This window comes from Nosocomiicoccus ampullae, assembly GCF_001696685.1.
GTDB lineage: Bacteria > Bacillota > Bacilli > Staphylococcales > Salinicoccaceae > Nosocomiicoccus > Nosocomiicoccus ampullae_A.
On sequence record NZ_MBFG01000010.1, the window covers coordinates 791 to 116,133 of the forward strand.

Below are 115,343 nucleotides of genomic sequence, written 5' to 3' on the forward strand. Positions count from 1 at the left end.
TGCTTCTATTTGGTTTTGAGTGTATGTCTAGTGACGATGGCGGAGAGGCCACACCTGTTCCCATGCCGAACACAGAAGTTAAGCTCTCCAGCGCCGATGGTAGTTCGGTTGACCCGTGCTAGAGTAGGACGTCGCTAGGCACTCATTTTTATATTATTCCGCAGTAGCTCAGTGGTAGAGCTATCGGCTGTTAACCGATCGGTCGTAAGTTCGAATCTTACCTGCGGAGCTTTTATGGCCCCTTGGTCAAGCGGTTAAGACACCGCCCTTTCACGGCGGTAACACGGGTTCGAGTCCCGTAGGGGTCACTTTTTTATACAATTTTATAACTTGGAGAATTAGCTCAGCTGGGAGAGCACCTGCCTTACAAGCAGGGGGTCGGTGGTTCGAGCCCGCCATTCTCCATTTTTTTATGGAAGGGTAGCGAAGTGGCTAAACGCGGCGGACTGTAAATCCGCTCCTTCGGGTTCGGCAGTTCGAATCTGCCCCCTTCCACCATTATATTGGCCTGTAGCCAAGCGGTAAGGCAACGGATTTTGGCTCCGTCATGCAAAGGTTCGAATCCTTTCAGGCCAGTATGAGCCGTTAGCTCAGTCGGTAGAGCATCTGACTTTTAATCAGAGGGTCACAGGTTCGATTCCTGTACGGCTCACTAATAGCACTAGCAATAGCTAGTGCTTTTTTTATGCATAATATATACATGAAAACGTTTTAATTTACATATTGTTTATCCATCTCACCTCATATAAACTATATATATAATACATAAAGGTGGGTTTTAATATGTCATTTGAGATTGACTTAATTGGAGCAACAACAGCATTTGGGCAAGGTAAACCTGGAGTGACTTTTGGACCAGATGCTTTAAGAATCGCGGGCATTGTAGAAATGCTTGAACAAAATGGACATACTGTTACTGATGTTGGAAATATTATCGGTAACTATCCTCATAATTTTACTAAACAAAATATTAAAGTAACAGATGATCTTAAAAATTTAGATGAAGTAAGAGACTACTCTGAAGCGCTCGCTAAAGCAACATCATCAAGTGTAGAAAACAATAAATTCCCTTTAACTATCGGTGGGGATCACTCGCTTGCGCTTGGCAGTTTATCAGGAATTGCACCTCACTATGACAACTTAGGCGTCATTTGGTTTGATGCACACGGTGATTTAAATACAGCAGAAACATCTCCGAGTGGTAATATTCACGGTATGATTTTAGCAGAATTATTAGGTGTAGGTAATGATAAGTTAACGTCGGTGAACGGCTTTAATGCAAAACTTAAATTTGAAAACGTCGTCTTAATCGGAGTTAGAGATTTAGACGATGGAGAAAAAGAACTAATTAAAGAAAAGAATATTTTAACGTTCTCTATGAGTGACGTAAGAATACTTGGTTTAAATGAGATTTTAAACCGTACTTTAAAGCATTTAGAGCATACAGATGGTTTACATTTATCATTTGACGTAGACTCAATTGACCCGATGGAAGTAAAAGGTACAGGTACTAAAGTACCAGGAGGACTCTTTACTTCTGAAGTCATCATGTTTATGGAAGAATTAAGTAAAACAAACAAGCTCACTTCAATGGATTTAGTAGAAGTGAATCCTTTACTCGATGAGGAAAATAAAACAGCAGAAACAGCTGTACACGTAACAGAATATTTATTCGGTAAACGTACAAAGTAAGCTAGTGCAATTGCACTAGCTTTTTTAACGTTTATTAAACATTGTTGCATTTTGTTATAAAAACGTTCATACTCTAAAAGAGTGAAACGTGAGGTGTACATATGATTGGTAATAGAATTAAAGAATTAAGGAACAATCAAAAGCTGACTCAAGAAGAATTGTCTGAAGGCATCGTATCGAGAACGTATTTAAGTTTAATTGAAAAAGGATCGGTTCAGCCATCGAATAACGTGCTTGTTAAGTTAAGTGAACGACTTGGTGTAAATGTGAATGACTTGATGGTTGAAAGTAAGAACTATCAATACAGCGATATCGATATGAGTCGTGAGATAATTTTTTATGAAAATAAAATTCAAAATGAAGAATTTGACGTCATTGAACAATTTATCGACAACCACTATGAAGAAAAAGAAGATATTAAAAAGTTAGATCTAGCGAGAATCTATTTAATATATGGAGAATATTATTTAAATCGATCTCAATACAAGTTATGTAAACGATATCTAGACGATGCAGCAGATATACTGTTAAAAATGCCTGTGAACGATTATTTTATTCGTTATACGAATGTGATCAGTCGCTACTATGTTAAAAATAATGATTATGATGAAGCACTCGACGTTTTAGAACGTGCACTCGTTGAAATGTCATATACGAATCAGTTTCAACTAGAATCGATTCAAAACTTATTTTTAATGGCGAATATTTATTTCGATAAAAAGCAGTACTATACAGTACTTAGAATTATCAATAGAATGGAATATCTATCTCGTCAAGTGAATATCACTTATAAAGAGGACGACGTACGTTATATGAAGGGTATTTGCCTGTATCATGAGAAAAAATTTGATACACTAGAACTAATTACAGCACACAAAACTAATGTGTACGATAAAGTATTGTATTCATATTCACTTCTTGCGAAAGGGGACGTTAAGTCTGCGCTTGATATATATGGAACGATTGAATTCACGCGTGAATTCAATGCATTGAATGAGATAATAGACGAACTCGACGAGCGATTCAAATCTATTATCTAGAGAGGAAAAGAAACGACATGCTTATAGGAAAACTATTTGAAGAAACACCAACACTCCATTTAATTACAAGTATTGTCGACTTATTAATTGTATGGTTTGTATTTTATCAACTAATTAATGTGATTAAAGGGACAAAAGCAATCCAGTTAATCAAAGGTATATTTTTCATAATCATCGGTCGAGCAGTGAGTAACTTCCTTGAACTGACGACGACGACACAAATATTTGACCTTGTACTTCAATGGGGATTCTTAGCAGTAATTGTAATATTCCAGCCTGAGGTAAGACGAGCGTTAGAACAACTCGGACGAGGAAAGATCTTTAAAAAGTCGACGACAAATCGTGAAGACGAATTAGAGAAGTATCGTGAAGAAATGATTACTGCTGTGAAATATATGGCCAAACGTAGAATCGGGGCTTTAATTGTGTTTGAACGTGAAACTGGATTAAAAGACTATATCGAAACAGGAACGCCGATGAATGCAGATTTAACTGCTGGCTTACTAATTAACGTTTTCGTACCGAATACGCCACTCCACGACGGTGCGATGATTGTACGAGACGATAAAATCATTACAGCAGGGAGTTATCTACCGCTATCAGAGAGTAATAAAATCGGCAAAGAACTTGGGACTAGACACCGAGCAGCTGTCGGTATTTCAGAAGTTACAGATGCATTTACAATCGTCATTTCTGAAGAGACTGGTGACGTTTCTACGACTATTGACAGCCGTTTAAGAAAAAATATTTCGATAGAAGAACTCGATGAAGAATTAAAGAAGTACTGGATAATGACATCCGTAAAGAAAGACGGAGGTGGTCTATTTGCTAGAAAGTAAACCGGGTATACTTTTCGTATCACTGATACTCGCGTTATTCATGTTTGCGAGTGCCAATAAGATATTTGAAGATTTTAATCTGTTTGGACAAAGTGGTGGTAATAATACGATTACGATTGAAAATGTACCTGTTGAATTAAAGTACGATGAAGAAAAGTACTACGTGACAGGGGCACAAAAAACAGTCCAAGTGAACTTCTCAGGAACACCATCAAAGTTAAAGCAAATTCAAGCGACAGATAACTTTAACGTCATATTAGATTTACGAAATTATGAGCTTGGTGAGTTTGAAGTGACGTATGAAGTAGAAGGAATACCTGAAGACGTCACAGCAACAGTTTTACCGAAAAAGACTATGGTATCGATTCAAAACTTAGTCGAACAAACATTTGAAGTTCAGGCGGAAGTAAATGAAAGTCGTTTATCATCTAACTATACAATCGAGTCTATTACGACAGACCCAGAAGTCGTCACTGTTAGAGGTGGAGAAGATGATATGGCACGTATACAGTATGTTCGTGCAATGATTTCTGGCACTGAGAAGATTACTGACGCGATTAGAGAAAGTGCGGAAGTGAGTGTCTTTGACGGCGTTTATAACAAATTAGATGTCGTAATCGAGCCGCAGAAAGTTGCAGTAGATATTAAAGTGAAAGAAAATAGTAAAGAAGTGCCGGTCTATTTAAATGTCGTCGGTAGTTTAAAAAGTGGATACCAACTCGATGGTATCTCATTAGAAAATGAGACGATAACAATATACGGACCACAAGATATGCTCGATGAAATCGTCGGAGTCGAAGCGGAAATTAATTTAGAAGATATCGATCAATCCGGTAGTTTTAATGTATCACTATCACTACCAAGTAATATACAAAAAACTGAACCAGCGAACGTAAAAGCTGAAGTCAAAATAAGTAAGAAATAGGAGTTAATTATGGGTAAATATTTTGGAACAGACGGTGTTAGAGGAGTAGCAAACGCGTTTTTAACACCAGAACTCGCATTTAAACTTGGACGTGTTGGAGGCAGTGTTTTACTTGAAAATAGTAAAGAAGAAAGACCGCGCGTTCTGATCGGAAGAGATACACGTATTTCTGGAGAGATGTTAGAATCTGCACTCATTGCTGGATTATTATCAATCGGAGCAGAAGTAATTCGCCTTGGGGTTATTTCAACACCAGGTGTTGCATATTTAACAAAAGATATGGAAGCGGACCTCGGTGTGATGATTTCTGCATCACATAACCCAGTGGAGGATAACGGTATTAAGTTCTTCCAAAACGACGGATTTAAACTCGATGACGAGACAGAAGCAAAAATTGAAAGTATGTTAGAAGAAGATGCTGAATTGCCACGTCCGACAGGTGTCGATGTTGGATTTATAACAGACTTTTTCGAAGGTGGTCAAAAATATTTAAGTCATTTAAAAGCGACAATTGACGGAGATCTACTCGATCAACATATCGTCCTTGACGGTGCACATGGTGCGACGTATTCACTTGCTCCGTACTTATTCGGTGACTTAGAAGCGGACGTTGATACGATTGGCTGTAATCCAGATGGTACAAACATTAACGCTGGATTCGGTTCAACACATCCAGAGAAATTACAAGAAAAAGTCGTCGAACTCGGTGCTGACTTTGGTCTTGCGTTCGATGGAGATGGCGACCGTATCATTGCGGTTGACGAAAAAGGACAGCTCGTCGACGGAGATAAAATCATGTACATCTTAGCAAAGGACTTAAAAGAAAATGGTCTTTTAAATGACGACATGGTCGTAAGTACAGTAATGAGTAACTTAGGGTTTTATCAAGCACTTGAAAAGTTAAATATTAAAAGCGACAAAACAAAAGTTGGAGATCGTTACGTCGTTGAAGAAATGAAAACACACAACTATAACTTAGGTGGAGAGCAATCTGGTCATATTATTATGCTCGACCATAATACAACAGGTGACGGTTTATTAACAGGTGTACAACTCGCACACATCATTAAGAAAAGTGGTAAGACACTAAGTGAATTACATGGTGAAATGGTGAAATTCCCACAGGAACTCGTGAATGTAAAAGTCGAGGACAAATATCACGTAACTGATAACGAAAAAGTAAAATCAGTCATACAATCTGTCGAAGAAGAAATGGCGGGTAATGGACGAATTTTAGTTCGTGCATCCGGAACAGAGCCACTTGTACGTGTAATGGTAGAAGCAGAAACAGAAGAACAAGCGAAATCTTATGCAGAAAAAATTGCTCAAATAGTCGAAGAAGAAATGGGATTATAAAAATTTCATTCATATAAAACGCACATCAACTCGATGTGCGTTTTTTATTTCGGATTTTAAAATAATTTTTATAAATCATATTGCATTTATTTAACTAAAGCGTTAACATAACTGTAAATATCAAATTTTCAGAATTTGATATTTAAATTTTTAGGAGGTTTGTATATGGTAGAGCAACTTAGACGTTTGTTTTTACTGTTCTCGATCGTTCTAATTGTTTTAACCTCGTTCTCGCCACTCGCTAATGCGGCTGAAAATGATTTTGATTTAGACAGCACGCTTAGAGTAGAAGGTTTAAAGCACGATGTTAAACTAACAAAAGAACAACTTGAACAACAGCGAGCAATTGCTGAACAATTAGAACTTATCAATGGTCCAGCAACAATCTCTGAAAACTTAGAAGGAGAGACAGGGCAAGTAGATGTAATTGTCCACTATCGTACGCCGTCTGTAGGGTTAGCGAAAGGTATCGCTAATGCGAAAGGCAAAAACTTTACAGCAGCAGACGAAAAGAAGGTTAAAAACGAAATCGCAAAAGAGCGATTACGTGTTCAAAAAGAAAGAAAGTTTAAGAAGATAAAAGTTAAGGAGAAGAAGAAATACGACGTAGTCTTAAATGCTGAGGCATTAACAGTTGATGCAAAAGATTTAGATAAGCTTTTAGAGCTTAAAGATGTTGCATTTGTTGAAAAAGACACTGTTGTAACTTTAGATCCTGAAATTACGAAAGTACATACTCCAGAATCAGCTGAACTAGCAAAAGGTGAAGATGATGTTTCATCTAACCTAATACCTGGTTTAAAACACCTTGAAATCGAAAAGGTTTGGGAAATCGGTGAAAAAGGTAGCGACGTAAAAGTCGGTGTACTCGACACTGGAATTGACTATAACCACCCAGACTTAAAAGATGTTTATAAAGGTGGACGTAACTACGTAGAAGGTAATGAGTACAAATCACCACGTGCAGCAGATGATCCGTATGAAACTAATCCAGCAGAGCGTCCAGACAATGTTCCAGAAGAAAGAAACGGAAGTGAGTACTGGACAACTCACGGTACACACGTAGCGGGAACAATTGCAGCACAAGGTAACAACGAACATGGTGTTGTTGGTGTGGCACCGAACGTTCAATTATATGCATACCGCGTGCTTGGAGCATATGGTAGCGGATATACGAACTGGATTGTAAGTGGTATTGAAGACGCAGTTAAAGACGGCATGGACGTTATTAACTTATCACTCGGTAACAGCTCAGCAGATGAAGCGCAAGCAAACTCATTTGCAGTTAACAACGCTATGTTACTTGGTACAGTTGCAGTATCAGCGACAGGTAACTCAGGACCTAACCGTTCTACAGTTGGTGGTCCAGCTTCAGGTGCGATTGGTATCGGTGTAGGTAATACAACACTACCAGAGTTAAAATACTACGCAAATGTTACGTTAGAATCTGGAGACTATAAAAAAGAGTTAAAAGACGTACTCTTTATGACATACACAATGAATGAAAATCCAGCAGACCAACTAAGTGATACTGAAGAAGTAGTTGCAGTACCAAATGTTGGTAAAGTAGAAGACTTTAAAGGACTGGATGTAAAAGATAAAGTTGCACTTATTCAACGTGGAGATATTCCATTTGTTGAAAAAGTTCAAAACGCTAAAGAACAAGGTGCAAAAGGGGTTATTATTTATAACTCTGAAAGTGGAAGCGGCGCACCTGGTCCAACAGGATTATTCTTAGGTAAATCATTCCACTACGTACCGACATTAGATGTTGGTTACACTGACGGTAAAGAGTTCAAAGAAGCAATCGACAAAAACAAAGAAGGTAAAGTGACGTTTAACTCATTTAAAGATGAAGTATCAGGTGGAGACAAAATGAACGATTCATCTTCTAGAGGTCCGTCGAAACCAAACTTTGACATTAAGCCGGATGTTTCAGCACCGGGTACAAACATCTTATCTACAGTACCAGTGTTTAAAGCATTCGACGAAAATATGGATTACACATATGCATTCGCAGAGTACACAGGTACCTCTATGGCGACTCCACATGTTGCAGGTATTGCAGCGTTAATCTTAGAGTTAAACCCTGATTACACGCCATTTGACGTGAAATCTGCACTTTCAAACACAGCGAAATTACTCGACACATCTACATTTGATGTATTCGATCAAGGTGCAGGACTTGTACAGCCGTATAGAGCTGCAACGACTGACTCACTACTTAAAGTGAATCATGAAACAGAAATGGACGGAACAGTTCATGAGCATACACGTGGTACTATGTCATTTGGAAAAATACAAAGTGGAGAATCAAAAACTAAAGAATTATTCATCGAGAATAATAGCGGTTCATCTGTAAACTACAACATCGAAATTGAAATGTTATCAGATGTTGGAATTAACCTTAAAGCGAGCGAAACTTCAGTATCAACAGCAGACAATGCGTCTGTAGAATTTACGATTGATGCTCCTGAAGACACACCAGACGGAACAGAAGTCCAAGGTTACATTCACGTGAAGAGTGACCACGGTGATTACAGCGTTCCATTTGCAGCTCTAATCGGTGACGATGCAGGTGGCGAAAGCATTAAGAAAGTTGAATTACAAGACTTACACATTTCACCAAACGATGACGGTGTACAAGATGAAACTGTACTCGACCTTGAGTTTGGTCAACCACAAAGTTATGCGCTTGTTTCATACTTTAACTTACTCGACCCTAAATCTGGTCCAGATAACGATGGGTATGAAGGTACGATTGATTTCTTATTTTTACCAGAATTAAAAAATCAATTACCGATTACAGGTGATATGTACAATATCGTAGATGAAAAACGTGTACCTGGTAAAATTGATGACGGTGTATACACAGTAGATGTTCTATCAATTGATGGACAATCTCAATTAAATTCTGAATTCGATGGTCCATTATTCGTTAAACGTAAAGCGACTGAAATTACAGAAGCTAAAGTTGTCGATGGAAACTTAGATCTCACTGTAGACGATCTTTACATCAACGCATTACCAAAACTTAAAGAGCTTTATGGATTAGACTACGATCCGAACTTATTTGTTAAAGGTAAAGTGAAATTAAGCAACGGTGAAGAAGAGTTAACTGGTAACGGACAATTCACTAAAGAAGGTAAGTTCAACTTCGGTCAGAAGTTCGATACTGCTTACCACTTAACAATCGACTTTGCGGACGCAGCTGGTAACAGTAAGACATATGAGTACACTGTAAACCCTGCTGAAAATGATGTAAAAGAAGGACATCACGAATTACCAAACGAACCAGCACCAGAGCCAGGTGATGACGAAGGAGAGTTTGAAGGAGAAGTTGTTTCATTCGATCCAAACAACTATGACGAATTATTCGTAAATGGTAGAAGTGATGTTGTCGCTGATCTTTCTGAATACAACAGTGTAGCTGTTGAGTTAGATAGCAATGCACTAAATACACTTTCAAAACTTAAAAAGAACAAATCATTAACATTTGATTTAGGTAGTTATGGCGTTAAGTTTAACGTAGATAACTTCAACGAATTAAAAGGCTATGACAACGTATATGTTGTTCTTGAAAGATTTGAATCAGATGGATTATCAGATCAACTTAAAGTAAAACTTATCGGTGAATCAAATGGTGCCGCAGAAGAAGTATCTCAGTTAAATTCAAACTTTGTCGTACTTCTAGAGTCACCAAAACAAAAAGTTAATGTGTTAAATGTTAACTCTGGTGAACAATTCAAAGGTAATGGATTATTTAATAAAAAATCTGGACAACTTGAGTTGAAAACTAAAGAGTTTAGCGCATATGTAGTTGTAGAACAATAGTAAGAACGAGCGAAAGCTCGTTCTTCTATTCTTTAGAAGAGGAGGATTATATGAAGAAGCTAATACTTTCTTTTGTTTTATCAGCATGTGCGTGCTTTGTATTATCAAGCGAAGCGCATGCGTTAATGTTACAGCCGAGTCAACCATTCTCTGAAGAAGAAGAGGAAAATGATTCTATAACGTATACATATGGAAAGTTTGTAGATGAACATTTTGTACAACCTGATACTGACGCTGCGGATTTTGCGTTACAACTAGCTGTAGGGAAACGATATGTATGGGGTGGGAACTCTAATACAGAAGTTGATTGTTCTGCGTTTACACAGCAGTTTTTAAGAGAATTTAAAGGGATTAACATCTCTAGAACAACATATGATCAAGTGAGAGAAGGTACACGAGTAGAAAACCCTGAACCAGGAGACTTAGTGTTCTTTAACGACTTTGCACACGTTGGTGTATATGTTGGAGATGGAATGATGGTCGACGCATTAAATCCAGACGAAGGTGTCGGACTACGTGCAGTATCATATGTCCATGGTAAAGTGGACGGGTATTATAGATACTAAAAAACACGTCACAATTGTGACGTGTTTTTATTATGCGCGTGGTCCGATCATTTCAGTTTTAGCAAAGTCACTATTACGCATTGCTTCAAGGCGTTCTTCGACTTCTTCTTGTGGAATGTTATGAACCGTAATATATCTGTTTCTAGGGTGCTCTGCACATTTCATTGAGCAAGCGCCTAAATGATTGTGTTGGTTTTCTTCGCTACATAAAATTTGTGCGTTACACTCTGGGTTCGCACAGTTGACGTAGCGTTCACATGGTGTGCCGTCATAATGATCTACACCGATAACTGTTGGGTCGACTTGGTTAATCGGTACTGTTAGGCGTTCATCAAATACGTACATTTGACCGTCCCATAGTTGACCTTTTGTATTTTCGTCTTTAGCGTAAGTTGCGATACCGCCGTGAAGTTGTCCGACGTTTTCTCCAATACCTTCACGTTTTAACCAGCCAGAGAATTTCTCACAACGAATTCCACCTGTACAATATGTTAAGACACGTTTACCTTCAAATAGGTCTTTGTTTTGTCTTACCCATTCCGGTGTATCTCTAAATGTTGAAACTTCAGGTTTAATTGCACCGCGGAAGTGTCCAACGTCATATTCGTAGTCATTTCTTACATCTAATACTACAGTGTTTTCATCTTGAATGGCTTCCATCCACTCTTCAGGTGATAAATAGTCACCTGTAATTTCGTGTGGGTTAATGTCATCTTCTAAACTTAAGTTCACGAGTTCAGGACGTGGACGGCAATGCATTTTCTTAAATGCGTGTGTATCAGCTTCGTCAATTTTAAACGGCATTCCTTTAAAGAGTGGGTGATTGTTCATGTACTCGATGTACTTTTCAGTCTGTTCGTAATCACCAGACACTGTACCGTTAATCCCTTCGTTCGCAACTAAAATACGGCCTTTAAGACCGAGGTCTTTACAAAACTGAAGATGCTCATCAGCAAATTCTACTGGATCTTCAATCGTAACGTAGTGGTAATACAGTAATACTCGATATTTCATTTTGTTTTCTCCTATCATACATATAATTGCAAGTTATACCCGATAGATAATCATGCATTAAATATTATAGCAGAAACGGCCTGTTTTCGCATGATACTGTTCAAAAAAGTATAATATTTGGTAAAATAAAAGTACGACTATTTGAAATTAGGATGAGCTGTATGAATATTAAAATATATTTAGATATCGCATGTCCGTATTGCTATATCGCTAAAAAGAAATTTGAAGAAGCGTTAAAGGAATTTGACGAAGTCGACTTTGACATTGAATATAAAAGCTTTGAACTCAACTATGAAGCACCAAAATATCCAGAGGAAACGTTGATTACGTCATTATCAGAAAGAACCGGTGTGTCTGAAGAAGAAATTAAGAGACAATACCGTATTTTAATCGAGTCTGCAAAAGCAGAAGGTATTGAATTGAATCTAGAAAACGTTGTGCCATCAAATACACGTGATGCGCATCGTTTATTAAAGTTTGCTATTCAAGAAGGAAAAGGTAGTGAAACGTTAGACGAATTATACTATCGTAACTTTAAGTTGAACGAAAACGTTGCTGATAAAAATGTGCTTTTATCAGTTGCTGAAGCGGTAGAACTCGATACAGCACGCGCAAAAGAAGTGATTGAAGATGAATCAGAATTCGCTGAACTTGTACTCGAAGACTTTAATTACGGGAAAATTCTCGGCGTTCAAAGTGTGCCACACTTTATTTTTAACGAGCGCTTTAAAATGAACGGAGCAGCTGAAGTAGATTTATATATTTATGCAATTGAAAAAACATTAGATGATATGAAAAAGGGCGATTTATAATTTAAATCGCCCTTTTTTTATGTTTGTTTTCGTTAAAACACAAACATTCGCTTTTAAAAAATAAAAAAACGTTCGTATTTTCGGTTTTTTGTCGATGTTTTATGTGGTATATTATTAATGAATTCTTAAAAAACGGAGTGAGTATTTTGGTAGTTAGTATCGTAATGGGTAGTTCTTCTGATTGGCCAACGATGAAAAAAGCAAAAGACATGCTCGACTATTTCGGGATTGAAACAAATGTCGAAGTCGTAAGTGCGCATCGTACGCCTAAAAATATGTATGAATTTGCTGAAAATGCAAAAGAAAAAGGGACGAAAGTAATCATCGCAGGAGCTGGCGGAGCAGCACACTTGCCAGGGATGATCGCTTCGATGACGAACGTACCAGTCGTTGGCGTACCGATTCAAACGAAAGCGTTAAGCGGTGTCGATTCGTTATATTCTATCGTTCAAATGCCAGGTGGTGTACCAGTGGCTACGATGGCAATTGGTGAAGCTGGAGCGACGAATGCTGGAATTTATGCGGCGAAAATGATCGCGATAGAAGACGAATCAGTCTATGACAAATTAGAAGCATACACAAAATCATTAGAAAAAAAAGTGGAGGATATGCAAAATGACCTCAAGTAAGACGATATTACCAATGAAAACAATCGGGATTATCGGTGGTGGACAGCTCGGTAAAATGCTCGCACAAAGTGCCCTTCGAATGGGTTATAAAGTTGCGATTTTAGATCCATCTGAAGATGCCCCTGCTCGTGCGACGTGTCACGAATTTATTCATTCGGACTTTAGTGATGAAAGTGCGCTTAAACAACTTGCAGAAATGTCAGATGTTCTAACGTATGAATTTGAAAACATCGATGCACATTTACTGAGAGATTTAGTCGAACATCACTATGTTCCTCAAGGTGCAGAGACAGTACTCACCCTTCAAGACAGAGAAACTGAAAAAGCAGCAATTCAAAAATCAGGAGCGACAGTCGTACCGTATCAAACGACGAATACAAAAGAAGAATTGCAGCAGTTTATCGAAAAACATGATTACCCTGTGATCGTAAAAACTGCAACAGGTGGTTATGATGGTAAAGGGCAATATTTAATTGAGTCAGAAGAAGATATTAAAGACGTGCCATTTGGAGACGTTGAACTCGTAACAGAAAAATATATCGACCTAGAACGAGAAGTGTCGTTAACAGTAGCAAGAAGCGCAAGTAGTGAAACAGTCGTCTTCCCACTTCAAGAAAACTTACATCGCAATCAAATTCTGTATCGTACGATTGCACCGTCAAGAATTGACGTATTTGAAGAAGCGAAACGACAAGTCGAACTCATCATGGAAGAGTTACTATTCGTCGGAGTCTTCACAGTAGAATTTTTCGTCGACAAAGACAACAACGTCTACGTCAATGAAATCGCACCAAGACCTCACAACTCAGCACATTATACGATTGAAGCGTGTAACATCAGTCAGTTTGACGCACATATATTAGCGGTATGTGATTTACCATTACCAGAAGTTTATCAGCATCAACCAGCGATTATGATGAACTTACTCGGACAAGATTTAGATCGCTTAGAAGATGAATTATATAAACACTCAGGCTGGAACGTTCACTTATATGGAAAATCAGACCGTAAACCTGAACGTAAAATGGGCCACGTCACAATACTCACAGATGAAATCGAAACGACATTAAACGATATTAAACAACATTTCTAAAATAAGAAATTAAAACGTTGGAGGAAAATAATGACTAAATTTAATGAACCTACTGCACAACAAATTGCCGATGAGAAACTATATACACAAATGGGCTTACGTGAAGATGAGTACGACAAAGTCGTTGAGTTATTAGGAAGACAACCAAACTACACAGAAACTGGGATTTTTGCGTCTATGTGGAGTGAACATTGTAGTTACAAAACATCTAAAACATTTTTACGCCAATTCAACTCAAAAGGTGAACGCGTATTAATGGGACCTGGTGAAGGTGCAGGAGTTGTGGATATTGGCGACAATGAAGCGGTCGTATTTAAAGTGGAATCTCATAACTCTCCGTCAGCGGTTGCGCCGTTCCATGGCGCTGCGACTGGTATTGGAGGAATTTTACGTGACATCGTATCGATCGGTTCAACGCCAATTGCGCTCGTAAACTCTCTTAGATTTGGTGAACTAGATAACGATAACAGTAAGTGGTTATTAAAAGAAGCAACAGACGGTTTACAATTCTATGGTAATACGATGGAAATTAGCGCTGTAACTGGAGAGGTAGAATTCGATGAACGTTTCCAAGGACGTCCACTCGTTAACGCGATGGCGGTCGGTTTAATTAATCATGATGATATTCAAAAAGGACTCGCACAAGGTGTCGGGAACAAAGTCGTTTATGCAGGTCTTGAAACAGGTAAAGACGGCATTTTAGGTGCATCATTCTCAAGTGAAGAGTTAGGTGAGGACCGTAAAGTAGAAATTCCAGATACTCAAGAAGGATATCCTGAAATCGGTAAACGTTTAATGCACGCAACACTAGAAGCAATCAAACATGATAAGCTCGTCGGTATTCAAGATATGGGTGCAGCGGGTCTTACTTCATCTTCAGCAGAAATGGCAGCTAAAGGTGGATACGGTATTGAAATGCATTTAGATAAAGTACCTGTATCTGACGATACAATTTCACCATTTGAAATGATGTTATCTGAAACACAAGAGAGAATGCTTCTCGTCGTAGAAGACGGTTCAGAAGAAGAATTTCTTAAAATTTTCGAAAAACATGATTTACCAGCCGCTGTAATCGGTGAAGTTACTGAAGGTGAATCACTCGTTTTATATTACGAAGGTGAAAAGTACGCAGACCTTCCAACTGAACATTTAGAAAACGCACCAGAAGTTATCTTAGAAGGTAAAGAAAGAGAATTAGATGAAGCAAGAGTAGACTATAGTAACGAAGATTTAGTCGATGTCTTTAAACAACTCATTCACCATCCAACACTTGGAGATAAGTCATACATTTACAACAAATTCGATCGTAAAGAAGACACGCTACAAGGCTCTGGATTTGGTGCAGGAATTGTCCGTATTGGAGACAGCAATAAAGCGATTGCTGTAGCGATTGACGGTAAAGGACGTTATGTTGAAGCAGATCCATATAACGGTGGGAAAGAGACAGTATTACACGCGTTTAGAACGACACTTGCAACAGGTGCGTTACCAATTGCGATGACGGACGGTCTGAACTACGGTAACCCTGAAAATAAAGAAATGTATGAAATTATTAAACAGTCAACTAAAGGTATGGCTGAAGCATCAGTTGCTGTAAATACACCAGTAATTTCAGGAAACGTTTCGTTATATAACGAGACAAAAGACGGCCCAGTATTACCGACACCAATTATCGGTATGGTCGGTTTAATTGAAGACGTGACGTATTTAACTGAGCGATTTGTAAAAGAAGGCGACAGCATTTACGTCGTTGGAGAGTTAACACCTGAATTTAGTGGAAGCCAAATCGAAAAACTCGTCGACAACACAGTGCGTCATACAGAACGTACGGTTGATTTAGATAAAGAATACGCACGTGGTATGGAGTTAAGACAACTATTATTAGATGGTGATTTAGAAAAAATCGCACCGATCGGTCGTGGTGGTTTCATTATCAAACTTGCACAACTCCTATCGCACTATGACTTAGGGGCAGACGTTCAATTAGACGTTCGTGGTGATCTATTATTCAGTGAAACAGCAGGTACGTATATCGTAGTTGGTAAAAAAGGATTAAATATTAAAGACGCTGTAGAAATCGGTACAGTGACAGGTGAAAACTTTAAAGTGAAAGCAGAAGGCTTAGAATTAGACTTACCGATGTCAGAAGTAAAAGAACTATATGAAACAGCAATTACAAGTCGCTTAAATTAAGAATAACTGGAGGAGGAATTTAGCGTGTTTGGTATATGGGGTCATGAAAATGCATCAGAACTCACATATATCGCGCTCCATAGTTTACAACATCGAGGACAAAACGGTGCAGGTATCGTCGCATCAAATGAGGACTACTTATTTGGTGCGCGCGGTATGGGCCTTTTAAATGACGCGATATCTAAAGAACAGCTCGAGTCATTAAAGCCGTTTAAAAATGCGATTGGACACGTCCGTTATGCGACAAAAACTTCGTCTGAACTCGCAAACGTCCAACCGATATTACTAAAAAGTTATTCTGGTGACTTAGGTATATGTCATAACGGTAACTTAACGAACGCGATACAATTACGAAAAGCTTTAGAATCTGAAGGGTCAATCTTTCAAACGACGACAGACGTCGAAGTGATGGCGCATCTTTTAAAACGATCTAAAGCAAGAACTAATAAAGATAGAATTAAAAGTGCACTTAGACAAGTCAAAGGTGCTTTTGTATTTTTACTACTACAAGAAAATAGTTTAACGATTGCAATGGATAACCACGGTGTTCGTCCGTTAATGCTCGGACGAATTGACGATGCGTGGTGTGTCGCGAGTGAAACGTGTGCATTTACTGCAATCGGTGCGGAGTATGTCCGTGATATTGAACCAGGTGAATTTATAACGATTACTGACGACGGTATCGACTTTGATAAGTACTCTTATGTCGAGCGTCCAAATTTATGTTCGATGGAATATATTTATTTTGCGCGCGCAGACTCAGAGTTTCGTCATCAGTCCACATACCGTATTCGTAAAGCGCTCGGAGCTGCACTTGCGAAAGAGTTTAAACATGAAGCAGATCTCGTTATCGGGGTGCCCGATTCAAGTCTCGCTGCAGCGAGAGGTTTTTCATCAGAATCTGGTATTAAACAAGAGGCTGGACTACTTAAAAATAGATATGTCGGACGTACGTTTATTACACCAGGTCAAGAAGCTAGAGAACGTGCAGTACGTATGAAGTTATCTCCGGTGAGAGATATCGTTGAAGGGAAACGAGTCATCGTCATCGATGATTCAATAGTGAGAGGGACGACGAGTAAGTATATCGTTCGCGCACTGAGAAAAGCAGGCGCAACAGAAGTGCACATGGGTGTCTCGTCGCCGCCGTTAAAAGATCCGTGCTATTACGGTATCGACGTCTCAACTCATGCAGAGATTATCGCTTCAAGAAAGTCTGTTGAAGAAATTTGTGAAGAAATTGATGCAGATTCTCTCACGTATTTATCTGTCGAAAGTATGCATGACGTCTATAGACAATTCGGTTCTAGAGGTGAGTGTGACGCATGCTTTACAGGAGATTATCCGATTGAAGTTGTGGACGATTTATTACCACAAGAAAAAGAACAAAAATCTAAAGGAGTTTAATTATGTCTGAGCAATATAAACAAGCTGGCGTAGATATTGAAGCAGGGTATGAAGCGGTTAAACAAATGAAAGTGCACGTACAACAAACTATGCGTAAAGAAGTACTCGGAGGTCTTGGAGGCTTCGGTGCAGCGTTTGATTTATCGCAGTTAAATTTAAAAGAGCCAGTACTCGTATCGGGTACGGATGGTGTTGGTACGAAGTTACAACTTGCGATCGACTCAAATCGCCACGATACGATTGGAATTGACGCAGTTGCGATGTGCGTGAACGATATTTTAACGACAGGTGCAGAACCACTATTCTTTTTAGACTACATTGCTGTAAATAAAGTAGTCCCTGAACAAGTTGCTGATCTCGTTAAAGGCGTAAGTGAAGGATGTAAACAAGCAGGATGTGCGTTAATCGGTGGAGAAACTGCCGAGATGGGTGATATGTACGATGAAGGTGCGTATGATATCGCAGGATTTGCAGTCGGTGCAGTTGAGAAATCAGAATATGTTGATTTTAATAGCGTCAATGCTGGAGACGTCATTATCGGGTTACCCTCAAGTGGTATTCATTCAAACGGATATTCACTCGTACGTAAAATCATTAAAGATAACAACGTTGACGTAAACGATACGTTAAACGGTACGCCGTTAATTGACTTACTACTCGAGCCAACTCGAATCTACGTCAAACAAATACTTAAACTCCAAGAAGACGTTAAAATTAAAGCGATGAGCCATATTACAGGTGGAGGTTTCTATGAAAACATTCCACGTGCGTTAAGAGAAGGGCTCGGTGCTGAAGTGGACGTGACAGACGTTAAAGTACCTGAGATTTTAGAGTGGTTAATCGACCAAGGAAACATTAACCGTGACGAGGCGTATAACGTCTTTAACATGGGCGTAGGTTTTATGATTGTCGTCGATGAAAACGATAAAGACAAAGCACTTGAAAACTTAAAAGCGTCAGGTGAAAGTCCAGTCGTTTTAGGTAAAGTAGTGAATGAAGAAGGACTTACAATCCATGGTTAATGTTGCAGTTTTCGCTTCAGGAAGCGGAAGTAACTTTGAAAATATCGCGACGAGCGACTTACCACTGTCTATAAAAGTATTAATTGTCGACAATAAAGACGCAAAAGCAATTGAACGCGCAAAACGTTTAAATGTACCGTATGAAATTGTCGAAAGAAGCGGTAAAACTAAAGAAGAGTTTGAAGCAGAAATATTAAATATTTTAAAAGACAAAAATATCGAGTACATATTACTCGCAGGATTTATGAAAATTTTATCCGCAGAATTTATCGATAGATACGACCGTAAGATTATTAACATCCACCCGTCGTTATTACCGAGCTTTAAAGGTAAAAACGGCATATTAGATGCTTATAATTACGGTGTAAAAGTCAGTGGAGTTACGGTTCATTACGTCGACAGTGGTATCGATACTGGTGAAATTATCGATCAAGAACCAGTAGTTTTAAGAGATGACGATACGTTAGAAAGTTTTGAAGAGAAAATTCACGAAGCCGAATATAAGTTATATATTCGCGCGCTTAAAAAAGTGTTGGAGGTAAAAGAATGAGAGCGTTACTCAGTGTTTCAGATAAGACAGGAATTACTGAATTTGGACAGAAACTCGTAGATAACGGCTACGAATTATTTAGTACAGGAGGTACGCTTAAAGCGTTAGAAGACGCGAACGTCCCTGTAAAAAGTGTGTCAGAACTCACGCACTTCCCTGAAATTATGGATGGCCGAGTGAAGACATTACATCCAGCAGTACATGGTGGTTTACTTGCAGATCGTAGTAAACAGTCTCATTTAGATGAACTAAAAGAGCAAGATATTGATTTAATCGACATGGTTGTCGTTAACCTTTATCCGTTTGAAGAGACGGTAAAAGATGAAAACGTAACGATTGAAGATGCGATTGAAAACATCGATATCGGTGGTCCGACGATGTTACGTGCAGCGGCTAAAAACTATAAACACGTACTCGCAGTAGTAAACCCAGCTGATTACGATGCGGTCATTAGCCGAATTCAAACCGATGACTTAACAGAAGATTTTAGAAGAGAGCTAATGGTTAAAGTATTTAAACATACGACAAATTATGACCAAGCAATCACGAACTTCTTTAGTCAAGCTGAAAAAACACTTCGTTACGGTGAGAACCCGCACCAAAAAGCACGTTATATTCGTACGACAAGTGCACCGAACACGATTTTAAATGCAAAGATTTTAAACGGAAAAGAGCTATCATACAACAACTTCCGTGACGCAGATAGTGCGTATTTACTCGCGCGTAAATTTAACGGTCCTGTAGCAGTTGCTGTTAAACATATGAACCCGTGTGGTGTCGGCGTTGGCGATACGATTTACGACGCGTTTCAAAATGCTTATGACGCAGATCCACAGTCAATATTCGGTGGAATCGTTGCGTTAAACAAAGAAGTCGATTTAGAAACAGCAGAAGCATTAAGCAAAATCTTTTTAGAAGTGATAATTGCACCTAAGTACACTGCAGCGGCATTAGAAAAACTTCAAGAGAAAAAGAACTTACGTGTATTAGAAATTGACTTCACTGAACAAACAGGCGATGAAGAAATCGTTAGCGTATCAGGTGGGTATTTAATCCAAGATAGAGATAACGCTCCGTTAAATATGGATGACGTAACAGTCGTAACGAAAAAAGAACCGACAGACAGTGAATACCGTGCACTTGCTCTCGCGTTAGAAGTTGTTAAGCACGTAAAATCAAACGCGATTGTACTTGCTGATGAACATCGCACAGTCGGTATCGGTGCAGGTCAAATGAACCGTGTCGGTGCGTTAAAAATTGCGATTGAACGTGCAACAAAAGAATTAGATGGTACGGTCGTTATGGCAAGTGATGGGTTCTTCCCAATGCCAGACTCTGTACAAGTCGCACACGAAGCAGGCATCAACGCAATTATTCAACCAGGTGGATCTAAGCGTGACCAAGATTCGATTGATTACTGTGACGCACATGATATGACGATGGTCACAACTGGTATGAGACACTTTAAACATTAGGAGAGAATAATATATGAATACTTTAGTTATTGGAAGCGGTGGGCGAGAGCATGCGATTGTGCGTGCATTGAATCGCTCAGATAGAGTAAATGAAGTATTTGCGTTACCTGGGAATGACGGCATGACGGAAGCGACTCTTGTCGAAGGGATCCCAGTTTCTGAGTTCGACCATATTGGTGAGTTTTGTAAAGAGAATAATGTTGAATGGGTTGTGGTTGGTCCAGAAGATCCATTATCTGAAGGCATTGTAGATAGACTCGAGGACAAATTTAACTTAAAAGTATTTGGTCCTAGAAAAAATGAAGCACAAATGGAGTCGTCGAAATCATTTACAAAACACTTAATGAAAAAATACAGCGTCCCAACAGCAAGCTACGAAGTGTTCACAGATAATGCGAAAGCAACAACGTACTTAGAAAATGGTGATTTTCCAATCGTCATTAAAAAAGATGGACTTGCAGCAGGTAAAGGTGTCATCATCGCTCAAGATTTAAGCGAAGCAAAGAAGGCGCTCGATGAACTTATGGAAACGGACGGCGAAGTCGTCATTGAGGAATTTTTAGACGGGGACGAATTTAGTTTAATGGTCCTAGTAAATGGTGATACGTTCACGCCATTTAACATTATCGCACAAGACCATAAACGTGCATTTGATAACGATGAAGGACCAAATACTGGTGGAATGGGTGCATATGCGCCTGTAGATTATATTTCTCAAAATATAATCGATGAAGCGGTAGATAAAATTGTACGTCCGACGGTAAATGCAATGGTTAATGAAGGATTAAATTATTTCGGGATTCTTTATCTCGGTGCCATCATTACAAAAGACGGCGTTAAAACAATCGAGTATAACGCAAGATTCGGTGACCCAGAAGCACAGATTCTTCTCGACTTATTAGAAACAGATTTTGTTGAAATGTTAGAGAGTATGTACAATAAACAGCCCCTTCAATTATCGTTTAAAGATGAATATGCGGTTGGTGTCATACTCGCTTCAGAAGGATATCCAGGTGATTATGAGAAAGCAAAAGAGATCATAATCGAAAAAGATACGATGTCTGATATTTACGTCAGTGCGCTAAAGCATTTAGACGGTGACACATATGAGTCAAATGGAGGCCGTGTATTACTTGCGATTGGACGCGGAGAAACAATCGAAGAAGCTAAAGAAAATGCATATGATACACTATCTAAAGTGAAATACGAATCATCAGATTTCTTTTATAGAAAAGATATCGCATATAAAGCATAAAAAATATCCTCTTAAGTTTATTACTTAAGAGGATATTACTATGTAATCAATAATAATTACTTCTGATGTGCTCTTACATTTTTATCAGTAAAGCCTTTAAAATGATAAAACGCGCCGTAAATTAAAGCGAACGGTAAGACGAATAAGATAAGGAAGAAAATACTTCCAACAAACTGTCTAAATCCAAATTCGTTAAAGAATTCTCCGCTCGTCGCGTCAAGTAATGGTGGTAGGAATGCGAAGTAGTAAATCGCTCCCAAAACAATAAAAGCAAAAATGTAAAAAATAAAATTCTTAATGTGGTACGGTTTTGTGTCTTTATCGTACTTAAACATTTAGGCACCGCCTTTTTTAAAATTGTCTTCAAACTTGATATATATATCTGTATAATATCATGTATAAGAAATATTTTAAAGCACTGAATTTAATAAGGAAGATGAATATGGGGATAAGAAAAGGTAAAAATTCTGATATTGACGACATAATGTCAATAAAAAATGCCGTTGTTATACTTATGAAAGAAAGCGGAAACAACCAGTGGAGCGAAAGTTATCCAGCACGTGACACGCTTTTAAATGACATAGAGAACGAAAACTTATATATTTATGAAGAAGATGGGAAAGTACTTGGTTTTATCGTTGCAGATAATCATCATGCATATGAATACGATGATATTCCTTGGGAGCTTGCAAGATTAGATAGTATTGCTTTTCATAGGGCTGCAGTCGACCCAAGAGCACAAGGGCAAGGTATCGCCTCGAAATTATTTGACGAAGTTGAATCATACTTCAAAAACGAAGGGTATCTCGGTGTCCATACGGACACCAATCTAAATAACCTTCCAATGCAAAAACTATTCGAAAAGCGCGGATACGAGTACAAAGGTAAACTAAACCTTCATAACAATTTAAATGAATGGTATGTTGCATACGAAAAGGTGTTTTAGAAATTAAAATAAGACTAGGAGGATAAAAAATGAAATTACTTCTTAAGTTATTTTCAGGAATCATTGCCGGAATTATTGTTGGTTCAATTTATTACTTCTCGGCAGATGGCACAACGTTCCACAGCATTATGGAAATCGTCACACGACTATTCATCACAATGCAAAGCATACTCGGATCGTTTATATTCTTTTTAATTCCGTTAATTATATTTTTCTTTATTGCTGACGGGGTTTCTTCTATTGGACGAGGTGCCGGAAAAGTTGTCGGTGCAACGATAGGAGTTGCATACATCTCTACAATTGGTGCAGGACTTTTAGCATTTGTCGTTGCTAAATTCTTAATGCCAATCGTTACTAAAGGCGGACAAATTCAAGAGGAAGGAACAGAGCTCGGTCCACTGTTAGAGTTTGATATCCCGGCACCGCTTGATATTCTAACGGCGCTAGTACTCGCGTTTTCAGTTGGTATCGTCATTAACATCATCAAAGCTGAGACGATGAAACAATGGATACATGACGGTAAACAGGTCGTTGAGTTTTTAATCGAAAAAGTAGTCATTACAATTTTACCATTCTACATCGCAGGGGTATTTGCTGGAATGGCATCTACAGGTACAGTGTTTAAGACACTTTCTGTATTTGGAGTCGTATTACTCATCGCGATTGCACTCCACTGGATATGGATTACAATTCAGTATACAATCGCAGGTTCATTACTTGGTAAAAATCCATTTAAGATGATTAAAACAATGCTCCCAGCATACGTAACAGCACTCGGTACAATGAGTAGTGCAGCGACAATTTCAGTCACACTACCAAAAGCAAAAGAGATGGGAGTACGAGACAAAATCGCAGATTTTGTTATCCCACTCGGAGCGAACATTCACTTATCAGGTTCAGCAATTACAATTACATCATGTTCTATTGCTGTAATGAGTGTATTACCAGAATACGATACACCTGGTCTGTTAAAAATGCTCGGATTCGTATTACTGATTGGTGTCGTGATGGTAGCAGCACCTGGTGTACCAGGAGGCGCAGTAATGGCAGCAAGTGGAATACTCGTATCACATTTAGGCTTCAACGAAGCGGCAGTCGCGTTAATGATTGCATTATATATGGCACAAGATAGCTTTGGAACTGCAGCAAACATCACAGGTGATGGTGCTATTGCAGGTATCATCGATGCTTATGACCAAAGTTTAAATAATAAATAACGAACAACGCTCCTGATTTAGTCAGGAGCATTTTTTGTGATGAAATATGTTAGAAGTGTAGTAGCATCAACCTCGCACCATGACTTTATACATCTATTTTAATATAATAGAACTATTACATAAATGTAGGGAAGGTTTAGTTTGAGAAAGTTAATATACGTCATTATAATCATATGTTTTTTAGATTTGTTTGTTCAATTCCCGATCGTTACGCCGTACGCGCTTGAACTTGGTGCAAGTGAGTTTATGGCGAGTGTCGTCGTTGCAGCTTATTCTGTAACAAATATACTCGGTAACGTTCTCGGTGGATATTTTTCGGATAGATTTGGTAGGAAGAGAACACTTCTTCTTGGAATGATTCTACAAGTACTAATTATTAGCTCATATATATCGACGCCAACGATTGGTGTGTTAATTGGTATTCGCGTCGTGCACGGATTTACGAGCGGTATGATTACGCCGGCTGCGTTTAGTTTAGTTCAAGATATTTCTAGACGTGAAGCGATCGGTAAAGCGATGGCGCTAACTGGTGTTTCGATTGGACTCGCTGCGATTTTCGGTCCTGCAGCAGGAGGTATTCTTTCAAGTATGTATGGATACGCAAACACGTACTTAGTACTAGCACTTGTGTATGTAGTTGGGCTTTTACTTACGATTGTTGCGGTTAAAGAAAGTACAACTGTACAGTCGAGAAGGGAATATAATGAGACGAAATGGACGACGTTAATTACGAGACGTCCGTTAGTCATTGCATACATTTCGTCTTTAGCGTTAATGACGTCAATGGGTGCTTTATCTTTTGCATTACCGATTAAAACGATGTCGCTCGGATTAGATGATCGAGTGACAGGGATGCTTTTAAGTGTGTTTGGAATTACAGCTGTAATCGTATTTGGATCTCCGTTAAATAATATGTTTAACCGAGTCGCTGTAAACAGATTAATAAAAATCGGTCTCGTCATTATTTCGCTTGCGATGATTCTCATTCACTTTGGACAAGGTATGAGCATGTTGTACGCAGCACTCGGTATATACGGAATAGGATATGCGCTCGTATTCCCATCGATGAATAAATTAATCGGCCAATTTACGACGATGAGTGAACGTGGGAAAGCGAACGGTATATTTTATGCGTTCTTCTCAGTTGGATCAGTTGTTGGTTCTACACTTGCTGGGTACTTTACAGAACAGTTTACGATTCCATTTTTCAGCATGGCAATCGTATTAATAGTGTTGTTAGTAGTATTTGCAGTACTCGATAGAGGTATAAACTTTAAAGAGGTGTAACGCATGAAAAAGATATTACTCATTGGTGTTTACGGAGAAATTGGTAGAAATCTGTATGACACTTTAAAAGATACAAATGAACTGTATTCGTTTATGAGCAAAGAAGATACGGAAACGTTAGATAAAATTCACCCAATTTATTCAAATCCATATAAATTAGAACATATGGTTGAAGTGGTTAAAGGAATGGATTTAATTATATTTTTTGAAGATCCGATTATGAGGTTTAGCAAAATCACACAAGGGCGTTTCGATACATTCTTTGAACTCATTGCAGATAACGTCGGCCGTGCAGCCGAATATAATGGTGTGAAAGACATTATCTATATATCAGAAGAAATATTACATGAAGACGTGAAGCGTACGTTGACATCGTATGACGTTAACGTGATAACGACTGATACGAGAGTGAAGCGCCTCGGTAAAAGTTTAAAATATAATAACTCTCATAACAAAACGATGCGCAGTGCACAGCGCGCTGAAATACCGAGAGGTTGGACGCTTGAAGGAGTTATGAAATATTACTTTAAATGGCTCGACGAAATTATTTTCGGTATGTTTAAAATTGAGTCTGTTGGCGATGAAATCCACATGACGATAGAAACATCTCGAACACCATTACTCACATTAAGGCGTAGAAAAAACACACCTGAAAGGCAAATCGTTTTTGACGTCGTCGGAGGACGTTTAGCTAAAAGAAGTGACAGTTGGTTAGAATTTAGAGAGTTAAAACACGAAAAATCATTCATTATGGCATTACATGATTTTGATCCTGCATTACCATGGCCAATATATGCAATCACTCAAGCACCGCTTCACGGTTTAGTGAGCCGTATATATCAAATGGAAATGATTATCAACGATACGATTATTGAAGAAAATATTAAAAATAATCCAGAATAATAGAAGTGGATTCCCACTTCTATTTTTTATTTTAAAAATATCTGTATTAATTTGAGTAATACAGTTGTAATTTTTTAAAACTAACTGTATCATATTAATTGAGACAGTTAGATGGAGGTGCAATATGTTCGATTTAAGATTTTCAAAAGATACCCCAATATATGAACAGTTGATTGATCATATAAAAGAAATGATTATTAAACAAGTATTATTACCAGATGAAAAGATGCCATCAGTAAGGGCGCTTGCAGGTCAACTGACAATCAGTCCGAATACGATTCAAAAAGCTTATGGTGAACTTGAGCAACAAGGATACATTTACTCGATTCCAGGAAAAGGAAGTTACGTACAAGAAATGGCCGATGACACTCAAAATAACCAATACATTAAAGAACTGTATGGAAGTTTCAATCGTGTGGTACTCGAGCTATTACATATGAATGAAACTAAAGAAGATATCAAACGTGCTGTCGACCGTTGCGAAGTATAAATATAGGAGGTTAAGTAAATGAACATAAATACACACAAGCTCAGCAAAAGTTTTATCGATGAACTTGCAGTAAATAAAGTTGACTTAAACGTCAAAAGTGGAACGATTCACGGGCTTATCGGTTCTAACGGAGCAGGTAAAACGACGCTTTTAAAAATATTAGCAGGTATTTATAAAGCAGATGAAGGTGAAGCACTATTCGATGACGCACCTGTTTTTGAAAACATAGACGTGAAAAACCGTGTAATTTTTATAGGAGATATGCCGTTTTTCTTTAGTGGGTTTTCGTTAATGCAAATGGCAAATCATTATAAGACGATTTATAGTAACTGGAGCGACGAGCGTTTTGAAAAGCTGTATAGTTACTTTAAGTTAAATCCGAAAAAACCATTAAATGAAATGTCTAAAGGGATGAGACGTCAAGCGTCATTTATACTCGCGTTTTCATCTAAACCAGACGTACTATTACTCGACGAACCATTTGACGGGTTAGACCCAATCGTTCGAAGACAAATTAAAAACATCATTTTACAGGACGTTGAAAGTTACGGCTTAACAGTATTCTTATCGAGCCATAACTTACTCGAAATGGAAAATATATGTGATGCGATATCTATTATGCACGACGGAAAAGTACTGTACACAAACAGTATTCACGATATGAAAGATACGCATTGTAAACTACAAATCGCGTTTAAAGAGTTACCAGACGAATCGTTCTACAAAAAGTTAAACGTCGTCCAACACTCGATTCAAGGACGTGTAATTACAGCAATTATTAAAGGCGACATTAAAAATGTCGAAGTAAATATTTCAAAATACGAACCACTCATGTACGATATTTTACCAATTACGTTAGATGAGATGTTCGCTTATGAAATGGGGGAGACAGGATATGCAATCGAAAACATCGTTGTTGAATAAAGTACTCGTTAAAAACTTTACGAGTTCAGTGATGTGGTTAACGGTCGGATATTTCTTATTATCATTACTATCATTACCGTTACCAATATATATATCATCACTGAATATGGGTGCTGAAGATTATGGAATGGCTTTTGGGAATGATAATGTATTATTCTTTTATGGGCATATTCATTTAGTTATTTCTATTATTTTCAGTGCGACGTTAGCGATCGTAATTTATAACTATAAAAACAAAGCGTACACGAATGATTTTATCCACAGTCTTCCAATTAAGCGACTCGCGATTTTTAATAGTGGTTTTTTTGTTGGTGTCGTCTCGATTTTAGTGCCGACACTACTTACAGCATTCGTCATCATGATTGAAAAATCATTTATCAGTATATCAATTTCAATGAAGCATATCGCTGTTTGGCTATTATTTATACTAATTGCTCAAGTAATGGTATTTATTATCAGTGTGTTTGCTGGAATGTTCGTAAACTCAATTACACTGCATATCGAAATGATACTCATCATGATGTTTGTACCTTATGTATTATGGTTTGCGATTGTATTTAATGCAGCGACATTCTTTGACGGTATTATGCTATACACTGCTGGTGGATTTAGAACGCTACTTGAACCGATGGAAAACACAAGTATAGTCATATACTTATTTAAAGCATTTGGCGAAGGCGGATTTGGTGGCAGTTCGTTCATCGTTTGGTTAATCGTAATTATCGGATTACTCGTCGGTAGTGCTTATCTATATAAAATTAGACGTAACGAGCGCGTCAACCAACCGTTTAACTATCAATTTATGTACTACGTACTCGTCGTATTACTATCGATTCTCGGAATGTTACTATTAAGTGGTGTATTATCATTACTTTTACCAGATTACAGAACGTTATCGATCTTAATCATTACGTTTAGTGCAGTCGTCACATACGTATTTGTACTTATGTTTACTCAAGACACAGTGCGCATCAAATTCAGATTAAAAGAAGCGATGATTACACTAATCAGTGTTGTATTATTCTTAGTTGGATTCTTCGTTTACTGGGATCGTTATACGAGTTATATACCGAATGAAGCAGACATTAAAGGTGTAAACTATAACGATGGAAATGGTATTCACAATGTCAACGTTAAAGACTCAGACAAGTTTAACGAAACCTATACGTTTGATATCGAAACAGACAAAATCAAAGAAGTACGTGATCTGCATAGCGAAATTGTACGCACGGATTCAGGTAGAAATAATGAAGAACTCGCACCAACTGTTACAATCACTTACTTACTAAAAAATGGTAAATTAGTGTCGCGTCAATTCGGAGAAATCAGTGCATCAAGCGACGTCGGACAGCGTATTATCAATTCAGATATACCATCGTTTAGTAAAGATAAAGACTTTTTATATCAAGTGAAAAGTGAGAAGTTTGAATCAATCTCAACAATGACAATTGGTAGTATGATGTTTGATCCAGAAGAGATATCATTAAAAGATTTCAATGTATTAGCTAAAGGTTATCAAAATGAGATGAACAACATCGACACAGAATCTGATATATATGCTGAAACAGGAACTATTAATATAGAAGTGAACACGAATTACAATGTATTTAGTGCGTATTCCGGTCTGACATCACTATACAACAAAGCACTTCAGTCATTTATGAAAGAACACGATTATGAGTTTAATGGTTACAGTGGAAATATGTTATATAAAGTCGATTTAAATAAAGTCGATGATGTGAAGCAACTATTTAATGATATTAAAACGAAGCCGTACAGTGAAGTATCTAAAAAGTACGATTTTGTCGAAGTAGCTGAAACAGACAAAGAAGAAGAATTTAATAAACTAAACGAACTGAACTTTGATATGTCAGGGGATACACTCTACATTATCGGAGATCATTACAACGATGGAGATGCACCAATGTATGTTGAATTATCAGTAGTTGTAAAGTAAAAGTTTAAGACTGTAGACATTGTCTACAGTCTTTTTTAGTTTTTCATCCGTAAAATTTCGGGATGGGATAGGTTGTTTCGTGTGTTAATTTTACGCAAATTGCATTTGCGTAAACGAGTTGTTGATTAGTTTGACGATTAGCGAGTTTGTGTTAACGAATCAGCACCTCTTTTTACGTAAAAGCATTTTGTATTAAAAGATGAAAAACAATTTAACACAAAAACGATTTACGTAAAAATGAATTAATTTCGTTGACGCAAATTGCAGCACACGATTGTTTCAACTAAAATATTCGTAAAAAACATAGCTATAGAGCAGAAAGGTTCTCCTTTTTAATGTATTAAGTTATACTTTAACGATATAAATTTTGTATACTTATAGAAGGAGATGAGGCGATGAAGACAAAGTATTTAAATAAAAAAAACTGGCGCCGAATTAGACATTCCGACTATAAAGAAGTATTAACAACATATGAAGGTAAAAAGGTTCTCATCGGATGCTATTATATTCATTCAGTGTATCATCCACTGACTGTGACGATTGTTGGTGAAAAGATTAAAGTTGCGGATGATAATTTTAAATGGATTACAATGATGGGGGAAGGCGATCATTATAGTCTTACAGTAATGTTCGATGAGAATGATGAACCTGTTCAATATTATTTTGATATAAATAAGTCAAACACGTTAGAACTCGGGCGAGCAAGAAGAGAAGATCTATATTTAGATGTTCTAGCTCTACCAGATGGCCGAAGCGAACTCGTCGACGAAGATGACATCATTCGTGCATTAAAATACGGCCAAGTCACACCAGAAGAGAGAGATTTTGCCTATAAAGTTGCATCAGACGTCGAACGTTTAATAGACTATCAGTTTGACGAGGTCGTTAAAAGCGGGCAGTTTATGTATGAAATGATGGAGAGAGAAAATGAGATTTGATGATTATGAATTACTCGTTACACTCGATAAAGAAAAGACGTTACGTCAAGCAGCTGAAGCGTTATATATATCGCAACCTGCTGTGAGTCAACGTTTAAAGACGATCGAGAATTACTGGGGTGTACAGATTTTTATCCGCACAAAAAAAGAACTCATTAAGACGAGTGCTGGTGAGAAGATTATCGAGCACGCGAAACAAATCGTTGAAACAGAACTCTTACTAAAAGAAAACATTCATATTAATAAACACAAAGTTGAAGGTAAATTAAAAATCGGAGTGGCGTCGTTACTTGGGTATATGATTATGCCGACGTTACTAGAAAAGTTTTTAAAAAGATATCCAAACGTTGATATACAGCTTGAGATTGGATCGTCTTCAAAAATTATTGATAACGTCGATCGATATCATTTAGCGATTATACGTGGCAATAAAATATTAAATTTGGAAAATCGTTTATTATTTACAGATGAGCACTATTTAGTTGCGCCAAAAAATAAGTCGCTTGAAAACGAACCACTCATTGAATTTCAAGCAGACCCTTGGTATATTAACCAGCTCAAACAATTTTTTGAAAAGAGTTTTAATAAACCGTATAAACCTCAACTCTATGTTGACCAAGTGACGACGTGCCGAGAATTATTACTTAAAGGGGTCGGGATGACAGTACTGCCAACGATTATTACGAAGACGATGGATCTATCGAAATTCCATACTGAAAAAGTAGAAATTGACCACGTACCATTGACGCGTTCGACGTATGTCGCGTACGATCATCAAATGGCAGAACTCCCGCAAGTGGAAAAGTTTTTAAAATTATTAGATGAAGAATATAAGTAGGAATTCGTATGTTTAAAAAGTTATTTTCAATTGAGAACTATAAATTATTTTTAGTAAATATGATTTTATTCGGAATGGCAATCGCAATTACGGCGCCATTCCTTGTACTTTTTATGACAGGAGAGCACGGTTTAACAATTACGCAGCACGGTATATTTATGGCTGCTGGAGCGATTGGGTCGTTTATCGTTAATACAATTGTTGGGCGATTTAGTGATAAGCTATCGTTTGATAGAAAGTATTTATTACTCGTTGCTATCGTTATGGAGATTATTACGTTTAGTCTATTTTTAATCGTCAAAGATACGATAATTTTAGTTGTTGGATACGTAATATTCTTCTCACTCGGTGCACCTGGGATTCCGCAGTTATATGCATCAGCACGTGAATCTGTAAATAAAGACAACGGAAATGACGCAAGGTTAAAAATATTTGCAAATACTGTTTTACGTTCGATGTTTAGCTTCGGATTTTTATTTGGTCCATTAATCGGGTCGATTTTAATTGCGAGATACGATTTTACTGGGCTGTTTGTTGGAACGATGATTTTATTTGGTGTTGTCTTTATTACGACACTTTTTATTAAACCAGTAAAAACAGAGCGAGAACTGTCTATTCAAGAAATCAATGAAAAAAGAGCGCCGTCATTATTTAGCGCGCCCGTCCTAATCGTGCCGTTTATTGCGTTTATAATGTTACACGTCGGTCAGTGGGGGTATTTACTAAATATGCCTCTATACTTGACGGAAGTACTCGGTGAAGATAGAGGGAAAGTCGGAGTACTTGCATCGCTTTGTGCAGGATTAGAAGTGCCGTTTATGATTGGGATTGGCTGGATCGCGTCTCGATTTGAAACGAAACATTTACTCATGTTTGCTGGAGTTGTCGGAGGATTATTCTTCCTTTCGATTGGGCTATTCCAAAGTTTTACAGTTATACTTATTGGACAAGTGGTCCTTGCATTTTTCTTAGCAATTTTACTTGGATTAGGAATTAGTTATTTCCAAGATTTACTCCCTGACTTTCCAGGATACGCATCGACATTATTTGCGAATGCAATGGTCGTTGGTCAGTTGCTCGGAAACTTAATCGGAGGATTTGTATCAGATATGTTTAGTGTGAATACTGCATTTTTAGTAAGCAGTGGTTTAATGTTTACGTCTGTCATATTGTTTATGTTTACGAAAACACAGTTTAGAGAAGGTGAGATTTAAGTGGAAGCATTACTTTGGCTTTTAGTTGTTTTATCGTTTGTCATTGGATATGTTGGACTTGTATATCCAGTCATTCCGTCTATATTTATGTATTGGCTCGGTGCTGCGATATACGCGTTCTTCATCGGTGATAATTTAGGAATTATGTTCTGGTTAATACTCGGTGTATTTACAGCACTTACGTTTGTCTCTGACATGGCGATCACAAAATATTACGTCGGCAAACTCGGAGGTACTAAACAAGGGGAATGGGCGGCGCTTATCGGTGTCGTATTAGGGATGTTTATATACCCACCTCTCGGTGTTATTTTTGTGCCCCTATTTTTAGTATTCTTTACAGAATTTGTCATTTATAAAGATGCATCGAAAGCATTAAAGGCAGCACTTGGCAGTTTAGCTGCATTTGTAACGACGATTGTTTTTAAAGCAGTCGTTTACACATTAATTATTTTATGGTTCGTATTAGACGTATTTGTATTTTAAAAAAACGTCCCAAAATTGGGACGTTTTATCAATTGTCTTGTTGTTTTAACGCTCTAAATATTAATACTGAAAACACAGCAATTACAATTAAATACACTGCGCCTAATATAGAATCGACTAACGGTTCGTTACCGACAAAAAAGCGAAGTGAAAATATAATAATAGAATGTGCGATAAGTAGTATGATCAATGAACGAGTAACGTTTTTATTTTTAAAAAATACGACGAGCATTAAAATGATGAAAACAACAGTAACTCCGAGTTTAATCCATTCAAACATTCGTTCCACCTCTTAAGTTTAGTATCGCTTAAAATGATAGAATCTACAAGAGAATTTTCAACGTATATGTGAAGTGCTATACTATTATTATATATGTAGGTGATGATATGAAACGTGTTTTAATATTGTTAATATGCACGGTGTTTCTCAGTGCGTGTAGTGGACAATCTCAAAAAGAAAAAGACATCCAAGCACTCGAAGAAAGCATTACAAACTTAGAACGCCAAATTAACGAATTAAAAAGAGATAACGATGATTTAAAACAGAAGTTAAAAACGAAACAAGATGAACTCAGTCAAATCGAACAAGAAGATAATGAAAAAGATAAAGAAGATGAAGAAGAGGAGTAAAGAGTATGTACGAAAGTGATTTTGTCTTAATGGAAAACGAAACGATGTCTTTAGAAGCATTACGTCAAGAACTCAGCAACATCATTCAAAATAAGTGCGTATATAACGCTGAACAAACGAAGCGTAGCGTCTCACAACAACCAAAACCTGAAGATCGTTACGACACGTTCTACATTCATTTTGATGTTGAAGGTTCTAATGATTTTGTTAGCGTCGTAGCTGATGTAAGTAAAGAGAAGCATTTAGTCGATTATGATCTAAATGAAAAAGGACTTACTGTAAAGTTAATTAACTATAATAAACGTGACCGACAATGACACATATCAAAACAAAGCGTTTATTATTAAGAGATTATACGTCGTCTGATATCGATTGTATTCGAAACATGATGCGCGATAGAGATGTCGTACAGTACTTTCCAAGTCCGTTATCTGACGTTGAAATAGAAACGCTTGTGAGAGATATGTCAGGAAGCATTCGCGACAGAGGATTTGGAGTGTTTGCGGTAGAAAGAAAAAGTATTAATGAAATGATAGGAATCGCGGGCATTCGTATTAAACAGTACGACGAACATCTAAATTTAGATGAAATCGAACATTTATTTCCGTGTGTTGAGTTATATTTATTACTTGACAAACGATACTGGAATCAAGGGCTCGCAACTGAAGCGGCTGAAGCGGTGATGAAGTTTGTACGTAAAAAAACAGACATTCAAGAAGTATATGCATTCACTTCCAAGCTCAATCTTCCGTGGTTAAATGTAATCGACAAAATCGGTATGGATCCTATATTTGAATATACGAACCCGTATTATGTAGAAGGGCATCGTAAAGCGGATAGTTTAATTTTTAAAATACACACATAAAAACGGACATCTTGAAATTAATCATGATGTCCGTTTTCTATATCTTCCCGACTACGTCCAGCAACTGGACGGAATTGTTTTAATTCGTCGAGTACGTTTTCGATTGAATCGAGTTTAATAATTAAATCTAAAAATCTGCGCTCTAAAAAGTCGTTTTCAATAAATGATTCAAATAAATCAAAAAGTGAATCATAATAACCATCTGTATTGACGAGTGCAATTGGCTTTTGAGCGTGTCCAATTTGTCCACCGACAAATACTTGGAAAAACTCTTCCATCGTGCCTGCGCCACCAGGTAAAATGATGATCGCATCCGCTTCGTCGATTAACATATCTTTACGTATGCTCATCGTGTCGACGATTTTCATGTTTTTAACGCGAGGGTGTGCCATTTCTTTATCGACTAATACTGTCGGGATAATGCCAGTCACGTCGCCTCCAGCGTCTAACGCACCGTTCGCAACAGCTCCCATTAAACCGAGGCCGCCTCCACCATAAATGAGTTCGACATTTTCGTTTGCGAGCGTTTCGCCGAGCGTGTATGCATCTTCTCTAAATTTATCGCTATTACCTAAACGTGCACCACAAAAAACAGAAACCTTACTAATTTCCATTAGTCGTTGTGTTTGTCTTTCCATTCGATAAATTGTTTTAGAGAATCAGATTTTTGATATTTCTCACCGTATCCTGTTTTTCTTCCGTGATTTTCGATGTGGCGCTCATTTTGACGGCGATGTTTACCAAATAGTGAGTCGTCTCTCTTTTCGGCTCTTTCAACTTTACGTTCTTTAGCTTCTTCACGAAGGTGTGCACTTCTTGGGTCGAGTAAATCTTTATGTTTTAAATGTAATGCACCTGGAGAATAATCATCTTCATACTCCGTTTGTTCAACGAATTGTTCATTGAGTTCTTTTACGTTTGTTGTGTCTGGTCTTTCAGTAGTCAATTTCTGATGTCCTTTCGATACGTTCATACGTGATTCTTTTTCATCGTGATTTAGAGTCTCTGTTGAAACGAGACTTTCCATACGTTTTTTACGATGTTTTTCTTTGTCAGCTTCAAACTGTGCCTCTAGTTTGTTAAGTTTACTTAACGATTTGTCGTGTGCTTTCATCTGTTTATTATACTCGCGCTTATCTTTTGAAGCGTGGTATTTTTCTGAAACGAAGTCACGCGTTTCGTTAAATCCTTTAACACCCGCTTCAGTGACAGTTTGTGTTTTATCTTTAGCTTTACTATATAAAATATTACTGTTTTTTGCGAGTTTTTGCACGTCTGGATGGTCTTTAATTTCATTTCTGTTTTTGAGTAATGGTACGAGTAAAACAGGTAAAATTGTCGCAGCCATTCTTAGCTTCTCTTTCATAAAAATAACCTCCGGTTAACGAATTACTTATTATTATAACGTACCCGTTAATCATTTACACGAAACGGCTGTGTTTATAAAAATAAATAATCGGCAATATGTAAGTAAACGAGGAGGCGTTAATTATGGCGTTAGATAAAACTACACGCGTACAACATTTATTTATAGATTATCCAAATATCGGAGAGGTCATCCGTCCTTTATCACTTAAATTTGCTGTCGACGATACGGTAACAGTCGAAGATGTCGCGGTTAAAAATAATTTAGATGTAGAAGCTGTCGTGAACGATTTAAAAGACTTTGTAGAAGACGAGCATGTCACAAATTACGTCAATCATACGAAGCAAAATCTTACAAAAACAGTACACGACCGTTATATCGAAGATTTAAAAGATGAACTACCCGTTTTACATGAATATGTTAAAAAAGTGTCGAAGAAAAAATTAAAAGACGAAAACGTGCATCACGCATACGATAAAGTCAAACAAGTTTTAAATGATTATAGTGAACTTCTCGAAGATACGGTACACCCGCTTGTCGTTTCAGATAAACATGCGGAAGTGTATAACGTAGAAGTTGAAAGTAAAGAAAAGGAAATCGTTAAAGGATTTGAGAAATTACGAGATGTCTCGAATGATTATAATAGTGAGCCACTCGATGCTGATGTAGAATTTGTCTATGATAGATTAGAACGTTTAGAGCAGGTCGCTGTAGAAATGATTGCACTTGAACAATTAATTCGCCGAAAATAATAATGACGCCACTTTTAAAAGTGGCGTCATTTTACTTTTTAAATGTTACCGTAAATGTCGTATATTCTCCTTCAACACTGTCTACAGTTATAGACGCATTATGAAGTTCGACGAGGTGTTTGACAATCGATAATCCTAGGCCAGTACCACCATCTGCTGTACTACGTGCAGAATCGACGCGGTAGAATCGTTCGAACAGTCGACTGAGGCTTTCTTCTGGAATTCCAGCCCCTGTGTCATGAACACTTAACTCTATAGAATCGTTCGTCTCTTCTATTTTTACTTCAACGGTGTCGCCTTCATGCGTGTAATTTGCAGCGTTTGAAAGTAAGTTTACGAGTATTTGCGCGACGCGTTCTTTATCCGCATAAAGCATGTGCTCCTCATTTTCTGGTAAATGGAGTTGTAAGTTTCTATCTTTAAATAAACGTTTCATTGGACGTGCTGTCGTATGAACGAGTTCAGTTAAATCAAAATTCGTTTCGTTCAGTCGAATTTGGTGTTTTTCTATTTTCGATAAATTTAAAATATCGATGATCAGCTTATTTAACCGAACACTTTCGTTATATATAATTTCTAAAAACTCTCTCTCAACTTCTCGAGGTAAATCACCGGATTCTAATAACGTTTCAGAGAACCCTTGAATAGATGTGATCGGCGTTTTTAACTCATGAGACACGTTTGCCACGAAATCTCTTCGTATATTTTCAAGGCGTTTAATATCCGTAATATCGTGAAGCGCAACGATTACACCACGCTTTTCCCAACGTTCACCGTAATACGGTGCAGCATAAAAGTTTAAAATCATTTCTTCAGGATTGTATAAATGTACTTCACTCTTTTTTACTTCATCGTATTTATAAACGTGACGAATGTCTCTTAGTACATTTAATTTAACAAGACTTTCCTGATAGTCATTATTGAGAATTTTATCTCGCGTTTGGTTGATCATTTTTAACGCTGCGTCGTTAATCACGTCAATTTCACCTTCTGGGTTAATCAAAATAACACCCGTGTTTAAATTCGATAAAATACTCTCAAGCTGTTTAGACTGGTCTTTAATCTCTGTGACGTGGGCATTTAGACTAATTGCTAGAGAATTGACGGACTCACTAAGTGTGTACAGTTCTCCAGGAAAAGTGTCGTTAATACGTGCGCTATAATCATTTTTCTTCAGACGCTCTGTCACTTCTATAATTTTTTGAATTGGATTCGTAATTTTATATGCGAGTAGTGCTGCTGAAATGATCGTTGCGACTAAAATGAGTGTAAATACGATGACGATTGACACCCATTTTTGTTGTGCAGCTGCTTCGATTGTCTCAAGTGGTGTAGAGCTACGGACATACCCAATGACTTCACCATCTTCAGTTATCGGTACAGCGACGTACATCATCTGTATTTCTTCAGTGTCACTTTGTCGAATGTAAGATTCACTCGTCGTTTTCTTTCGTTTCGCTTCTTTAATCTCTGGGCGATCGATGTGGTTACTCATCGTCCAAATGTTTGAATCCGTGTCGAAAATGACTCTCCCGTCCTTGTCGATAATCGTAAAGCGTAAGTTTTCAGGCAACTTAAGATTTGAAAACATTTCCTTCGTATTACGAATGGTTAGCAAATCTTTTGTAATCATACTTTCGAGCAGTTCACTTTCTTCAGTAAGTTGCTTACTTGTCATCGCGTTATATGTCGTACGGTTCACGTTATCTACAAAGAAAAACATCATACATAATCCGACAATTAACACGATGAAAAACGAAAGTGTGATGCGCACCCATAGTTTATTCATCGATATATTCCATCTTATAACCGAATCCACGAACGGTATGAATGTATTTCGGCGACTTCGGATTGTCTTCAATTTTTTCTCTTAGTTTACCGATATGGACATCGACAATTCGTGTATCACCGTCAAAATCAAACTGCCAAATTCCGTTTAACAGTTGGTCGCGAGATAGCACACGTCCATTATTTTTACTTAAGTAAACGAGAAGCTCGTATTCTTTTTTAGTGAGGTCGATTTTTTTATCGTTTTTATAAATAGCATAGTTGTCATAATCGATTGTTAGTTCACCGATTATTACAGTGTTGTCTTCTGTAGTCTCTTGATTTGCTTCGAAGTCAATGCGTCTTAATATAGCGCGAACTCTCGCTACGACTTCTCGCGGGCTAAACGGTTTTGTCATATAGTCATCCGCCCCCATTTCAAGACCGAGTATTTTATCGAACTCATCATCTTTTGCAGTGAGCATTAAAACAGGCACATGAATTTTATCGAGTCGTAAAGTTTTCACGACGTCCATACCATCCATTTTTGGAAGCATTAAATCTAAAACCATTACGTCCGGTGATTCCTTTTTCACTTGTTCAATTGCTTCTAAACCGTCGTTTGCTGTAACAACTTCAAAGCCATTTTGTTCTAAGTTAAATTTAAGTAACGTTACAATTGATGTTTCATCATCAACAACGAGAATTTTATGCATAGTAACCTCCTGCATATCGAATTTGTTATATGTTAATCATTTTATCATGTTTACAATTATTCACTTATATTTTACACAATCTTTACAATGTAGAATACTCATGGAATAGTGTAGAATATAGTATTGTAATTGAGATTATACTTTTTAAGGTGAAACTATGGATATCGAACGTTATAGTCGACAAATTTTATATAAAAATATAGGTGAAGACGGTCAACTAAAACTGCTTGAAAGTACAGTTTTAATTGTCGGAGTCGGTGCACTCGGTTCAGTTTCAAGTGAGATGCTTGCGCGTTTAGGTATCGGAAAACTCATTTTAGTCGATCGAGACTACGTTGAGCTATCGAACTTACAACGTCAGACGTTATATACTGAACGTGACGCAGATGAACAAAAACCAAAAGCAATCGCGGCACTCGAACATTTAAAAGAAATTCGTAGTGATCTCGATATTGAAGTTCATGTGAATCACGTAGACGCACTCTTTTTAGAATCGCTCGTAAAAACTCATGATGTCGATTTAATTTTAGACGGAACAGATAACTTTGAAACGAGACTCGTAATTAACGACGTTGCGTATAAAGTCGGGATTCCGTGGGTCCACGCAGCTGTCGTCGAAGCGTCATACGTAGTGGCACCATTTACACAGGATTCACCGTGTTATAGATGTGTGATGCCAGTACTTCCGTCAAACACGTTAACGTGTGACACAGCAGGTGTGATATCTCCAGCCATTCATACGGCCGTGTCAATACAAGTTACGACGGCAATCAAATTACTCATCGGTGAAACGTTTGACAGACACTATATGACATTTGGAGATTTATGGTCAGGAGAGCATAGTCGCATCGCGTTTGATAACATTAAAAATAAAGAGTGCGACACGTGTGAGTTGGAACTTTATCCCTCATATAATGAATCACATCAAGCGTTAAGCTTATGTGGAAGAGACACTGTTCAAATATATGATGACACAGTCACTTATGAACTTTCGTTAAACACTGCGAAGCGACTCGGTGATTTTAAAGAGACACCGTACTTCATCGAATTTTATTATGATGATTATCGAATTATCGTATTTAAAAACGGTCGAATGTTAATACACGGTTTAAAAAGAATTGAAAAAGCACGCACAATCGTCGCACAACTATTTGGATAGGAGAGATAATATGAGTATCGTTGAAAGAATTGAGAGAGATATTAACGTTGGTGTAATTACAGTAAGTGATACGCGTACAAAAGAAACAGACAAAGGCGGAAAACTCGTCATCGAAAAGTTAAATGAAATTAACGCAGTTGTCGAACATGATAATCACTTAATCGTGACAGACGATAAAGAAAAAATCCGTGAAGCGGTTGTTGGATTACTCGAAAAAGGTCTAGACGTTGTCATCACGACAGGCGGTACAGGAATCGCTAAGCGAGACGTTACAATAGAAGCAGTGAGCGAGCTCTTCGACAAAGAAGTCGAAGGGTTCGGAGAACTGTTTAGAATGCTATCTTACACAGAAGACATAGGCTCTAGAAGTCTATTATCACGCGCAGCAATGGGCACGCACGATAACCAGCTCATCGTCAGCCTTCCAGGATCAACAGGTGCAGTCAAACTCGGTATGGACAAACTCATCGTCCCAGAGTTAAACCATTTAGTATTTGAGTTAAACAAAGAGAACTAGTCGGGGCACGAACATTTGTAGTCAGTATAGAAAGACGAGCGGTCGGAGGAGGTTTTTGTTCTTTTGGAAAGAGAAGTAAGAGTGCTTTGCTGTGTGTGGCGCGCTTATTTACAAAAATTGTCTGAAGTTGTTAGATATATCAAGATAATTAACAAAAATTCGGGTTCCGACCTCGTTTTTGTTAGATAAAAAAATATATTTAACAAAAACCACGCCACCTGACGGAATTTGTTAAATATATCCAGATATCTCACAAAAACGCAATATTTTTGTTAAATAAAATCGGGAGAATGTGAGTTTTTCATCTTTTTGGGATAAAAAACACTATCACTCTTCGGTTATTTACAAAAATTGTCTGAAGTTGTTAGATATATCAAGATAATTAACAAAAATTCGGGTTCCGACCTCGTTTTTGTTAGATAAAAAATATATTTAACAAAAACCACGCCACCTGACGGAAATTTGTTAAATATATCCAGATATCTCACAAAAACGCAATATTTTTGTTAAATAAAATCGGCAAAAGAATAAAAACACCAATTCAAAAGCACCCCGGTCAACCCACATCCATCACCTAAATAGAATAATCTCCGGATTTCCCGCCTGATTTACTTAATAGTTTAGTTTCTCTGATGATCATACCTTTATCGAGCGCTTTACACATGTCGTACACTGTGAGTGCTGCAGCGCTTGCGGCCGTTAAGGCTTCCATCTCCACACCTGTTTGCCCTTTAACTTTTACTGTCGCTTTGATGTGTAGCTTGTATCCGTCATCCGTATCCCAGTTAAATGTGATGTCGATTCCAGAAAGTTGTAATGGATGGCACATCGGGATGATTTGATGCGTGTTTTTCGCTGCCATAATTCCTGCGATTTGTGCGACTGCTAGCACGTCACCTTTTTTCATCTTTTCGTTTACGATGCCTTCATATATTTCTTGACTGACTTCAATTACGCTTTCTGCAGTTGCAACGCGTGACGTGACATTTTTTTCTGAGACGTCGACCATTTTCGCGCGTCCTTCTTCGTTAAAGTGAGTAAACTTAGACATTAAAATCCCTCTTTTTAGTATAATAGTTCATAAGTATAACGTTAATTATATCAAAAGGAGAGATTTTAGTGACTTTAAATAGACAACCAATCCCAGTTTTTGATGCCGTAACTAAAGTAGTAGAAAATGTAACACATATAGATACTGAAACAGTGAAACTCGAAGATAGTTATAATCGTTATCTTTCAGAGGATTTAACAGCAACTCATGACGTGCCGTTATTTACGCGTTCAGCGATGGATGGGTTTGCGATCCGTAGTGCTGATTCAGGTAAAGGTGCAGCGTTTACTGTTGTAGATGGAGTACCCGCTGGCAGTACGAGTGACTACGAATTAAAAGAAAATGAAGCATTTCGTATTATGACAGGTGCAGAGTTACCGAAATCTGCAGACACGGTCGTGATGTTTGAGCAGGCAAATATTGACGGTGATACGTTCACGATACGTAAAACATTTGATGCATTCGATAACGTTGCGATGCAAGGGGAAGAGTGTAAAAAAGGCGACATTATCGTCCATAAAGGAAGTCAAATTAACCCAGGCACAGTCGCAACGCTTGCGACATTTGGATACGCTGAAGTGAATGTCTACCGCGTTCCAGTTGTCGGTGTTTTATCGACAGGAAGTGAATTACTTGAAGTATCTGACGAATTAGAGCGCGGTAAAATTAGAAACTCAAACACACCGATGATTATGGCACAGTTAGAGAGAATTGGCGTGCACGCTAAGCGATATGATCTCGAAGAAGATAATCTAGACACACTTCTAGAAAAAATCGAAAAAATGTTTAACGAAGTCGACGCAGTTATCACAACAGGTGGTGTGTCTGTTGGAGATTACGACTTACTTCCGAAAGTATATGAAAAACTTGGCGCGGAAGTTCTGTTTAACAAAGTGGCAATGCGACCAGGTAGTGTTACGACAGTCGCAAGGGCAAAAGGCAAGTTTTTATTCGGTTTAAGCGGGAATCCATCTGCGTGCTATTCAGGATTTGAGTTATTCGCTCGTCCTGCGATATTACTTATGCAAGGTTCTGCACGAGCATTCGCGCCATTCGTGAACGCGACGCTTGGAGAAGACTTTAAAAAGCCAAATCCGTTTACGCGATTTGTCCGTGCTGAGATTGATTTTGTCAACGGTAAAGTCATCTCAAAACCGTCTGGATTTAATAAATCAAACGCCGTAACGTCTATTGCGAGAAGCAACGGTGTTATCGTATTACCAGGTGGTACACGTGGCTTTGAAGCGGGAGATGAAGTACAAGTAATGCTGACAGATGTGACGAGCGGTGTGTCACACTTTTCGATTCGACAATGAAAATCTTACAAGTCGTCGGATATAAAGATACCGGCAAAACAACGCTAATCGTTGAGTTTCTAAAAATATTGAAAGCTTCGAACTTAAAAGCAGCAGTAATAAAACATCATCACATTGATATCGATGATTCGACAGACACTGGAAAGTTCAGTCGACTGAGCGACTATACGATATTAAACACACCGAATTATACGATTTACCACGACAACAAAGTGCCGGGTTTAAAAGAGCAAATCGAAGCTTTAAACGGTAAAGTAGACGTCATTTTAATCGAAGGTTATAAAAACGAAGATTATGACAAGATTGTCCTCACGCATTCGTTCACGGGTGAAAAAGGCGACATAAGAGAATTAGAGCTGTCAAATGTGGTAAACTACTATAACGTAGCATCAGATCAAGATGCGATATTACAATGGTTTAAAGGTTGGAGTAAAAATAGATGAAGCAGTTCGAAATAGTAACTGAACCGATTGATATCGTAAAATATCAACAATATGTTCTAGACAAACATCAAGGTGGTCTTGTGACGTTCACGGGTCACGTGCGTGAGTGGACACAAGGGACACGTACAGTATATTTAGAGTACGAAGCATATATTCCGATGGCAGAAAAAATGCTCGCACAAATCGCAGATGAGATAAGCGAAAAGTGGCCTGGTGTCAAAACGAGCATCGCGCACCGAATCGGTAAACTCGATGCGACTGAGATCGCGGTCGTTATTTTAACGTCTTCACCTCACCGACATAACGCGTATCGTGCAAATATGTACGCAGTCGACCGATTAAAAGAAATCGTTCCGATATGGAAAAAAGAGATTTGGGAAGACGGAGAAGAGTGGATTGGTGACTCTAGACATTATCACTCGAGTGTGGAGGTGGATCGTGATGAAAATTAAAATATTTGCAAGTATAAAAGAAAAAATCGGTGACGATCATATTGAACTACCGATTCATGACGCAATAACAGTGAAAGAATTAAAAGAGCGTTTATATATCGATTATCCAGAATTAGACAGAGAAGTGTTTCAAGTTGCAGTGAACGAATCGTTTGAAAGAGACGAGTCAGTAATTGCACCTGATGACGTCGTAGCACTTATCCCGCCAGTGAGTGGTGGTTAAATGGTAATCGGAGCAGTATTAGCAGGTGGAAATTCGACGCGATTTGGTTCAGACAAATCATTATATGCGTTAAACGACAGGCCGATGTATATGCACGTCGTGAATCGTTTAAAGAAAAGTGGAGTCGTCGACGAAATCGTCGTCAATACAAACGTGCGATTAAAGGATGCGTTTCATCCGTATAAAACGGTGATAGATGACGAAAGTTTTATAGATCACGGACCACTCGGTGGAATTTACGCACTGATGAAAGAATATCCAGACGACTACGTCATCATCGTGTCGACAGACACACCGTACGTACCGAGTGCGTGGTTAAAAGTGTTAGTCGAAAAGGCGATTGAAACGAACAAAATCGTCGTTACTGAAGGCGAGCAACTACATCCGTTAATCGGTGTATATCACGGTGAAACGATCGTCGAAGATTTAAAAAGACAACTCGAATCAAAAAAACTGAGTATCCGCCAATTTTTAGAGCACCAAGACTATATAACGTTAAACATTGAAGACTACGGTCTAAATGAATCGATGTTTGTAAACATTAATCGTAAAACGGATATTCTCTAGGAGGGATACGATGAAACAAGTAACTGATAAGTTCGGACGACCGTTACGAGATCTTCGTATTTCCGTAACGGATAAATGTCAGTTCAGATGTAGCTACTGCATGCCAAAAGAAATATTCGGCGATGACTATGCGTTTTTACCGCAAGAGCATTTACTTTCATTTGATGAAATTGAAAGACTCGCGCGTATATACGCAGATCTCGGTGTCAAAAAATTACGTATAACAGGTGGTGAACCGTTAATGCGTAAAGACTTACACGAGCTTATCGCACGATTAAATAAAATTCCAGGTATAGAAGATATCGGTATGACGACGAATGCGTTACTGTTAAAAAAACATGGCCAAAAGCTTTACGATGCGGGCCTTCGTCGTTTAAACATTTCACTCGATGCGATGGACGACGAACTATTTGGTCAAATTAATGACCGTGGCATCGGTACATCGAGAATATTAGAAAATATAGATTATGCGATTTCTCTCGGGTTTAAAATTAAAGTCAATATGGTCGTACAAAAAGGATTAAACGACCATGAGATTTTACCCATGGCGCGTCATTTTAAAAACACGCCAATTACGTTACGTTTTATCGAGTTTATGGATGTCGGTAACGATAACGGATGGAACTTCGAAAAAGTCGTATCTAAAGAAGATATATTAGATATGTTGCGTGAAGAATTTACACTTGAGCCAGTAGACCCAGCGTACTACGGGGAAGTTGCGAAAGTGTATAAGCATACGGACACAGATGCACATTTAGGGTTTATTACGAGTGTGTCTGAAAATTTCTGTTCAACATGTACACGCGCAAGACTATCTGCAGACGGCAAGTTTTATGGTTGTCTATTCGCAACTGAAGGATTTGATATAAAAACGCTCATGCGTGAAGGTATTTCAGATGAAACACTCGAAGACATCTTAATGGGTGAGTGGAATAAGCGTGACGACCAATATTCAGCAATTCGTCATAAAATTACAGAAGAAGAGCGCAAAGCGCGTCGTAAAATAGATATGAGCTATATTGGAGGATAAGAAGCGTGGGAGTATAAACTCTCACGTTTTTTTAATAGAGGTGTAAACATGAAGTTTGATTTGGATAGAAAGTACATCGTGATCTATACGCTCATTTCAACCGTAGTTGCAGTGAGTTATTTATTATTCGGTCACGAACTATCAAAACTACTTGAAAACTTAATCATAAACAAAACGACAGTAAAAACTGAATTTATAATGCTCATCGTGTACTTTATCTTGTTTTTCTTAGTGACATATATGTATAACTTCTACACGAGTAAAGTCGCAAGTCAAAACTTAACAGAAAAAGCAAAAGCTCTTGCACGCAGTATTCACGTCGATTCAAAGAGAGATAGCGAATCGATTTTAAACGCAATATTTGTCCATTTAGAAAAGTATCGTCCGTATCAAGAAAGTTTTATACCGACGGTCGTTTTAACTGTGACAAAGGTCGTTATAATTATCGTTGCACTCTTTTTTATAGAGCCAGTTGCAGCAATTATACTTCTTACAACGGCGCCTTTTATACCGTTATTTTATATATTAGTCGGCCTTAAAACTGAAGATGAAGCACTCGAGCAAGCGACAGAGTTCGACGAGATGGGCACGCTATTTTTAAATTTAGTACGCGGAAAAGACACGGTCACCTATACGAACGCTGAACGTGAGGCGAGTCGTGCGTTACAAAAGAGTAACGACAAGTTTTTATCGACGACGATGCATATATTAAAATATGCTTTCCAATCGACGTTAATGCTCGAGTTTATAACGATACTCGGTATTGGTCTAACGGCGCTCGAGGTCGGATTACGTATTATCATCTTTGAAAATATTACGTTTTACCAAAGTTTCTTTGTACTGCTCATGGCACCGGAATTTTATTCATCATTAAAAGTGATGGGGACAGAATTCCATAACGGAAAAATCGCAGACGGTCACTTACAAAAAGTGAACGAGTCACTAGTAGCACCACGTAAAGAGTACCGTGAAAAAGGTGAGTCGTTACAGCTCCACGACGTTACGATTACGACAGACCGCGACTTACTTAAAAATACGTCTATTCAGTTTAATAAATCTGGTCTCATAGCGATTACCGGAAAATCTGGTGTCGGGAAAACGACGTTATTAAATACGATCGCCGGACTACACCCGCCGACAACTGGACAAGTAACGATTCAGAGCGACGACGTGTTATATATATCTGACGATATTTACTTATCTGACACGACGTTTAGACAGTATTTTAACGATCTCGAAGAAGATAAAATACTCAACGTCTTACAAGAACTTCAACTTTACGACAGTATTATGAATCTTGAAGCGGGGCTCGACACGTTAATTATCAACAATAATGTACCGTTAAGTGGCGGAGAAATTGTTCGACTGAAACTCGCACGTGTATTACTTTTACGTCCACATATCGTATTGATGGACGAACCGACAGAGTTTTTAGATGACGCAACTGAAGAGATCGTATTAGAGCATTTAAAAGATCTAAAAGAACATACGTTAATTATCGCGGTCGTTCATCGACGTGCATTATTAGATATCGCGGACACACATATCGTTATGCAAAATGAAACGCTAGAGGTGAGTGTATGAACTTTTTAAAAAATGAACAAATAAAAGTATACTTAAGCATCATCCTCGGCATTTTAAGTGGCCTTGTTGGTGTCTCGATATTCGGTTTAAGTGGCTATATGATTAGCTTGAGTTATTTTAATCCGCCACTTATTACAATAATTTTTATTATCGTAATTATTAAACTGTTCGGCTTATCAAAAGGTGCGTTTAAATATTTTGAACGTATATTTTCGCATGAAGCGACGTTTCAAATGATCAACCGTTTGCGTCTTGATTTTTTAAATCAGACATTGGCAAATCATATTAAGACACGTGACGTCCGGTTAATCGAACGTTTAAATAAACATTTTGATGATATTGAAGGGTATTATATACGAATCGTTTACCCGATTGTTACAGCTGTTTCGACTGTGCTTATTGTCATTATTTTATCGGCGCTCGTTAGTACGAAACTTGTCGTTATATTTAGTGTGTTTTCATTGTTCGTTTTACTCGTCGTACCACTAATTTTTAAGCGTGTATTTGAACGTATTTATGACGAAGAAAGTGACGTAGAGTCCACGCTCTATTTAAAAGTATATAGTCTCATATACGGGTATACGGATTTTTTCATCAACAAAGAAATCGATGAAAAGCAGCATGGCATCGAGACGTTAATTGAGCGATATAACGACAAGAAATTTATGCGCGCGAACATAACACATATCATGCGAATGACTGCACAGGTACTACAAATTATCGGATTGTCACTCATTATTTATGCGGTGGATGATGTACTACTGTTACCGATGATTCTCTTGATATTTATAAACGTTGTGGAATTGCTTGTCCCAGTTATGCAGCCGGTGAGCGAGTTCAGTCGTGTGAAAGAGACAATCAAAAGAATCGAAGGTCATTCTGAAAACGAGCGTCCGTTTAACGAAGAGTTGTCAGTTAAAGACTTAACGTTTCGGTATGAAAATTCAAAGCGCGACGTGTTAAAACGAGTGACGTTAAACGTTAAACAAGGCGAAAAACACGTCATTATTGGGCCGAGTGGATCTGGGAAGTCGACGTTACTTCATCATTTAATTACAGAAGATGCGAGTGTGATGCCTCAGTTTTTAGATTTTTACAACGGGACATTAAGAGATAATTTAACGATGTTCGGTAAAAATGAAGTTGAAGCGGACGAGTTAAAAGAGTATTTGGATGATTTTAATTTAAAAGAACTGGAACTGGATGATTATATGTACGCCACTCGTCACATGTCAGCGGGTGAAATGAAAAGACTGCATGCGATTCGTATGATTTTAGAACGTAAAAATACGTGGATTATGGACGAGCCGACAGCCCGACTAAACGATATTTTACGAGAAAAAATGTGGGACCTTATATTAAAGCAAGAGACATTAATCGTCGTGACACATGATTTAAGTCATTTGGGCGAGTTTGATTTTATTCATTATTTAAAAGATGGAGAAATCGTCGAAACGATTACGAGTGATGCGTTAAAAGAAGAGAGTTCAGAAATTAAAAAAATCACTGAACGTTTTACATTTGAATGATGTAGAAATATATTCAAAATTAAGCGAATGTGGTAAAATATCAATACTATATTGGAAAAAGAAACGTATCGTAAGCATACTTATCTATATATAGCTAATCAATGGAGGTGACCCCGAGTTCGGGGAACGTATTGGATACGACCACAATCTTAAATCTATTTATATTTATTCTACTCATTTTACTGACGATGATGTTCGTTGGATCTGAGTTTGCATTTGTTAAAGCGAGATTATCAAAAATCGATCAACTGATTGAAGAGGGCAATAAAAAAGCCGAATTAGTGAAGCATATGATTCTTCATCTCGACTATTATTTATCTGCCTGTCAGTTAGGGATTACAATCACAGCGCTAGGATTAGGTTGGATTGGAGAATCAACATTCGCAATTTTATTAAATCCCTTATTTGACTTAATTAATATACCAAACGAGTATATGACGATCGTTAGCTTTATTGTCGCGTTTACAATCGTGACGTTCATACACGTCGTTGTCGGTGAACTTGCACCAAAAACAGTTGCAATTCAGTATGCTGAAAAAGTGAGTATGGTATTTGCGAGACCACTCTATATATTTGGAGTTATCATGAAGCCATTAATATGGTCAATGAACGGAACTGCGCGATTTTTAGTGAGACTCATAGGTATAAAAGATGTCGCGACAGAACATGCACACTCTGAAGAAGAGTTAAAAATTATTATGACACAAAGTTATAAAAGCGGAGAAATCAACTTAACAGAGCTCGCTTATATGAAAAATATATTCTCATTTGATGAAAGAGCCGCAAAAGATATTATGGTTCCGAGAACTCAAATGATCACACTGCAACAACCGATTACGCTAGAAAGTGTCTTAGAAACTGTAAACGAATATAGCTTTACACGTTATCCAGTGACAGACGAAACTGGAGATAAAGACCAAATTATCGGATTTATAAACGTCAGAGAATATTTCACAGAGTATCTATCGGGTAAAACAGATAACATCGAAGACTTTATACACGAACTCCCTGTTATCACTGAAGTATCTCACATTTCTGATGCGCTAATTAAAATGCAAAAAGAACGTGTCCACATTGCACTCGTCATCGATGAGTACGGTGGAACAGCAGGCATGATGACGATGGAAGACATTCTCGAAGAAATCGTCGGTGAGATCCGTGACGAATTCGACGAAGATGAAGAACCAGAAATCGTTAAAGTCGAACAAGAAGAGAATCTGTATCACATTAACGGAAGAATGTTACTAGCAGACTTAGAAGAAATGTTCGGTATCGAATTTGAAGACAGCGAAGACATTGATACGATCGGAGGCTGGCTGCAAAACATTACCCCTGACATCTCAGAAGGTGATGTTGTCGATACGAAAGAAGACAAGTGGGTCGTCTTAGAAACAGACAACCACACAATCAAGACAATCGCTTTTTATCGAAGTTTATATAACTACGAAGACGAAGAAGTAAAAGATTAACAGATGGGCGGTTTTTTTATCTTGTAGGATAAAAAGTGAACTATCGCTCATTGCTAATTTACAAAAATGAGGCTTGGAGACTGAAATTTGTTAGATATATCAGGATATTTAACAAAAACTCAGGATCCGGCCTCTTTTTTGTTAGATAAAAAGATATAATTAACAAAAACAGTGGCGCCGACCCGAAATATGTTAAATAAATCGGGATATCTAACAAAATCGCAAAATTTTTGTTAAATAAAATTTGGCGTAAGAGAGTTTTTCATCTTTTAAGATAAAAAGAAACTATCACACATTGGTTATTTACAAAAATTCTCTGAATCTATGAGATATACCAGGATATTTAACAAAAACTCAGGCGCCGACCCGAAATTTGTTAAATTAAACCAAGCGAAGTTCTATAATTACACATCGGATACAACCAAAAAACTCCGCAAGGCTATCAGCCTTACGGAGTCTCTCTGTTTTAAAAATTATTTTCTTAATCGTCCAAATATGAATGATACAATTAAGATTAAGATGATCGCACCGAGTAGTGTGCCTATGATACTCATGCCACCAACTGTTGGTCCAATATTTAACCCAAGTGCGTTACCAATTGATGCTCCGACTAATCCTGCGATGATGTTACCAATAACACCACCTGGAATGTCTTTACTAATGATTAAGCCGGCGATCCAACCAAGGATACCACCAACGATTAATGTCCAAAGCCATCCTAACATAAAAATTCCTCCTATAAGTAGTTTATATATTTAATAAACTAAATGTGTTATTAAATACCAGTATTATTATCTGATATATATTACATACCCGACTATATATGTTATAAACATTTACAGTAAAAACTTTTATGCTTTTTCTTTTCGATGCTTAAATACAAAGGCCAAATAAAAACTAAAAGCGATGATAATACTTATCGCGCTGATTAAGTAAATGTACGAATAACCAAATAAATCTGACACGAATCCAAATATTAACGCTCCGAGTCCAACTCCTAAATCAAAAAATGAGAAGAACGTTGCGTTTGCCATACCACGCCTGTTCGACGCTGCGCGATTTACTGCCATCGCTTGGAGTGCTGGTTGTACAAATCCAAATCCGAGTCCGTATAGTATTGCTGCGATGTATAACGTCGTCGCTGATGTCATAGAGAACATCATAAACATAGCAACTGTAATCATGATTATTCCTGGAACGAAGACGACTCCCATACCGTGGCGGTCAAATAATTGTCCCGCGTAAAATCGAGTAGAGAGTAGTGCGAGCGCGTATACGACAAAATATATTTGAATGCTGTGAGACGAGAATCCAAGTTCGATTGTGTATGCAGGTAAAAAGGATGCGATTCCACCGAAAGTAAATGTCACAAACATAAGTAAAAATGAAGCCGGTAACGCCGTTTTTTCAAATAAATCAAAACGGTGATACGTCGTACTCTTACTCGCTTCTTTATCCGGTTTAACATAATTAATTTGCGTTGCAAGAATGAATGCAATGAGTATTAATGTTCCGCAGAGGATAAACAACCACGTAAACGAAATGTAATCGACTAAAAATAAACCGAGTGCCGGTCCAAGCGCAAGAGCAATATTCGCACTAATAGAGAAAAATCCGAGACCTTCACCACGACGAGATGCCGGAATTAAGTCTGTTGCGATCGTCCCTGTTGCGGTCGTTAATGATCCCCATCCAATGCCCTGCACAACTCTAACTATTAATAAGACGAATAGTACTGTACTAATTGTTAACGAATATGTCGACACTAAAAATATGATTAAACCGTAGAAGAACACGTAACGACGACCTTTTGTGTCAAGCCACGTCCCAGCAGCTGGCCGAATGAGTAGTGCACTAAAAGTAAATATCCCAACGACGAGACCGATATATTTATTATCTAAACCGAGGTCTTGAACGAACAACGGTAATGTCGGTAACGTCATTTGAAACGATAGAAAAATAAAGAAGTTTGCAAATAAAATAATAATGAAATCTTTTGTCCATATTCTATCGTGTAAATTACTATTGTCCATCGCTAGTATCCGCCTTTCTATTAAATTAAATTTCGTATAAAATAGAACGTATCACTAACATATAGAGGAAATTTTATGAATATACTAATGATTGATAACTACGATTCATTTACGTATAATCTCGTTCATTATTTAGAAATGAACGACAAAGGTGTAAATATAATCGTGAAACAACCGTATGAACTTAACAATAATACCATAGATGACGAAAGTATTATAGGGATTGTCGTTTCTCCAGGGCCATCTCATCCGAAAGACCGACCTGAAGTAATCGAGTTTTTAAAATCTGCTTGGGGGAAAGTTCCGATTTTAGGAATTTGTCTCGGCCATCAAATGTTATGGCATATGACAGGTGGCACAGTGACACATTTAAAACGTCCGGTGCACGGAGAAACGTATGAACTCACGCACGACGAAAAATTTATCTATAAAAATATCGATAATCCAATTCAGATTACGCGTTACCATTCTCTCGTCTGTAAAGGCGATAACGACGAATTTGTAGTCGTCGGCACAGCAGACGATGAAATAATGGCGATCCGCCATAAAACGGAGGACATTTTTGGACTTCAATATCATCCAGAATCGATATTATCTGAAGAAGGTCATGCACAAATTAATAATTTTATCGATATCGTATTGGAGAGATACTAAATGAAAGCACATATCAATTTCACAAAAAATGGCGTCGTTGAAGACTTGTATTTTGTAAAACCGGTTAAAACATACGATGAAACAACACCTTTAAAAGATGTATTAGACGCGTTAGGAACTGCACAAAACAACGACCAATATGCACTTTTTGCAGTGACATATGAGTCTTATAAAAAAGATGAAACAGAATTTCTCGCTGCAATTTACGATGCACCAGTTTCGAGAGACGTCTTTTTATCTGAAAGAGAAAATGGGACGTATACATTATCACCGTATAAAATGATTGAATTACAAGAAGAAATCGAAAGTAATATCGAGAAAGTGCGAGACTATATACGAGATGGGCATACGTACCAAGTGAATTATACGACGCGTATGCATGGGGAGTTTTCAGGAGATGCGCATGCGCTCTATGAAAGACTCACTGAAGAAAATAATGGTGGCTACACAGCGTTCATTGAGCACGGTGATTTAGCGATTGTTAGCGCGTCACCAGAGTTGTTTTTTGAAATTGATAGCGACCGCACGATTCGAACGCGCCCAATGAAAGGAACAGCTCCTCGTGGTGAAACGCTAGAACAAGATGAAGAAAACTATGCCTTTTTAAAGAATTCTAAAAAAGACCGTGCAGAAAACGTAATGATCGTCGACTTACTTAGAAACGACGTATCGAGAATATCACAAAGTGGCACGGTGAATGTTCCGCATTTATTTACAATTGAAAAATATAAAACAGTATTTCAAATGACGTCGACAGTTGAAGGTCAGTTAAAAGATATACCATTTAGCGAGGTGTTCGGCTCACTCTTCCCGTGTGGATCGATTACAGGCGCACCAAAACAAATGACGATGGAAATTATTGAAGCGCTCGAATCGACAAAGCGTGGGTATTATTGCGGGGCAATCGGTCTTTTATATAAAGATCAAACGACAGTTGTGAACGTACCGATTCGTACGATTGTCATCGAAGGCAATAAATATACGTACGCAGCTGGCGGCGGTATTACGTATAATTCTGATAAGACGAGTGAGTATCACGAAATTCTTACAAAATCTAAATTTTTAGAGCAAGCATATGACTGAACTTATTGAAACGATGCGCCTTGAAGACGGTGTCGTGAAGCGTTTAGACTATCATAATAGACGTATTAATCGGTCGGCTGAAGTATTTCATCTGAACAAGATAGATTTAAAAGAAGCGGTTAATAGTTATGTAAAAATACATAACTTAAATCAAGGCGTATACCGAATTCGTGCACTATACAATAATGATTTGACATTGATGCATGATAAGTTAGAAGAAACAACAGAAATTACCGCAAATGTCATTCAAATGGACTGTACAGAAACGAAATGGTTAAAACATAAAACGACGAAGAGAGAACAATATAAAACAAGTGAGTATCCGTTTGCGTTATACTATGATAAAACGGAAAGAATCACAGAGTTTAACATCGGTAATCTCGTCGTTAAAACGCATGATGGTTATTTCACACCGAGTAAAAGTGGTCTATTAAATGGTGTGATGAGACAATTTTTATTAGACAATGGTACTATAAGTGTACGAGATTTTACTTTAGATGAATTAACCGAACGATATAACAATAACGAGATTACGATTTATTTAATCAATAGTTTAAGAGAGTGGGTCAAAGTGAACCTACAAGTTTAGGAGTGAACTATGTTTACACTATTATTATTAGGCATATTAGTCGCCGTCATTATATTGGCGTTCTATATCAGTACATATTTATATGAAAATGACATTACACTCGTCGCACTACTCGTCGTAGTCGTCGGTATCATCGTAAGTATTATACTCGTCGGTTGGATCATGGATAACACCGTAGAGTTTGTAAGTCAAAAACTAGAAATATTCTACAATCCAGACAGTTAGGAGAATGGTGATGATTTTTGAAAATGGTGAACGTGTAATGACCTATCAAAGCAATAAAACACTGACTGATAGCGAAAAAGAATTGATGCAGCAAAAATTTGAAACGTTAAAAACAGACGAAATATACGATATCGTATTTACGACATCTACAGTAAGTATTTTGTACCATCCAACGTTAATGATGGACCGTCTAAGCATGATCGATCCATCAGAGGTTGTACATGAAGTGATTGAAGAAGTGGTAGGTGTTTTAAAATGAGTATTATTATTCAAGATAAAGGACTACTGTCTACAGTAGTTTCATCATCTGAAGCACTCGACAACTTATCTCCACAAATCGCAAATAAACTCGTCGGTAACCCTGTCGATGAAAAGACAATCGAAATGGTCATTCGACCAGCTAAAATTGCATTTACAGAACCGACAGTAATCGCGTTTTCTGGTGCACTATTTAACGTTACAGTTGGCGATAAAAAACTATCTGCTAACCGTATGTACATACTTGACCGTGGAGACGTATTAACATTCCACGATTCTGACCGTGGAGGACGCGTCTACCTTGCAATCGCGGGCGGAATTAAAACGAACGTTTCTAACGTATTAGAGTCCGGAGACGAAATTACGATGCGACGCGATTATACTGAATTACATGACGAAATCTTTAGCATGATGCGAAATCGTTCGACAGTGTCATGGGGAATTGGATCGTATTCACTTGCTGAAGTATATTTATCGGATAATTTCCATATCGTAAAACGTAAAGGTGTCGACGAATCTGTCTATAGAACGTTAGAAGACACGTATGCCGTCACGTTTGAAAAATACCGCTACGCACTTAATTTAGAAGGTGAAGCGGTCGATTATACAGATGATTCGGTCGATAACTACGGTGTATCGGGCGGTGTATTTTTAAAAGATGGCCAGCCGTTTATCGCATTAAATGACTTTGAAGACTCCACAGAATACACACATATCGGAACGATACCGAGCTATCATATGCATAAGCTCGCGCAAAAAACAAAAGACTCGAAACTTAAATTTACTGAAATTGATGTCGAGCACGCATACGTAAACTTATATAACTACGAAATGTGGAAGAAAAGCCTATTCAAAGCGATCGATTATAAAATCAGTAAAGAACTCGTAAAAGAAAAAATGTAATAACAATTTTTTACCCGACAACATTAATTTGTTGTCGGGTTTTTATTATAATTGCGTATTTTAAACAGTAGTAGACGTATAACTCATAAAAAGTTCAGTTCACTTTAATATTTGAATCATTTAATGTATAATAAGTTAGCTTAAAAGTTGGACGATTGGGTGAGTTGTATGGAATCTGTATTAAAAAAGTCATTTGGTTTAGAGACGTTTCGACCAAAGCAAAAAGAAATTATACAGTCAGTTTTAAACGGTCAAAATACGTTAGGTGTATTACCGACAGGATCTGGGAAATCGTTATGTTACCAAGTTCCTGCATTAATGTTTGACGGTACGACGATCGTCATTTCACCGTTAATTTCGCTTATGCAAGACCAAGTGACAGCGCTTGTCGATAAAGGAATTAAAGCAGCGTATATCAACTCAAACATGACAAAAAAAGATCAAATGCGAATCGAGCGACGATTATTAAATGGGGATATTGAGTTATTATATGTCGCGCCGGAGCGCTTTAAAAATGAAGAGTTTTTAGAAATTATCTCGAGAATTAATGTCCCGCTTGTTGCATTCGATGAAGCCCACTGTATCTCAAAATGGGGACACGATTTTAGACCAAGTTATCAAGACGTTATTTCGGTCATCAATGAATATATTGGGGACGCGGTAAAAGTCGCGTTAACTGCGACTGCAACTGAAGACGTTGAGAAAAATATTATAGAGCTTTTAGAAATCGATGAGACGGATGTCTATAAAACGTCAGTAAAACGCGACAATTTAGAGTTAATTGTCAATGACACGTTCCAGCGCGAGCGTTTTATCGTTGACTATTTAAACGAACATAGAGGCAAAAGTGGCATTATATACGCGGCGACGCGTAAAGAAACTGAAAAGATCAGTGGCTTTTTATCAGATAATAATATTGATAACAGAATTTACCACGCAGGACTTACGAAGTCTGAGCGTGAAGAAAATCAAAATGCGTTTATAAAGGATGACGTCAAAGTCATCGTTGCAACGAACGCCTTTGGTATGGGAATCGATAAGGAGAATATCAGGTTCATTATCCACTACAATTTACCTGGAGACCTGGAAAGTTACTACCAAGAAATTGGGCGAGCGGGTCGTGATGGTAAAATGAGCCAATGTATTCTTTTATCGAACCCGAGAGACATTGCGCTCCAACAGTTTTTCATCGACCGATCACAAGCGAGTGACGATGTAAAAGAAAGTATGCGTGAAAAACTCGACCGAATGATTCAATATAACGAAACGTCAAAATGTTTGTCGTCGTTTATCGTAAAATATTTTGATAAAAATGAATACGTGACTGAGTGCGGGGAGTGTTCAAACTGTAAAAGTGACGCGCGTACAGTTGATATGACTGAGGAAGCGAAACTTATTATGACACTCGTTAAACTAGTGTCGCTGTCACCTGAAAAAGTGATTCAAGTGTTACGCGGTGAAGTGAACGATAATATTATTGATTCTGGCCTGACTGAAGTCAGCCAATTCGGGCAATTATCGAACTACTTAACGAGCGAAATTCACCACATAATCGAAGAACTCGTATTTAGAGGATATATACATTTAGAAAACGATACGTTATACGTCGTGAAGAAGAGTGAAGCGGTACTTAACGGTATAGAAATGATTTACACGGTACCATATCGCACGCAGTTTAAAGAAAAAGTAAGCGTATCGACAGAATCTAGTTTTAACGAGGCTCTTTATCAGCAACTAAAAGATAAGCGTGAAGAACTTGCTGTGGCGCGAAATATAGATGCTGCGCAGATTTTTACAGATGCGTCGTTAAAAGAAATCGCAAAAAAGATGCCAGAAACAAAAGGCGACATGATCAAACTGCTCGGCATCGGAAACTATAAACTCAAACATTACAGCCCACACTTCTTAAAAGTCGTCGAAGAGTATAGTAAGAAATAGGGGAGGAGTCTTTTCATCTTTAGAGGATGAAAAGACTTTTTTGTTGTGATGGGGGGGAGGTGTTGGAGTCGGTTATTAACAAAATTTCCCTGAATTTGTTAGATATATCGAGATAATTAACAAAAACTCCGGATCTGGTCTCGTTTTTGTTAGATAAAAAAATATAATTAACAAAAATTGGGTCGTGGTGTCAAAATATGTTAAATAAATCCGGATATCTAACAAAATCGCAAAATTTTTGTTAAATATAATTTGATGAAACAGTGTTTTTATACTTTTGGGATAAAAAGGCACAACAAAGCCCGGAGAGACAAAATCGCAACCAGGTTTTTCTTCTTTTTATTTACAAAAAATGTCTGAATGTGTTAGATATATCGAGATAATTAACAAAAACTCCGGATCTGGTCTCGTTTTTGTTAGATAAAAAAATATAATTAACAAAAATTGGGTCGTGGTCTCGAAATGTGTTAAATATATCCGGATAACTAACAAAATCGCAATTTTTATGTTAAATAAAACAAGCACAAACTGAGTTTTTCATCTTTTAAAGTAAAAATTCACATCAAACACCACAAAAAAGCGAGACCCGGAATCAGCATGGTCTCGCTCCTTTTCAACAGAAATATTACGTTCGTTTTTGCGGTAAGTTTTTCATGTACATATAGAAACTTGCTACGAAGATGATAATGTACCCGATAATCGATAGAATATCTGGGTATTCTCCAAAGAATATGATACTGAACATCGCAGTAAATATAATCGTCGTGTAGAAGAATATCGAGATCTCTTTCGCTGGTGCATAACTGTATGCAATCGTTAGGCCGAATTGTCCTACTGATGCTGCGACTCCTGCAAGTAATAGGAACATGAGTTGTTCACCGGTCATCGGTTCATAGTTATAGATGAAAAACGGCAGTAACGCGACTGTTGAAAATCCTGAGAAATAAAATACGACGGTGTAAAATTTCTCGCGATCTCCGAGGACTCTTAACACAGTGTACGCTCCTGCAGCTGCGAGAGCACCGAGCACCCCGACTAAGGCATCAAATGATGTACTTTCAAACGACGGTTTGATAATAAATATCGCACCAATGAATGCGATAATAATCGAAGTCATTTGGAATCGTCTAATATATTCCTTTAAAAATATTGCGGATAAAATAATCGTGAAAAACGGACTGAGCTTGTTTAAAATATCTGCGTCACTTAAGACGAGTTTATCGAGTGTGTAAAAGTTAAGGATAACCCCAATTAACCCGAGCGTTGAACGCAGTAATAGCAATCCTTGGTTTTCTTTTTTACCAAACAGTGGTTCTTTATAGCGAATGACGAGTACGAGCGCAATCAACATCGCGACGAAGTTTCTAAAAAACGCTTTTTGTACTGTTGGTAAGTCGCCAGAGTATTTTACAAAGAGCGACATTAAACTAAAACCAAGAGATGAAATAATTAAAGCGATAATCCCTTTCGTTATATTGTTCAACTGTATACCTTCTTTATTATTAAAATTACTATCTTAGTGTAACACATAGATTGGTATATATCTTTGTCAAAATCTATACATAATTAAGCGATAAAGAACAAGAAAATGTATGATATTCTAAATTTATATCATACATATTGGAGGCAACATATCAATGAAAAAATTATTAGGTGCAGCAGTATTATCAAGCGTTTTAGTACTTGGAGCATGTGGAAATGACGAAAACAAAGACGACATGGAAGGACACGACGAAGTTGCTGGTTTAGATGTTGAGTTAACGACTCCTGAAACTGCAACAGCTGGTGAAGAAGTTGAATTCGTTGCACACGTTACTTCAAACGATGAAGATGTAAACGATGCAGATAAAGTATTATTTGAAGTGTTAAAAGACGATGAAAGCCTCGATAAAATCGAAGGGGAATTTACTGAAAATGGACTTTACAAATTGAACTACACATTTAAAGAAGCAGGAACATACGAAGTGATCTCACACGTTGACGCGAACGGCTTACACACAATGCCTAAAAATGAGGTTGTCGTAGAGTAATTACATTTCTAGACGAAAAAAATAGAATGGCGTAAAATAAGTATCTAAGAATGGTGAACATTCTAATGGAGGTACTTAGATGAAAAAGACGTACATTATTACAGATGCTTTAACAGCAATTGGGCAACGTTTGGCGCATGAACTTGCAAAGCGTGGCCACAATTTAATATTATCTGGAAATGACTACAACGAACTCGAAGCGTTGCACGATGAATTAAAATCATATAGTGATGCGCATCACGAAGTATTTTTACTCGAACAAGCAAAAGAAATCGACTGGCTAAATATGGTCGATAAAATAGATTCAACATACGACGGTTTAAATGGTGTGATTTTTATACACTCCATTGAGACTGAAGATAACGATGTATACAATGTTTCATACGATGAATTTACTGAAGTTATGAACGAACACGTGTGGGGAACGTACCTTGGAGTACGCACGTTACGCAATCAATTGATCGAAACGAAAGAGACGAAAATCATCAATTTAGTAGAACCTGTACGTGAAGAAACATTCGAACACAATTTATATTATGCAGTTACCGGTGCGATAGAAGGACTCACGCATGCGATACAAAGCGAGCTTCGTAAAGAAGATCTTAACGTTTATACGCTAAGCTATCGTCCGACTGAACGAGATGCTTCGTTCAATCCAAACGACGACAGCGCAGTTGGGACTATTTTTAAAATTCTAGATGATGAGATTTCAAATGATAATAACGAAACGATCATCATTCATTAAAAAACCACTCATTTTCGAGTGGTTTTTATCTATTATGCTTGTAAATAGAGAATCGTGTAGTATAATGATAAATAGAAATTCAGTGAGAATGATTATCAATTAGGCGGTTTCACATGATGAAGAAATTATTTAGGCTAGATGTACTAATCATTGTGCTCATATTAGTATCGATACTTTCTCTATTTGTTGGAGTAAGTAGTTTGCCTTTATCAGATATATTTAATTTAAATGAGCAACAAAAGACAGTTTTATTACATAGTAGAATACCGCGTACTGTATCAATTATCATTGCAGGTGCTGCTCTTGCGACATCTGGTTTAATTATGCAACAGCTCACGCGTAACAAGTTCGTATCCCCTACGACAGCAGGGACGATGGAATGGGCGCAACTCGGTATTTTAATCGGAATGATATTTTTCCCGGCAGCGAATATGTTAATGAAATTATCATTTGCAACGATGCTGTCATTAATTGGTACGTTAATCTTCATGCAGATTATTACACGTATTAAATTTAAAGATATCATTTTCGTTCCACTGATCGGTATTATGCTCGGTGGGGTCGTTTCGAGTGTAGGTACATTTTTAGCACTTAGAACGAATAACCTACAATCCATCGGTGCGTGGATGCACGGCAGTTTCTCTACGCTGGTCACTGGGCGATACGAGATTTTATATATTAGTATTCCGTTATTGCTATTAGCAATTTTTTATGCACATCAGTTTACAGTTGCTGGTATGGGAGAAGACTTCTCTAAAAACTTAGGTCTGAATTATAAGCGTGTCGTAAATATCGGACTATTTATTACCGCTGCGATTACAGCAATTGTCGTTGTAACAGTTGGTATGCTACCGTTTTTAGGGTTAATCGTTCCGAACATCGTCTCTATTTTTAGAGGGGATCATTTACGCAGTACGATTTTCTTAACAGCAACACTCGGTGGGATATTCGTTATGATCTGTGACATCATCGGCCGTGTGATTATTTACCCGTACGAAGTGTCTGTTGGACTCGTCATCGCTGTATTTGGTAGTGCAATCTTCCTATTTATGATTTATAGGAGGGTAAAGCATGCATAGTAATAAGAAAAATATAACGCTTTTAATCGTTTTATCAGTCGTTGCACTTGGACTTATAGCATTTTACATGTTGTACGGTATAAATTTTAAGATTTTACATTATCAACTACCGTCAAGAATGCTCCGTACGTTCGCAATCATTATCGTTGCTACCGCAATCGCAGTATCAACGGTAGTGTTCCAGACGATTGTTAAAAATAGAATCATTACTCCGTCGATTATGGGGTTAGATTCGGTCTATGTATTTATACAAACAGCGATCGTATTTATTGCAGGAGTTAGTTCGCCATTACTATTTAATGACGCGTATAACTATTTCTTAAGTTTAATAATACTCGTCATATTTACAGTTTTTGTATTTAAATTCTTATTTAAATTGACGAAAAACAACGTCTTCATACTATTACTTATCGGTATTATACTTGGAACGTTTTTTGGAAATTTAGCAACATTTATGCAAGTGCTAATCTCTCCAGAAGATTTCATGATATTACAAGGACAGTTATTCGGATCGTTTACGAAGATAAATGAAACGTTACTTTATATCACACTCGGTATCGTCATCGTGTTACTTATCATCGTGCTACTCGATTTTTCATCGCTCGATGTGATGGCGCTCGGTAGAGAACACGCGATTAACCTCGGTGTAAACTACGACTTAAAAGTTTCTAAACTACTTATAATCGTTGCGATATTCGTATCCGCATCAACTGCACTTGTTGGACCGATTATGTTTTTAGGGCTACTCGTCGTAAACTTAGCCCATGAAGTGTTTAAAACGTATAAACATTTATATCTTATTATAGGAACCACATTAATCAGCATTATCGCGTTATTAATTGGTCAGATGGTTGTACAGTTCGTATTTAAGAATAACATCGAACTAAGTGTTATCATTAACTTAGTAGGTGGAGTGTACTTTATCTATCTCATGCTAAGGAGGAGTAAGGCTTGATACAAATTAAAGGTCTTTCTAAAGCGTATGGTAACAAAAAAGTTGTCGACAACGTGTCACTCGATATAGAAAAAGGGAAACTGATGTCTTTAATCGGACCGAATGGTGCCGGTAAAAGTACAGTGATCTCGATGGTCACTCGTTTAATGGATAAAAACAGTGGTGAAGTATTGTTAGAAGGTGAGAATTTATTTACAAAACCGGACAACGAGCTCGCTAAAAAGATATCGATTTTAAAACAGAGTAACCATTTAAATTTAAACATTACAGTGCGAGAGCTTATCGCATTTGGTCGATACCCGTATTGTAAAGGGCGTTTAAAACAAGAAGATAACGAAAAAATCGACGAAGCAATTAAATATATGGGACTTCAAGATTTACAACATCGTATGATTGATGAGTTATCTGGTGGGCAGCGTCAACGCGCGTTTATCGCTATGACAATTGCTCAAGATACTGAATATATATTTTTAGATGAACCACTCAACAACTTAGATATGAAACACTCAGTTCAAATTATGCAAATCTTACGTCGATTATGTCGCGATAAAAATAAGACGATTATTATCGTCATTCACGATATTAATTTTGCATCGTGTTACTCAGATAATATCGCAGCATTAAAAGATGGTAAATTAAAAATATCTGGCACTAAAGATGAAGTCATCCAAGAAGATATTTTGAGAGATATATACGACATGGACTTACAAATACAAAACGTCTGTGGTCACCGTATTTGTATTTACTTTGATGGTGAAGCAGTTGAATCACGTCAAGTATTTGGAGCGGTCTAGTCGCTTACACTTTTAAGGAGGTGATGGGTGCGCTACAGCTTGAAATTTAGTGGGGGCTAAATTTAGAAAGGGAAGTTTAAATGAACATTAAGAAATTATCAGCATTACTTTTATTATTTATAGGAGTTATCGTACTTGCTGCATGTAGTAACGACGGAGGTACAGATCAGTCAGAGACAAAAGAAGAACCAGCTAAAGATGATGAGGAAACTGTAGAAACAACAGTTCCATACACAAATAACTTTGATATGAGTCTTACAACAGAACGTGATAGCGATACTGAAGCTGTTGACGAAACAATTGACGTAATTAAAAATTCTAACAAAGTAGTTTTATTAGACTTAGGGGTTGCATCAACGTTTGAAGCACTAGGTTTACAAGATAACGTTATCGCGTTACCTAAAGGTGAGAACGACTCTATTCTTGGACCTGAGCTAGAAACTTATAAAGATGAGAAGTATGTAAACCTCGGTGGGTTAAAAGATCCAGACTTCGAGAAAATTGCAGAGTTAGATCCAGAAATCATCATGATTGGTGGACGTCAAGCAAACAAACCATCAATCGAAGAATTTAAAAAGGCAGCACCTAACGCATCAATTATTTATGTAAGTGCTCAATCTGACAACTACTTTGAAGACATTAAAGAAATGACGACATTTATCGGAGAATTATACGATAAACAATCAGACGCAGAAGCGTTAAACAAAGAATTAGATGAAAAAATCGAAGAAACTAAAAACTTAGTTTCCGAAAAAGATAAAACGATGATGTTCATCCAAACAAATGGTGGCGACCTATCACTACACGGCCCAGGCGGACGTTATGATTTCTTATACAATCCAATCGGATTCAAATCTTCCGAAGGTGACTCAGAAGACAAAACTGCGTCACATGGTAACCAAATTTCATTTGAGTACATCTCTAAAGCAAACCCAAGTATGATTTTAGTGATGGACCGTGGTGCAGCGATTAGTAACGGTGAGGATGCTACAAAAGTAGACGTACTTAAAACTGATGTTACTAACAACGTAGATGCTGTAAAAGATGATAACATCTTTGAATTAAATTCAGTAAGATGGTACTTAAACTCTGGTGGTCACGCGTCAGCGATTGGCCAACTAGAAGAATTACAAGGGTTTTTAAATGAAGTAAAATAATTAAAAAACGATCCAAGATTTAATCTTGGATCGTTTTTTCTGTATGTTCACCGATAATTCTAACTTCGCGCTGTAACAGCACGTCATACTTTTCTTTAACGACTTGTTGTACGTGGTGAATTAACTCTTCGTAATCACTACCTGTACCGTTGTCGATGTTTACCATAAACCCGGCATGCTTTTTAGAAACTTCCACGCCACCCACTCTATGTCCTTGTAGACCACTATCTTGAATCAGTTTTCCCGCAAAGTGTCCCGGGGGTCTTTGGAATACCGAACCACAAGACGGTAAATCAAGCGGTTGTTTTGATTCACGTAAAAACGTCAGCTCATCCATTTTCGCATTTATTTCAGATGAACTACCTTCTTCTAATTTAAATGTCGCTTCGACGACTAAATATCCATTCTCTTGAACGATACTTTGTCTATATCCGAGGTGTAATTCCTCATTTGTTAAAGTTAATAATTCTCCATCTGGCGTAATTACTGATGCTTCTACGAGGCAGTCTTTTAATTCGCCACCGTACGCTCCAGCGTTCATATATACAGCGCCTCCGACGCTGCCTGGAATGCCACACGCAAATTCTAATCCAGTTAGTGAATGGTCGCGCGCAAAACGTGATACGTCAATAATTCGACTACCACTGCCTGACGTAATATAATCGCCATCACGTTTAATTTCTTTTAACTCTAACGTGTTTAACACAATCCCTCTAATGCCACCGTCTCTAATAATTAAATTCGAACCATTTCCAAGATACGTAATTGGTATTGAATACTCTTTTGCAAAACGGATAGTTTCCATTGCATCGTGAATATTATATACTGATATATAGTAATCTGCATTACCACCAGTATGTGAATACGTATAGCGTTGTAATGGTTCATCTGTTTTAATGACAGAATTTGTTAGACGCTCGCGTAAGGATTTTTCAATGTTCATAACAAAAGTCCTTTCTCATACGAATCAATTACTATTATAAACGGGAATACAAAAAAAGACTAGAATAACCATGCAAGAGGAAGGGTGAGATTCTAGCATGTTTCGATATTTAAAGTTAACGATATTAATCGGCACAGTCTTCATTATATCTGCGTGCCAGTCATCGTTAGAAAGTGACATCCAGCAATATGAAGAAAATATGGAAGATATTTATGAACTCGACCGACAATTTCTTGAGGCACTCGACGAACTCGACTTAAAGCAACTAGAGACAGTCTATGCAACAGAGGCAGATGTTTCAAAAGATGACATCGCTGAAATTAAAAAAGTAGTCGATGAATCTCTCGTCCCATTGTCGACTAAAATGAATGAAAAAATAGAAACGGTAGAAGTTTCAAACGAAGAGTTAAAAGAAGTGCATGAAGATTATGTAGAGAGTTTAGAGTTAAAAGAAACGTTCGCGAAAGAGCTCGGACGTGGGATCGATTTATATTTATCGTATAAAGAGTCGACAAATCAACTCATTAAAGACGGTGAAGCCGTCAGTGCGGCAAAAAAAGAACGTCAGTCTATTATCCAAGGCAACCACTCTAAAGTAGCTGCAGCAGAAATCGACCAAGTGATAGACATCGTCAATGAGCGTAGTGGTGAGCTTGAAGAAAATGTCGGTTTATTACAAAGCGATAACGATGTAGCTGAGAAACAACGCATTGTGGATGAAGTACTAATGCCAATTTTAGATACACAAATCGACAAATTAAATCAATTATCACTTGAAACTGACGAAGCAAAATCTGTACGAAGTATCAGTTTAGAAATGTTTTATACATTCAAATCATATTACAAAGAACGTATTAACATCATCCAAGTATACGAAGAAGAACAAAATCTTCAAATTCAAAACATCGTTCCAAAAACAGAATCGTTTAATAAACTTGATATGACGTACTCAGAAAAACTGAATCAATTAAAAGAATCTACAAAATAATAACTGCACATCATATTGATGTGCAGTTTTCCATTTCATTATTTCTTTGTCGGATCTTCCATTTTACCGTCACGTATTCTAGAGATGATAATGTTTCTAGAAATGACTGTAACCATCCAAAATGCGAATACAATCACAAAAATCCAAGATACGAGTGCGTTATTTTGGAAATCCAGTACGTATAAAAACACAACGATTAAAAGTGTCGCGTTAATCGTGTCTAAAATCGTCCAACGTTTTAATTCTCTTTGCATATTTTTCACCCTTTCAAATTGTACTAAATTGATTTTAATTTGATTTTAATATAAAACCGTGATAAATTAATTAAAGCTATTAAGGAGTTGTTCAAGATGTTAACAAAGATAACATCAATCGAGTCATTTGACCGATTGCTCGAAGAAAAGCCATATTTTTACTTTATGAAACATAGTAACACATGTCCAATCTCTGCGACAGCGTTTGAGGAGTTTCAAAAGTTTCACTATGAACGTGATATCGATGGCTATTATTTAATCGTTCGAGATCACAGAGAACTTTCAAACTACATTGCTGAAAAATTTAACATTAAACACGAATCACCACAAGCGTTTTACTTTGAAAATGGTGAAGTGAAGTGGCACGATTCACATAGTAAAATAACAGTTCAAGCACTTGCACGTGTTGAAGATTAAAACAGGAAACTGAAATGTTTCCTGTTTTTTTATCCAACTGGAGCAAACATAATTCTATTTTGTCCTTGTTTTTTCGCTGCAAAAAGCATGTTGTCTGCTTGGCGAATGACGTCTTTTTTAAGCATCGTCTGAGTCGACTTATAACCGATGCCAATAGATACAGTCATGTTAACGACGTGCGTATCATCAATGTGGAACTTTGTATGTTCAACAGTGTAACGAATCGCCTCACCAAGACGGACTGTCTGGTCAAACGATAAATTTGGAATGACCATCGAGAACTCTTCTCCTGTACTTCTAAACATCTCCCCACCTGTAGGTAGATGGTTTTTTAACAGGCGAGCAATTTGTTTAATGAGCTCGTCCCCAGAATCATATCCGTTGATATCATTAAAAAACTTAAAGTTATCGATGTCGATTAATAATATGCTGACGTTTTCTTCTTCTTTAAACAATTTGTCGATGAAGCGGTCAAACATTTTAACGTTACCAAGTTTTGTAAGACGGTCGTAATATTTATATTTTTCTCTATCGATAAAGAAGTTAAATGTTCGATTAATGTCTTCGTATACTAACAATATAAAGATAGTTGCACATAAAGACGATAAGAAAAATGCTATTAACGTCTTATCGTTAATTGGTGTGACGAAAATATACAACAGAATTAAGTATACGACAGTGAATAGTCCACTCGACAATATGATAATACTCGTCTTTGGTGTTTTAATGAACGGTACAATTAGTTGGTAAAGCACCATGAGCACTAAAAATATCACAAACTGGATGAGGTCGTATTGAAATAAGAAATGATAAAACAAAAATACGATTACAATCGATACTATTTTATACGGTATTTTATTGTGTAAAAACAATAGAATTATCGGTATGTAATATAGCGATAACGTGACGTCCCCTATATGTAAAGGAACCATAAGTGATAACACAGCTAGGACGGTCATCATTAAACTTTGGAATAGAAGTGGGTTTTTAACGCCTTTTCTAAAATGATACTGCAAGCGATAAAACACATAGATTCCACTAATAATGAGCGCGATATTTAATATAAATTTTATAATCATTTGCATACCGCCTTTTTGAGCAAATTCATATCATATTATACAGTGTTTTAAATTTAATTGAAATTAAGTGGTAGGAGTATTTAATAGCGAATTATGATATAGTTAATAAGAATAATTAACGGGTGAGGATATGTATACATTATTTCTATTAATATTATCTGCAATCATATCATTCATCGTTGCACCGATATTTATAAAGTTAAGTTATAAGTTTGGATTTGTCGATTATCCAAACCATAGAAAACAACATGCGAAACCGATGCCGTTTTCCGGCGGAATATCGATTTTTGTATCATTTGTGATTACATTAATTATCGCTCGACCGATCGAACCAGAATACATACCGATTATTCTCGGTGGAGGGTTAATTGTATTAATTGGTATTATCGACGATAAATATGATCTAAAACCGAGTATTAAATTCATTGGACAACTCGTTGTTATTACGATACCAGTGATGTTTGGGGTTGTCATTGATACGATTACGCCGTTTGGGATAACGGTAGATTTCGGTATATTTGCGATTCCATTTACGTATTTATGGATTGCAGTGATCATTAACGCAGTTAACTTAATTGATGGATTAGACGGATTAGCATCTGGTGTAACAGTTATAGCTTTAGCAAGTATTGCAGTAATTGCGATTTTACAAAATAATATATTTGTCATGATGATAAGTGTCATACTCATCGGGTCAACGCTTGGAGTATTATATTATAATTTCTATCCAGCGAAGCTCTTTTTAGGGGATAATGGGTCGATGTTTTTAGGGTATGTACTCGGAGTATTATCGATATTAGGATTTAAAAACGTGACGTTTTTCTCGATTCTATTCCCAATTATCATTCTTGGCGTACCGTTTATAGACATTACGTTTGCTGCCATTAGACGGTATAGAGAAGGGGTCTCACTGACTCGTGCCGATAGAGGGCATTTACACCATAAGTTACAATACTTAGGGTTTACGCACCGTCAAAGTGTGATTTTACTTTACTTGATGGCAACGCTATTTGCATTCGCGTCAGTAATTTTATATTTATCGACAGTGACAGGTGCAGTACTCATTTGTTTACTGCTTATCTTATCGGTCGTCATTATAGTAGAAGCGACGGATTTGATAGGATCAACCCGCCGCCCGATTTTAAGATTTGTTAAACGAATGTTTATATATATGAATCGCTAGACGAGTGTACGTTCTGCCATTTCTACTTCTGAAGTAGACATCGTAAACGTATCACTCGTTATTTTTTGTAGCTCGTTTTTGACATTTTCTACTTTTTCTTCTGAAACGATCAGTTGATACGTGACTTTGTCTGTATATTTCTGATCTCTAATCTCGATTTGTTCTTGTTCTAAAAAATGTTCGAAACGATTTGTGAACGTATAATCTAATACGATCATGGTCGGCACCATCGGAACGAGATATACTTTACCACTCGCTTTTACCGCTTCAGCAGCTCCACTTGAATATGCGCGGATTAGCCCACCGGCTCCGAGCTTAATGCCACCGAAGTAACGCGTAACGACGATCGTCGTATTGTACAACTCTTCACGCTTTAATACTTCTAAAATTGGAATGCCTGCTGTTCCTTGAGGTTCACCGTCATCATCAGCACGCTGAATAAGTGCATTCTCTCCGATAATATAGGCGCTACAATTATGCGTTGCGTCTTTATGTGTTTGCTTAATTTCATTTATAAATTGTTTTGCTTCATCTTCAGTTTCAGTACGTGCGATATACGATATAAACGTTGAACGTTTAATATCGATTTCAGCAGACGTATTTAATTTGTTCATGTAAATTTGTTCCATCGTGTACACCTCTTTAAAACAGTTTAACATAGAGCGGTTTTAGTGTAATATAGAAACGAGTGCTAATATGTGAGGGATATTTATGAAAATAGCAATTGTAGTAGATTCAACAGCATACTTATCAGATGAAATTAAAGAAAAAAATGACATTTATACAATACCTTTAAACACGATTTTTGGCGATGACACGTACCGAGAAGATATCGATATTACGCCTGAAGAATTTTATGACAAAATGCGCGCACAAGAAGAACTTCCTATGACGTCTCAACCGTCTATTGGAGACTATATTCTTCTATTAGAAGAACTTTATAAAAAAGGGTATACAGACGTGATTAGTTTCCACTTATCGAGTTCAATTAGTGGAACATTACAAAACGCAGTCGCAGCGGGACAAAGTGTAGAAGGAATTACACTACATGCAGTCGATTCAAAAATCGCGTGTACGCCACTCGGTTTACTTGCAGTCTATGCCGCGCAACATAAAGATGATACGCCACTAGAAGAGTTGTTAGAAACACTCAACCGTTTTACCAATAAAGACTATTTAGACGCATACTTTGTCGTCGATGATCTAACGAATTTAAAAAAGGGTGGTAGACTTTCAAACGCACAAGCGTTCGTCGGTCAATTGCTAAAAATCAAACCGATTTTACAATTTGAAGAAGGTAAAATCGTTGCGATTCAAAAAATCCGTACGAAGAAAAAAGCGTTAAGTAAAGTAGAAGACCTCGTTCAAGAAGCGATCGACAAACAAGCAGGCGACAATATCGTGTTAACGGTCATTCACGCTAATATTGAAGATGAAGCAAAAGAATTCCAAGCAAAACTTGCAAGTAAATTTAAAGATGCAACAGTACTTATCAGTCACTTTGGACCAGTTATCGGTACACATTTAGGTGAACATGCAATCGGAGTCTCGATTACATCGTTTGATGTCGATGTTACAGGGTTTTAATTAGTAACTATAAATTTATAATATAAACACGCAGCGTATTTTGTTGCGTGTTTTTTATTGGAGTGTATATGAAATTTACAAGAACGAAATCAAACACGACGATTTACTCTAAAGTCGGTGTTAAAAAAGAAAATGGTGCGTACAAATGCATAAGATGTGGCAATCAAAATCAGAATCTATTTTATTCATATTCAGATTATTTCGGTGACGTTACGTATTGTATGCAGTGTGTGACGCTTGGGAGAAGTGATAGTCGAAAGCCGTTACGTGTTATCTCACCGATACGCTACCGTAAGTTTATGCCGTATGTTTTAAACTTTGAATTAAATGACGAACAGTTAAAATCACAAACCCGCATTGTCGATGCGATTCAACATAATCACGATCTAATGATTTATGCAGTAACTGGAGCAGGGAAAACAGAAATTACATTTCGCGGTATACAATATGCAAGAAGTTTAGGTATGAATGTATTATTCGTCTCGCCGAGAATCGATGTCATACGAGAAATATATTTACGGTTAACAGATGCGTTTAAAGACGCACGGATCGACTTATTATACGGAGAAGAAAAAATTGAAGCAGATTTTGTCTTTACAGTGTCGACAGTCCATCAATTGTTTAATTTTAGAAATCATTATGACGTTATTATTATCGACGAAGTAGATGCCTTTCCACTAGTTGGAGATGAAGTACTAGAGTCACAAATAGAGCAGGCAAAATCAACGAACGGAGTCATCATTTACTTAACAGCGACGCCGAGTAAAACTTTAATTAAAGATGTTAAAAAAGAACATATCGTCTCGATTACACGTAGATATCACGGAGAACCTCTCGTCATGCCAAAAGTCTTTTTTACAAATGTAAAACATCATTTAAAGAAAAATAAATTGCCCCATAGTTTATGGCGTTTATTAAGAGCATCGATGTCACAAGAAAGAAAGGTGTTCATCTTCGTACCGAACATCGACATGTTAGAGCAGATTAAAAATGTCATTATGAAAGAGTTTAAAACAGTTGAAACGATTTTTAGTGGTGACCCTAAGCGTAAAGAAAAGATGGACGAGATGAGAAGTGGTCACATCGATATTATGATTACGACAACAATTCTAGAGCGCGGCGTCACATTTAAATGTTTAGACGTCTTCGTCATTCACGGTGAATATTTTGATGACACGTCACTCATACAAATCGCAGGACGAGCTGGACGTAAACTCGAAGATACGAAAGGCAACGTTTATATATTTGCAAAGTACAATACGCTCGGAATCATAAAAGCATTAGAAAAAACGTATCGATTTAATAAAGGAGATGTAAAACTATGAACTGTGTGTATTGTCATAGTGAGATAGAAAGGGACTATAATCTAATTAATATGTTTATACAACCGTCTTGTCTATGTGACGGTTGTTTATCTGAATTAATGGAATTAAAAATCGATGAATCGTTTCAGTTTTATAATATGAATGTCACTTCGATATATGAATATAATCGTATAGTAAAGAGGATGATACGGCGATATAAGTTTTTAGGAGATGTGGCGTTAGAAAAGGTATTTTCGATGTTTGTAAAAGAAAAAATCCGGCTATATGATAAAGTGATACCGGTCCCAATATCAAAGTTGCGCTTAAAAGAACGTGGGTTTAATCAAGTGACGCGCATATTAGATGATGCGGGCGTTAAATACGACGATATTTTGACGTCACATCGAACGATGCGTCAATCACAACTTTCTAAATATGAAAGAGAGACAGAGGTTAATCCATTTTCAATGCGAGAGGATATTGATTTAAAAAACCAGTCGATTATAATCGTCGACGACATATTTACGACCGGAGAAACTGTGCGCCAAGTGAGTGAAATATTAAAGGCGCATAATCCAAAGCGTATCGATGTGTTAACGTTTTCTATATCTAGAAAACTTTGATATAATTAAGGTACAAGATAACATTAGGAGGTATCATCATGATTAGAGTCGAAATTAGAGGAGAAAACATCGAAGTCACTGATGCAATTCGTTCATTTATCGAAGATAAGGTAAATAAGTTAGATCGTTATTTTAACGACCAACAGGACGTATTTGCACACGCAAACATCAAAACGTACCACAACAAAATGGGGAAAGTAGAAATTACAGTCCCAATGAAAGGCTTAACATTACGCGCGGAAGAAAGACATGACGACTTATACACTGCAGTAGACGCAGTCGTTGAAAAATTAGAACGTCAAATTAGAAAACATAAAACTAAAATTAACCGTAAATTCCGTGAAAAAGATGCAAGTCACGTAGATTTATTCCAAGTGTTAAATGAGCAACCAGAAGAATCTCAAGATGACGATGATATTAAAATTGTAAAATCTAAAGAGTTTACGTTAAAACCGATGGATGCTGAAGAAGCAATTCTACAAATGGATATGCTTGGTCACGATTTCTTCGTGTTTAACGATCGTTATAGAGAAGCGACAAGTATCGTTTATAAACGTAAAGATGGTAAATACGGTTTAATTGAAACAAATTAATTGAACACCTAAGCCTCTAGCATAAAAGCTAGAGGCTTTTAATGTGTAAGCTTTTATTTTCAGCAAAAAATTTGGTAAAATGTAATGATAATGATTTTATAAGGAGAAATTTCGATGAGTATGTTGCGTAAATTATTCGACGGCAATAAACGCGAACTTAAATCTCTTGAAAAAGAAATGAAAAAAGTACTCGCGCTTGAAGAACGCTATAGTGCATATAGCGATTCTGAATTACAGCAAGAAACTGAAAAGTTTAAAGCAAAATTAGCTGAACATAGTGACGATAGAAAAAAACAAGATAAAATTTTAGACCAAATTTTACCAGAAGCATTCGCAGTCGTACGTGAAGCATCAATGCGTACGTTAGAAATGAAACCATTCCCTGTACAAATTATGGGTGGGATTGCACTTCATAAAGGTGACATCGCAGAGATGAAAACCGGTGAAGGTAAGACGTTAACGGCGACGATGCCGGTGTATTTAAATGCTTTAACTGGTCGAGGCGTACACGTAATTACGGTTAACGAATATTTATCTTCAGTACAAAGTGAAGAGATGGCAAAACTATATAACTTCTTAGGGTTAACAGTTGGACTCAACTTAAACCAAAAAAATAGTGAAGAAAAACGTGAAGCGTATAACTGTGATATTACGTATACGACAAACAACGAGCTCGGATTCGATTACTTACGAGACAACATGGTCGCATATAAAGAAGATCGTGTGCAGCGTCCGTTAAATTACTGTGTCGTGGACGAGGTCGACTCGATTTTAATCGACGAAGCGCGTACACCGTTAATTATTTCAGGTCAAGCAGATGAGCGCGTGACGGAATACCAACAAGCACAATTATTTGTATCAACGTTAAAGAAAGAACAAGACTATACGTATGACGTGCGTAAAAATACGATTCTTTTAACTGAAGATGGTATGACAAAAGCGGAGAAATGGTATAAGTTAGATAACCTTTACGACGTTAAAAATGTTTCGACGCTTCACCATATTAACCAAGCGTTAAAAGCAAACTATACGATGGAGCGTAACGTCGATTATGTCGTGAATGACGGAGAAGTATTAATCGTCGACAAATTTACAGGTCGTACGATGCCAGGGCGTCGTTTCTCTGAAGGGTTACACCAAGCGTTAGAAGCAAAAGAAGCGGTTGAGATTCAGCGCGAATCAAAAACGCTCGCTTCTATTACGTTCCAGAACTTCTTTAGACTATACAATAAGTTATCGGGTATGACAGGTACAGCTAAAACTGAAGAAGAAGAATTTTTAGATATTTACAATATGCGCGTTACGCAAATTCCGACGAACCGTCCGGTTCAACGTGAAGACTTAAACGATAGAATTTATTCGACAAAAGATAATAAATATAAGGCAGTCATCGAAGAAGTTGTCGAACGTTATAAACGTGGTCAACCGGTCTTAATCGGTACAGTCGCGGTAGAAACGTCAGAAATTATTTCTGATTTACTGCGTCGAGCGGGTGTACGCCATAACGTATTAAACGCTAAAAACCACGAACAAGAAGCTCAAATCGTTGAAGATGCGGGTCAACGTGGACAAGTTACAATCGCTACAAACATGGCCGGTCGTGGTACAGACATTAAGCTCGGTGAAGGAGTTAGAGAGCTCGGTGGACTTGCAGTTATCGGTACAGAGCGTCACGAATCACGTCGTATTGACGATCAGTTACGTGGGCGTTCAGGGCGTCAAGGTGACGTTGGTGTGAGTACGTTCTACTTATCATTAGAAGACGACTTAATGAAACGTTTCGGATCTGAACGTATTCAATCGATGATGGAAAAACTCGGTATGGAAAATGAAATGTTAGAAAGTCGTTTTATTACACGTAATGTAGAATCTGCACAAAAGCGTGTGGAAGGAAATAACTTCGACGCACGTAAACGTGTATTAGAATATGACGAAGTGTTAAGAACACAACGTGAAATTATATACGGTGAACGTAACGAAATTATCGACAAAAAAGACGTGAGAGACTTACTTCACGGTATGATCGATAACTCTATTGAACGCACAATTCACTATTACAATGACCAAGACAGTTCAATGATCGACTATGAAACGTTTAAAGAGTTGCTCGAGCAGTATTACGTTCGTGAAGGTGACATCGAAATGGATGACTTAGTCGGTCAATCGACGGAGTCAATTATCGAACTCATCAAAGAAAAAGCGTATAAAGAGTTAGAGCGTAAAGAAGAGATTTTAACACCTGATCGTATGCGTCAATTTGAGCGCATGATGATGTTACGTACGATCGACCAAAAATGGACAGAGCATATCGACTCGATGGACCAACTCCGTACAGGTATTCACTTAAGATCTTATGGACAAATTAACCCGTTAAGAGAATATCAAAACGAAGGGCTAGAAATGTTTGAAGAGATGATGAACGCAATCGAAGACTCAACAGCACGTATGACTCTAAAATCAGAAGTACAATCTGACGAAGAAATTAAACGTGAACAAGTCGTCGATAAAAATAAAATGCAAGCATCTGATGGTAAAAAGAAAATGAAAAAGCAACCGGTTGTTAAAAAACAAACGGTCGGCAGAAACGATCCATGTCCATGTGGGTCTGGTAAAAAGTACAAAAACTGCCACGGTGCTTAAGGAGAAAATTATGGAAGTAAGTGAAATTAAAAGCTTTATAGAAGAGATGCGTACGAAACTAGAAAAATTTAGGGGGTCTCTTTGACTTAGAAGAAAAAGAGACACAAATTCGTGAGTACGAAGAACTAATGGTCGAACCTAACTTTTGGGACGACACAGATAAAGCAAACGAAATTATTGAAAAAAATAACCAGTTAAAACGCGTCGTCGATGGATTTAATACGCTAGAAGACGAAGTGAATGACATCGAGGTGTCTTTAGAATTATTGAAGGAAGAAAACGATCCGGATTTACAGGAAATGATGGAAGAGACGATTCAAAACGTCAAAAAAGAGTCCGATGAATTCGAGTTAAACATTCTTTTAAGTGAAGAGCACGATGAACAAGATGCGATTTTAGAACTTCATCCTGGAGCGGGTGGTACTGAAGCACAAGACTGGGCAGAGATGCTTCTTAGAATGTACCAGCGTTTCATTGAAGACCAAGGATTTAAAACAGAAGTTCTAAACTATCTCGCAGGGGATGAAGCGGGTGTGAAAAGTGTGACGCTTAGCGTTAAAGGTCCGTTTGCTTATGGACTTTTAAAAGGTGAAAAGGGGGTCCATCGACTCGTTCGTATTTCGCCATTTGACTCATCGGGTCGTAGACATACGTCATTTGTGTCGTGTGAAGTAACACCACAGTTTAAAGACTCTGAAATTAATATCGAAATTAATCAAGAAGATATTTCAATTGATACGTACCGAGCAAGTGGTGCTGGAGGGCAGCACGTGAACACGACAGATTCAGCTGTACGTATTACACACCATCCAACAGGAGTCGTAGTTACGTGTCAAAATGAACGTTCACAAATTAAAAACCGTGAAACGGCACTGAAGATGTTAAAGTCAAAACTTTATCAGTTAGAACTAGAACGTCAGCAAGAAGAGATCGCGGCGTTAAAAGGCGAGCAAAAAGAAATCGGATGGGGATCACAAATTCGTTCATACGTATTTCACCCATATTCGATGATAAAAGATCACCGTACGAATTACGAAGTCGGTAATGTCGACAAAGTAATGAACGGAGATTTAATGCCGTTTATCGACAGTTATTTAAGATGGCACTTAAATGTTTAAAACATTATTTATGACAAAATGTTTATATATGATAAAATATAGGTATGTAAAAGTATGAATAAGCTTTTAAAAATTTATTAGAGGTGACCATTATGAAAAAGTTCTTATCAACGTTTTTATTAGGTTCAACGTTAGTATTAGCAGCGTGCGGCGGGGGCGGCGACTCTGCAGACAATAGTGACGACTCAAGCACTGACGAAGCACATCCAGGAGAACAAGTTGCAAAACAAAACTGTTCATCTTGTCACGGAGCTGACTTCACAGGAGCTTCAGGTCCAGCACTAGCGGGCACTTCATTAAGTGAAGATGAATTTACAGATATCGTTAAAAACGGTAAAGGCGGAATGCCAGCGTTTGGTAGTTTATCAGACGAAGAAGTTAGCGACTTATACGACTACTTCACGAAATAAAACTCGTAAGGCTTTGTCACTCGACAAAGCCTTTTTAATCAATGGAGACAAATATGAAGCGATTTTTATTAAGTTTAATGGCAGTTGTTATTTTGTCAGCGTGCACGTCTAACGAAAATACAACTGAAGAAAGTCGCGTGGCGTCAGAAATGCACCGCGGAGAAGTTGTATATAAACAGACATGCGTTGGATGCCACGGTGTCGACTTAAGAGGACGCGGCAGTAGCGCAAAAGATCTTTCAAATATCGGAAGTGAAAAATCACCGGAATATATCCGTTCGATTATCGAAAATGGAACGAGAAGTATGCCGAGCGACTTAGTAACGGATGAAGATGACTTAAATGCACTCGTAGAATGGCTAATGGAACAGAAGTAAATATTACGTAAACACAAGGCGCTGTAATAAACAGCGCCTCTTTATTATGGTGTTATATCTATTCTGTTACAGTTATGTTACAACGCGAAAAACAGCAAAAATATGTGCTATAGTTTGATTTACATTCACTAATTTTATATTTAACAACTTTGAATTTTACTTTTATTATTTATATACGTTTATTTAATACATAGTATTCAGGAGGACATTAGAACTTATGAAGAAGACAGTATTTTCAGTAGCAACATTAACAGCATTAACAGGGACATCACTTACAGCAAACGCAGAAGAAGTTATCGTTAAAGAAGGAGATACACTTTGGGGTATCGCTAACGAAGTTGGCACAACAGTTGAGAAGTTAAAAGAATTAAACAACCTTAACAGTGATTTAATTCACCCAGAAGATGTTTTAACATACGAAGTTGAAGCAGTAGAGGAACAAAAAGGAAATACATACACAGTAAAAGCAGGCGACACTTTATGGCAAATTGCTTTAGACCACGGTATGGATTTAGATGAGTTATTCGCAGTAAACAACCTTTCATCAGACTTAATTCACCCAGGACTTGTATTAACAGTTGGATCACAAGTAGAAGCGGTTGAAGAAGTCGCACAAGTTGAGGAAGTTGTTGAAACTGAAGCAGTAGAAGAAGTAGTAGAGCCTGTAGTAGAAGAAAATGAAGTAAGTGAAGTTGCTTCAGGTGTTTACCACATCCAAGCTGGAGACACTTTATACTCAATCTCACGTGCAACAGGACTTTCTGTTGACGAGTTAAAAGCATTAAACGGCTTAACAAGCGATCATATCGTTGCAGGTGACGTACTTGTATTAGAAGGTAACCCAGTTGTTACTGAAGCAGTAGAAGAAGTACAAGAAGTACAAACTGAAGAAGTTGTTGAAGTTGAAGAAGTAGCAGAAGTTGAAAACAACGTTCAAGCAGAAGCTGAAAAAGCAGTACAAGAAGCTGCAGCAGCACAAGCAGAAGCAGACAGAATTGCAGCTGAACAAAGAGCAGCGGCTCAAGCAGAAGCTGAAAGAGTAGCAGCTGAGCAAGTAGCAGCAGCTCAAAAAGCTGAAGAACAACGTATTGCAGCAGAGCGTGCAGAAGCACAACGTGTTGCTAAAGAAAAAGCAGCAGCTGAAAAGAGAGCTCAACAAGAAGCAGCTAAAAAAGTACAACAAGCACAACAGCAACAAGCTCAACAAAGCCAAGCGGCTTCAGCACCAGCTGTAAACAGCTCAAATCGTTTTGCTAACGCATCAAACAACTATGCGTGGGGTTGGTGCACATGGCACGTATTTGAAAAACGTGCTCAAATCGGTTCGAAAATCGGTGGAACTTGGGGTAACGCAAATGACTGGTTAGCATCTGCTTCATCATTAGGTTACACAATTAACAACACGCCATCTGTTGGTGCGATTGCACACAGCTACCCAGGTACTAACGGTGCAGGTTCTTACGGACACGTAGCGTTTGTTGAATCAATCAACGGTGATGGATCAATCACAATCTCAGAAATGGGTTGGAACGGTACTGTAGGTGTTGTAAGCTACCGTACAATTCCAGCATCACAAGTTTCAACATTTAACTACATTCACTAAAATATAAAATTTCAAGCACCCGTACGGGTGCTTTTTTTATTATAATAAGAGTAGTAGGATGACGGAGGTTAGTTCTGTGAGTAAACAATTGAAAGTATTAGTTGGTATTGTTCTTTTTGGGTTGATTAGTTTTAGCATATATCAAGTCATTACGTTTTCGAGTGAATTGTTGAAGGATGAAGCAGCAAATGATATAAAACAAAAGCCACCTACTAATAATCATGCAGAAGGTCAGTTGATTACGGAATACTCGTTTAATGGTGTGACGACAGATGAATCGTTTGATAATATTATTAAAAACAATGAAGTAACTGTTGTGAATTTGTTTGCGTCTTGGTGTAATCCATGCCGCAATGAAACGCCAGATTTAAATGAATTTTATTTGAAAGATTTACCAGATGACGTAGAACTTGTCGGGTTAAATGTACAAGATAGTAGTAAAGCACGAGATGCGTTTATTGAAGAGTTTGATGTTCAATATCCGATATACAATATGGACAATGATAAAGACTTTATGGTAGGTCTTCGTTTAACGATCATACCGACAACGTTGTTTATTAACAGTGATGGTGAGATTGTGAAGACATATGTCGGAGAGATTTCTAAAAAAACGTTAGACAGTTACATTCAATATGTAAAGGATGAATAATATGGAAGACGTTTTTTGGTATATGATGGCAATTACTGTACCAGCATTTACAGTGATTTTATTTACGACGATTACGAGAAATCGTTACGTCGCAATATTTTTAACGTTTATCGTATTTGCAATTTCGATGTACCGTGGATACTATAACTCGGATTGGATTATATATTTAGATGCGCTAAGCATTGTGATTGGCTATATATTCGTTGAAGTATACAATTTAGATAGTAAAGATGATATTTAAGAAATGACAAACATCCGTTCGGTCATTTCTTTTTTTAATTTCGAAGAAGTGGTGTAAGATAGATATAAGTTAAAAATTTGGAGGTACATTATGGCAGAATTTGAACTCGTTTCAAACTTTGAACCTGCCGGTGATCAACCGCAAGCGATTAAAGAAATAGTAGAACAAATACGTTCCGGACAAAAACACCAAACATTACTCGGTGCAACTGGAACAGGTAAAACATTTACGATGAGTCAAGTTATTAAAGAAATCGGTAAGCCGACGTTAATTATCGCCCATAACAAAACGTTAGCTGGACAGTTATATAGTGAATTTAAAGAGTTTTTCCCAAATAATAGAGTCGAATATTTCGTCAGTTATTATGATTTTTATCAACCTGAAGCGTACGTACCATCTACGGATACGTTTATAGAAAAAGATGCGTCTATTAACGATGAAATCGACCAACTGAGACACTCGGCGACGAGTGCATTATTTGAAGGCGATGACGTAATAATCATCGCCTCTGTGTCGTGTATTTACGGTTTAGGTAACCCAGAAGAATACCAAAACTTACGTTTAAATATACGTGTTGGAATGGAAATTGAACGAAACGAATTATTACGTCGACTCGTCGATATACAGTATCAACGAAACGATATCGACTTTGGACGTGGTACGTTTAGAGTGCGCGGGGATATCGTTGAAATCTTCCCTGCAGCTCGAGATGATCAGTGTATTCGCGTTGAGTTTTTCGGTGATGAAATCGATAGAATACGAGAAATTGATTTTATTAGTGGTGAAGTGCTAAGTGAACGCGAGCACTTCGTTCTATTCCCAGCATCTCACTTCGTCACGCGCGACGAAAAGATGACTGTTGCGATCGAACGTATTGAAAAAGAATTAGAAGAACGTCTAAAAGAATTACGCGATGAAGACAAATTACTCGAAGCACAGCGACTTGAGCAGAGAACGAATTACGACTTAGAAATGATGAGAGAGATGGGCTTTACGTCAGGAATCGAGAACTATTCGGTTCACTTAACGTTACGTCCACTTGGAAGTACACCGTATACACTGCTCGATTATTTCAAAGACTTCGTTATTATGATCGATGAGTCGCACGTGACACTCCCTCAAATTAGAGGAATGTATAACGGAGACCAAGCGCGTAAACAAGTGCTCGTCGATCACGGGTTTAGATTACCGTCAGCGTTAGATAACCGCCCGTTAAAATTTGAAGAATTCCAAGATAAAGCACAGCAACTATTGTACGTGTCTGCAACTCCTGGACCGTATGAATTAGAACATACAGATAAGATGGTCGAGCAAATTATCCGACCGACAGGACTACTTGACCCGACAATTGACGTACGTCCGACTGAACATCAAATTGACGATCTGCTTCATGAAATACAAACGCGTGTTGAAAAGAACGAGCGCGTCTTAATTACGACGTTAACGAAGAAGATGTCAGAAGACTTAACGGCGTATTTAAAAGAAGCTGGCGTTAAAGTTCAATATTTACACAGCGAAGTAAAAACGTTAGAACGTATCGAAATCATTCGTGAATTACGACTCGGTACTTATGACGTTCTCGTCGGTATTAACTTACTGCGTGAAGGAATTGATATACCAGAAGTGTCACTTGTTGCGATATTAGATGCAGACAAAGAAGGATTTTTACGTTCCGAACGTTCATTAATACAAACAATCGGGCGTGCTGCACGTAACAGTGAAGGTCACGTTATTATGTATGCAGATAAAATTACAGACTCTATGAGAGTTGCGCTAGATGAGACAGAGCGACGTCGTAAAATTCAAATTGAATATAACGAAAAACACGGGATTACACCGACGACGATTAAAAAAGAAATTCGTGACCTCATCAGTGCTGAAGTTGAAATTAAAGATGATAAAACATATGAAAAAACGGGTACAGTAAAACTCACAAAGAAAGAGCGCGAAGATTTAAAATCAAAACTCGAACGCGATATGAAAGAAGCAGCGAAAAACTTAGATTTCGAAACAGCAACAGAACTTCGAGATGCGTTATTTGAGTTAGAAGCAGAAGGGTGATAATACGTGAGTGAAAAGATAAATAATAAATTCATTAAAATTAGTGGTGCAAGACAGCACAACTTAAAAAATATAAATATAGATATACCGAGAGACCAGCTCGTCGTAATGACGGGCTTATCAGGCTCTGGTAAGTCATCGCTCGCATTCGATACGATTTACGCAGAAGGACAACGCCGTTACGTTGAGAGTTTAAGCGCGTATGCGAGACAGTTTTTAGGTCAGATGGAAAAGCCAGACGTCGATACGATTGAAGGGTTATCACCAGCGATTTCAATCGATCAAAAAACGACGAGTAACAACCCGCGTTCAACGGTATCGACAATTACAGAAATATACGATTATTTACGATTATTATATGCACGTGCGGGGACGCCGTATTGTCCGCATCACGATATTGAAATTAAAAGCCAAACGATTGAAGAAATGGTCGACACGATTATGGAACTTGAAACACGTACGCGCCTTCAAATATTATCTCCAGTTGTACGTGGCAGAAAAGGACAACATAAAAAGATATTTGAAAGTCTTCGAAAAGAAGGATACGCAAGAGTCATCGTTGATGGTGAAATGTATGATATCGAAGACGTACCAGAATTAAATAAAAATAAAAAACACGATATCGATATCGTGATTGATAGAATCGGAGTTAAACCAGGTATTGAAGCGAGACTTTCTGATTCACTACAAATCGCATTAGAAAAAGGAGAAGGTAACGCGGTCGCTAACGTTATAGATGGAGAAGATATCCACTTCTCAGAAAACTTTTCTTGCCCTGAATGTGGATTTACAATTAGTGAATTAGAGCCGAGACTCTTTTCATTTAACAGTCCGTTTGGTGCGTGTCCAACGTGTGACGGATTAGGTAAAAAATGGTCGGTTGACGCGTCACTCGTTATTCCAGATGACACGTTATCGTTAAATGACGGTGCGATTTTACCGTGGAGACCGATTAGTTCAGATTATTATCCGAATCTTTTAAAACAAGTCGCTGAACATTTTAATATCGATATGGACCAACCGTTCAAAGATTTATCTAAAGAAGAACAAGACATTATTTTAAAAGGGTCTACAGATTATTTAGACGTTACGTTCACACAGCGTAACGGTGCAAAGCGTACTCGTACAATTCAATTTGAAGGTGTTTTAAATAATATCGAGAGAAGATATCAAGACAGTCCGTCAGAGTATACGCGTGAACAAATGGCGCAGTATATGCGTGAAACAGACTGTTCGACGTGTCATGGATATCGTTTAAATATTGAGGCGCGCTCAGTTAAAATTAAGAAACGCCATATCGGTGAAGCGGTAGATCAATCGGTGAACGATGCGCTTCAATTCTTTAATGATTTACATTTAAGTGAAAAGAATCAAGCAATCGCACAGCCGATATTAAAAGAAATCAATGACAGACTCACTTTTTTAAGAAATGTTGGGCTTGGATATTTAACGCTCAACCGCCGAAGCGGTACGTTATCTGGTGGGGAAGCACAGCGTATTCGACTCGCGACACAAATCGGTTCGATGTTAAGTGGAGTGCTTTATATACTAGACGAGCCTTCAATTGGTCTTCATCAACGTGATAACGATAAGCTAATCCGAACGTTAAAAGAGATGCGCGATTTAGGGAATACGTTAATCGTCGTTGAGCACGATGAAGATACGATGATTGCGAGTGATTATTTAATCGATATCGGACCGGGTGCTGGAGAAAACGGTGGACAAATCGTCGCAGCTGGAACACCAAAAGAAGTCATGAATAACGACGCTTCAATTACAGGTCAATATTTAAGTGGTAAAAAAGAAATCCCGTTACCAGAAAATTATCGAAAACAAACGACTAAAAAGTTTAGAGTAAAAGGCGCAGTAGAAAACAACTTAAAAAATATCGATGTAGACTTCCCGCATGGTCTCTTAAACGTCGTAACAGGCGTCTCAGGATCTGGTAAGAGTACTTTAGTCAACGAAATTTTATATAAAGGACTCCATAAAGAGCTATATAAATCTAAACTCGTACCTGGAAAGTTTAAAGAAATAGAAGGTGCCGAGTATTTAGATAAGATTATCGACATCGACCAATCTCCAATCGGTCGTACACCGAGAAGTAACCCGGCGACGTATACAGGTGTCTTTGATGACATTCGTGACGTCTATGCTGAAACGAACGAAGCGAAAGTTCGAGGGTACAAAAAAGGGAGATTTAGTTTTAACGTAAAAGGTGGACGTTGTGAAGCGTGTAAAGGTGACGGTATTTTAAAAATTGAAATGCACTTTTTACCAGACGTCTTTGTACCGTGTGAAGTATGTCACGGCAAGCGTTATAACAGAGAGACGTTAGAAGTGAAATATAAAGATAAAAACATCTCAGATGTCCTTGAAATGACGGTAGAAGAAGCAGCGAAATTCTTTGAGAACATTCCGAAAATCAGTCGTAAGCTAGAGACGCTATTAGATGTTGGACTCGGCTACGTAAAACTCGGGCAACCAGCAACGACGTTATCCGGGGGAGAAGCACAACGTGTGAAACTTGCGAGTGAACTTCAAAAACGTTCAAATGGTAAGACGCTCTATATACTCGATGAGCCAACGACAGGACTCCACTCAGAAGATATTAGAAAACTGATTAAAGTCATTCAGCGTCTCGTAGATAACGGTGACACCGTCGTCATTATCGAACATAATTTAGACGTTATAAAAGTTGCAGATCATATCATCGATCTTGGCCCTGAAGGTGGCGACGGTGGAGGAGAAGTCGTTGCGCATGGTACAATAGAAGATATAATGGAGACGAAAGAAAGCCATACAGGATACCACTTAAAAAAATGGCTCAATCGTAACCATCAGGAGGTTAAATAATGGATAGTAAAGCGCGAATTTTAAAAATGCTTGAAGATGGTTTAATCACGACAAAAGAAGCAATCGACCTTATGAATGCATTAAACGAAGACGATCAAGATAAGAAACACACGAACGATAAAAAAGAAGAAGAGAACAGTATTTATAAGTTTTTTGAAAATGTGACAGACGAAGTTGGAAAAATTTTAGATCCAGATATGATTCAAAAAAACGCGAAAGAAACGTTTGACGATGTCCGCCGTAAAGCAAAAGCAACGAAGAGCACGTCAGATATTTTAAAAACGTTAGAAGACGTATTCGACAAAGCTAAAACGGGAGACATCGATGCGATTTTCCAGCAAGGGTCTAAAAATAAACTCATCGAAACGATCGAAGAAGATTTTTCATCTGTTACGTTAGACGTAACGAATGGTAACGTCGAAGTTAAAAAGACAGATGGCGTCACAGCGGTACGTTTTGAAGTGACACCGTTCTATAGAAAACTCGATAAAAAACGCAATTACTTTGAAGATATTTTCTGCGAAGTAAAAAACGGGAACTTAGAAATTATGTCACCACTTCGTAGTGCGAAAGTAAACGTCGTATTAGAAATTAACGAACGTGCACTCGACTACTTACACATCTCAAGTTCAAACGGCAGCGTCGACGTTGAAGATTTACTGTTAAAAGATTTATCTATCGATATTTTAAATGGTGATATCGAAGTCGACGATATTTCAGCAAAACATGCGTTCGTTAGAACGTCACGTGGGTCATTAGAAATAAAAGAAAGTGCGTTTACGAATTTAGAACTCGTATCGATGCTTGGAACGATTTCAACGAAAGAATTAGATGTTGAAGAAATCGACATTAAAGCGAACGGCTCAGTGTCACTTTCATTAAATGAAGATACACGTGATGCTAAAATTCAAACGAACATGGGAAGCATCAACGTAGAAATTCCGTCAGGTCGTAAAGTCGAAGGACGTTTAAACACAGTGCTTGGACATATTAACTATCCTCCGGGGTTAAACATCCGAGATATGAAGCCATCCGATTTAGGATTAAAAGAAATTATGATCATTAATGACACAGATGAATCAGGTCTCGTTATAGAAGCGAGCACAAAAGTTGGTTCAGTCACACTCCATACAGTATAAAACGTATTTAAAGGACAAGTAGCTATCAGACTTGTCCTTTTTTGCTATAATAAGAAGTATCAATTTTGAGAGGTATATTATGTTAACAGTAAGTAACGTAATCGAACGATTCAAATTAGAAATTATCACTGGTGAAACAGGTATACATAAACCAATCACAAGTATCGACGTCTCACGACCAGGACTTGAGATTGCGGGTTATTTTTCGCATTATTCAAAAGAACGCGTTCAGTTATTTGGACTGACTGAAACGACGTATTTTAATACGAAATTAACGGATGAAGAACGCGCAACTCGTGCACAATTGCTATGTACAAATGAGACGCCGTGTTTTATATTTACAGACGATTTAATTCCGCCAAAAGAAATTATCGAAGCGTGTGAGAATGCAAATATTCCACTTTTAAAAACGTCGAATACGATTACGAATTTAATGTTTTACTTAACCGACTATTTAGAAATTTCGCTCGCACCTGAGACGAACGTTCACGGCGTTCTGTTAGACGTCTATGGAATCGGTGTATTAATTACAGGTGAAAGTGGTATCGGTAAAAGTGAAATTGCGTTAGAGCTCGTTAAAAATGGGCATCGACTCGTTGCAGACGATAACGTCGAAATCAAAGAAATTGGTAAAAACGTACTCATCGGTAAATCTCCAGAGCTCATCGAAAATTTACTTGAAATTAGAGGGCTCGGCATTATCAACGTAATGACACTATTCGGTGCAAGTGTCGTGCTAAGTGAAAAGCGTATTATGTTAAACGTTCATTTAGAGTTTTGGCAACAAGATAAAGAATACGACCGCCTCGGATTAGATAAACGAACAAAAAATATATTAAATTCTGAAATACCGAGTAAGTTAATCCCTGTACGACCAGGGCGAAACGTATCGAATATTATTGAAGTGGCAGCGATGGACTTTAGACTTCAAAATATGGGAGTCAGTGCCGCGAGAGAATTTAACGAGCGCTTAATTGCGCATATTAGGAGTAAAGATAACGGAGGGAAATAATGATATATGCGATTGACCGCGTCGCAGTAAGTATCGGTGGATTCGATATTTACTGGTACGGGATTTTAATATTTACAGGAATGATCTGTGCATACTTTTTAGCAAATCATGAAATGGTTAAAAAAGGATTTAGCGACGAAACACTCACGGAGATGATGGTATATATCATCGTCTTCTCACTCGTAGGTGCGAGACTTTACTTCGTGTTATTCAACTTAGATTATTATTTACTCCACCCACTCGATATTATAAAAGTATGGGAAGGTGGAATGGCGATCCACGGTGGGCTCATCGGTGGGGTCCTTGCAGGATATTACTACACGCGTAAAAACAATTATAGTTTTTTCCAGTTTGGGGATATGTTAATGCCGAGTGTACTACTCGGCCAAGCGATCGGACGTTGGGGGAACTTTATTAACCAAGAAGCACACGGTGGCCCTGTGTCTCGAGCGTTTTTAGAGACGTTACGTCTACCTGAATTTATCATTAACCAAATGTATATCGACGGTGTGTATTATCATCCGACCTTTTTATATGAATCGATTTGGAACGTCGTCGGTATTTTTATACTGATGCGTTTACGTCCGAAATTAAAAATTGGTCAGACGTTTTTACTCTATTTAATTTACTATTCTATCGGGCGCTTCTTTATCGAAGGAATGCGTACAGATAGTTTAATGATTCTAGACCTTCTCCGTACAGCACAAGTGATGAGTCTCTCGCTTATCGCCCTTGCGATTATTGTATGGATATATAGAAATAAAAAGTACGACTTACCGGTATATGGTAACGTACACGGAAATTTTAACACGTTTAACAAAAAACAGCGTGCGACAGTTAAACAAAACACGAAAAAGAAAAAGAGGAAATAATTATGCGTAAGCTCGAACGTTTTCCTTCAAAAAAAGAAAATCCGCTTTGGCGAATGTACCGTACGATTTCGTTTTTTAGAGTCGTTAAAAACTTCATCATTGTTGAAGCGGGAAGGTATTCCCCATCCACGAGAATGAAACATACACTGTATAAAACTGGACTCAATATGAAACTCGGTGACAAAGTAAGTTTTGCATATAAAGCGATGCCGGACTTATTTTATCCTGAAAATATTACAGTTGGTGAGAACTCGATTATCGGTTATAACGCGACGTTACTTACACACGAATATTTAGTCGATGAGTACCGTATCGGTTCTATTACAATCGGTAAAAATACGATGATCGGCGCGAACGTTACGGTGTTACCTGGTGTGACGATTGGTGACAACGTATTAGTCGGTGCTGGAAGTGTCGTCTCTAAAGATATTCCAGATAATAGTATCGCGTACGGTAATCCGTTAGTTATAAAGGAGAGAAGCGATATTGAAAAGTAAAATTATCTCGCTTCGTAACGACGGGAGGGTATACTACCGTCAAGCGATGAAGAAAAAGCATCACGGATCATATCGTGATGCTTTAAATCTTATGGAGCGAGCGTTAAATGAAAGTAAAGAACGCGAATATATGACGGAGTATGCGTATATACTCACGTTACTCGGTGAATACGATAGAGCAGAGCAGTTTATAATGACAGAGTTTGCAGCGTCTAATTTTGATACGACGTATTACTATGAATTATCTGAGATGAATGTGTTAATCGAAGATGCAAATAAAGGACTGTTATTTGGTATATTGTATGCGGAACTGCATAAGGATGATGATTATTACGACGATTTAATGGAAATGTTTACCGTTGAAGACTATAGCTACGATGAACTTCTAAAGGAAGCGAAAGAATTCGTCGGTCAATATATATTCCAGTCGTACTTTATGAGTGGTCAAATTGAAACATCACTCGATTATTTAGATGATATCGACTTTGACTTATCAAATAAACGTGAATTTAGAAATTTACGTGGGATGGCGTTACTCTTTTTAAATCGATTCGAAGAAGCAGAAGCGATATTAACAGAGCTATTAAAAGAAGACCAAACAGATATGCATGCGTTAAGTCATTTAACGTTGCTTTATTTTTATACGAATCGTCACGACTTATATGTAAAATTTTTACGTCATTTAGAAGTCGTCGAACCACTCGACGAAGACGACCGTTTAAAAGTTGGGCTCGTTTTAAACTTTTTAAAAAAGCATAAAGAAGCGTATCAATTACTTTATCCATTATATAAAAAGAAGTATATGGTCAATTTCCAGTTATTACATGCACTCAGTCAAGCCGCGTATAAAATTGGCGAAGTCGAAGAAGCAGAAATGTTTTGGAAAGAGATGCAGCTCTATCACCCACTCGATGAAATTCACAGTCCATGGCAAAAAGAACAAGCGGCTGAAACGTTAAATAAAATTATCGACGAGTATTTACAAAGTGATGATCCACATAAGCGCATACTCGGTTTATTCCGTACGAGTATTATTCGACCGGAAGATGTCATATTAGGGTCACCCGTATGGGATTTAATTGAACAATTTGGAAACTTTGAAAAGATGTACACGGCGTATATATTTAACAATTTTAAGTTTAAAAAGTTTGATATATTACATGAAGGACTTGAAGTGTTATCGATTGATTATCTCGATAGAGATGACATTTTACTCGGTTGGATTGACGCGATTACACATATCGACATTAGCGAGTTAAAAGAATCTGGGAAAACATATGCGTTAGCCTTTTTATATGTGTATTATAACGATGGCTTTACAGTAGAAACATTGTCAGAAAAGTATCAAGTTTATCCGCATAAATTAAAAAAAGCAATTGAAGATATTAAGCAGAATGAGTGACACACCTGGCTCATTTTAGATATAATATGAAAAGTATGTTACGAGTAAAGGAGAGTCATTATGTCAGAAGTAAAAGAGTATGATGTCGCGATTTTAGGGGCAGGTCCTGCGGGGATGACTGCTGCAGTATACGCTTCACGTGCAGAGTTAAAAACAGTAATGATCGAACGAGGTATGCCTGGTGGGCAAGTAGCAAGTACTGAAGACGTTGAAAACTTCCCAGGATTTTCTTTAATAACAGGCCCTGAATTATCATCAAAAATGTTTGAGCACTCAACGAAGTTTGGTGCAGAATATAAATATGGTGACGTTAAATCAGTTACATTAGACGGTAATTATAAATTGATCGACCTCGGTAGTGAGACGATCAAAGCAAAAGCAGTGATTATCGCAACAGGTACAGAGCATAAAAAAATCGGTGTACCTGGTGAAGAAGCGTTAGCAGGTAAAGGTGTCAGTTACTGTGCGGTATGTGACGGTGCGTTCTTTAAAGAGCGTCATTTAGTCGTTATCGGTGGTGGAGACTCAGCAGTAGAAGAAGGTATTTTCTTAACGAAATACGCAAGTAAAGTAACAGTCGTTCACCGTCGTGATACGTTACGTGCACAAAAAATTATTCAAGACCGTGCATTTAACAACGACAAAATGGAGTTCATATGGGACACTGAAATTCAGTCTATTAATGGAGACGGCGTCGTACAATCAGTGACGCTACTCGACAAAAATACAGGCGAAACGTACGACTATGAAGCAGACGGGGTATTTATTTACATCGGACTGCTCCCGTTAACTGAACCGTTTAAAGACCTCGGTATTTTAGACGAAGAAACAGGATATGTCACTTCGAACGAAGAAATGGAAACGAGTATTCCAGGAATCTTCGCAGCAGGAGACGTACGTGAAAAAACGTTACGTCAAATTGTCACTGCAACTGGAGACGGCAGTATCGCGGCACAAAATGCAAGCGAATATATCGAAACATTTACAGAATAGAATTTAAAAGATGGGACGCTCGTTCCATCTTTTTAAACGTAGATGGGAGGAATCCGAGTGAAAAACTTAATTATATTAACTGGGATGAGTGGTGCAGGTAAATCTATTGCATTAGAGTCTCTTGAAGACATGGGTTATTTTGCGATCGATAATTTACCCGTACCGTTATTACCGAAAATTGTAGAAATGATGCAGTCGACAAACGAAGATATGCATGACGTTGCGCTAAGTATCGACTTAAGAGATCGTATGTTTTTTAGTCAGTTCATTCCAGCGATCAACGATCTTATTTCAGTAAAAGGGATTCGCACACAAATCGTCTTTTTAGATGCGACAGATAATAAATTAATTAGTAGATACAAAGAGACGAGAAGAAGTCATCCGTTAAATGATAATGTATCATTATCTGAAGCGATAAAAAATGAGCGTAGTTTACTAGAAGACGTGAAAAAAGCGTCGACAATTATTATCGATACGACAGAAACATCTGCAAAAGAATTAAAAGAAAAGATTTACGACTACTTAAAATATGACCGCGATGAAAAGTTTACTATTAACGTGATGAGCTTTGGGTTTAAACATGAAATCCCTCAAGATGCAGACATTATGTATGACGTTAGATTTTTACCGAATCCGTATTATATCGAGTCACTTCGTCCGAAAACGGGACTCGACCAAGACGTCTATGATTACGTTATGAAGTTTAAAGATACAGAAATATTTTACGAGAAGTTAATCGATATCATTAATTTTTCACTCCCGTTATACGTAAAAGAAGGAAAATCTCAATTAAATATCGCAATTGGATGTACAGGTGGACAGCACCGTTCAGTTGCGATCGCAGAACGTATTTCTAATGATTTAAAAACTAAACATATGTATAAAATCAATACAATCCACAAAGAAACACATAGGCACCGCCATGAAGACTAATACAATCAACGTCGTTTTAATCGGTGGTGGAACGGGATTAAGTGTACTTGCGCGTGGGTTAAAAAATTATCCAATCGATATATCTGCAATCGTTACAGTCGCAGATGACGGTGGATCTACAGGAAAAATACGTTCTGAAATAGATATGCCAGCACCAGGAGATGTTAGAAACGTCCTCGCTGCACTAAGTGAATCTGAAGCTTTAATTAAAGATTTATTTACATATCGCTTTAACCGTGAAAAAATCAGCGGGCATAGTCTCGGGAATTTAATGCTCGCTGCGATGTATGATATGCAAGGAGATTTTTCAGTCGCGGTTGAAAAGCTATCCGAGATATTAAACGTCAAAGGTAAAGTGATTCCGAGCACAAACCGCTCCCCAAAACTCGTCGCGATAATGACCGACGGGACAAAATACGAGGGAGAAAGTTATATTCCAAAAGTTAAAAAGAAAATCGATCATATATATTTAAGCCCATCGGGTATTGAAGGTTCTAATACCGCAATAGAAGCGATTCAAAATGCAGACTTTATAATATATGGTCCGGGGAGTTTATATACGAGTATCATCCCAAACGTCTTACCGACGAGTATCAAAAAAGCACTACAAGAATCCCATGCAAATCAGATTTATATTAGTAATATCGTAGAGCAACCAGGAGAAACAAAATCGATGACAGCAGCGGACTGTGTCGATGCGATTCATAAACATATTGGAAAAGATGTCATCACACATGTTTTAGCAAGTGACGAAGATACAAAGCAACTCCTCTCACAACGTTATAAAGAAGAAGGTGTGAGTGCTGTTCTCGTTAGTAAAGACGAGTTACAAAAACGAGGAATCAATGTATATATATATGATAATATCGTCCAAAAAACAGAGGAAGGTATATTAAGACACGACTCGAAACAACTAGCTAAAAATATATATGAACTTGTACTCGAACTATTTGAAACGATAGAATATTGAAAGAGAGGTGAGTCAATATGTCGTTTGCCTCAGAAATGAAAGGTGAATTATGCCGAATAGAAGCGGATGAAAAATGTAGTAAAGAAGAACTGTCGGCAATTATAAAAATGAACGGTTCGATCGCAATATCAGAAGGAAAATGGATCATTAACATCCAAACCGAAAACGCAGCGATCGCAAGACGTATATTTAGACTTATTAAAGAGCTATATAAAATCGAACCAGAATTAGCAGTTAGAAGAAAAATGCAGTTAAAGAAAAATAACGTCTATATATGTAGAGTGAAAGAAAGCACAAGAGAAATATTAAGTGACCTAAATGTCATGCGTGACGGAGAAATTATACATGACGTCGAACTGTCGTCACTCACAGATGATGAATGTGTAAGAAGCTATTTAAGAGGCGCATTTTTAGCAGCAGGATCAGTCAACAACCCAGAAACATCATCCTATCATTTAGAAATCGCGTCACTCTATGAAGAACATGCCTACTCACTCATGAAACTAATGAACGAATACGAACTTAACGCAAAAGTCATCGATAGAAAACGTGGGTACATTACGTACTTAAAAGAAGCGGAGAAAATCTCAGACTTCTTAGGACTCGTCGGCGGACATCAAGCGATGCTAAAATTTGAAGACGTTAGAATACTAAGAGATATGAGAAACTCCGTCAACCGACTCGTCAACTGTGAAACAGCAAACTTAAACAAAACAATAAGTGCAGCGATGCGCCAAGTAGAAAACATCAAATACATCGACCAAGAAATTGGATTAGAAAAACTACCAGACCGATTACGAGAAATTGCGTACTTAAGAAGAGACAACCATGATATGAGTTTAAAAGAACTCGGAGAAAGCATCTCAACAGGACCGATAACAAAATCCGGCGTCAACCATCGACTACGTAAAATCGATGAGATTGCGGATAAATTGAGAAGCGGTCAAGATGTGAAGTTGTAGGGGATAATGCGATGATTTCTACGTGTTATTTACAAAAATGAGACTAGAATCTAAAAATATGTTAGATAAATGATTATATTTAACAAAAATGATCCTATATAACTAAAATATGTTAGATAAAACAATATATTTAACAAAAATGATCCTAAACTACCGAAATATGTTAGATAAATCATTATATCTAACAAAATCAAAAGAAAAGTGTTAAATAAACACGACGAGTAAAGTCATCTAATAATAATTACAAACAAAATAAATAAAAGAAGGGATTCAACGAAAGTTGAATCCCTTTTACCTTATACTTATTTAACTTTTTCTGGTTGTAACACATCATCGATTAAACCATACTCTTTAGCTTCTTCAGCTGTTAAGTAGTTGTCACGATCTGTGTCTTTTTCAATTCGTTCAAGTGGTTGACCTGTACGTTCTGCTAAAATTTTATTAAGCTTTTCACGTGTATTTAAAATGTGACGTGCAGCAATTTCAATTTCAGTCGCTTGACCTTGAGCACCACCTAATGGTTGGTGAATCATCACTTCAGCATTTGGTAATGCAAAACGTTTACCTTTAGTACCAGCAGCGAGTAAGAAAGAACCCATAGACGCTGCCATACCCATACAAATTGTTTGTACGTCTGGTTTAATATGTTGAATAGTATCGTAAATCGCCATACCAGCAGTCACACTACCACCTGGTGAGTTAATATATAAGTAAATATCCTTCTCAGCATCTTGTGCTTGTAAGAATAGTAACTGACTCACAACAGAGTTCGCGACATTATCATCAATCGCACTACCGATCATAATAATTCTATCCTTTAATAAACGAGAGTAAATATCATACGCACGTTCACCGCGGTTAGTTGATTCAATTACTGTAGGTATTAAGTTCATAAAAAATCCTCCTGTATATACATATCGTAACTTTATTAAAACATATTAGTCAAACAAGGTCAAAAGATATACTTGTTTATGTTATAATACAATTGTTGCCCTCGTGGTGTAATGGATAACACATGAGATTCCGGTTCTCATACTGGGGGTTCGATTCCTCTCGGGGGCGTTTTTTTAATTGAATAATTGATGTGTGGATCACTTTTAGCTGTTTTATTTATTGTTCTTCGAACTTTACATAAGATTTACGTTATCTTTACCTTTGATTGCTAGAATTAGGGGATAACAGCTAGAGGTGATTTTTTTGTATTTAATTATTGGGTTAACTATTATTTTTTTAGTACTCGGTATGTTAGATAAATATTTACATAATAGACGCTTAAAAAGGGTGCCTCTTAGAATTAATATTAACGGAGTTAGAGGCAAGTCAACGATTACGCGTTTAACATATAGTATTTTAAGAGAAGCAGGACATAAGGTCGTTGGTAAAACGACAGGTACAGATGCACGGTTATTATATTGGTATCAAAATGAGGAGATTCCAATTATACGTAAACCTCAAGGTGCGAATATTGGTGAGCAAAGAGAGATTATTAGTAAAACTGTGAAGTCTGGTGCAAAAGCGATTGTGAATGAGTGTATGGCAGTGAATCCGGATTATCAGAAAGTATTTCAGCAAGACTTGTTAAAAGCAAATGTCGGTGCGATTGTGAACGTTATGGAGGACCATATGGATGTATTAGGACCGACGTTAGATGAGGTTGCAGAGTCATTTGTCGCAACGATTCCAAATAACGGTCATTTAGTCGTGCTGAAAGGTCATTATGAAGAATTGTTTAAAAAAGAAGCAGAAAAAAGAAATACTGAAATCATTATTGCTGATCCGTCAGAAGTTTCTGAGGAATATTTAAAGGAGTTTCCGTATTTAATATTCGCTGAAAACGTTGCGATTGCACTCGGTATTTCTAGAGTGATCGGAATTGATGACGATATTGCTTTTAGAGGGATGTTAAAAGCACCACCAGACTCTGGAGCAGTTGATATTGTGTCTTACGTGTCAAATGGGACGAACAATATATTTGTAAATGCATTCGCAGCGAATGAGCCGACATCGTCGATGGCAATACTAAAGAAAATTGAAGCATCCGGATATGAGTATGAGTCGAAAGTGTTATTACTGAATTGCAGATCGGACAGAGTGGACCGGACGAGACAATTCGTTGAAGACTTTTTACCGAATGTACAGTTTGATGCACTCATTTGTACAGGAAAATCCACACAGATGGTAACCGATTTTATGAAACATAGAAATGAAACATATATTAACTTAGAAGGTAAAAGCAATGAGGACGTATTAAACGAGATATTAAACATATCAAGAAACGTCCTATTATTTTGTGTCGGTAACATTCACGGACCAGGTAAAACAATTATTCAGTATATGGAGGATTTAAAAGAATGATTGGTACAGAACTCTATTTTTCACTGTTTACAGGGGTACTATTAAGTTTACTGTTTGCCGAAAGATTTGGTATAAGTCCAGCAGGGCTAGTCGTTCCAGGATACCTCGCACTAATATTTGACCAGCCAGTCATGTTATTTTCGATTCTTATTATTAGTTGTTTGACATATATCATTGTCGACAAAATACTCAGCAAGATCATTATTTTGTATGGTAGAAGAAAATTCTCAGCGATGATCTTAACTGCGATGGTCTTAAAATTTATATTTGATGCGTCGTTCCCGTATGCACCGATACCATATGACATGATTGAAATTACAGGGATAGGTATGGTCATCCCTGGTATTATCGCAAATACAATCCAAAGACAAGGTGTAGTCATTACGTTATCATCATCGCTATTCGTTACACTTTTAACGTATGCTCTCTTAAATGTGTATAACTACGTTGTATTACTATAGTTAGGTGATTTAATAATGAAAAAACTAACACTTCAAGAAAAAATATTAAAATATATCAAACATAATAAACGTTCTAACTTAATGATTGTACTAGTAATGCTAGTCATTAGCGTTATAAGTATATATTTTGTGAATAGAACATATACACCGATCGAAGTAGAGAGTTTTGAAACAGAGAACAGTCCGACTATTTTCTACACGGGTAATTTATATTTACAAGAATATAACGACATATTTGAGTCCGAGCACTTTTTAACAAGTTTACAGGGTCCCTTATTAGAAAATGAATTATCATTTACAAATGTCGTGTTAGACAAACGAGTAAAGAATAAGAATGAACAAATTAACGAGATACAAGACAACTACTTTACGGATTTAACATTTTTTAATAAAAATGTACCGTATGTTGACCTCGTCGATGTCGAAAGAAATATAGGACTATCATTAGAAAATCCGAGTCTTGAAGACGTCGTTGAATATAATGTTGGAGAAAAGAAAATATCGTTTTTATCGTTTGTAGATAAGAGTTCAAAATTTATATCGAGTGAAATACCACAAATTAACCATGAATTAGAACCGAGTTTCTTTTTACCGAAAATTCAGCAGCTAGATAATGATAGTGATTTAATTATAGTGAGTGTTACTTGGGGGATACCGAACGAACGTGAAGTGACTACAAGACAAAGAGAACTCGCACACGCGTTATCTGACGCAGGCGTCGATATTATTATCGGTAATAATAGCGTCGTTCAAGAAATTGAGAAATATAACGATACAGTTATCTTTTATAGTTTAGGAAACTTAGTGTCAAACGATTATATTTCAAACTATAAAAAGAGTATCGTCGTTCAGCACGATATAGAAAGCAATCAATTTAAAATCACACCTGTACAATATAAACACGGCACATTAACTAAAAACAATTTAAATTTCTTTGAGCAAAAAACGTTGTTCCAACAAATGCCGACACACACTTCATATAAGGATGGGGAGTTTTATTTTGAACAGTAAAAAGGTACTCATTTGGATTTTACTTATCGTCGTTGTCTGTTCAATGTATATTGCGATGTTTGTTAAGCAAAATGATGAACAGATAAGTGAATCTGAACGAAAAATTATCGAATACTATACTAAATAAGTGGCGGTCATTATAATGAAAAAATATTTCCCTTTAATTGCATTAATATTATTGTTACTGACATCAGTCGCAATATATATGGTGAAAAATAATCGAGATATGATTTCTTTAGAAAAAGACAGTTTTAAAAATGAAAAGAATGAATCGTACTCCGTAACGTCAAGTGACTACCGAGCAAGCGAAGTCGGGCAAAAGATAATCGCAGACGGTGGGAACGCTGCAGATGCTGCGATAGGTGTTGCGTTTGCCTTAGCTATCGTCGAGCCGTATGCTTCGGGACTTGGCGGTGGTGGAGCGTTATTATATTACGATGATCAAATGGACGCACCCGATGAAATCAAATATCAGAGTATATCATCGAGCGTATATGAAAAGGGTGATTTAATCGGGGTTCCTGGACTCGTTAGAGGAATGGATTACTTACAAAAAGAGTATGGCAGTATGAAAATGGAAGAAATTTTAGATTATGTCATACCTTTAGCAGAAGACGGAATTACAGTCGATGCAAGATTTGCACAAAACCTCGCGCTATATAAAGAATATAATGACTTAGACAGTCCATTTTATAAAAACGGTGAACCAGTAGCTAGTGGTGAAAAAATCACTCAACCGGAACTTGCAGACACTTTACAATACATTCAAGCATATGGTGTCGATGCATTTTACGAAATGCTTGGTGAGAGTATGGCTGAAGAGTTTGAGCGTTTTAATGTCGAAGATTTTACGAATTATACTGCGACTAAAGGTGACGTATTAAGTATGGACTACCAAGGATCTACAGTATACACGCCGAGTAGCCCGCTCGGTGGTGTGTTTACATTACAAGCATTAGCGATTGACGAAATACTACGTGAGGAAGACGGTGCGTCTTATAACTTTATACAATCCGTAAGTGATGCGAGAGATATTATGATGATTAACCGAGATATCGTGAGCGATATGGACGGTGATAGAATGCAGTATTTAGACAGATACTATATTGAGAATGAACTGTATCAATTAAATGATGTCGAGAGCGTCGAATATGAAGAAAATATTAATAACAACACCACACACTTTGTCGTCGTCGACAAAGAAGGACGTATGATTAGTGCAACGAATACGTTAAATAGATATTTTGGATCAGGTAAATATAGTAGTTTAGGATTTTACTTAAATAACTCTTTAGACAATTTTTCAAAAGATCCGATGAGTCCAAACTTCGGTGAACCAAACAAAACACCAAGATCATATACGAGTCCAACAATTATTGTGAATGACGATGGCTATATCGGTATCGGTACACCAGGTGGAAATATGATACCGACGGTCATATCACAAATTATCATTCAGTACTTTAATAACGATATGACATTAAAGTCAGCCATCAACCAAGGGCGATTATTTAAATCTAACGATCAAATTTATTACGAAGATTTTGCACAATTTGAATTGCTAGGTAATATTGATGAACTCGATTCGCCGATTAGAAAAATTAGTTCACCGAATGAATTCGGTAATATTCAGTCCGTCATTTATGACCGTGAAACTAAAGAAAGTCACAGATATTATGACCGAAACAATCGATAAAGAAGGCGAAACGCCTTCTTTTTTTGTTACAATTAAACATAATAAAAGAGAGTAGGCGATTAAAATGCGATATATAAAAGGAATTATATTAGTTCTAATGTTAATGCTCGTAACGTTTAATGTGGCGAATGCGAATGAAATCCAGTCGATCGATATTCACTTAAATATTAAAAAAGACGGTTCAGTTGAAGTCACAGAAACGCGTCATCAAAATATGGACGAAGGTACAGAGAACTTTATCGTCTTTAAAGATAGCGATATGCAAGGGACGACAGTTGAAAACTTCTCTGTTGACGGTATGACACTTGAAGAAAACTGGGATAGTGAAGCGAGCCGTGAAGAGAAAGCAGGCAAGTACGGAATTTTAGAAACAAATGAGGGGTTCGACCTCGTTTGGGGGATCGGTGAATACGGTAGAGAGACGTATACAGTTCGTTATACACTGACGAATCTCGTACATAATTTAGACGACGGACAAGCGCTATACTGGGATTTTAATACGTTTACTGGGTTACCGACAGACAAAATGACAATGACGATTTCTACGTTTGAACCGTTCAATGAAGACAACGTTCGTTTTTACGGATTCGGTATCGTTGGAGATATGAATTATAACGGGGATAATATTGTGTGGGAATCGACTGAAGCGATGGATAAAAGTAATTATGCAACGGTCTTACTACTATTTAACCCGAATATGTATTCAGCAACAATCAGCGACAACAAGACGCTAGAGTCATTAAAAGAACAAGCTCTTCATAACTCAAATTACTCAGAAGACGGCACGACGGAAGGCCCAAAAGAACCAAAGTTCTCTAAAATCTTTGACTATGTAGGAATGCTAATCGGGCTTATGTTCGTTGGTGGATTTAGTTATTTCTTATATATACTAGTATCCACACTAAGTAATATAGAACGTGTTACAGGGATATCAAATATTAAACGTCAGTTAAAACATGTTACGTCTGACGTACCACCTAAAGGTATCGATGATTATGCAGGTTTTTCTCTTATCTTTGGAAATCTCGGGTACTCGTATTTTAATCATTTAATTTCAGCATATTTAATAGAATGGCAACGTGACGGAAGAATTGATATCGAGTTTGAAGATGACGGTAAACGTATTGACAAAAGAAACACAGTCATCACAATTAACGACTTCGATAACGTTCAAAAGACGTATGGTGGCTACTTTAAAGAAGCAGTAAAGAAAGTTAAAGATAAAACGTTTAACGAAGATTATGAATTACTCGTTTGGTTAATGTTTGTCGATGCGGTAAAAGATGATAATAAGATCACGAAAAAACAATTAAAAAGATGGTTTAGAAAAAACAAAAATGATGTCAAAAAAGTGAACGGGTATTTAAAAGAGTATTCAAAAGAATATTTACTCGAACATGGATACATGACCTCGACGAAAAAGAAAAGGTTATTTATTAAGACAGAAACACTGAAGCCAACTGAAAAAGGTAGAGCATTTATTGAAGAGTGTGTGAAATATCATAATTATTTAAAAGAAGAAGATGAACTCGAATGGGTGAATCGTATGAAAGTAAATGAAATAAGTTTAGAAGAACTCGTCTATGTGTATTTACTCGGTTTATCTGAAGAGACCGGAAAACGTATAAAAAAGCATGACTTCGATCGCTCTAACATACGTAACCTAAATTATCTTCATTATTTCTATTTAGTAAATAACACGTCAGGTACAGTAGATTCTGCACTATCTAGTGGCTCTATGTCATCATCCGGAATGGGTGGCTCTACTGGAATGGGAGGTGGCATGGGCGCCGGAGGCGGCGGAGGTGGTGGTGCAAGATAGCACCACTTTAGTATAAGAGCGTTAAAAATCATGCTATAATGGTGATGATTTTTATAGAAAGAGGCAACACTATGTCAGAATTTAGTAGAGTCGATCGTCTTAAAAACGAAGAGCGTGAGACTCCTATAGTTAAAGATAATAAACCACAAAAACCTAAAAAGAAACGTAAAACTTTTAAACGAATTATACTAGTTTTACTCGCTTTACTGATAATATTTGCAGTGTTTTCTATATATAAGTTATTTAGTTTAAGCGATGATATCCACGCACCTTTAAATCGCGATACGTCATCGTATCGTAACAGTCCAGTCAGTCATTTGTCTGGCGACCCAATTTCAGTCGTTATTTTTGGTGTCGATTCAGACAGTGAACGCGGACTATCTGGCGGTGAACGCAGTGACGCGATTATGCTACTTTCAATTAATCCGAAGAAAAAAACGACGATGATGGTCAGTATCCCAAGGGACACTCGAACTGAAATCGTCGGTTACGGAACGGTTGAAAAAATCAACCATGCGTATGCATACGGTGGGCCGGATATGGCTGTCGACACAGTAGAAAACTTTATGGGAGCACCAGTTGACCATTACGTCGCGATGAATATGGATAGCGTCAAGTTATTAATTGATAGTGTCGGAGGCGTTAAAGTAAAAAGTAACGGCACGTTTACTGTAAAAGGGATCGAGTTCGTTGAAGGTGAGACGTATCATATGGACGGAGATACGGCACTTAAATTTATTCGAAGCAGATACGAAGAAGGATCTGGTGGGGATAATGGCCGTCAAGAACGTCAACAGCTCGTCTTAGAGTCACTCGCAACTAAAATGTTAAGTCCAAGCGGTCTACTTCACATGAACACAGTGTTTGATACGTTAGGAGATAACGTCAAAACAGATTTATCTTCTAGAGAAATTAGTTTAATGGCACTTCGTTATTACGGAGCGAAAAACAATATTGAAAAGTATCAACTAGAAGGCGAAGATGTCGTTTTAGAAGACGGGTTATGGTACTTTATCCCAAATACAGAAAGTTTTTATGACATACAATCTAAGTATTTAGAAAATCTAGAGTTACAATAAAGCGTGGAATCACGCTTTATTTTTATATAAAAGAGGTGACACGATGTTAGACGTATTAGAAGAAGTCGAACGCCCCGATAGTAGTCTCAGTTTAAGGTACGTGCGTGACGTGTTCTTTGTGACGTTAAATGCAGGGAAAATGTTACTTGAAAATGGTGCAGAGACGTACCGAGTCGAAGACACGATGGAGCGTATCGCAAAACATTACGGGGTTGAAAACGTTCAAGTATTCGTAGCAACGACTGTAATTATATTGTCGATGAACGACTACGGATTATCTCAACAAATCCGAATTTTAACACGTAACAACAATTTAGAAAAAGTCGTCAATATAAACGAATTATCACGACAAATAATTACAAATGGGATGACGATTCAAGAAGCTAAAAACGCACTAGATGATATTAGCGCTTCAAGAACGTTCCCATTATGGATGGTCGTATTATTTGGTGGAGTCGCTGCGTCGATGTTCTTGTTTATGTTTAACGGATCGATTAAAGACTTGCCGATGACATTACTCGCTGGTGCTTTAGGTGTGTTTGTCACCGAATGGATTCAGCGCTATACAAAAATTAAGTTTTTTACAGAAATACTTGCGGCGTTTTTAATCGCGCTATTTGCGCTTGTTTATGTGAGGTATAGCTTCGGAGTTAATATTGACTCGATTATTATCGCGTCAGTGATGCCACTTGTACCTGGGGTACCGATCACAAACGCACTTCGTGAATTAATACGTGGACACTTTTTAGCAGGGACAATGAAAGGCGTTGAAGCAGGTCTTACTGCTATTGCGATCGGTGCCGGTGTTGGAACGGTATTTCTCATATTTTAGGAGGTGAAATGAGTATGGTGTTTCTCGCACAATTTTTATTAAGTTTCTTTGCGTCATTTAGTTTCGGAATTATCTTTAACATACCGAGACGTCACCTCGTTGCGAGTGGAGTCACAGGAGCACTCGGGTGGGTCATGTATTACTTTTTAAGTCAGACGATTGGTATCGAACCACTCATTTCAAACTTCGTTGCCGCAATTACGATGACGAGTACAGCGATATTTTTTACGAAACGACTTCAAGCGCCACTTATCGTATTTGTAACGTGCGGACTTATACCGTTAGTTCCTGGAGGTAAAGCGTACGAATCCGTACGTGCCGTCGTAGAAAATGATAATTTAGCTGCATTAGATTCAGGATTTCAAGCGGCACTTATCGCATTATCAATTGCGATGGGAATCATCATAACTGAAATGATGTATGAACTATTTAATATTATAAAAAGAAAGGTCACAAACCGATGAAACTCGTATTATATACTTCACCAAACTGTAAGCTATGTGAAGATGCGAAGCTCCAATTAAATATAGCGTTAGAATCATTTAAAGACGTTGAAGTGAGTGAAGTCGATATTACGTCAGACGACACGTTACATGAACAATTTTTAATTCGTGTACCAGTTGTGATGCATGAAGAAGAAGTCGTACAAGAGGGGATTATCGACTTTTTTACGATTCATGAATATGTTGAAAGGGCGAAACAGTGATTCATCCCTTAACCGTTTAAAATAAATGTAAATAACGATATAATTAAGAGAGTGTATATTTTTATTTGGAGGATCTCAATGAAACAGACAATTAAGGATGTAGAATTTAAAGGAAAGACAGTACTCGTACGTGCGGATTTTAACGTACCGTTACAAGACGGTGAAATTACGAACGACAAGCGTATTAAAGCAGCACTACCGACGATACAATACATCATAGACGCAGGTGGTAAAGTCATCTTATTCTCACATTTAGGACGTGTAAAGACAGAAGAAGACTTAGAAGAGTTATCGCTATTACCAGTTGCGAAACGTTTAAGCGAACTGTTAGATAAAGACGTATTCTTTGTCAACGCGACGCGCGGTGAAGAATTAGAATCTTCGATTGAAGACTTAAACGAAGGAGACGTGTTACTCGTAGAGAACACGCGCTTTGAAGATTTAGACGGTAAAAAAGAAAGTAAAAACGATCCAGAGCTCGGTAAATATTGGGCGTCACTCGGGGATGTGTTTGTTAACGACGCATTCGGAACAGCACATAGATCTCACGCATCAAACGTTGGGATTTCTGAACATTTACCTGCTGTGTCAGGATTTTTAATCGAAAAAGAAATCGACTTCTTAGGTGAAGCGGTATTAAATCCAAAACGTCCACTCGTTGCGATTTTAGGTGGCGCAAAAGTGTCAGATAAAATAACGGTAATCGAAAGCTTACTTGAAAAAGCAGATAAAATTCTAATCGGTGGCGGAATGGCGAACACGTTTTTACGTGCTCAAGGCTATGACACTGGAAAGTCACTCGTTGAAGAAGATAAACTCGATCTCGCAAAATCTCTTCTTGAAAAAGGGAAAGATAAGCTCGTATTACCGGTTGACGTCGTTGCAGCTAAAGAATTTAGTAACGACAGTGAGCACGCTGTAAGAGACGCTTCAGAGATTGAAGCAGATGAAATGGCATTAGACGTTGGTCCAAAAACAGTAGAATTGTTTGAAGAAGTTCTAAAGGACGCGAAAACAGTCGTATGGAACGGACCGATGGGTGTGTTTGAAATGTCTAATTTCGCACAAGGTACGATTAAAGTATGTGAATCACTTGCGAAATTAGAAGACGCAATTACGATTATCGGTGGTGGAGACTCTGCAACAGCAGCTGAACAGCTCGGCTTTGAAGAAGACTTCTCACACATTTCTACAGGTGGCGGAGCGTCACTCGAATTTTTAGAAGGTAAAGAATTACCAGGAATTAAAGCATTAAATGATAAGTAAGGAGATAGTTATGCGTACACCATTTATTGCAGGAAATTGGAAGATGCACAAAACAGTTAGTGAAGCAGAAGCATTTTTAAAAGAATTATTAACGAAAGATTTACCAAGCGGAGTCGATGCTGCGATTTGTGCACCGTTTATTCATCTCGATAGACTCGTTCAAGCGACGAACGACAAAGTCGGAATCGGTGCAGAGAACGGACACTTTGAAGCACAAGGGGCGTTTACTGGGGAAGTATCGATTGATAGTTTAAGTGACTTAGGTGTAGACTACGTCATTATTGGTCACTCAGAACGCCGTGAAATGTTTAATGAGACAGATGTATCTGTGAATAAAAAAGTATTAAAAGCGTTAGAAAAAGACGTCGTACCGATCGTGTGTTGCGGTGAAACGTTAGAAGAGCGCGAAAACGAAACTTATATAGAAAAGATTACAACTCAAATCGAACACGCATTTAAAAGTGTAAGTGCTGAAGACGCAAAAAGAGTAGTCGTTGCGTACGAGCCGATTTGGGCGATTGGTACAGGTAAAAGTGCGACGAGTGAAGACGCAAACAAAATGTGTCAACTCGTTCGTGAAACGATTGAAAAAACATTTAATACAGAAATTAGTGAAGCAGTACGTATCCAGTATGGTGGATCAGTAAAACCCGAAAACATTAAAGAGTATATGAGTGAACCACATATTGACGGTGCACTCGTCGGTGGAGCGTCACTTGAAGTTGAAAGTTTTGTCGCGCTTTTAGAAGGTGCACACAATGCATAAACCAGTCGGTTTAATTATTTTAGATGGATTCGGTTGCCGAAAAGAAACGTTCGGTAACGCTGTAAAACAAGCGCATAAACCAAACTTTGACCGTTACATGAGTGAGTATCCAAATAACCGATTAGTCGCATGTGGCGAAGACGTCGGACTTCCAGCAGGTCAAATGGGGAATTCCGAAGTCGGACACTTAAATATCGGCGCAGGCCGTATCGTATACCAAAGTTTAACGCGTATTAATAAATCGATAGAATCAAAAGAGTTTTATAAAAACAAAGCGCTAAACGAAGCGGTTGACCACGCGTTAACAAATGACAGTACGCTCCATATTATGGGTCTACTGTCTGACGGTGGCGTGCATTCTCATTACAATCATATGTTTGAAATTATAAAACTCGCAAAAGAAAAAGGGGTTAAGCGCGTTTACGTACACGGATTTTTAGATGGCCGTGACGTCGATCAGCAATCTGCACTCACTTATATCGATGAAGCAGAAAGACAGTTTGAAGCGATCGGTCTCGGTGAATTTAAGACGATTTCTGGAAGATATTATGCGATGGATAGAGACCGTCGTTATGAGCGTACAAAAAAGACACACGACGCGATTCACTACGGTGCAGGACCGTTATTTAAAACGGCACGTACCGGTGTAGAACGTGCGTATGAGGCTGAGATTTACGATGAGTTTGTTTCGCCGTTTATCGTCGGACAAAAAGAAAGATTTTTAAAAGATAACGATTCGATGATCTTTTATAACTTTAGACCAGACCGTGCGGTTCAATTATCTAAAGTGTTTGCGGAAAAAGGTTTTGATGAGTTTTTAATCGAACCATTTGAAAACGTAAAATTTACGACGTTTACGAAATATGATGATAGCATCGACGCGAGTATCGTGTTTGAAAAAGAAGATTTAGTAAATACGATCGGTGAAGTCGTTTCAAATGCCGGAATGAGTCAGTTACGTATTGCAGAAACTGAAAAGTATCCACACGTCACGTACTTTATGTCAGGTGGCCGTCACGAAGAATTTAATAACGAAGAACGCATTCTCGTGAACTCGCCAAAAGTCGCAACGTATGACTTAAAACCTGAGATGAGTGCGTACGAAGTAAAGGACAAAGCGATTAATCGTCTTAAAAAAGGCAACTTAGACATGATGATTTTAAACTTCGCAAATCCAGATATGGTCGGACATAGCGGAATGTTAGAACCGACAATTAAAGCAGTGGAAACAGTTGACGAATGTCTTGGTGAAATTGTCGATGAGATTATCTCTCAAGGTGGTGTTGCAGTCATTACTGCAGACCACGGTAACGCTGACGAAGTCGTACAACTAAACGGGGAACCGATGACCGCACATACGACAAACGACGTTCCGGTCATCGTTACTAAAAAAGGTGTAAATGTAACGAGTGGTCGACTTGCAGATTTAGCACCGACAGTGTTAGATTTATTAGGTATAGACCAACCAAAAGAAATGACGGGTAAAACTTTATTACAATAAATAATTATAAAATAAAAGGAGATTAACCATGCCTAAAATTATTGATATTTATGCGCGTGAAGTATTAGATTCAAGAGGTAATCCAACAGTTGAAGTTGAAGTATTAACGGAAAGTGGTGCATTTGGACGTGCAATCGTTCCGTCTGGTGCATCAACAGGTGAACATGAAGCAGTTGAATTACGCGACGGTGATGACCGTTATTTAGGTAAAGGTGTACAACAAGCAGTAGAAAACGTAAATGATATTATCGCTCCAGAAATTATCGAAGGCGAATTTTCAGTACTTGAGCAAGTATCATTAGATAAAGTCCTCATCGCATTAGATGGTACAAAAAATAAAGCAAAACTCGGTGCGAACGCAATATTAGGTGTGTCAATGGCAACTGCACATGCAGCAGCAAACTACTTAGGCCAACCACTATACAAATATCTAGGTGGATTTAACGCAACAGAACTTCCAGTACCGATGATGAACATCATCAACGGCGGAGAGCATGCAGACAACAACGTCGACATTCAAGAGTTTATGATCATGCCAGTTGGTGCGAAAACATTTAAAAAAGCTTTACAAATGGGTACGGAAGTATTCCACGAGTTAAAGAAAGTGTTACAAGATAAAGGTCTTCAAACAGCAGTTGGTGACGAAGGTGGATTTGCACCGAACTTAGACTCAAACGAAGAAGCACTTGAAACGTTAATCACTGCAATTAAAGGTGCAGGATTTACTCCAGGTGAAGATATCGTACTTGCGATGGACGTTGCATCGAGTGAGTTTTACAATGCAGAAACAAAAACTTACGAATTAAAAGGTGAAGGTAAATCATTCACAGCTTCAGAACTTGTGGATTGGTACGTTCAGTTATGCGATAAGTATCCGATCATTTCAATTGAAGACGGGTTAGATGAAAACGATTGGGACGGGCATAAAGAGTTAACAGAAAAACTCGGCTCTAAAGTTCAACTTGTCGGGGATGACCTATTCGTTACGAACACTGAAAAACTTGAAAAAGGTATCGAAGAAGGCGTCGGTAACTCTATTTTAATTAAAGTAAACCAAATCGGTACGTTAACTGAAACATTCGAAGCTATCGAAATGGCAACACGTGCAGGATACACATCAGTGATTTCACACCGTTCAGGTGAAACAGAAGATACGACAATCGCTGACATCGCTGTAGCGGTAAACGCAGGTCAAATTAAAACTGGTGCACCGTCACGTACAGACCGCGTTGCGAAATACAATCAGTTACTAAGAATCGAAGACGAATTATATGAAACTGCGATTTACAAAGGTAAGAATGCGTTCTTTAACTTACGCTAATTATGTAGTTGATTACAGTATCAATTACTGATATAATATGTAACGATATAGCAAGTAGGGGGAACACGCGATGTATACAGCTTTAATCGTATTACTGATCATTGTGTGCATTTCACTTATCGCGGTCGTTTTACTCCAGTCAGGTAAGAGTGCTGGACTATCAGGAGCAATAAGTGGTGGTGCAGAACAGCTCTTTGGTAAACAAAAAGCAAGAGGTATGGATTTAATATTACACAGAATGACAGTTGTTTTATCTGTCATGTTCTTTTTAATAATGATTCTATTAACATATGTCAGTTAATACTACACGCCGGGGTGTTTAATCACCTCGGCGTTTTATTGTTTTCGTCGTTCTTTATCTTCTAATATATATCTCGTACAATAGATGTAAGGAGTGGTACGAATGAAAGTAAGAATGCCTGGAAATTTTGCGTTTAGTGAAGGTACAAAAGACTATGCGGTACTTTTACTTCATGGATTTACAGGAAATACGTCAGACGTGCGACAACTCGGGAGATTTTTAGAAAAAAATGAAGTTCCGAGCTACGCATTTAATTATGAAGGGCATACTGAAAGTCCAGAAAATATATTAAAATCGTCTCCATATGTGTGGTATAAACAAGCAATCGATAAGTACGACGAGCTAAAAGAATCGTATGACAAAGTATTTGTCGTTGGTCTATCGATTGGTGGCGTGCTTGCGTTAAAGTTATCGATGGACCGAGACGTTGAAGCGGTAGCGACGATTTGTTCGCCGATGACGCTAAAAACGGAAAGTGAATTACTTAATAACTTTAAAATATACGCTGAGATGTTTAAAAAACGTTTTGAACATAAAGAAGACGGGCAAATTAAAAGAGAGTTAGAAAGTTACACCGATGCATCGATTTTTACAGATATTAAGAAGATTATAGGAAGTACGAGAGATCGCCTTGGAGAAGTGACAGAACCAATATTTGTCGCTCAGGGTAAACTCGATGATGTGATCGATATAAATAGTGCTGAAATAATCATCGATGAAGTCGGCAGTGACGATAAAGAAGTAAAATACTATGAAAACTCTGGTCACGTTTTAACGATTGACAAAGACAAAGAAGAATTATTTGAAGATTATTACGCGTTTTTAAACCGTAATTTATAGGAGGACTTATTCATGAGAGATTTTAAAGACGAAGTGTTAGAAATAATTGATCGTGATACGTATACACCGATGACAACTGAAGCGTTTGAAAGTGAACTGGATATTCACGACGCAGAAGATTTTAAAGCACTTATTAAAGCTTTAGTCTCTCTTGAAGAGTCGGACATTATACGTCGCACAAAGAAAAATAAGTACGTCAAAGTTGTGACGTCAAAAGTTGTGAAAGGTACGCTATCTATGCATAAGCGTGGATTCGCATTTTTACGCCCTGACGAAGAAGGAATAGATGATATATTTATTCCGCCAAATGAAATTAACGGCGCATTAGACGGAGACACTGTACTGTGTACGATAGAGGAGTCGATGCGTGGTGAGAGTCATGAAGGTCGTGTCGTAAAGATTATCGAGCATAACGTGACAAAGCTCGTCGGTAAATATGAAGGTTCAAAAGGATTCGGATTCGTTGTGCCTGATTCCCTTACGTATAATACGGATATTTTTATCCCAAGTGGGCAAAATTTAGGAGCAGTTTCCGGTCATAAAGTGCTCGTTGAAATTACGAAATTCCCAAAAAATAACACCGATAACCCGGAAGGTCATATTACAAAAATTCTCGGACATGAAAATGATCCGGGTGTCGATATTTTATCTATCGTTTATAGTCACGGTATCGATATCGACTTTAGTGATGACGTACTTGAACAAGTCGAAAACATTCCAGACCACGTGCTTGAAGAAGAAAAGAAAGGTCGCGTTGATTTAACGAAACAAATGACGATTACAATCGACGGTGAAGACGCAAAAGACTTAGACGATGCGATTTCTGTCGAAAAGTTAAGTAACGGGAACTACGAGTTAACAGTAAGTATTGCGGACGTATCTCATTACGTACAAGAGGGTACACCGCTCGATAAAGAAGCATATAACCGAGCGACGAGTGTCTATTTAGTCGACCGAGTGATACCGATGTTGCCTCATAAATTATCAAACGGTATATGTTCATTAAATGAAGGTGTCGAGCGACTTGCGATGACGTGTCAGATGGAAATCGATATGAATGGAACAGTCGTAAATCATCGTATTTTTGAAAGTGTCATTCAGTCGGACAAACGTACGACATACACGGCCGTCAATAAAATATTAGAAGAAGACGACGAAGCGACGAAAATCGCTCACGGTGAAATTACGGATATGATTATCCATGCAGGTGAACTCGCAAAAGTTTTACGCCGTAAACGAGATAAACGTGGTGCGCTAGACTTTGACTTTAACGAAGCACAAATCATCGTTCAACGTGACGGCACGCCTGAAGATATTGTGTTACGAAATCGCGGTAAAGGGGAGAAGTTAATCGAAGAATTTATGCTCGTATCAAACGAGACGATTGCAGAAAACTTCCATTGGTTAGATTTACCATTTATTTACCGTATCCACGAAGATCCAAAAGAAGATAAACTCCGTCAATTCTTCGAAATACTAACGAGCTTTGGTATTTTCGTTAAAGGTAAAGGGAACTCTGTGCATCCGCACGCGTTACAAGAAATTTTAGATGAAGTAAAAGATACCCCTGAAGATACAGTCATTTCGATGATGATGTTACGTTCGATGCAACAAGCGAAATATTCATATCAGTCACTTGGACATTTTGGATTATCGACAGAATTCTACACGCACTATACAGCGCCGATTCGTAGATATCCAGATTTAATAGTACACAGACTAATTCGTACGTATTTAATCGAAAAAGATACGAGTCCAGCAACGATTCAAAAATTTAAAGAAAAGTTACCAGAAATTGCTTCGCACTCATCTGAACGTGAACGCCGAGCAGTAGATGCTGAACGCGATACGAACGACCTCAAAAAAGCAGAATATATGCAGCAGCATATCGGAGAACGCTTTGAAGGGGTAATATCAGGGGTTATGAACTTCGGTATGTTCGTTGAACTACCAAATACAGTCGAAGGACTCGTTCATATGAACAACTTAGGCGATGACTATTATAATTATAACGAGCGTATGATGGCGCTAATCGGTGAACGTACAGGCAAAATATTTAGAATGGGCGATAAAGTAGAAATCGAAGTTGAAAACGTTAATATAGCAGAGCGTTTAATCGATTTTACAGTCGTCGGAATAACACCGCGTAAAAAAGTAAAAGAAGAACAAAAAGACAAGCAAAAACCGAAATATATCGATTCAAATGGTCGTAAAAAAAATAAAGTGAGAGACCAAACGAAAAAACCGAAAGGCAAAAAGCCGTTCTATAAAAGTGCACCGAAAAGAAATAGAAAAAGGAAGTAAATGATATGAAGAAACATCACGGAAAAGTACTCGCTCAAAACAGAAAAGCAAGTCATGATTATATTATTGAGGATACGATTGAAGCGGGAATCGTATTAAAAGGGACTGAAATCAAATCGATTCGTAAGGGATCTGTTAGTTTACAAGACGCATTTTGCCGTGATTTTAAAGGCGAAATGTTCGTCTATAACATGCACGTAGCCCCTTACGAGGAAGGAAATAGATTTAACCACGACCCGTTAAGACAACGAAAGTTACTTCTCCATAAAGCGCAGATCGACCGACTTATCGGGTACTTGCATAATCCAGGGCACGCACTCATCCCACTTAGACTTTACATTAAAAACGGAGTATGCAAAGTGCTCATTGGATACGCAAAAGGTAAAAAGAAATACGATAAGCGTCACGACTTAAAACAAAAGCAAATGAAGCGAGACATCGACCGTGCGCTAAAAGAGAGAAACCAATAACTTGAAATAAAAAAGCGAATAATGATATAATAATTATTACGCAAATAAACGGGGACGTTCTGGATTCGACAGGGGTTATTGAGCACTTTAAGCGTGTCGGAGGTTTCGACTTCGTTATCAACGATACTCAGTTATAATAACTGGCAAAACTAACAATCTCGTAGCTGCATAATTCAGCTACATCGTCTCGTACGTTTTCTTGTGACCTACTGAGACGATTCAACTTTAGCAAGATATACTAGAAGTCTTCCGTCTGCAGACTTCTAGAAGAACTTAACCAGACTAGCATGAATTGTGGAACGTTCTCTTCCGGCGTTCATGCGAAACTTTAATTGAGAACTACACACGTAGAAAGAAGTGTAGCAAGATCCTTGGACGCGGGTTCGACTCCCGCCGTCTCCATATATTTTTACATCAATGAGATTACTTCACGAATAGTAGGTTAATCTCATTTTTTATGTAAAAATAAGATTGATATGTAAATCACATAGAAGTATAATAGTAATATCGATTTTATGAAAATATCATTATAAATAAAGGAGAAATAAATTTGAAAAACAAATTATTATTATCATCCCTAACACTCGCAGCAACTTCGATATTAATAGCGTCACCAATTATTGCAGCAGTACACCAAAGTGCTGAATCTGAGGCGAAAGTTACCTTTACTGCACCTGAAGATACTCCAGAAATTTTAGACCCTGAAACATTACAGCCAGGTACTCCAGAAGATGGTAATGTTACAGGTAATACAGGACCATTATCTTTAGATTTTGTTTCTAATATAGATTTTGGTACACACGAAATTTCAACTGCAGCTGCTAAGTACGAGTCGGTTAGTGAAAGACCATATATTCAAGTTTCCGATCGTCGTGGTACTGGACAAGGTTGGAGTGTAAGTGCTCAAGCTTCTCATTTCACTCAAAACGGTACGAACACTTTAGAGGGTGCAGTTATTTCATTCTTAAATGGTGAAGCAGCCTCTCCATTACAAGGAGTTAATCCACCGTTAGTAAACAATAATATCGTTTTAAATACTGGTGGAGACAGTGCATCAGTTGTTAATGCTGAAGGTCGTTCAGACAATGCACAAATTGGAACAGCACAAGGTCTTGGAACATGGATTGTTAAGTGGCTAAAAGGTGACGGAGAAACAAACGAAAAAGTAACTTTAGATGTTCCACAAGGTGCCGCTTCAGCAGGTGAACATACATCTACAATTACTTGGACTTTATATGATGGACCTGGTAACCAGTAATATAAGCGAAAATCTTAACCCTGAACAGTAGTTCGGGGTTTTTCTTTAGAGGAAGTTGATGATGAAAAGAATTACATGGATATTGCTATCTATACTACTATTATTTAATATCGCACCTACAGCATTAGCAAGTGAAGAAGTTCCGTATTCTTTACGTACGATTTTACCGAACAGTCAAGTTGATTCTGAGAAGACATACTTTGATTTAGCAGTTGAAAAAAATACTACAGAGAAATTACAAGTAGAAGTATTTAATAACTCAAATGAACCAATCGAAGTTAAAGTTAGCGCAAATACAGGAGCGACAAACAGTAATGGATTACTTGTTTACGATGGTTCAATTAAAGAGTTCGATAACTCTTTAAAATATAATTTTACTAAAATGACAGATGTACTCACACCGACGTTAAAAATTGAGCCATATGAGAAGGCAATCGCAGAATTTTCTATTCAAATGCCAGAAAAAGATTTCGATGGCACGATTTTAGGTGGCTTAAGATTTTTACTTATAGATGATTCAAAAGAAGACTCTTCCGGTGTACAAATTAAAAATAACTACGCGTATGAAATTGCAGTTGTTCTAAATGACAAAAATAGTAATAAAAAATTGCAAGAAGAAATTGAAATAAATCGTGTTAACCCTGGATTAATTAATAATAGAACAGGTTTAAATGTTGAATTTAGCAATAAGCAACCATTACTAATGACAAATTCAAAAATCGAGGGTGCTGTATTTAAGAAGGGGAACGATACACCATTATACGAAAGAAAAGATGACAACTTTTCAATCGCACCAAATGCTTTATTTAATCATCCTATATCTTTTAATAATGAAAAATTAAAAAAAGGTAAGTATGTCTATAAAGGAAC

At 37.6% G+C, this 115,343-nt stretch carries 116 protein-coding genes, 7 tRNA genes, 1 rRNA gene and 1 other RNA gene (1 of these 125 cut by a window edge); 109 read left to right on the forward strand and 16 right to left on the reverse strand.

The genetic code is table 11. The features are described from left to right. Positions 1-26 precede the first annotated feature (26 nt). The 14 genes from rrf (at position 27) to BBS29_RS05105 (ending at position 10,252) form a co-directional block, all read left to right on the forward strand. A 5S ribosomal RNA gene (gene rrf, locus BBS29_RS05040) occupies positions 27-140 on the forward strand. Between the two features lie 17 nt (positions 141-157). Next, positions 158-229: transfer RNA gene (locus tag BBS29_RS05045), tRNA-Asn, on the forward strand. A 7-nt stretch (positions 230-236) separates the two neighbouring features. Further along, a tRNA-Glu gene (locus tag BBS29_RS05050) sits at positions 237-308 on the forward strand. Between the two features lie 24 nt (positions 309-332). Beyond that, positions 333-405, forward strand: a tRNA-Val gene (locus BBS29_RS05055). A gap of 9 nt (positions 406-414) precedes the next feature. Further along, positions 415-498, forward strand: a tRNA-Tyr gene (locus tag BBS29_RS05060). A gap of 6 nt (positions 499-504) precedes the next feature. Continuing rightward, positions 505-576 (forward strand) — tRNA-Gln (locus BBS29_RS05065). 3 nt (positions 577-579) lie between these two features. Beyond that, positions 580-652 (forward strand) — tRNA-Lys (locus BBS29_RS05070). A gap of 131 nt (positions 653-783) precedes the next feature. Further along, positions 784-1,692, forward strand: a complete 909-nt coding sequence (gene rocF, locus BBS29_RS05075) for an arginase (RefSeq protein WP_068129595.1) — start codon at positions 784-786, stop codon at positions 1,690-1,692. Positions 1,693-1,793: 101 nt separating this feature from the next. Continuing rightward, positions 1,794-2,732: a helix-turn-helix transcriptional regulator gene (locus BBS29_RS05080; RefSeq protein ID WP_068129601.1), complete on the forward strand. Its 939-nt coding sequence runs from the start codon at positions 1,794-1,796 to the stop codon at positions 2,730-2,732. 17 nt (positions 2,733-2,749) lie between these two features. Then, positions 2,750-3,571: a diadenylate cyclase CdaA gene (gene cdaA / locus BBS29_RS05085; protein WP_068129604.1), complete on the forward strand. Its 822-nt coding sequence runs from the start codon at positions 2,750-2,752 to the stop codon at positions 3,569-3,571. Then, a complete protein-coding gene (locus BBS29_RS05090) occupies positions 3,558-4,496 on the forward strand; it encodes a CdaR family protein (protein WP_068129606.1) in 939 nt (312 codons plus the stop codon). The genes cdaA and BBS29_RS05090 overlap by 14 nt, the downstream gene beginning before the upstream one ends. Positions 4,497-4,505: 9 nt before the next feature. Further along, positions 4,506-5,852, forward strand: coding sequence for a phosphoglucosamine mutase (glmM, locus tag BBS29_RS05095; RefSeq protein ID WP_068129620.1), 1,347 nt, complete (start codon positions 4,506-4,508; stop codon positions 5,850-5,852). Positions 5,853-6,017: 165 nt separating this feature from the next. Next, positions 6,018-9,686 (forward strand): S8 family serine peptidase, encoded by a 3,669-nt coding sequence (locus BBS29_RS05100; protein ID WP_068129622.1) that lies wholly within the window; start codon positions 6,018-6,020, stop codon positions 9,684-9,686. 50 nt (positions 9,687-9,736) lie between these two features. Next, on the forward strand, positions 9,737-10,252 hold the full coding sequence (locus BBS29_RS05105; protein ID WP_068129625.1) for a C40 family peptidase: 516 nt from the start codon (positions 9,737-9,739) through the stop codon (positions 10,250-10,252). A gap of 30 nt (positions 10,253-10,282) precedes the next feature. On the opposite strand, the gene trhO is transcribed toward BBS29_RS05105, so the two are convergent. Next, entirely contained in the window at positions 10,283-11,266 is a 984-nt protein-coding gene (gene trhO / locus BBS29_RS05110; protein WP_068129634.1) for an oxygen-dependent tRNA uridine(34) hydroxylase TrhO, read from the reverse strand. A gap of 161 nt (positions 11,267-11,427) precedes the next feature. Between trhO and BBS29_RS05115 the strand changes: the two genes are divergently transcribed. The 9 genes from BBS29_RS05115 to purD all read left to right on the forward strand — a co-directional run bounded on the left by BBS29_RS05115 (position 11,428) and on the right by purD (position 21,702). Then, positions 11,428-12,078 (forward strand): DsbA family oxidoreductase, encoded by a 651-nt coding sequence (locus BBS29_RS05115; protein WP_068129638.1) that lies wholly within the window; start codon positions 11,428-11,430, stop codon positions 12,076-12,078. A gap of 146 nt (positions 12,079-12,224) precedes the next feature. Next, positions 12,225-12,707: a 5-(carboxyamino)imidazole ribonucleotide mutase gene (gene purE / locus BBS29_RS05120; RefSeq protein WP_068129642.1), complete on the forward strand. Its 483-nt coding sequence runs from the start codon at positions 12,225-12,227 to the stop codon at positions 12,705-12,707. Then, positions 12,694-13,800 (forward strand): 5-(carboxyamino)imidazole ribonucleotide synthase, encoded by a 1,107-nt coding sequence (purK, locus tag BBS29_RS05125; RefSeq protein ID WP_068129644.1) that lies wholly within the window; start codon positions 12,694-12,696, stop codon positions 13,798-13,800. The genes purE and purK overlap by 14 nt, the downstream gene beginning before the upstream one ends. A gap of 30 nt (positions 13,801-13,830) precedes the next feature. After that, the gene (gene purL, locus BBS29_RS05130; RefSeq protein ID WP_068129646.1) at positions 13,831-15,993 is read left to right on the forward strand and encodes a phosphoribosylformylglycinamidine synthase subunit PurL; all 2,163 of its coding nucleotides are present in this window, start codon (positions 13,831-13,833) and stop codon (positions 15,991-15,993) included. A gap of 24 nt (positions 15,994-16,017) precedes the next feature. Then, positions 16,018-17,400 carry an amidophosphoribosyltransferase gene (purF, locus tag BBS29_RS05135; protein WP_371440541.1) on the forward strand — a complete coding sequence of 461 codons (1,383 nt, stop codon included), beginning with the start codon at positions 16,018-16,020 and terminating at the stop codon, positions 17,398-17,400. Positions 17,401-17,402: 2 nt separating this feature from the next. Further along, entirely contained in the window at positions 17,403-18,422 is a 1,020-nt protein-coding gene (gene purM / locus BBS29_RS05140) for a phosphoribosylformylglycinamidine cyclo-ligase (RefSeq protein WP_068129660.1), read from the forward strand. After that, entirely contained in the window at positions 18,415-18,972 is a 558-nt protein-coding gene (gene purN / locus BBS29_RS05145; RefSeq protein ID WP_068129670.1) for a phosphoribosylglycinamide formyltransferase, read from the forward strand. The genes purM and purN overlap by 8 nt, the downstream gene beginning before the upstream one ends. Beyond that, positions 18,969-20,447 (forward strand): bifunctional phosphoribosylaminoimidazolecarboxamide formyltransferase/IMP cyclohydrolase, encoded by a 1,479-nt coding sequence (gene purH, locus BBS29_RS05150; RefSeq protein WP_068129673.1) that lies wholly within the window; start codon positions 18,969-18,971, stop codon positions 20,445-20,447. Before purN ends, purH begins: the two co-directional genes overlap by 4 nt. 13 nt (positions 20,448-20,460) lie before the next feature. After that, positions 20,461-21,702, forward strand: a complete 1,242-nt coding sequence (gene purD / locus BBS29_RS05155; RefSeq protein WP_068129676.1) for a phosphoribosylamine--glycine ligase — start codon at positions 20,461-20,463, stop codon at positions 21,700-21,702. Between the two features lie 56 nt (positions 21,703-21,758). Here purD and BBS29_RS05160 read toward each other — a convergent pair whose 3' ends face one another. Continuing rightward, on the reverse strand, positions 21,759-22,037 hold the full coding sequence (locus tag BBS29_RS05160) for a hypothetical protein (RefSeq protein WP_040929530.1): 279 nt from the start codon (positions 22,035-22,037) through the stop codon (positions 21,759-21,761). A 101-nt stretch (positions 22,038-22,138) separates the two neighbouring features. Between BBS29_RS05160 and BBS29_RS05165 the strand changes: the two genes are divergently transcribed. The 11 genes from BBS29_RS05165 to BBS29_RS05215 all read left to right on the forward strand — a co-directional run bounded on the left by BBS29_RS05165 (position 22,139) and on the right by BBS29_RS05215 (position 32,899). Further along, entirely contained in the window at positions 22,139-22,648 is a 510-nt protein-coding gene (locus BBS29_RS05165) for a GNAT family N-acetyltransferase (protein WP_218836839.1), read from the forward strand. A gap of 29 nt (positions 22,649-22,677) precedes the next feature. Continuing rightward, positions 22,678-23,865, forward strand: a complete 1,188-nt coding sequence (locus tag BBS29_RS05170) for a dicarboxylate/amino acid:cation symporter (protein ID WP_068129682.1) — start codon at positions 22,678-22,680, stop codon at positions 23,863-23,865. Positions 23,866-24,006: 141 nt separating this feature from the next. Then, entirely contained in the window at positions 24,007-25,152 is a 1,146-nt protein-coding gene (locus BBS29_RS05175) for an MFS transporter (RefSeq protein ID WP_068129686.1), read from the forward strand. A 3-nt stretch (positions 25,153-25,155) separates the two neighbouring features. Further along, on the forward strand, positions 25,156-26,055 hold the full coding sequence (locus BBS29_RS05180; protein WP_068129689.1) for a hypothetical protein: 900 nt from the start codon (positions 25,156-25,158) through the stop codon (positions 26,053-26,055). A 124-nt stretch (positions 26,056-26,179) separates the two neighbouring features. Then, positions 26,180-26,545, forward strand: coding sequence for a GntR family transcriptional regulator (locus tag BBS29_RS05185; RefSeq protein WP_040929525.1), 366 nt, complete (start codon positions 26,180-26,182; stop codon positions 26,543-26,545). A gap of 18 nt (positions 26,546-26,563) precedes the next feature. Beyond that, positions 26,564-27,469: an ABC transporter ATP-binding protein gene (locus BBS29_RS05190; RefSeq protein WP_068129692.1), complete on the forward strand. Its 906-nt coding sequence runs from the start codon at positions 26,564-26,566 to the stop codon at positions 27,467-27,469. After that, a complete protein-coding gene (locus BBS29_RS05195; protein ID WP_068129695.1) occupies positions 27,441-29,426 on the forward strand; it encodes a hypothetical protein in 1,986 nt (661 codons plus the stop codon). The genes BBS29_RS05190 and BBS29_RS05195 overlap by 29 nt, the downstream gene beginning before the upstream one ends. A 395-nt stretch (positions 29,427-29,821) precedes the next feature. Continuing rightward, the gene (locus BBS29_RS05200; RefSeq protein ID WP_068129697.1) at positions 29,822-30,364 is read left to right on the forward strand and encodes a DUF402 domain-containing protein; all 543 of its coding nucleotides are present in this window, start codon (positions 29,822-29,824) and stop codon (positions 30,362-30,364) included. After that, on the forward strand, positions 30,354-31,202 hold the full coding sequence (locus tag BBS29_RS05205; RefSeq protein ID WP_068129700.1) for a LysR family transcriptional regulator: 849 nt from the start codon (positions 30,354-30,356) through the stop codon (positions 31,200-31,202). Before BBS29_RS05200 ends, BBS29_RS05205 begins: the two co-directional genes overlap by 11 nt. A gap of 8 nt (positions 31,203-31,210) precedes the next feature. Beyond that, positions 31,211-32,416, forward strand: coding sequence for a sugar efflux transporter (locus BBS29_RS05210; RefSeq protein WP_068129703.1), 1,206 nt, complete (start codon positions 31,211-31,213; stop codon positions 32,414-32,416). Beyond that, positions 32,417-32,899, forward strand: a complete 483-nt coding sequence (locus BBS29_RS05215) for a DUF456 domain-containing protein (protein WP_068129706.1) — start codon at positions 32,417-32,419, stop codon at positions 32,897-32,899. A 28-nt stretch (positions 32,900-32,927) separates the two neighbouring features. On the opposite strand, the gene BBS29_RS05220 is transcribed toward BBS29_RS05215, so the two are convergent. Continuing rightward, positions 32,928-33,179, reverse strand: a complete 252-nt coding sequence (locus tag BBS29_RS05220; RefSeq protein ID WP_040929518.1) for a hypothetical protein — start codon at positions 33,177-33,179, stop codon at positions 32,928-32,930. A 140-nt stretch (positions 33,180-33,319) separates the two neighbouring features. Between BBS29_RS05220 and BBS29_RS05225 the strand changes: the two genes are divergently transcribed. Genes BBS29_RS05225 through BBS29_RS05235 form a run of 3 tightly spaced genes read left to right on the forward strand, consistent with a single transcriptional unit; the run spans position 33,320 to position 34,394 of the window. Beyond that, entirely contained in the window at positions 33,320-33,529 is a 210-nt protein-coding gene (locus BBS29_RS05225) for a hypothetical protein (protein ID WP_148128611.1), read from the forward strand. Between the two features lie 5 nt (positions 33,530-33,534). After that, positions 33,535-33,846, forward strand: a complete 312-nt coding sequence (locus BBS29_RS05230) for a hypothetical protein (protein WP_068129709.1) — start codon at positions 33,535-33,537, stop codon at positions 33,844-33,846. Further along, positions 33,843-34,394, forward strand: a complete 552-nt coding sequence (locus BBS29_RS05235; RefSeq protein ID WP_068129712.1) for a GNAT family N-acetyltransferase — start codon at positions 33,843-33,845, stop codon at positions 34,392-34,394. The genes BBS29_RS05230 and BBS29_RS05235 overlap by 4 nt, the downstream gene beginning before the upstream one ends. Positions 34,395-34,411: 17 nt before the next feature. Here BBS29_RS05235 and BBS29_RS05240 read toward each other — a convergent pair whose 3' ends face one another. Beyond that, positions 34,412-35,008 (reverse strand): TIGR00730 family Rossman fold protein, encoded by a 597-nt coding sequence (locus tag BBS29_RS05240; RefSeq protein ID WP_168161320.1) that lies wholly within the window; start codon positions 35,006-35,008, stop codon positions 34,412-34,414. Beyond that, positions 35,008-35,760, reverse strand: coding sequence for a hypothetical protein (locus BBS29_RS05245; protein ID WP_068129717.1), 753 nt, complete (start codon positions 35,758-35,760; stop codon positions 35,008-35,010). Before BBS29_RS05245 ends, BBS29_RS05240 begins: the two co-directional genes overlap by 1 nt. A 125-nt stretch (positions 35,761-35,885) precedes the next feature. On the opposite strand from BBS29_RS05245, the gene BBS29_RS05250 reads away from it, so the two are divergent. Then, entirely contained in the window at positions 35,886-36,512 is a 627-nt protein-coding gene (locus BBS29_RS05250; RefSeq protein WP_068129720.1) for a hypothetical protein, read from the forward strand. Positions 36,513-36,543: 31 nt separating this feature from the next. Here BBS29_RS05250 and pnpS read toward each other — a convergent pair whose 3' ends face one another. Then, positions 36,544-38,301 carry a two-component system histidine kinase PnpS gene (gene pnpS / locus BBS29_RS05255; protein ID WP_068129722.1) on the reverse strand — a complete coding sequence of 586 codons (1,758 nt, stop codon included), beginning with the start codon at positions 38,299-38,301 and terminating at the stop codon, positions 36,544-36,546. After that, positions 38,294-38,995, reverse strand: coding sequence for a response regulator transcription factor (locus tag BBS29_RS05260; protein ID WP_068129724.1), 702 nt, complete (start codon positions 38,993-38,995; stop codon positions 38,294-38,296). The genes pnpS and BBS29_RS05260 overlap by 8 nt, the downstream gene beginning before the upstream one ends. Before the next feature lie 157 nt (positions 38,996-39,152). Between BBS29_RS05260 and BBS29_RS05265 the strand changes: the two genes are divergently transcribed. Then, positions 39,153-40,154, forward strand: a complete 1,002-nt coding sequence (locus tag BBS29_RS05265; protein ID WP_068129728.1) for a ThiF family adenylyltransferase — start codon at positions 39,153-39,155, stop codon at positions 40,152-40,154. Between the two features lie 10 nt (positions 40,155-40,164). Continuing rightward, positions 40,165-40,671, forward strand: a complete 507-nt coding sequence (locus tag BBS29_RS05270) for a MogA/MoaB family molybdenum cofactor biosynthesis protein (protein WP_068129732.1) — start codon at positions 40,165-40,167, stop codon at positions 40,669-40,671. Positions 40,672-41,245: 574 nt separating this feature from the next. On the opposite strand, the gene moaC is transcribed toward BBS29_RS05270, so the two are convergent. Then, positions 41,246-41,722, reverse strand: a complete 477-nt coding sequence (moaC, locus tag BBS29_RS05275; protein ID WP_068129735.1) for a cyclic pyranopterin monophosphate synthase MoaC — start codon at positions 41,720-41,722, stop codon at positions 41,246-41,248. A 68-nt stretch (positions 41,723-41,790) separates the two neighbouring features. On the opposite strand from moaC, the gene BBS29_RS05280 reads away from it, so the two are divergent. From BBS29_RS05280 to BBS29_RS05320, 9 genes are all read left to right on the forward strand, one after another. Continuing rightward, complete coding sequence (locus tag BBS29_RS05280) at positions 41,791-43,038, forward strand: molybdopterin molybdotransferase MoeA (protein ID WP_068129738.1); 1,248 nt, start codon at positions 41,791-41,793, stop codon at positions 43,036-43,038. After that, entirely contained in the window at positions 43,035-43,481 is a 447-nt protein-coding gene (mobB, locus tag BBS29_RS05285; protein WP_068129741.1) for a molybdopterin-guanine dinucleotide biosynthesis protein B, read from the forward strand. The genes BBS29_RS05280 and mobB overlap by 4 nt, the downstream gene beginning before the upstream one ends. Then, the gene (locus BBS29_RS05290) at positions 43,478-43,933 is read left to right on the forward strand and encodes a molybdenum cofactor biosynthesis protein MoaE (RefSeq protein WP_068129743.1); all 456 of its coding nucleotides are present in this window, start codon (positions 43,478-43,480) and stop codon (positions 43,931-43,933) included. The genes mobB and BBS29_RS05290 overlap by 4 nt, the downstream gene beginning before the upstream one ends. Next, positions 43,923-44,156, forward strand: coding sequence for a molybdopterin converting factor subunit 1 (gene moaD, locus BBS29_RS05295; protein WP_068129748.1), 234 nt, complete (start codon positions 43,923-43,925; stop codon positions 44,154-44,156). The genes BBS29_RS05290 and moaD overlap by 11 nt, the downstream gene beginning before the upstream one ends. Next, the gene (locus tag BBS29_RS05300) at positions 44,157-44,723 is read left to right on the forward strand and encodes a molybdenum cofactor guanylyltransferase (protein WP_068129751.1); all 567 of its coding nucleotides are present in this window, start codon (positions 44,157-44,159) and stop codon (positions 44,721-44,723) included. 10 nt (positions 44,724-44,733) lie between these two features. Further along, a complete protein-coding gene (gene moaA, locus BBS29_RS05305) occupies positions 44,734-45,753 on the forward strand; it encodes a GTP 3',8-cyclase MoaA (RefSeq protein WP_068129754.1) in 1,020 nt (339 codons plus the stop codon). A 48-nt stretch (positions 45,754-45,801) separates the two neighbouring features. Beyond that, positions 45,802-47,337, forward strand: a complete 1,536-nt coding sequence (locus BBS29_RS05310) for an ATP-binding cassette domain-containing protein (RefSeq protein ID WP_068129757.1) — start codon at positions 45,802-45,804, stop codon at positions 47,335-47,337. Further along, positions 47,334-48,866 carry an ATP-binding cassette domain-containing protein gene (locus BBS29_RS05315; RefSeq protein WP_068129761.1) on the forward strand — a complete coding sequence of 511 codons (1,533 nt, stop codon included), beginning with the start codon at positions 47,334-47,336 and terminating at the stop codon, positions 48,864-48,866. Before BBS29_RS05310 ends, BBS29_RS05315 begins: the two co-directional genes overlap by 4 nt. A 131-nt stretch (positions 48,867-48,997) precedes the next feature. After that, a complete protein-coding gene (locus BBS29_RS05320) occupies positions 48,998-50,335 on the forward strand; it encodes a hemolysin family protein (RefSeq protein ID WP_068129764.1) in 1,338 nt (445 codons plus the stop codon). A gap of 473 nt (positions 50,336-50,808) precedes the next feature. On the opposite strand, the gene BBS29_RS05325 is transcribed toward BBS29_RS05320, so the two are convergent. Continuing rightward, a complete protein-coding gene (locus tag BBS29_RS05325) occupies positions 50,809-51,060 on the reverse strand; it encodes a GlsB/YeaQ/YmgE family stress response membrane protein (RefSeq protein WP_068129769.1) in 252 nt (83 codons plus the stop codon). A gap of 126 nt (positions 51,061-51,186) precedes the next feature. Then, complete coding sequence (locus BBS29_RS05330; RefSeq protein WP_068129772.1) at positions 51,187-52,368, reverse strand: MFS transporter; 1,182 nt, start codon at positions 52,366-52,368, stop codon at positions 51,187-51,189. 75 nt (positions 52,369-52,443) lie between these two features. On the opposite strand from BBS29_RS05330, the gene BBS29_RS05335 reads away from it, so the two are divergent. From BBS29_RS05335 to recQ, 7 genes are all read left to right on the forward strand, one after another. Continuing rightward, on the forward strand, positions 52,444-53,022 hold the full coding sequence (locus BBS29_RS05335; RefSeq protein ID WP_068129775.1) for an anthranilate synthase component II: 579 nt from the start codon (positions 52,444-52,446) through the stop codon (positions 53,020-53,022). After that, entirely contained in the window at positions 53,023-54,105 is a 1,083-nt protein-coding gene (gene pabB / locus BBS29_RS05340; RefSeq protein WP_068129778.1) for an aminodeoxychorismate synthase component I, read from the forward strand. Then, on the forward strand, positions 54,098-54,694 hold the full coding sequence (locus BBS29_RS05345) for an aminotransferase class IV (RefSeq protein ID WP_068129780.1): 597 nt from the start codon (positions 54,098-54,100) through the stop codon (positions 54,692-54,694). Before pabB ends, BBS29_RS05345 begins: the two co-directional genes overlap by 8 nt. A 9-nt stretch (positions 54,695-54,703) precedes the next feature. Beyond that, positions 54,704-54,919 (forward strand): hypothetical protein, encoded by a 216-nt coding sequence (locus tag BBS29_RS05350; RefSeq protein WP_068129783.1) that lies wholly within the window; start codon positions 54,704-54,706, stop codon positions 54,917-54,919. Positions 54,920-54,929: 10 nt separating this feature from the next. Beyond that, on the forward strand, positions 54,930-55,178 hold the full coding sequence (locus BBS29_RS05355; protein WP_068129786.1) for a hypothetical protein: 249 nt from the start codon (positions 54,930-54,932) through the stop codon (positions 55,176-55,178). Next, positions 55,175-56,080 (forward strand): hypothetical protein, encoded by a 906-nt coding sequence (locus tag BBS29_RS05360; RefSeq protein ID WP_068129789.1) that lies wholly within the window; start codon positions 55,175-55,177, stop codon positions 56,078-56,080. Before BBS29_RS05355 ends, BBS29_RS05360 begins: the two co-directional genes overlap by 4 nt. Positions 56,081-56,248: 168 nt before the next feature. Beyond that, a complete protein-coding gene (gene recQ, locus BBS29_RS05365; protein WP_068129792.1) occupies positions 56,249-58,018 on the forward strand; it encodes a DNA helicase RecQ in 1,770 nt (589 codons plus the stop codon). Positions 58,019-58,643: 625 nt separating this feature from the next. On the opposite strand, the gene BBS29_RS05370 is transcribed toward recQ, so the two are convergent. Then, positions 58,644-59,501, reverse strand: coding sequence for a DMT family transporter (locus tag BBS29_RS05370; protein WP_179853834.1), 858 nt, complete (start codon positions 59,499-59,501; stop codon positions 58,644-58,646). A 154-nt stretch (positions 59,502-59,655) separates the two neighbouring features. Here BBS29_RS05370 and BBS29_RS05375 point away from each other — a divergent pair, with 154 nt between their 5' ends. The 6 genes from BBS29_RS05375 to BBS29_RS05400 all read left to right on the forward strand — a co-directional run bounded on the left by BBS29_RS05375 (position 59,656) and on the right by BBS29_RS05400 (position 64,778). Further along, on the forward strand, positions 59,656-60,048 hold the full coding sequence (locus BBS29_RS05375) for a FixH family protein (RefSeq protein WP_068129795.1): 393 nt from the start codon (positions 59,656-59,658) through the stop codon (positions 60,046-60,048). Positions 60,049-60,127: 79 nt separating this feature from the next. Further along, positions 60,128-60,793 (forward strand): SDR family NAD(P)-dependent oxidoreductase, encoded by a 666-nt coding sequence (locus tag BBS29_RS05380; protein WP_068129799.1) that lies wholly within the window; start codon positions 60,128-60,130, stop codon positions 60,791-60,793. A 116-nt stretch (positions 60,794-60,909) separates the two neighbouring features. Continuing rightward, a complete protein-coding gene (locus tag BBS29_RS05385; protein WP_068129965.1) occupies positions 60,910-61,872 on the forward strand; it encodes an ABC transporter permease in 963 nt (320 codons plus the stop codon). Next, the gene (locus tag BBS29_RS05390; protein ID WP_068129803.1) at positions 61,865-62,827 is read left to right on the forward strand and encodes an iron chelate uptake ABC transporter family permease subunit; all 963 of its coding nucleotides are present in this window, start codon (positions 61,865-61,867) and stop codon (positions 62,825-62,827) included. The genes BBS29_RS05385 and BBS29_RS05390 overlap by 8 nt, the downstream gene beginning before the upstream one ends. Continuing rightward, a complete protein-coding gene (locus tag BBS29_RS05395; protein WP_068129807.1) occupies positions 62,824-63,621 on the forward strand; it encodes an iron ABC transporter ATP-binding protein in 798 nt (265 codons plus the stop codon). The genes BBS29_RS05390 and BBS29_RS05395 overlap by 4 nt, the downstream gene beginning before the upstream one ends. 80 nt (positions 63,622-63,701) lie before the next feature. Then, positions 63,702-64,778 carry a siderophore ABC transporter substrate-binding protein gene (locus BBS29_RS05400; RefSeq protein ID WP_068129810.1) on the forward strand — a complete coding sequence of 359 codons (1,077 nt, stop codon included), beginning with the start codon at positions 63,702-63,704 and terminating at the stop codon, positions 64,776-64,778. 19 nt (positions 64,779-64,797) lie between these two features. Here BBS29_RS05400 and murB read toward each other — a convergent pair whose 3' ends face one another. Beyond that, positions 64,798-65,721: a UDP-N-acetylmuramate dehydrogenase gene (murB, locus tag BBS29_RS05405; protein WP_068129815.1), complete on the reverse strand. Its 924-nt coding sequence runs from the start codon at positions 65,719-65,721 to the stop codon at positions 64,798-64,800. A 97-nt stretch (positions 65,722-65,818) separates the two neighbouring features. Here murB and BBS29_RS05410 point away from each other — a divergent pair, with 97 nt between their 5' ends. Continuing rightward, complete coding sequence (locus BBS29_RS05410) at positions 65,819-66,709, forward strand: EMYY motif lipoprotein (protein WP_068129819.1); 891 nt, start codon at positions 65,819-65,821, stop codon at positions 66,707-66,709. Positions 66,710-66,747: 38 nt separating this feature from the next. On the opposite strand, the gene BBS29_RS05415 is transcribed toward BBS29_RS05410, so the two are convergent. Beyond that, a complete protein-coding gene (locus BBS29_RS05415; RefSeq protein ID WP_040929472.1) occupies positions 66,748-66,963 on the reverse strand; it encodes a hypothetical protein in 216 nt (71 codons plus the stop codon). Between the two features lie 96 nt (positions 66,964-67,059). Between BBS29_RS05415 and ytxJ the strand changes: the two genes are divergently transcribed. Then, entirely contained in the window at positions 67,060-67,380 is a 321-nt protein-coding gene (ytxJ, locus tag BBS29_RS05420; protein ID WP_040929471.1) for a bacillithiol system redox-active protein YtxJ, read from the forward strand. A 29-nt stretch (positions 67,381-67,409) separates the two neighbouring features. Here the strand turns inward: ytxJ and BBS29_RS05425 are convergent, their stop codons facing one another. Continuing rightward, positions 67,410-68,459, reverse strand: coding sequence for a GGDEF domain-containing protein (locus tag BBS29_RS05425; protein ID WP_068129822.1), 1,050 nt, complete (start codon positions 68,457-68,459; stop codon positions 67,410-67,412). 130 nt (positions 68,460-68,589) lie between these two features. On the opposite strand from BBS29_RS05425, the gene BBS29_RS05430 reads away from it, so the two are divergent. Further along, entirely contained in the window at positions 68,590-69,642 is a 1,053-nt protein-coding gene (locus tag BBS29_RS05430; protein ID WP_068129824.1) for a glycosyltransferase family 4 protein, read from the forward strand. Here BBS29_RS05430 and BBS29_RS05435 read toward each other — a convergent pair. Further along, positions 69,639-70,271, reverse strand: a complete 633-nt coding sequence (locus tag BBS29_RS05435) for a YigZ family protein (protein WP_068129830.1) — start codon at positions 70,269-70,271, stop codon at positions 69,639-69,641. The genes BBS29_RS05430 and BBS29_RS05435 overlap by 4 nt on opposite strands. 82 nt (positions 70,272-70,353) lie before the next feature. Here BBS29_RS05435 and BBS29_RS05440 point away from each other — a divergent pair, with 82 nt between their 5' ends. The 22 genes from BBS29_RS05440 (at position 70,354) to whiA (ending at position 94,484) form a co-directional block, all read left to right on the forward strand. Continuing rightward, entirely contained in the window at positions 70,354-71,229 is an 876-nt protein-coding gene (locus BBS29_RS05440; protein ID WP_068129834.1) for a DegV family protein, read from the forward strand. 68 nt (positions 71,230-71,297) lie between these two features. After that, positions 71,298-72,554 carry a DEAD/DEAH box helicase family protein gene (locus BBS29_RS05445; RefSeq protein WP_068129837.1) on the forward strand — a complete coding sequence of 419 codons (1,257 nt, stop codon included), beginning with the start codon at positions 71,298-71,300 and terminating at the stop codon, positions 72,552-72,554. Between the two features lie 98 nt (positions 72,555-72,652). Beyond that, positions 72,653-73,156: a ComF family protein gene (locus BBS29_RS08180; protein ID WP_218836840.1), complete on the forward strand. Its 504-nt coding sequence runs from the start codon at positions 72,653-72,655 to the stop codon at positions 73,154-73,156. Between the two features lie 38 nt (positions 73,157-73,194). Next, positions 73,195-73,749, forward strand: coding sequence for a ribosome hibernation-promoting factor, HPF/YfiA family (hpf, locus tag BBS29_RS05455; RefSeq protein WP_068129843.1), 555 nt, complete (start codon positions 73,195-73,197; stop codon positions 73,747-73,749). A gap of 114 nt (positions 73,750-73,863) precedes the next feature. After that, positions 73,864-76,389 carry a preprotein translocase subunit SecA gene (gene secA / locus BBS29_RS05460; RefSeq protein ID WP_068129845.1) on the forward strand — a complete coding sequence of 842 codons (2,526 nt, stop codon included), beginning with the start codon at positions 73,864-73,866 and terminating at the stop codon, positions 76,387-76,389. A 10-nt stretch (positions 76,390-76,399) separates the two neighbouring features. Further along, positions 76,400-77,507, forward strand: a protein-coding gene (prfB, locus tag BBS29_RS05465) for a peptide chain release factor 2 (protein ID WP_143861266.1) whose coding sequence is annotated in 2 segments (ribosomal slippage) — positions 76,400-76,471 and positions 76,473-77,507 — 1,107 coding nt in all. Because the reading frame shifts where the segments join, the coding sequence is not laid out codon by codon here. 92 nt (positions 77,508-77,599) lie between these two features. Beyond that, complete coding sequence (locus tag BBS29_RS05470) at positions 77,600-77,917, forward strand: c-type cytochrome (RefSeq protein ID WP_068129853.1); 318 nt, start codon at positions 77,600-77,602, stop codon at positions 77,915-77,917. 53 nt (positions 77,918-77,970) lie between these two features. After that, complete coding sequence (locus BBS29_RS05475; RefSeq protein WP_068129856.1) at positions 77,971-78,294, forward strand: c-type cytochrome; 324 nt, start codon at positions 77,971-77,973, stop codon at positions 78,292-78,294. Between the two features lie 217 nt (positions 78,295-78,511). Further along, positions 78,512-79,897 carry a LysM peptidoglycan-binding domain-containing protein gene (locus BBS29_RS05480; RefSeq protein ID WP_068129859.1) on the forward strand — a complete coding sequence of 462 codons (1,386 nt, stop codon included), beginning with the start codon at positions 78,512-78,514 and terminating at the stop codon, positions 79,895-79,897. A 76-nt stretch (positions 79,898-79,973) separates the two neighbouring features. Next, complete coding sequence (locus BBS29_RS05485; protein WP_179853836.1) at positions 79,974-80,546, forward strand: TlpA family protein disulfide reductase; 573 nt, start codon at positions 79,974-79,976, stop codon at positions 80,544-80,546. Between the two features lies 1 nt (position 80,547). Then, entirely contained in the window at positions 80,548-80,787 is a 240-nt protein-coding gene (locus tag BBS29_RS05490; protein WP_068129865.1) for a DUF2198 family protein, read from the forward strand. Between the two features lie 90 nt (positions 80,788-80,877). Next, positions 80,878-82,848, forward strand: a complete 1,971-nt coding sequence (gene uvrB / locus BBS29_RS05495) for an excinuclease ABC subunit UvrB (protein WP_068129869.1) — start codon at positions 80,878-80,880, stop codon at positions 82,846-82,848. 18 nt (positions 82,849-82,866) lie between these two features. Next, positions 82,867-85,704, forward strand: a complete 2,838-nt coding sequence (gene uvrA / locus BBS29_RS05500; protein WP_068129969.1) for an excinuclease ABC subunit UvrA — start codon at positions 82,867-82,869, stop codon at positions 85,702-85,704. Next, a complete protein-coding gene (locus tag BBS29_RS05505) occupies positions 85,704-86,843 on the forward strand; it encodes a DUF4097 family beta strand repeat-containing protein (RefSeq protein WP_068129870.1) in 1,140 nt (379 codons plus the stop codon). Before uvrA ends, BBS29_RS05505 begins: the two co-directional genes overlap by 1 nt. Positions 86,844-86,922: 79 nt before the next feature. Continuing rightward, positions 86,923-87,855: an HPr(Ser) kinase/phosphatase gene (hprK, locus tag BBS29_RS05510; protein ID WP_068129872.1), complete on the forward strand. Its 933-nt coding sequence runs from the start codon at positions 86,923-86,925 to the stop codon at positions 87,853-87,855. Continuing rightward, positions 87,855-88,727, forward strand: a complete 873-nt coding sequence (gene lgt, locus BBS29_RS05515; protein WP_068129874.1) for a prolipoprotein diacylglyceryl transferase — start codon at positions 87,855-87,857, stop codon at positions 88,725-88,727. Before hprK ends, lgt begins: the two co-directional genes overlap by 1 nt. A 2-nt stretch (positions 88,728-88,729) precedes the next feature. Continuing rightward, positions 88,730-89,224, forward strand: a complete 495-nt coding sequence (locus BBS29_RS05520; RefSeq protein WP_068129876.1) for an acyltransferase — start codon at positions 88,730-88,732, stop codon at positions 89,222-89,224. Then, the gene (locus BBS29_RS05525; RefSeq protein ID WP_068129878.1) at positions 89,214-90,626 is read left to right on the forward strand and encodes a tetratricopeptide repeat protein; all 1,413 of its coding nucleotides are present in this window, start codon (positions 89,214-89,216) and stop codon (positions 90,624-90,626) included. The genes BBS29_RS05520 and BBS29_RS05525 overlap by 11 nt, the downstream gene beginning before the upstream one ends. A 60-nt stretch (positions 90,627-90,686) precedes the next feature. Beyond that, entirely contained in the window at positions 90,687-91,619 is a 933-nt protein-coding gene (trxB, locus tag BBS29_RS05530) for a thioredoxin-disulfide reductase (protein ID WP_068129881.1), read from the forward strand. 57 nt (positions 91,620-91,676) lie between these two features. Continuing rightward, positions 91,677-92,552: an RNase adapter RapZ gene (gene rapZ / locus BBS29_RS05535; RefSeq protein WP_257009089.1), complete on the forward strand. Its 876-nt coding sequence runs from the start codon at positions 91,677-91,679 to the stop codon at positions 92,550-92,552. Next, positions 92,542-93,522, forward strand: coding sequence for a gluconeogenesis factor YvcK family protein (locus tag BBS29_RS05540; protein ID WP_068129886.1), 981 nt, complete (start codon positions 92,542-92,544; stop codon positions 93,520-93,522). The genes rapZ and BBS29_RS05540 overlap by 11 nt, the downstream gene beginning before the upstream one ends. 17 nt (positions 93,523-93,539) lie before the next feature. Next, positions 93,540-94,484, forward strand: coding sequence for a DNA-binding protein WhiA (whiA, locus tag BBS29_RS05545; protein ID WP_068129888.1), 945 nt, complete (start codon positions 93,540-93,542; stop codon positions 94,482-94,484). Between the two features lie 302 nt (positions 94,485-94,786). On the opposite strand, the gene clpP is transcribed toward whiA, so the two are convergent. Further along, entirely contained in the window at positions 94,787-95,377 is a 591-nt protein-coding gene (gene clpP, locus BBS29_RS05550; RefSeq protein WP_068129892.1) for an ATP-dependent Clp endopeptidase proteolytic subunit ClpP, read from the reverse strand. A 97-nt stretch (positions 95,378-95,474) separates the two neighbouring features. Here clpP and BBS29_RS05555 point away from each other — a divergent pair. The 22 genes from BBS29_RS05555 to BBS29_RS05655 all read left to right on the forward strand — a co-directional run. Continuing rightward, positions 95,475-95,546: transfer RNA gene (locus BBS29_RS05555), tRNA-Arg, on the forward strand. A 135-nt stretch (positions 95,547-95,681) separates the two neighbouring features. After that, positions 95,682-96,839, forward strand: a complete 1,158-nt coding sequence (gene pgsB, locus BBS29_RS05560) for a poly-gamma-glutamate synthase PgsB (RefSeq protein ID WP_068129894.1) — start codon at positions 95,682-95,684, stop codon at positions 96,837-96,839. Next, positions 96,836-97,300 (forward strand): poly-gamma-glutamate biosynthesis protein PgsC, encoded by a 465-nt coding sequence (gene pgsC / locus BBS29_RS05565; protein WP_068129896.1) that lies wholly within the window; start codon positions 96,836-96,838, stop codon positions 97,298-97,300. Before pgsB ends, pgsC begins: the two co-directional genes overlap by 4 nt. Before the next feature lie 15 nt (positions 97,301-97,315). Beyond that, positions 97,316-98,311 carry a CapA family protein gene (locus BBS29_RS05570; RefSeq protein ID WP_068129897.1) on the forward strand — a complete coding sequence of 332 codons (996 nt, stop codon included), beginning with the start codon at positions 97,316-97,318 and terminating at the stop codon, positions 98,309-98,311. Beyond that, complete coding sequence (locus BBS29_RS08365) at positions 98,301-98,438, forward strand: hypothetical protein (RefSeq protein ID WP_168161311.1); 138 nt, start codon at positions 98,301-98,303, stop codon at positions 98,436-98,438. Before BBS29_RS05570 ends, BBS29_RS08365 begins: the two co-directional genes overlap by 11 nt. A 15-nt stretch (positions 98,439-98,453) precedes the next feature. Further along, positions 98,454-100,007 (forward strand): gamma-glutamyltransferase, encoded by a 1,554-nt coding sequence (locus tag BBS29_RS05575; protein WP_068129900.1) that lies wholly within the window; start codon positions 98,454-98,456, stop codon positions 100,005-100,007. 64 nt (positions 100,008-100,071) lie between these two features. Further along, positions 100,072-101,829 carry a DUF2207 domain-containing protein gene (locus BBS29_RS05580; RefSeq protein WP_068129903.1) on the forward strand — a complete coding sequence of 586 codons (1,758 nt, stop codon included), beginning with the start codon at positions 100,072-100,074 and terminating at the stop codon, positions 101,827-101,829. Positions 101,830-101,900: 71 nt separating this feature from the next. After that, a complete protein-coding gene (locus tag BBS29_RS05585; protein WP_084778871.1) occupies positions 101,901-102,908 on the forward strand; it encodes an LCP family protein in 1,008 nt (335 codons plus the stop codon). 43 nt (positions 102,909-102,951) lie between these two features. Beyond that, complete coding sequence (locus BBS29_RS05590; protein ID WP_068129908.1) at positions 102,952-103,740, forward strand: threonine/serine exporter family protein; 789 nt, start codon at positions 102,952-102,954, stop codon at positions 103,738-103,740. Positions 103,741-103,748: 8 nt separating this feature from the next. Continuing rightward, on the forward strand, positions 103,749-104,204 hold the full coding sequence (locus BBS29_RS05595) for a threonine/serine exporter family protein (protein ID WP_068129910.1): 456 nt from the start codon (positions 103,749-103,751) through the stop codon (positions 104,202-104,204). After that, the gene (locus BBS29_RS05600) at positions 104,201-104,446 is read left to right on the forward strand and encodes a glutaredoxin family protein (protein ID WP_068129914.1); all 246 of its coding nucleotides are present in this window, start codon (positions 104,201-104,203) and stop codon (positions 104,444-104,446) included. The genes BBS29_RS05595 and BBS29_RS05600 overlap by 4 nt, the downstream gene beginning before the upstream one ends. A gap of 78 nt (positions 104,447-104,524) precedes the next feature. Next, entirely contained in the window at positions 104,525-105,712 is a 1,188-nt protein-coding gene (locus BBS29_RS05605; protein WP_068129918.1) for a phosphoglycerate kinase, read from the forward strand. 10 nt (positions 105,713-105,722) lie between these two features. Next, positions 105,723-106,478, forward strand: coding sequence for a triose-phosphate isomerase (gene tpiA / locus BBS29_RS05610; protein WP_068129921.1), 756 nt, complete (start codon positions 105,723-105,725; stop codon positions 106,476-106,478). Then, on the forward strand, positions 106,471-107,979 hold the full coding sequence (gene gpmI, locus BBS29_RS05615) for a 2,3-bisphosphoglycerate-independent phosphoglycerate mutase (protein ID WP_068129922.1): 1,509 nt from the start codon (positions 106,471-106,473) through the stop codon (positions 107,977-107,979). Before tpiA ends, gpmI begins: the two co-directional genes overlap by 8 nt. Before the next feature lie 28 nt (positions 107,980-108,007). Beyond that, positions 108,008-109,300, forward strand: coding sequence for a phosphopyruvate hydratase (gene eno / locus BBS29_RS05620; protein WP_068129926.1), 1,293 nt, complete (start codon positions 108,008-108,010; stop codon positions 109,298-109,300). Between the two features lie 70 nt (positions 109,301-109,370). Then, the gene (gene secG / locus BBS29_RS05625; protein WP_068129929.1) at positions 109,371-109,601 is read left to right on the forward strand and encodes a preprotein translocase subunit SecG; all 231 of its coding nucleotides are present in this window, start codon (positions 109,371-109,373) and stop codon (positions 109,599-109,601) included. Positions 109,602-109,703: 102 nt separating this feature from the next. Continuing rightward, a complete protein-coding gene (locus tag BBS29_RS05630; RefSeq protein ID WP_068129931.1) occupies positions 109,704-110,441 on the forward strand; it encodes an alpha/beta hydrolase in 738 nt (245 codons plus the stop codon). 12 nt (positions 110,442-110,453) lie between these two features. After that, a complete protein-coding gene (gene rnr / locus BBS29_RS05635; RefSeq protein WP_068129934.1) occupies positions 110,454-112,745 on the forward strand; it encodes a ribonuclease R in 2,292 nt (763 codons plus the stop codon). Positions 112,746-112,750: 5 nt separating this feature from the next. Continuing rightward, on the forward strand, positions 112,751-113,215 hold the full coding sequence (smpB, locus tag BBS29_RS05640) for an SsrA-binding protein SmpB (protein WP_068129936.1): 465 nt from the start codon (positions 112,751-112,753) through the stop codon (positions 113,213-113,215). Between the two features lie 50 nt (positions 113,216-113,265). Beyond that, positions 113,266-113,620, forward strand: a transfer-messenger RNA (tmRNA) gene (ssrA, locus tag BBS29_RS05645). 145 nt (positions 113,621-113,765) lie between these two features. Next, entirely contained in the window at positions 113,766-114,473 is a 708-nt protein-coding gene (locus BBS29_RS05650) for a WxL domain-containing protein (protein ID WP_068129939.1), read from the forward strand. 58 nt (positions 114,474-114,531) lie between these two features. Next, a protein-coding gene (locus BBS29_RS05655; RefSeq protein ID WP_084778877.1) for a DUF916 and DUF3324 domain-containing protein crosses the window boundary here: on the forward strand, positions 114,532-115,343 show its 5' portion. 196 nt of this gene lie beyond the right edge of the window; only the first 812 of its 1,008 coding nucleotides appear in the window; it begins with the start codon at positions 114,532-114,534; its stop codon lies off the right edge, out of view.

What these genes read in the sequence shown, in the direction of transcription:
- rocF (WP_068129595.1), top strand. Translation starts at nt 784, where the DNA reads ATGTCATTTGAGATTGACTTAATTGGAGCAACAACAGCATTTGGGCAA.
- BBS29_RS05080 (WP_068129601.1), top strand. Translation starts at nt 1,794, where the DNA reads ATGATTGGTAATAGAATTAAAGAATTAAGGAACAATCAAAAGCTGACT.
- cdaA (WP_068129604.1), top strand. Translation starts at nt 2,750, where the DNA reads ATGCTTATAGGAAAACTATTTGAAGAAACACCAACACTCCATTTAATT.
- glmM (WP_068129620.1), top strand. Translation starts at nt 4,506, where the DNA reads ATGGGTAAATATTTTGGAACAGACGGTGTTAGAGGAGTAGCAAACGCG.
- BBS29_RS05100 (WP_068129622.1), top strand. Translation starts at nt 6,018, where the DNA reads ATGGTAGAGCAACTTAGACGTTTGTTTTTACTGTTCTCGATCGTTCTA.
- BBS29_RS05105 (WP_068129625.1), top strand. Translation starts at nt 9,737, where the DNA reads ATGAAGAAGCTAATACTTTCTTTTGTTTTATCAGCATGTGCGTGCTTT.
- trhO (WP_068129634.1), bottom strand. Translation starts at nt 11,266, where the DNA reads ATGAAATATCGAGTATTACTGTATTACCACTACGTTACGATTGAAGAT.
- BBS29_RS05115 (WP_068129638.1), top strand. Translation starts at nt 11,428, where the DNA reads ATGAATATTAAAATATATTTAGATATCGCATGTCCGTATTGCTATATC.
- purK (WP_068129644.1), top strand. Translation starts at nt 12,694, where the DNA reads ATGACCTCAAGTAAGACGATATTACCAATGAAAACAATCGGGATTATC.
- purL (WP_068129646.1), top strand. Translation starts at nt 13,831, where the DNA reads ATGACTAAATTTAATGAACCTACTGCACAACAAATTGCCGATGAGAAA.
- purM (WP_068129660.1), top strand. Translation starts at nt 17,403, where the DNA reads ATGTCTGAGCAATATAAACAAGCTGGCGTAGATATTGAAGCAGGGTAT.
- purN (WP_068129670.1), top strand. Translation starts at nt 18,415, where the DNA reads ATGGTTAATGTTGCAGTTTTCGCTTCAGGAAGCGGAAGTAACTTTGAA.
- purH (WP_068129673.1), top strand. Translation starts at nt 18,969, where the DNA reads ATGAGAGCGTTACTCAGTGTTTCAGATAAGACAGGAATTACTGAATTT.
- purD (WP_068129676.1), top strand. Translation starts at nt 20,461, where the DNA reads ATGAATACTTTAGTTATTGGAAGCGGTGGGCGAGAGCATGCGATTGTG.
- BBS29_RS05160 (WP_040929530.1), bottom strand. Translation starts at nt 22,037, where the DNA reads ATGTTTAAGTACGATAAAGACACAAAACCGTACCACATTAAGAATTTT.
- BBS29_RS05165 (WP_218836839.1), top strand. Translation starts at nt 22,139, where the DNA reads ATGAATATGGGGATAAGAAAAGGTAAAAATTCTGATATTGACGACATA.
- BBS29_RS05170 (WP_068129682.1), top strand. Translation starts at nt 22,678, where the DNA reads ATGAAATTACTTCTTAAGTTATTTTCAGGAATCATTGCCGGAATTATT.
- BBS29_RS05180 (WP_068129689.1), top strand. Translation starts at nt 25,156, where the DNA reads ATGAAAAAGATATTACTCATTGGTGTTTACGGAGAAATTGGTAGAAAT.
- BBS29_RS05185 (WP_040929525.1), top strand. Translation starts at nt 26,180, where the DNA reads ATGTTCGATTTAAGATTTTCAAAAGATACCCCAATATATGAACAGTTG.
- BBS29_RS05190 (WP_068129692.1), top strand. Translation starts at nt 26,564, where the DNA reads ATGAACATAAATACACACAAGCTCAGCAAAAGTTTTATCGATGAACTT.
- BBS29_RS05195 (WP_068129695.1), top strand. Translation starts at nt 27,441, where the DNA reads ATGCAATCGAAAACATCGTTGTTGAATAAAGTACTCGTTAAAAACTTT.
- BBS29_RS05200 (WP_068129697.1), top strand. Translation starts at nt 29,822, where the DNA reads ATGAAGACAAAGTATTTAAATAAAAAAAACTGGCGCCGAATTAGACAT.
- BBS29_RS05205 (WP_068129700.1), top strand. Translation starts at nt 30,354, where the DNA reads ATGAGATTTGATGATTATGAATTACTCGTTACACTCGATAAAGAAAAG.
- BBS29_RS05210 (WP_068129703.1), top strand. Translation starts at nt 31,211, where the DNA reads ATGTTTAAAAAGTTATTTTCAATTGAGAACTATAAATTATTTTTAGTA.
- BBS29_RS05220 (WP_040929518.1), bottom strand. Translation starts at nt 33,179, where the DNA reads ATGTTTGAATGGATTAAACTCGGAGTTACTGTTGTTTTCATCATTTTA.
- BBS29_RS05230 (WP_068129709.1), top strand. Translation starts at nt 33,535, where the DNA reads ATGTACGAAAGTGATTTTGTCTTAATGGAAAACGAAACGATGTCTTTA.
- BBS29_RS05235 (WP_068129712.1), top strand. Translation starts at nt 33,843, where the DNA reads ATGACACATATCAAAACAAAGCGTTTATTATTAAGAGATTATACGTCG.
- BBS29_RS05240 (WP_168161320.1), bottom strand. Translation starts at nt 35,008, where the DNA reads ATGGAAATTAGTAAGGTTTCTGTTTTTTGTGGTGCACGTTTAGGTAAT.
- BBS29_RS05245 (WP_068129717.1), bottom strand. Translation starts at nt 35,760, where the DNA reads ATGAAAGAGAAGCTAAGAATGGCTGCGACAATTTTACCTGTTTTACTC.
- BBS29_RS05250 (WP_068129720.1), top strand. Translation starts at nt 35,886, where the DNA reads ATGGCGTTAGATAAAACTACACGCGTACAACATTTATTTATAGATTAT.
- pnpS (WP_068129722.1), bottom strand. Translation starts at nt 38,301, where the DNA reads ATGAATAAACTATGGGTGCGCATCACACTTTCGTTTTTCATCGTGTTA.
- BBS29_RS05260 (WP_068129724.1), bottom strand. Translation starts at nt 38,995, where the DNA reads ATGCATAAAATTCTCGTTGTTGATGATGAAACATCAATTGTAACGTTA.
- BBS29_RS05265 (WP_068129728.1), top strand. Translation starts at nt 39,153, where the DNA reads ATGGATATCGAACGTTATAGTCGACAAATTTTATATAAAAATATAGGT.
- BBS29_RS05270 (WP_068129732.1), top strand. Translation starts at nt 40,165, where the DNA reads ATGAGTATCGTTGAAAGAATTGAGAGAGATATTAACGTTGGTGTAATT.
- moaC (WP_068129735.1), bottom strand. Translation starts at nt 41,722, where the DNA reads ATGTCTAAGTTTACTCACTTTAACGAAGAAGGACGCGCGAAAATGGTC.
- mobB (WP_068129741.1), top strand. Translation starts at nt 43,035, where the DNA reads ATGAAAATCTTACAAGTCGTCGGATATAAAGATACCGGCAAAACAACG.
- BBS29_RS05290 (WP_068129743.1), top strand. Translation starts at nt 43,478, where the DNA reads ATGAAGCAGTTCGAAATAGTAACTGAACCGATTGATATCGTAAAATAT.
- moaD (WP_068129748.1), top strand. Translation starts at nt 43,923, where the DNA reads ATGAAAATTAAAATATTTGCAAGTATAAAAGAAAAAATCGGTGACGAT.
- BBS29_RS05300 (WP_068129751.1), top strand. Translation starts at nt 44,157, where the DNA reads ATGGTAATCGGAGCAGTATTAGCAGGTGGAAATTCGACGCGATTTGGT.
- moaA (WP_068129754.1), top strand. Translation starts at nt 44,734, where the DNA reads ATGAAACAAGTAACTGATAAGTTCGGACGACCGTTACGAGATCTTCGT.
- BBS29_RS05310 (WP_068129757.1), top strand. Translation starts at nt 45,802, where the DNA reads ATGAAGTTTGATTTGGATAGAAAGTACATCGTGATCTATACGCTCATT.
- BBS29_RS05315 (WP_068129761.1), top strand. Translation starts at nt 47,334, where the DNA reads ATGAACTTTTTAAAAAATGAACAAATAAAAGTATACTTAAGCATCATC.
- BBS29_RS05325 (WP_068129769.1), bottom strand. Translation starts at nt 51,060, where the DNA reads ATGTTAGGATGGCTTTGGACATTAATCGTTGGTGGTATCCTTGGTTGG.
- BBS29_RS05330 (WP_068129772.1), bottom strand. Translation starts at nt 52,368, where the DNA reads ATGGACAATAGTAATTTACACGATAGAATATGGACAAAAGATTTCATT.
- BBS29_RS05335 (WP_068129775.1), top strand. Translation starts at nt 52,444, where the DNA reads ATGAATATACTAATGATTGATAACTACGATTCATTTACGTATAATCTC.
- pabB (WP_068129778.1), top strand. Translation starts at nt 53,023, where the DNA reads ATGAAAGCACATATCAATTTCACAAAAAATGGCGTCGTTGAAGACTTG.
- BBS29_RS05345 (WP_068129780.1), top strand. Translation starts at nt 54,098, where the DNA reads ATGACTGAACTTATTGAAACGATGCGCCTTGAAGACGGTGTCGTGAAG.
- BBS29_RS05350 (WP_068129783.1), top strand. Translation starts at nt 54,704, where the DNA reads ATGTTTACACTATTATTATTAGGCATATTAGTCGCCGTCATTATATTG.
- BBS29_RS05355 (WP_068129786.1), top strand. Translation starts at nt 54,930, where the DNA reads ATGATTTTTGAAAATGGTGAACGTGTAATGACCTATCAAAGCAATAAA.
- BBS29_RS05360 (WP_068129789.1), top strand. Translation starts at nt 55,175, where the DNA reads ATGAGTATTATTATTCAAGATAAAGGACTACTGTCTACAGTAGTTTCA.
- recQ (WP_068129792.1), top strand. Translation starts at nt 56,249, where the DNA reads ATGGAATCTGTATTAAAAAAGTCATTTGGTTTAGAGACGTTTCGACCA.
- BBS29_RS05375 (WP_068129795.1), top strand. Translation starts at nt 59,656, where the DNA reads ATGAAAAAATTATTAGGTGCAGCAGTATTATCAAGCGTTTTAGTACTT.
- BBS29_RS05380 (WP_068129799.1), top strand. Translation starts at nt 60,128, where the DNA reads ATGAAAAAGACGTACATTATTACAGATGCTTTAACAGCAATTGGGCAA.
- BBS29_RS05385 (WP_068129965.1), top strand. Translation starts at nt 60,910, where the DNA reads ATGAAGAAATTATTTAGGCTAGATGTACTAATCATTGTGCTCATATTA.
- BBS29_RS05390 (WP_068129803.1), top strand. Translation starts at nt 61,865, where the DNA reads ATGCATAGTAATAAGAAAAATATAACGCTTTTAATCGTTTTATCAGTC.
- BBS29_RS05400 (WP_068129810.1), top strand. Translation starts at nt 63,702, where the DNA reads ATGAACATTAAGAAATTATCAGCATTACTTTTATTATTTATAGGAGTT.
- murB (WP_068129815.1), bottom strand. Translation starts at nt 65,721, where the DNA reads ATGAACATTGAAAAATCCTTACGCGAGCGTCTAACAAATTCTGTCATT.
- BBS29_RS05410 (WP_068129819.1), top strand. Translation starts at nt 65,819, where the DNA reads ATGTTTCGATATTTAAAGTTAACGATATTAATCGGCACAGTCTTCATT.
- BBS29_RS05415 (WP_040929472.1), bottom strand. Translation starts at nt 66,963, where the DNA reads ATGCAAAGAGAATTAAAACGTTGGACGATTTTAGACACGATTAACGCG.
- ytxJ (WP_040929471.1), top strand. Translation starts at nt 67,060, where the DNA reads ATGTTAACAAAGATAACATCAATCGAGTCATTTGACCGATTGCTCGAA.
- BBS29_RS05425 (WP_068129822.1), bottom strand. Translation starts at nt 68,459, where the DNA reads ATGATTATAAAATTTATATTAAATATCGCGCTCATTATTAGTGGAATC.
- BBS29_RS05430 (WP_068129824.1), top strand. Translation starts at nt 68,590, where the DNA reads ATGTATACATTATTTCTATTAATATTATCTGCAATCATATCATTCATC.
- BBS29_RS05435 (WP_068129830.1), bottom strand. Translation starts at nt 70,271, where the DNA reads ATGGAACAAATTTACATGAACAAATTAAATACGTCTGCTGAAATCGAT.
- BBS29_RS05440 (WP_068129834.1), top strand. Translation starts at nt 70,354, where the DNA reads ATGAAAATAGCAATTGTAGTAGATTCAACAGCATACTTATCAGATGAA.
- BBS29_RS05445 (WP_068129837.1), top strand. Translation starts at nt 71,298, where the DNA reads ATGAAATTTACAAGAACGAAATCAAACACGACGATTTACTCTAAAGTC.
- BBS29_RS08180 (WP_218836840.1), top strand. Translation starts at nt 72,653, where the DNA reads ATGGAATTAAAAATCGATGAATCGTTTCAGTTTTATAATATGAATGTC.
- hpf (WP_068129843.1), top strand. Translation starts at nt 73,195, where the DNA reads ATGATTAGAGTCGAAATTAGAGGAGAAAACATCGAAGTCACTGATGCA.
- secA (WP_068129845.1), top strand. Translation starts at nt 73,864, where the DNA reads ATGAGTATGTTGCGTAAATTATTCGACGGCAATAAACGCGAACTTAAA.
- BBS29_RS05470 (WP_068129853.1), top strand. Translation starts at nt 77,600, where the DNA reads ATGAAAAAGTTCTTATCAACGTTTTTATTAGGTTCAACGTTAGTATTA.
- BBS29_RS05475 (WP_068129856.1), top strand. Translation starts at nt 77,971, where the DNA reads ATGAAGCGATTTTTATTAAGTTTAATGGCAGTTGTTATTTTGTCAGCG.
- BBS29_RS05480 (WP_068129859.1), top strand. Translation starts at nt 78,512, where the DNA reads ATGAAGAAGACAGTATTTTCAGTAGCAACATTAACAGCATTAACAGGG.
- BBS29_RS05490 (WP_068129865.1), top strand. Translation starts at nt 80,548, where the DNA reads ATGGAAGACGTTTTTTGGTATATGATGGCAATTACTGTACCAGCATTT.
- uvrB (WP_068129869.1), top strand. Translation starts at nt 80,878, where the DNA reads ATGGCAGAATTTGAACTCGTTTCAAACTTTGAACCTGCCGGTGATCAA.
- BBS29_RS05505 (WP_068129870.1), top strand. Translation starts at nt 85,704, where the DNA reads ATGGATAGTAAAGCGCGAATTTTAAAAATGCTTGAAGATGGTTTAATC.
- hprK (WP_068129872.1), top strand. Translation starts at nt 86,923, where the DNA reads ATGTTAACAGTAAGTAACGTAATCGAACGATTCAAATTAGAAATTATC.
- lgt (WP_068129874.1), top strand. Translation starts at nt 87,855, where the DNA reads ATGATATATGCGATTGACCGCGTCGCAGTAAGTATCGGTGGATTCGAT.
- BBS29_RS05520 (WP_068129876.1), top strand. Translation starts at nt 88,730, where the DNA reads ATGCGTAAGCTCGAACGTTTTCCTTCAAAAAAAGAAAATCCGCTTTGG.
- trxB (WP_068129881.1), top strand. Translation starts at nt 90,687, where the DNA reads ATGTCAGAAGTAAAAGAGTATGATGTCGCGATTTTAGGGGCAGGTCCT.
- BBS29_RS05540 (WP_068129886.1), top strand. Translation starts at nt 92,542, where the DNA reads ATGAAGACTAATACAATCAACGTCGTTTTAATCGGTGGTGGAACGGGA.
- whiA (WP_068129888.1), top strand. Translation starts at nt 93,540, where the DNA reads ATGTCGTTTGCCTCAGAAATGAAAGGTGAATTATGCCGAATAGAAGCG.
- clpP (WP_068129892.1), bottom strand. Translation starts at nt 95,377, where the DNA reads ATGAACTTAATACCTACAGTAATTGAATCAACTAACCGCGGTGAACGT.
- pgsC (WP_068129896.1), top strand. Translation starts at nt 96,836, where the DNA reads ATGATTGGTACAGAACTCTATTTTTCACTGTTTACAGGGGTACTATTA.
- BBS29_RS05570 (WP_068129897.1), top strand. Translation starts at nt 97,316, where the DNA reads ATGAAAAAACTAACACTTCAAGAAAAAATATTAAAATATATCAAACAT.
- BBS29_RS05575 (WP_068129900.1), top strand. Translation starts at nt 98,454, where the DNA reads ATGAAAAAATATTTCCCTTTAATTGCATTAATATTATTGTTACTGACA.
- BBS29_RS05580 (WP_068129903.1), top strand. Translation starts at nt 100,072, where the DNA reads ATGCGATATATAAAAGGAATTATATTAGTTCTAATGTTAATGCTCGTA.
- BBS29_RS05585 (WP_084778871.1), top strand. Translation starts at nt 101,901, where the DNA reads ATGTCAGAATTTAGTAGAGTCGATCGTCTTAAAAACGAAGAGCGTGAG.
- BBS29_RS05590 (WP_068129908.1), top strand. Translation starts at nt 102,952, where the DNA reads ATGTTAGACGTATTAGAAGAAGTCGAACGCCCCGATAGTAGTCTCAGT.
- BBS29_RS05595 (WP_068129910.1), top strand. Translation starts at nt 103,749, where the DNA reads ATGAGTATGGTGTTTCTCGCACAATTTTTATTAAGTTTCTTTGCGTCA.
- BBS29_RS05600 (WP_068129914.1), top strand. Translation starts at nt 104,201, where the DNA reads ATGAAACTCGTATTATATACTTCACCAAACTGTAAGCTATGTGAAGAT.
- BBS29_RS05605 (WP_068129918.1), top strand. Translation starts at nt 104,525, where the DNA reads ATGAAACAGACAATTAAGGATGTAGAATTTAAAGGAAAGACAGTACTC.
- tpiA (WP_068129921.1), top strand. Translation starts at nt 105,723, where the DNA reads ATGCGTACACCATTTATTGCAGGAAATTGGAAGATGCACAAAACAGTT.
- gpmI (WP_068129922.1), top strand. Translation starts at nt 106,471, where the DNA reads ATGCATAAACCAGTCGGTTTAATTATTTTAGATGGATTCGGTTGCCGA.
- eno (WP_068129926.1), top strand. Translation starts at nt 108,008, where the DNA reads ATGCCTAAAATTATTGATATTTATGCGCGTGAAGTATTAGATTCAAGA.
- secG (WP_068129929.1), top strand. Translation starts at nt 109,371, where the DNA reads ATGTATACAGCTTTAATCGTATTACTGATCATTGTGTGCATTTCACTT.
- BBS29_RS05630 (WP_068129931.1), top strand. Translation starts at nt 109,704, where the DNA reads ATGAAAGTAAGAATGCCTGGAAATTTTGCGTTTAGTGAAGGTACAAAA.
- rnr (WP_068129934.1), top strand. Translation starts at nt 110,454, where the DNA reads ATGAGAGATTTTAAAGACGAAGTGTTAGAAATAATTGATCGTGATACG.
- smpB (WP_068129936.1), top strand. Translation starts at nt 112,751, where the DNA reads ATGAAGAAACATCACGGAAAAGTACTCGCTCAAAACAGAAAAGCAAGT.